Annotated in this window: 106 protein-coding genes and 1 pseudogene (1 of these 107 cut by a window edge); 35 read left to right on the forward strand and 72 right to left on the reverse strand. The window is 46.9% G+C overall.

Annotated features, from left to right (window positions below):
• Both IYN85_RS06110 and IYN85_RS06115 read left to right on the forward strand, forming a co-directional pair.
• On the forward strand, positions 1 to 2,397 hold the 3' portion of the coding sequence (locus IYN85_RS06110; protein WP_196157931.1) for a helicase-related protein. The gene continues 252 nt to the left of window position 1, outside the view; 2,397 of the gene's 2,649 nt are visible here — the last part of the coding sequence; the start codon falls outside the window, past its left edge; its stop codon occupies positions 2,395 to 2,397.
• A 168-nt stretch (positions 2,398 to 2,565) separates the two neighbouring features.
• On the forward strand, positions 2,566 to 3,321 hold the full coding sequence (locus IYN85_RS06115; RefSeq protein ID WP_196157932.1) for an enoyl-CoA hydratase-related protein: 756 nt from the start codon (positions 2,566 to 2,568) through the stop codon (positions 3,319 to 3,321).
• Between the two features lie 27 nt (positions 3,322 to 3,348).
• On the opposite strand, the gene IYN85_RS06120 is transcribed toward IYN85_RS06115, so the two are convergent.
• Entirely contained in the window at positions 3,349 to 3,984 is a 636-nt protein-coding gene (locus IYN85_RS06120) for a TetR/AcrR family transcriptional regulator (RefSeq protein ID WP_196157933.1), read from the reverse strand.
• 283 nt (positions 3,985 to 4,267) lie between these two features.
• On the opposite strand from IYN85_RS06120, the gene IYN85_RS06125 reads away from it, so the two are divergent.
• From IYN85_RS06125 to IYN85_RS06150, 6 genes are all read left to right on the forward strand, one after another.
• On the forward strand, positions 4,268 to 4,933 hold the full coding sequence (locus IYN85_RS06125; RefSeq protein ID WP_196157934.1) for a Bax inhibitor-1/YccA family protein: 666 nt from the start codon (positions 4,268 to 4,270) through the stop codon (positions 4,931 to 4,933).
• A gap of 96 nt (positions 4,934 to 5,029) precedes the next feature.
• The gene (gene tusD / locus IYN85_RS06130) at positions 5,030 to 5,416 is read left to right on the forward strand and encodes a sulfurtransferase complex subunit TusD (RefSeq protein ID WP_196157935.1); all 387 of its coding nucleotides are present in this window, start codon (positions 5,030 to 5,032) and stop codon (positions 5,414 to 5,416) included.
• A 5-nt stretch (positions 5,417 to 5,421) separates the two neighbouring features.
• Positions 5,422 to 5,769, forward strand: a complete 348-nt coding sequence (locus tag IYN85_RS06135) for a DsrE family protein (protein WP_196157936.1) — start codon at positions 5,422 to 5,424, stop codon at positions 5,767 to 5,769.
• Between the two features lie 2 nt (positions 5,770 to 5,771).
• Positions 5,772 to 6,032, forward strand: coding sequence for a hypothetical protein (locus tag IYN85_RS06140; protein ID WP_196157937.1), 261 nt, complete (start codon positions 5,772 to 5,774; stop codon positions 6,030 to 6,032).
• Positions 6,033 to 6,034: 2 nt separating this feature from the next.
• Positions 6,035 to 6,346: a TusE/DsrC/DsvC family sulfur relay protein gene (locus IYN85_RS06145; RefSeq protein WP_196157938.1), complete on the forward strand. Its 312-nt coding sequence runs from the start codon at positions 6,035 to 6,037 to the stop codon at positions 6,344 to 6,346.
• Complete coding sequence (locus IYN85_RS06150; protein ID WP_196157939.1) at positions 6,343 to 7,311, forward strand: glycosyl transferase family protein; 969 nt, start codon at positions 6,343 to 6,345, stop codon at positions 7,309 to 7,311. The genes IYN85_RS06145 and IYN85_RS06150 overlap by 4 nt, the downstream gene beginning before the upstream one ends.
• Here the strand turns inward: IYN85_RS06150 and cysG are convergent.
• The 6 genes from cysG to IYN85_RS06180 are packed head-to-tail and all read right to left on the reverse strand — an operon-like array spanning position 7,301 to position 14,708.
• Positions 7,301 to 8,671, reverse strand: a complete 1,371-nt coding sequence (gene cysG / locus IYN85_RS06155; protein ID WP_196157940.1) for a siroheme synthase CysG — start codon at positions 8,669 to 8,671, stop codon at positions 7,301 to 7,303. The two genes, IYN85_RS06150 and cysG, sit on opposite strands and share 11 nt — an antisense overlap.
• Positions 8,672 to 8,728: 57 nt before the next feature.
• Positions 8,729 to 10,018, reverse strand: coding sequence for a serine--tRNA ligase (gene serS, locus IYN85_RS06160; protein ID WP_196157941.1), 1,290 nt, complete (start codon positions 10,016 to 10,018; stop codon positions 8,729 to 8,731).
• 19 nt (positions 10,019 to 10,037) lie between these two features.
• The gene (crcB, locus tag IYN85_RS06165; RefSeq protein WP_230390493.1) at positions 10,038 to 10,436 is read right to left on the reverse strand and encodes a fluoride efflux transporter CrcB; all 399 of its coding nucleotides are present in this window, start codon (positions 10,434 to 10,436) and stop codon (positions 10,038 to 10,040) included.
• A gap of 3 nt (positions 10,437 to 10,439) precedes the next feature.
• Positions 10,440 to 11,750, reverse strand: a complete 1,311-nt coding sequence (locus tag IYN85_RS06170) for a replication-associated recombination protein A (RefSeq protein ID WP_196157943.1) — start codon at positions 11,748 to 11,750, stop codon at positions 10,440 to 10,442.
• Positions 11,751 to 11,752: 2 nt separating this feature from the next.
• Positions 11,753 to 12,373: an outer membrane lipoprotein chaperone LolA gene (gene lolA, locus IYN85_RS06175; protein WP_196157944.1), complete on the reverse strand. Its 621-nt coding sequence runs from the start codon at positions 12,371 to 12,373 to the stop codon at positions 11,753 to 11,755.
• A 13-nt stretch (positions 12,374 to 12,386) separates the two neighbouring features.
• Positions 12,387 to 14,708, reverse strand: a complete 2,322-nt coding sequence (locus IYN85_RS06180) for a DNA translocase FtsK (RefSeq protein ID WP_196157945.1) — start codon at positions 14,706 to 14,708, stop codon at positions 12,387 to 12,389.
• 219 nt (positions 14,709 to 14,927) lie between these two features.
• Between IYN85_RS06180 and aat the strand changes: the two genes are divergently transcribed.
• From aat to infA, 3 genes are all read left to right on the forward strand, one after another.
• Complete coding sequence (gene aat, locus IYN85_RS06185) at positions 14,928 to 15,641, forward strand: leucyl/phenylalanyl-tRNA--protein transferase (RefSeq protein WP_196157946.1); 714 nt, start codon at positions 14,928 to 14,930, stop codon at positions 15,639 to 15,641.
• Positions 15,642 to 15,659: 18 nt separating this feature from the next.
• A complete protein-coding gene (locus IYN85_RS06190) occupies positions 15,660 to 16,391 on the forward strand; it encodes an arginyltransferase (protein ID WP_196157947.1) in 732 nt (243 codons plus the stop codon).
• A 138-nt stretch (positions 16,392 to 16,529) separates the two neighbouring features.
• Positions 16,530 to 16,748 (forward strand): translation initiation factor IF-1, encoded by a 219-nt coding sequence (infA, locus tag IYN85_RS06195; protein WP_008043370.1) that lies wholly within the window; start codon positions 16,530 to 16,532, stop codon positions 16,746 to 16,748.
• Between the two features lie 90 nt (positions 16,749 to 16,838).
• Here the strand turns inward: infA and clpA are convergent, their stop codons facing one another.
• Both clpA and clpS read right to left on the reverse strand, forming a co-directional pair.
• A complete protein-coding gene (clpA, locus tag IYN85_RS06200; RefSeq protein ID WP_196157948.1) occupies positions 16,839 to 19,109 on the reverse strand; it encodes an ATP-dependent Clp protease ATP-binding subunit ClpA in 2,271 nt (756 codons plus the stop codon).
• Between the two features lie 16 nt (positions 19,110 to 19,125).
• Positions 19,126 to 19,492, reverse strand: a pseudogene (clpS, locus tag IYN85_RS06205) (ATP-dependent Clp protease adapter ClpS).
• A 306-nt stretch (positions 19,493 to 19,798) separates the two neighbouring features.
• On the opposite strand from clpS, the gene IYN85_RS06210 reads away from it, so the two are divergent.
• The gene (locus IYN85_RS06210) at positions 19,799 to 20,062 is read left to right on the forward strand and encodes a cold shock domain-containing protein (RefSeq protein ID WP_196157950.1); all 264 of its coding nucleotides are present in this window, start codon (positions 19,799 to 19,801) and stop codon (positions 20,060 to 20,062) included.
• A 78-nt stretch (positions 20,063 to 20,140) separates the two neighbouring features.
• Here IYN85_RS06210 and IYN85_RS06215 read toward each other — a convergent pair whose 3' ends face one another.
• Positions 20,141 to 22,372, reverse strand: a complete 2,232-nt coding sequence (locus tag IYN85_RS06215) for an NADP-dependent isocitrate dehydrogenase (RefSeq protein ID WP_196157951.1) — start codon at positions 22,370 to 22,372, stop codon at positions 20,141 to 20,143.
• A gap of 162 nt (positions 22,373 to 22,534) precedes the next feature.
• On the opposite strand from IYN85_RS06215, the gene IYN85_RS06220 reads away from it, so the two are divergent.
• Complete coding sequence (locus IYN85_RS06220) at positions 22,535 to 23,212, forward strand: pseudouridine synthase (protein ID WP_196157952.1); 678 nt, start codon at positions 22,535 to 22,537, stop codon at positions 23,210 to 23,212.
• Here IYN85_RS06220 and fabV read toward each other — a convergent pair.
• Complete coding sequence (fabV, locus tag IYN85_RS06225; protein WP_196157953.1) at positions 23,148 to 24,326, reverse strand: enoyl-ACP reductase FabV; 1,179 nt, start codon at positions 24,324 to 24,326, stop codon at positions 23,148 to 23,150. The genes IYN85_RS06220 and fabV overlap by 65 nt on opposite strands.
• Before the next feature lie 185 nt (positions 24,327 to 24,511).
• Between fabV and IYN85_RS06230 the strand changes: the two genes are divergently transcribed.
• From IYN85_RS06230 to IYN85_RS06255, 6 genes are all read left to right on the forward strand, one after another.
• Entirely contained in the window at positions 24,512 to 24,967 is a 456-nt protein-coding gene (locus IYN85_RS06230) for an NUDIX domain-containing protein (RefSeq protein ID WP_196157954.1), read from the forward strand.
• On the forward strand, positions 24,964 to 26,070 hold the full coding sequence (mnmA, locus tag IYN85_RS06235) for a tRNA 2-thiouridine(34) synthase MnmA (protein WP_196157955.1): 1,107 nt from the start codon (positions 24,964 to 24,966) through the stop codon (positions 26,068 to 26,070). The genes IYN85_RS06230 and mnmA overlap by 4 nt, the downstream gene beginning before the upstream one ends.
• A 4-nt stretch (positions 26,071 to 26,074) precedes the next feature.
• On the forward strand, positions 26,075 to 26,698 hold the full coding sequence (gene hflD / locus IYN85_RS06240) for a high frequency lysogenization protein HflD (protein WP_196157956.1): 624 nt from the start codon (positions 26,075 to 26,077) through the stop codon (positions 26,696 to 26,698).
• Positions 26,699 to 26,759: 61 nt separating this feature from the next.
• Positions 26,760 to 28,127, forward strand: a complete 1,368-nt coding sequence (gene purB / locus IYN85_RS06245) for an adenylosuccinate lyase (protein WP_196157957.1) — start codon at positions 26,760 to 26,762, stop codon at positions 28,125 to 28,127.
• A 128-nt stretch (positions 28,128 to 28,255) separates the two neighbouring features.
• Positions 28,256 to 29,389 (forward strand): cupin domain-containing protein, encoded by a 1,134-nt coding sequence (locus IYN85_RS06250; RefSeq protein WP_196157958.1) that lies wholly within the window; start codon positions 28,256 to 28,258, stop codon positions 29,387 to 29,389.
• The gene (locus IYN85_RS06255) at positions 29,379 to 29,972 is read left to right on the forward strand and encodes a lytic transglycosylase domain-containing protein (RefSeq protein WP_230390495.1); all 594 of its coding nucleotides are present in this window, start codon (positions 29,379 to 29,381) and stop codon (positions 29,970 to 29,972) included. The genes IYN85_RS06250 and IYN85_RS06255 overlap by 11 nt, the downstream gene beginning before the upstream one ends.
• Before the next feature lie 40 nt (positions 29,973 to 30,012).
• Here IYN85_RS06255 and IYN85_RS06260 read toward each other — a convergent pair whose 3' ends face one another.
• The 4 genes from IYN85_RS06260 to htpG form a co-directional block, all read right to left on the reverse strand.
• Positions 30,013 to 30,252 (reverse strand): hypothetical protein, encoded by a 240-nt coding sequence (locus tag IYN85_RS06260; protein WP_196157960.1) that lies wholly within the window; start codon positions 30,250 to 30,252, stop codon positions 30,013 to 30,015.
• A 10-nt stretch (positions 30,253 to 30,262) separates the two neighbouring features.
• Positions 30,263 to 30,724, reverse strand: a complete 462-nt coding sequence (locus tag IYN85_RS06265) for a DUF6586 family protein (RefSeq protein ID WP_196157961.1) — start codon at positions 30,722 to 30,724, stop codon at positions 30,263 to 30,265.
• Positions 30,724 to 31,287 (reverse strand): YfaZ family outer membrane protein, encoded by a 564-nt coding sequence (locus IYN85_RS06270; protein WP_196157962.1) that lies wholly within the window; start codon positions 31,285 to 31,287, stop codon positions 30,724 to 30,726. Before IYN85_RS06270 ends, IYN85_RS06265 begins: the two co-directional genes overlap by 1 nt.
• A gap of 119 nt (positions 31,288 to 31,406) precedes the next feature.
• Positions 31,407 to 33,317, reverse strand: a complete 1,911-nt coding sequence (htpG, locus tag IYN85_RS06275; protein WP_196157963.1) for a molecular chaperone HtpG — start codon at positions 33,315 to 33,317, stop codon at positions 31,407 to 31,409.
• A 265-nt stretch (positions 33,318 to 33,582) separates the two neighbouring features.
• On the opposite strand from htpG, the gene IYN85_RS06280 reads away from it, so the two are divergent.
• Both IYN85_RS06280 and IYN85_RS06285 read left to right on the forward strand, forming a co-directional pair.
• The gene (locus IYN85_RS06280) at positions 33,583 to 34,905 is read left to right on the forward strand and encodes an MFS transporter (protein ID WP_196157964.1); all 1,323 of its coding nucleotides are present in this window, start codon (positions 33,583 to 33,585) and stop codon (positions 34,903 to 34,905) included.
• 92 nt (positions 34,906 to 34,997) lie between these two features.
• Positions 34,998 to 35,318 (forward strand): hypothetical protein, encoded by a 321-nt coding sequence (locus tag IYN85_RS06285; RefSeq protein WP_196157965.1) that lies wholly within the window; start codon positions 34,998 to 35,000, stop codon positions 35,316 to 35,318.
• Between the two features lie 51 nt (positions 35,319 to 35,369).
• Here IYN85_RS06285 and sucD read toward each other — a convergent pair whose 3' ends face one another.
• The 9 genes from sucD to sdhC form a co-directional block, all read right to left on the reverse strand.
• The gene (sucD, locus tag IYN85_RS06290; RefSeq protein ID WP_196157966.1) at positions 35,370 to 36,242 is read right to left on the reverse strand and encodes a succinate--CoA ligase subunit alpha; all 873 of its coding nucleotides are present in this window, start codon (positions 36,240 to 36,242) and stop codon (positions 35,370 to 35,372) included.
• Entirely contained in the window at positions 36,239 to 37,408 is a 1,170-nt protein-coding gene (sucC, locus tag IYN85_RS06295; protein WP_196157967.1) for an ADP-forming succinate--CoA ligase subunit beta, read from the reverse strand. The genes sucD and sucC overlap by 4 nt, the downstream gene beginning before the upstream one ends.
• Positions 37,409 to 37,534: 126 nt before the next feature.
• On the reverse strand, positions 37,535 to 38,974 hold the full coding sequence (gene lpdA, locus IYN85_RS06300; protein WP_196157968.1) for a dihydrolipoyl dehydrogenase: 1,440 nt from the start codon (positions 38,972 to 38,974) through the stop codon (positions 37,535 to 37,537).
• Positions 38,975 to 39,052: 78 nt separating this feature from the next.
• Complete coding sequence (gene odhB, locus IYN85_RS06305; protein WP_196157969.1) at positions 39,053 to 40,303, reverse strand: 2-oxoglutarate dehydrogenase complex dihydrolipoyllysine-residue succinyltransferase; 1,251 nt, start codon at positions 40,301 to 40,303, stop codon at positions 39,053 to 39,055.
• A 29-nt stretch (positions 40,304 to 40,332) separates the two neighbouring features.
• Positions 40,333 to 43,176: a 2-oxoglutarate dehydrogenase E1 component gene (locus tag IYN85_RS06310; RefSeq protein ID WP_196157970.1), complete on the reverse strand. Its 2,844-nt coding sequence runs from the start codon at positions 43,174 to 43,176 to the stop codon at positions 40,333 to 40,335.
• Positions 43,177 to 43,273: 97 nt separating this feature from the next.
• Positions 43,274 to 43,981, reverse strand: a complete 708-nt coding sequence (locus IYN85_RS06315; protein WP_196157971.1) for a succinate dehydrogenase iron-sulfur subunit — start codon at positions 43,979 to 43,981, stop codon at positions 43,274 to 43,276.
• 12 nt (positions 43,982 to 43,993) lie between these two features.
• Positions 43,994 to 45,766, reverse strand: coding sequence for a succinate dehydrogenase flavoprotein subunit (gene sdhA, locus IYN85_RS06320; protein ID WP_196157972.1), 1,773 nt, complete (start codon positions 45,764 to 45,766; stop codon positions 43,994 to 43,996).
• Positions 45,767 to 45,769: 3 nt separating this feature from the next.
• Positions 45,770 to 46,117, reverse strand: a complete 348-nt coding sequence (gene sdhD / locus IYN85_RS06325) for a succinate dehydrogenase, hydrophobic membrane anchor protein (protein WP_230390503.1) — start codon at positions 46,115 to 46,117, stop codon at positions 45,770 to 45,772.
• Positions 46,111 to 46,485: a succinate dehydrogenase, cytochrome b556 subunit gene (gene sdhC / locus IYN85_RS06330; protein WP_196157973.1), complete on the reverse strand. Its 375-nt coding sequence runs from the start codon at positions 46,483 to 46,485 to the stop codon at positions 46,111 to 46,113. The genes sdhD and sdhC overlap by 7 nt, the downstream gene beginning before the upstream one ends.
• 391 nt (positions 46,486 to 46,876) lie before the next feature.
• On the opposite strand from sdhC, the gene gltA reads away from it, so the two are divergent.
• The gene (gene gltA / locus IYN85_RS06335; RefSeq protein ID WP_196157974.1) at positions 46,877 to 48,151 is read left to right on the forward strand and encodes a citrate synthase; all 1,275 of its coding nucleotides are present in this window, start codon (positions 46,877 to 46,879) and stop codon (positions 48,149 to 48,151) included.
• 29 nt (positions 48,152 to 48,180) lie between these two features.
• Here gltA and IYN85_RS06340 read toward each other — a convergent pair whose 3' ends face one another.
• Together IYN85_RS06340 and topA are read right to left on the reverse strand one after the other, a co-directional pair.
• Positions 48,181 to 49,209 (reverse strand): threonine/serine dehydratase, encoded by a 1,029-nt coding sequence (locus IYN85_RS06340; protein WP_196157975.1) that lies wholly within the window; start codon positions 49,207 to 49,209, stop codon positions 48,181 to 48,183.
• Positions 49,210 to 49,400: 191 nt separating this feature from the next.
• Positions 49,401 to 52,079 (reverse strand): type I DNA topoisomerase, encoded by a 2,679-nt coding sequence (topA, locus tag IYN85_RS06345; protein ID WP_196157976.1) that lies wholly within the window; start codon positions 52,077 to 52,079, stop codon positions 49,401 to 49,403.
• Between the two features lie 128 nt (positions 52,080 to 52,207).
• Between topA and IYN85_RS06350 the strand changes: the two genes are divergently transcribed.
• Positions 52,208 to 52,909, forward strand: coding sequence for a hypothetical protein (locus tag IYN85_RS06350; protein ID WP_196157977.1), 702 nt, complete (start codon positions 52,208 to 52,210; stop codon positions 52,907 to 52,909).
• A gap of 39 nt (positions 52,910 to 52,948) precedes the next feature.
• Here IYN85_RS06350 and fadA read toward each other — a convergent pair whose 3' ends face one another.
• The 5 genes from fadA to IYN85_RS06375 form a co-directional block, all read right to left on the reverse strand.
• The gene (gene fadA, locus IYN85_RS06355; protein ID WP_196157978.1) at positions 52,949 to 54,124 is read right to left on the reverse strand and encodes an acetyl-CoA C-acyltransferase FadA; all 1,176 of its coding nucleotides are present in this window, start codon (positions 54,122 to 54,124) and stop codon (positions 52,949 to 52,951) included.
• Positions 54,125 to 54,139: 15 nt separating this feature from the next.
• Complete coding sequence (gene fadB / locus IYN85_RS06360) at positions 54,140 to 56,284, reverse strand: fatty acid oxidation complex subunit alpha FadB (protein WP_196157979.1); 2,145 nt, start codon at positions 56,282 to 56,284, stop codon at positions 54,140 to 54,142.
• A 372-nt stretch (positions 56,285 to 56,656) separates the two neighbouring features.
• Positions 56,657 to 57,166 (reverse strand): hypothetical protein, encoded by a 510-nt coding sequence (locus IYN85_RS06365; RefSeq protein ID WP_196157980.1) that lies wholly within the window; start codon positions 57,164 to 57,166, stop codon positions 56,657 to 56,659.
• Between the two features lie 8 nt (positions 57,167 to 57,174).
• Positions 57,175 to 57,888: a hypothetical protein gene (locus tag IYN85_RS06370; RefSeq protein ID WP_196157981.1), complete on the reverse strand. Its 714-nt coding sequence runs from the start codon at positions 57,886 to 57,888 to the stop codon at positions 57,175 to 57,177.
• A gap of 21 nt (positions 57,889 to 57,909) precedes the next feature.
• Complete coding sequence (locus IYN85_RS06375) at positions 57,910 to 59,796, reverse strand: ATP-binding cassette domain-containing protein (protein ID WP_196157982.1); 1,887 nt, start codon at positions 59,794 to 59,796, stop codon at positions 57,910 to 57,912.
• 78 nt (positions 59,797 to 59,874) lie between these two features.
• On the opposite strand from IYN85_RS06375, the gene IYN85_RS06380 reads away from it, so the two are divergent.
• From IYN85_RS06380 to IYN85_RS06395, 4 genes are all read left to right on the forward strand, one after another.
• Complete coding sequence (locus IYN85_RS06380; protein WP_196157983.1) at positions 59,875 to 60,966, forward strand: efflux RND transporter periplasmic adaptor subunit; 1,092 nt, start codon at positions 59,875 to 59,877, stop codon at positions 60,964 to 60,966.
• A gap of 11 nt (positions 60,967 to 60,977) precedes the next feature.
• A complete protein-coding gene (locus IYN85_RS06385; protein ID WP_370592162.1) occupies positions 60,978 to 64,121 on the forward strand; it encodes an efflux RND transporter permease subunit in 3,144 nt (1,047 codons plus the stop codon).
• Between the two features lie 193 nt (positions 64,122 to 64,314).
• On the forward strand, positions 64,315 to 66,213 hold the full coding sequence (locus IYN85_RS06390) for a lytic transglycosylase domain-containing protein (RefSeq protein WP_196157984.1): 1,899 nt from the start codon (positions 64,315 to 64,317) through the stop codon (positions 66,211 to 66,213).
• 58 nt (positions 66,214 to 66,271) lie between these two features.
• On the forward strand, positions 66,272 to 66,784 hold the full coding sequence (locus IYN85_RS06395) for a hypothetical protein (RefSeq protein WP_196157985.1): 513 nt from the start codon (positions 66,272 to 66,274) through the stop codon (positions 66,782 to 66,784).
• A 6-nt stretch (positions 66,785 to 66,790) separates the two neighbouring features.
• Here the strand turns inward: IYN85_RS06395 and IYN85_RS06400 are convergent, their stop codons facing one another.
• The 6 genes from IYN85_RS06400 to IYN85_RS06425 all read right to left on the reverse strand — a co-directional run bounded on the left by IYN85_RS06400 (position 66,791) and on the right by IYN85_RS06425 (position 71,691).
• On the reverse strand, positions 66,791 to 67,588 hold the full coding sequence (locus IYN85_RS06400) for an MOSC domain-containing protein (protein ID WP_196157986.1): 798 nt from the start codon (positions 67,586 to 67,588) through the stop codon (positions 66,791 to 66,793).
• Positions 67,589 to 67,635: 47 nt separating this feature from the next.
• A complete protein-coding gene (locus IYN85_RS06405) occupies positions 67,636 to 68,565 on the reverse strand; it encodes a chemotaxis protein (protein ID WP_196157987.1) in 930 nt (309 codons plus the stop codon).
• A gap of 154 nt (positions 68,566 to 68,719) precedes the next feature.
• A complete protein-coding gene (locus tag IYN85_RS06410; protein WP_196157988.1) occupies positions 68,720 to 69,130 on the reverse strand; it encodes a DUF6436 domain-containing protein in 411 nt (136 codons plus the stop codon).
• Positions 69,131 to 69,261: 131 nt separating this feature from the next.
• Positions 69,262 to 69,957, reverse strand: a complete 696-nt coding sequence (locus tag IYN85_RS06415; RefSeq protein ID WP_196157989.1) for a hypothetical protein — start codon at positions 69,955 to 69,957, stop codon at positions 69,262 to 69,264.
• Between the two features lie 284 nt (positions 69,958 to 70,241).
• Positions 70,242 to 70,532, reverse strand: a complete 291-nt coding sequence (locus IYN85_RS06420; RefSeq protein ID WP_230390505.1) for a glutaredoxin family protein — start codon at positions 70,530 to 70,532, stop codon at positions 70,242 to 70,244.
• Between the two features lie 103 nt (positions 70,533 to 70,635).
• Positions 70,636 to 71,691, reverse strand: coding sequence for a DUF5610 domain-containing protein (locus tag IYN85_RS06425; RefSeq protein ID WP_196157990.1), 1,056 nt, complete (start codon positions 71,689 to 71,691; stop codon positions 70,636 to 70,638).
• 302 nt (positions 71,692 to 71,993) lie between these two features.
• Here IYN85_RS06425 and IYN85_RS06430 point away from each other — a divergent pair, with 302 nt between their 5' ends.
• Positions 71,994 to 72,899, forward strand: a complete 906-nt coding sequence (locus IYN85_RS06430) for a LysR family transcriptional regulator (RefSeq protein WP_196157991.1) — start codon at positions 71,994 to 71,996, stop codon at positions 72,897 to 72,899.
• A 61-nt stretch (positions 72,900 to 72,960) separates the two neighbouring features.
• Here IYN85_RS06430 and IYN85_RS06435 read toward each other — a convergent pair whose 3' ends face one another.
• Together IYN85_RS06435 and yaaA are read right to left on the reverse strand one after the other, a co-directional pair.
• Positions 72,961 to 73,551 (reverse strand): YajG family lipoprotein, encoded by a 591-nt coding sequence (locus tag IYN85_RS06435; RefSeq protein ID WP_196157992.1) that lies wholly within the window; start codon positions 73,549 to 73,551, stop codon positions 72,961 to 72,963.
• An 11-nt stretch (positions 73,552 to 73,562) separates the two neighbouring features.
• Entirely contained in the window at positions 73,563 to 74,345 is a 783-nt protein-coding gene (gene yaaA / locus IYN85_RS06440) for a peroxide stress protein YaaA (RefSeq protein WP_196157993.1), read from the reverse strand.
• A gap of 49 nt (positions 74,346 to 74,394) precedes the next feature.
• Here yaaA and IYN85_RS06445 point away from each other — a divergent pair, with 49 nt between their 5' ends.
• Both IYN85_RS06445 and IYN85_RS06450 read left to right on the forward strand, forming a co-directional pair.
• Positions 74,395 to 75,171 (forward strand): hydroxyacylglutathione hydrolase C-terminal domain-containing protein, encoded by a 777-nt coding sequence (locus IYN85_RS06445; protein ID WP_196157994.1) that lies wholly within the window; start codon positions 74,395 to 74,397, stop codon positions 75,169 to 75,171.
• A gap of 36 nt (positions 75,172 to 75,207) precedes the next feature.
• Positions 75,208 to 75,486, forward strand: a complete 279-nt coding sequence (locus IYN85_RS06450; RefSeq protein WP_196157995.1) for a PilZ domain-containing protein — start codon at positions 75,208 to 75,210, stop codon at positions 75,484 to 75,486.
• Between the two features lie 16 nt (positions 75,487 to 75,502).
• On the opposite strand, the gene IYN85_RS06455 is transcribed toward IYN85_RS06450, so the two are convergent.
• On the reverse strand, positions 75,503 to 76,537 hold the full coding sequence (locus IYN85_RS06455) for an NADP(H)-dependent aldo-keto reductase (RefSeq protein WP_196157996.1): 1,035 nt from the start codon (positions 76,535 to 76,537) through the stop codon (positions 75,503 to 75,505).
• Between the two features lie 70 nt (positions 76,538 to 76,607).
• On the opposite strand from IYN85_RS06455, the gene IYN85_RS06460 reads away from it, so the two are divergent.
• The 4 genes from IYN85_RS06460 to IYN85_RS06475 all read left to right on the forward strand — a co-directional run bounded on the left by IYN85_RS06460 (position 76,608) and on the right by IYN85_RS06475 (position 78,588).
• Complete coding sequence (locus tag IYN85_RS06460; protein ID WP_196157997.1) at positions 76,608 to 76,943, forward strand: hypothetical protein; 336 nt, start codon at positions 76,608 to 76,610, stop codon at positions 76,941 to 76,943.
• Complete coding sequence (locus IYN85_RS06465; RefSeq protein WP_196157998.1) at positions 76,918 to 77,505, forward strand: hypothetical protein; 588 nt, start codon at positions 76,918 to 76,920, stop codon at positions 77,503 to 77,505. Before IYN85_RS06460 ends, IYN85_RS06465 begins: the two co-directional genes overlap by 26 nt.
• A gap of 62 nt (positions 77,506 to 77,567) precedes the next feature.
• Positions 77,568 to 78,278 carry a heparan-alpha-glucosaminide N-acetyltransferase gene (locus IYN85_RS06470; RefSeq protein ID WP_196157999.1) on the forward strand — a complete coding sequence of 237 codons (711 nt, stop codon included), beginning with the start codon at positions 77,568 to 77,570 and terminating at the stop codon, positions 78,276 to 78,278.
• A 10-nt stretch (positions 78,279 to 78,288) separates the two neighbouring features.
• Entirely contained in the window at positions 78,289 to 78,588 is a 300-nt protein-coding gene (locus IYN85_RS06475; protein WP_196158000.1) for a hypothetical protein, read from the forward strand.
• A gap of 4 nt (positions 78,589 to 78,592) precedes the next feature.
• Here the strand turns inward: IYN85_RS06475 and flhB are convergent, their stop codons facing one another.
• From flhB to fliS, 30 genes are all read right to left on the reverse strand, one after another.
• Positions 78,593 to 79,729, reverse strand: coding sequence for a flagellar biosynthesis protein FlhB (gene flhB, locus IYN85_RS06480; protein WP_196158001.1), 1,137 nt, complete (start codon positions 79,727 to 79,729; stop codon positions 78,593 to 78,595).
• A 9-nt stretch (positions 79,730 to 79,738) separates the two neighbouring features.
• Entirely contained in the window at positions 79,739 to 80,515 is a 777-nt protein-coding gene (gene fliR, locus IYN85_RS06485) for a flagellar biosynthetic protein FliR (RefSeq protein WP_196158002.1), read from the reverse strand.
• 2 nt (positions 80,516 to 80,517) lie between these two features.
• Complete coding sequence (locus IYN85_RS06490) at positions 80,518 to 80,787, reverse strand: flagellar biosynthetic protein FliQ (protein ID WP_196158003.1); 270 nt, start codon at positions 80,785 to 80,787, stop codon at positions 80,518 to 80,520.
• A gap of 13 nt (positions 80,788 to 80,800) precedes the next feature.
• Positions 80,801 to 81,535 carry a flagellar type III secretion system pore protein FliP gene (gene fliP, locus IYN85_RS06495; protein WP_196158503.1) on the reverse strand — a complete coding sequence of 245 codons (735 nt, stop codon included), beginning with the start codon at positions 81,533 to 81,535 and terminating at the stop codon, positions 80,801 to 80,803.
• A 25-nt stretch (positions 81,536 to 81,560) separates the two neighbouring features.
• A complete protein-coding gene (gene fliO / locus IYN85_RS06500) occupies positions 81,561 to 82,028 on the reverse strand; it encodes a flagellar biosynthetic protein FliO (RefSeq protein WP_196158004.1) in 468 nt (155 codons plus the stop codon).
• Between the two features lie 13 nt (positions 82,029 to 82,041).
• Positions 82,042 to 82,518 carry a flagellar motor switch protein FliN gene (gene fliN / locus IYN85_RS06505; RefSeq protein ID WP_196158005.1) on the reverse strand — a complete coding sequence of 159 codons (477 nt, stop codon included), beginning with the start codon at positions 82,516 to 82,518 and terminating at the stop codon, positions 82,042 to 82,044.
• Positions 82,511 to 83,593 (reverse strand): flagellar motor switch protein FliM, encoded by a 1,083-nt coding sequence (gene fliM, locus IYN85_RS06510; RefSeq protein WP_196158006.1) that lies wholly within the window; start codon positions 83,591 to 83,593, stop codon positions 82,511 to 82,513. The genes fliN and fliM overlap by 8 nt, the downstream gene beginning before the upstream one ends.
• A gap of 8 nt (positions 83,594 to 83,601) precedes the next feature.
• Positions 83,602 to 84,138, reverse strand: a complete 537-nt coding sequence (locus IYN85_RS06515) for a flagellar basal body-associated FliL family protein (RefSeq protein ID WP_196158007.1) — start codon at positions 84,136 to 84,138, stop codon at positions 83,602 to 83,604.
• Positions 84,139 to 84,333: 195 nt separating this feature from the next.
• On the reverse strand, positions 84,334 to 85,974 hold the full coding sequence (locus IYN85_RS06520) for a flagellar hook-length control protein FliK (RefSeq protein ID WP_196158008.1): 1,641 nt from the start codon (positions 85,972 to 85,974) through the stop codon (positions 84,334 to 84,336).
• Between the two features lie 153 nt (positions 85,975 to 86,127).
• A complete protein-coding gene (locus IYN85_RS06525; RefSeq protein WP_196158009.1) occupies positions 86,128 to 86,469 on the reverse strand; it encodes an Hpt domain-containing protein in 342 nt (113 codons plus the stop codon).
• A 1-nt stretch (position 86,470) separates the two neighbouring features.
• Positions 86,471 to 88,156 (reverse strand): SpoIIE family protein phosphatase, encoded by a 1,686-nt coding sequence (locus IYN85_RS06530; RefSeq protein ID WP_196158010.1) that lies wholly within the window; start codon positions 88,154 to 88,156, stop codon positions 86,471 to 86,473.
• Positions 88,157 to 88,167: 11 nt separating this feature from the next.
• On the reverse strand, positions 88,168 to 88,467 hold the full coding sequence (locus IYN85_RS06535; RefSeq protein ID WP_196158011.1) for an STAS domain-containing protein: 300 nt from the start codon (positions 88,465 to 88,467) through the stop codon (positions 88,168 to 88,170).
• Between the two features lie 136 nt (positions 88,468 to 88,603).
• Positions 88,604 to 89,635 (reverse strand): chemotaxis response regulator protein-glutamate methylesterase, encoded by a 1,032-nt coding sequence (locus IYN85_RS06540; RefSeq protein WP_196158012.1) that lies wholly within the window; start codon positions 89,633 to 89,635, stop codon positions 88,604 to 88,606.
• Positions 89,636 to 89,650: 15 nt separating this feature from the next.
• Entirely contained in the window at positions 89,651 to 90,295 is a 645-nt protein-coding gene (cheD, locus tag IYN85_RS06545; RefSeq protein WP_196158013.1) for a chemoreceptor glutamine deamidase CheD, read from the reverse strand.
• A gap of 11 nt (positions 90,296 to 90,306) precedes the next feature.
• Positions 90,307 to 91,131: a protein-glutamate O-methyltransferase CheR gene (locus tag IYN85_RS06550; RefSeq protein WP_196158014.1), complete on the reverse strand. Its 825-nt coding sequence runs from the start codon at positions 91,129 to 91,131 to the stop codon at positions 90,307 to 90,309.
• A 60-nt stretch (positions 91,132 to 91,191) separates the two neighbouring features.
• Positions 91,192 to 94,338 carry a methyl-accepting chemotaxis protein gene (locus tag IYN85_RS26280; RefSeq protein WP_196158015.1) on the reverse strand — a complete coding sequence of 1,049 codons (3,147 nt, stop codon included), beginning with the start codon at positions 94,336 to 94,338 and terminating at the stop codon, positions 91,192 to 91,194.
• Between the two features lie 76 nt (positions 94,339 to 94,414).
• Positions 94,415 to 94,954 (reverse strand): chemotaxis protein CheW, encoded by a 540-nt coding sequence (locus tag IYN85_RS06560; RefSeq protein WP_370592163.1) that lies wholly within the window; start codon positions 94,952 to 94,954, stop codon positions 94,415 to 94,417.
• Between the two features lie 12 nt (positions 94,955 to 94,966).
• Positions 94,967 to 97,105, reverse strand: a complete 2,139-nt coding sequence (locus IYN85_RS06565) for a chemotaxis protein CheA (RefSeq protein WP_196158016.1) — start codon at positions 97,103 to 97,105, stop codon at positions 94,967 to 94,969.
• A gap of 57 nt (positions 97,106 to 97,162) precedes the next feature.
• On the reverse strand, positions 97,163 to 97,525 hold the full coding sequence (locus IYN85_RS06570) for a response regulator (protein WP_196158017.1): 363 nt from the start codon (positions 97,523 to 97,525) through the stop codon (positions 97,163 to 97,165).
• A gap of 36 nt (positions 97,526 to 97,561) precedes the next feature.
• Positions 97,562 to 97,840, reverse strand: a complete 279-nt coding sequence (locus tag IYN85_RS06575) for a lipid asymmetry maintenance protein MlaB (RefSeq protein WP_196158018.1) — start codon at positions 97,838 to 97,840, stop codon at positions 97,562 to 97,564.
• 73 nt (positions 97,841 to 97,913) lie between these two features.
• The gene (gene fliJ, locus IYN85_RS06580) at positions 97,914 to 98,345 is read right to left on the reverse strand and encodes a flagellar export protein FliJ (RefSeq protein WP_196158019.1); all 432 of its coding nucleotides are present in this window, start codon (positions 98,343 to 98,345) and stop codon (positions 97,914 to 97,916) included.
• Positions 98,342 to 99,754 (reverse strand): flagellar protein export ATPase FliI, encoded by a 1,413-nt coding sequence (gene fliI, locus IYN85_RS06585; protein WP_196158020.1) that lies wholly within the window; start codon positions 99,752 to 99,754, stop codon positions 98,342 to 98,344. The genes fliJ and fliI overlap by 4 nt, the downstream gene beginning before the upstream one ends.
• A complete protein-coding gene (locus IYN85_RS06590) occupies positions 99,732 to 101,210 on the reverse strand; it encodes a flagellar assembly protein FliH (RefSeq protein WP_196158021.1) in 1,479 nt (492 codons plus the stop codon). Before IYN85_RS06590 ends, fliI begins: the two co-directional genes overlap by 23 nt.
• Before the next feature lie 5 nt (positions 101,211 to 101,215).
• The gene (gene fliG / locus IYN85_RS06595; RefSeq protein ID WP_196158022.1) at positions 101,216 to 102,274 is read right to left on the reverse strand and encodes a flagellar motor switch protein FliG; all 1,059 of its coding nucleotides are present in this window, start codon (positions 102,272 to 102,274) and stop codon (positions 101,216 to 101,218) included.
• Positions 102,267 to 104,039 (reverse strand): flagellar basal-body MS-ring/collar protein FliF, encoded by a 1,773-nt coding sequence (gene fliF / locus IYN85_RS06600; RefSeq protein ID WP_230390507.1) that lies wholly within the window; start codon positions 104,037 to 104,039, stop codon positions 102,267 to 102,269. The genes fliG and fliF overlap by 8 nt, the downstream gene beginning before the upstream one ends.
• Before the next feature lie 29 nt (positions 104,040 to 104,068).
• Positions 104,069 to 104,512, reverse strand: a complete 444-nt coding sequence (fliE, locus tag IYN85_RS06605) for a flagellar hook-basal body complex protein FliE (RefSeq protein ID WP_196158023.1) — start codon at positions 104,510 to 104,512, stop codon at positions 104,069 to 104,071.
• A 549-nt stretch (positions 104,513 to 105,061) separates the two neighbouring features.
• Positions 105,062 to 106,480, reverse strand: a complete 1,419-nt coding sequence (locus IYN85_RS06610; protein ID WP_196158506.1) for a sigma-54 dependent transcriptional regulator — start codon at positions 106,478 to 106,480, stop codon at positions 105,062 to 105,064.
• Complete coding sequence (locus tag IYN85_RS06615) at positions 106,480 to 107,706, reverse strand: PAS domain-containing sensor histidine kinase (protein ID WP_196158024.1); 1,227 nt, start codon at positions 107,704 to 107,706, stop codon at positions 106,480 to 106,482. Before IYN85_RS06615 ends, IYN85_RS06610 begins: the two co-directional genes overlap by 1 nt.
• 171 nt (positions 107,707 to 107,877) lie before the next feature.
• The gene (locus IYN85_RS06620) at positions 107,878 to 109,341 is read right to left on the reverse strand and encodes a sigma-54 dependent transcriptional regulator (protein WP_196158025.1); all 1,464 of its coding nucleotides are present in this window, start codon (positions 109,339 to 109,341) and stop codon (positions 107,878 to 107,880) included.
• 283 nt (positions 109,342 to 109,624) lie between these two features.
• Positions 109,625 to 110,035, reverse strand: coding sequence for a flagellar export chaperone FliS (gene fliS / locus IYN85_RS06625; RefSeq protein ID WP_196158026.1), 411 nt, complete (start codon positions 110,033 to 110,035; stop codon positions 109,625 to 109,627).
• A gap of 302 nt (positions 110,036 to 110,337) precedes the next feature.
• On the opposite strand from fliS, the gene IYN85_RS06630 reads away from it, so the two are divergent.
• Positions 110,338 to 112,416: a class I SAM-dependent methyltransferase gene (locus IYN85_RS06630; RefSeq protein ID WP_196158027.1), complete on the forward strand. Its 2,079-nt coding sequence runs from the start codon at positions 110,338 to 110,340 to the stop codon at positions 112,414 to 112,416.
• A 116-nt stretch (positions 112,417 to 112,532) separates the two neighbouring features.
• On the opposite strand, the gene nhaD is transcribed toward IYN85_RS06630, so the two are convergent.
• Together nhaD and IYN85_RS06640 are read right to left on the reverse strand one after the other, a co-directional pair.
• Positions 112,533 to 113,942, reverse strand: coding sequence for a sodium:proton antiporter NhaD (nhaD, locus tag IYN85_RS06635; protein ID WP_196158028.1), 1,410 nt, complete (start codon positions 113,940 to 113,942; stop codon positions 112,533 to 112,535).
• A gap of 320 nt (positions 113,943 to 114,262) precedes the next feature.
• Positions 114,263 to 114,997: a tRNA-uridine aminocarboxypropyltransferase gene (locus tag IYN85_RS06640; RefSeq protein WP_196158029.1), complete on the reverse strand. Its 735-nt coding sequence runs from the start codon at positions 114,995 to 114,997 to the stop codon at positions 114,263 to 114,265.
• Positions 114,998 to 115,343: the final 346 nt, after the last annotated feature.

Here is a 115,343-nt window from a genome sequence, read left to right on the forward strand (position 1 = left end):
GAAATCACCGATGGCCAAATGGTCCCGGAAACGGAACTGGCTGATACCGTCAAGCGAAACAACCCGGTTATGCGTTTGTTAACCGGTCAAACAGATCACCCAAATTGGTTTTCTTTCCGCTCCACTTTGAATCGCGGCATTCAGGCGATTTGGAATAAGCACTTGAATGGACTGCTGGGAACCCGCTCTTCTCTGTTACCTCATCAATTGTATGTGGCTAAAAAAGCAACCGAGCACAGCCATGTCCGTGCATTATTGGCAGACGAAGTGGGATTGGGAAAAACCATTGAAGCCGGGCTAATAATTAACCGGTTGGTGCATCAAGGGCGTGCAAAACGAGTATTGATTGCTGTTCCAGAAGCATTACAGGCACAATGGTTGGTCGAGTTGATCCGCCGTTTCAGCTTATATTGTGAAATGTATCAGACGGATGAGCATGATTTTGGCATTGGACAGGTCCATCTCGTCACGCATCGTCAAATACGTGATTCAGACACAATGATGGCAGTTGCCAGTTACGACTGGGACATGCTGGTTGTTGATGAAGCTCACCATTTACCTACTGAAAACAGCGATGACGATTATCATTGGAGTGTTTTCGCCCAACAGACCGCTCATTTACTCCTGCTTACGGCGACGCCAGAACAACTTGGCCTGGAATCGCATTTTGGCCGGTTGCAATTATTGGACGCCGGTCGTTTTGCCAGTTTTGAACAGTATCAGCAGGATGAAGCATCATTTGCCGAATTAACGGATCTGGCGCGCGCCCTGAATGAAAATGACGTGAGCGACGACCAAATAGCAGAACTGGAAAAACTTGGGATTCGCTGGAACAACGACGCTCAACAGGTATTGTCATCATTACTGGATCGACATGGTACCGGACGGGTTGTGTATCGAAATACCCGGAAAGGCGTAAGCGGTTTTCACGCAAGAACGGCCGATAAAGCGGAATTTGAAAATAACGATGAAAGGGTGCGCGCCTTAGCCGCGTGGCTGAAACAAAACCGATCTGAGAAAGTATTGCTCATAACGCACGCCAAAGAAGACGCCAAAGACATTGCCTATCAGCTGTGGCATCAGCATGGTATCGAGGCAACCTCGTTCCATGAAGACCTGGACTTGATTGAACGTGACCGTGCTGCAGCCCATTTCGCGAATAGCGAAGAAGGCGCGCAAATTCTGGTGTGCTCTGAAATTGGCGGCGAAGGACGGAATTTTCAATTTTGTCATCACCTTATTTTATGGGACATCCCCTCGCACCCGGATATGTTGGAACAGCGAATTGGGCGCTTGGACCGAATCGGGCAAACGCAAACTATCCAGATACACGCCTATTTGCTGAAAGACTCAATCGACCAACTGCGATATCAGTGGTATCAGAATACTCTGCACTGCATTGAAGCGATGCAACCTGCCGCGGGGACCATCCATGAAAAGTATGCTGATCAATGGTTTAACGATCCGACAGACCAGTTGCAAGAGGACATTGCCCAAGAACTGGTGCAAGTGACCGAGCAATTGGAGAAAGGCCGCGATATTTTGTTGGAGCTCAACTCTTGCCGACAACCAGAAGCGGGAATCATCAAAGATCAAATCGAAGAGTTGGAGCAGCACCACCCACTGCAAGTGGTGGAGATGGCCGCCAATCTGCTTAATCTGCATTTTGAAGCCATTTCAGACGGTATTTATGAGCTGATTCCTTCCAGTAACATGCTCATACCGACGCTTCCCGGTATTCCAGAAGGCGGAGCAATTGTTGCCTTCGATCGTGAGACCGCGTCAAGCCGCGAAGACAGCCTGTTTTTGTCTTGGGAACATCCTTTTGTTCAGGGTTTGGCCGACATACTGCATGGCACAGAACTTGGGCAGGCCAGTATCGCGCTGCTGGAAACAGAACAGGTACCCGCTGGTCAGCTGTTATTAGAAGTGCAATGGTCCATGTCTATTCCGGAACGTTTTGGTCACGCTATTAAACCTCACATGAATGAGGCCATATTCAGGACACTGGTGCTGGAAGGTGGTGACAAAGATCTGAACGCAGTGCTCCCAGAGGACGCGCTTCAACTGCAGATCAAATCCCTACCCGTTAAACTGGCCAGGAAGATGATCCGACAGGCGAAAGAACGCATATCGCCTCTCTATGACGTCAGTCAGAAACTTGCCCAGGCTAGATTTACGCAGGCCATGGCGACGACAGTCGAGTCGCTCACAAAAGCCAACGATGCCCGCATTGAGCGACTTACCTATCTGGAAACGGTCAATCCTCTTGTTTCAAAAGACGATGTCGATGCCTTGGTTTTGCAAACCGAGCAGGAAGCTAATGCACTAGAGCAATGTGAATTTGTTACTAGTGGTGTCCGACTGATTCTGTGCGCCCCCCCAGGAACGCTTTAAAGTTTCCGCCAACCGCCAGCATAAATCCGTAATTTGTGCTGGCGCATCACCTTTTACTGAGTTATTTTGATAGTCAAACCTATTTGCTGACGCTATTTAGGTCCCTCTGGGTGCTGTTTTTATGGGGCTCCAGACGTAACCTTCACACACCAAAAAATAAGAAGAAATATGAAGGACACTATCTTAATTGACCGCCCTACCCCCGGGTTGGCCAGGGTAAAGCTTAACCGAATGGAGTCGGGAAATGCCTACGACGACGAGATGGTTTGTACCCTGATTACCGCGTTTGATGACCTTGCTGAAGATGAATCGCTGAAGTTGGTCTGGCTGACAGCTCAAGGAGATAATTTCTGTAAAGGTCCTGATCCTTATTGGCAAAAACAGCGATTGTCTTCTGGACGTGCTGAGCACCAGCAAGATGCGGAACAACTCGCCAGACTCTTTCATACACTCTACCAGTTTCCGATCCCGATATTAGCGACTGTACGTGGTCAAGCGAATGCAGCAGCAGTTGGTGTGCTGTGTTGCTGTGATATCGTGTTGGCTTGCGAACGCAGCAGTTTCACAATCACCGAAACGCAATATGGTCAGGTACCGGCGTTACAGAGCCCCTATTTGGTGAAGACTTTGGGAGAGCGAGCAGCGCGCTACTATGCGCTCAGCTCTGAAACCATGGATGCCTATACCGCGACTCGGCTTGGGTTGGTCAGTAAAATTGTGCCGAAAAATGAGCTAGACGCGATAGCCGACATGCAAATTCAGAAAATCCTGAATCGCAGAGCGCTATCGCTCCGTCAAACCAAAGCGATGATTGGGCTGGCGGCCAACGAAGTATTTGATGAATCGCTGGTGGATACGCTGATTGACTGCTCTACCGACATTCGGGTTTCTCAATCCCATCATCTGAGCAAGCTCAATGTTTGAGCACGCTCAGTAGGGCCGACGTTTTTACTAGGACTCTTGTTCCAGGGCTGCTGCCAGGAAGGGAATCAACTGTTGCATTACTTCTTCAACACTCGATTTTTTGCCAATGTCTGAATACGCCATATTTCGCAGCACTTCGATACTGGACATAGTAAATACTGCAGCACCTATAGCGAAGTGGATACGCCAGAAAATCTCTTCGCTTGATAAACCTGGGTGCGCCTGCTTCAAGTAACCAATAAATCGGCTGTAGGTATGGGCATAGTTTTCATTGAGAAATCGCCGCAGGTGGCCTTGTGCCTGAGTGTAGGCTAAGCCCAATAATCGCATAAAAACAGATAACTTATTGTAGGCATCATTGCTTTCAACACCGGTGAGCATTGTTTTTGCCAGAACACCCAAAACATCCTGAAAGTTCGGATCTGTTTTCTGTGCAATCACTAAATCGAGTTCTTTATCCAATTTCTGTGTGAAGGGTGTTAAAAAGCGTGCAAATATGGCTTGTATCAGATCCTTCTTTGATCCGAAATGGTAATTGACCGCGGCCAAATTAACCTTTGCGCGTGTCGTTATCATCCTCAATGATGTTTCAGCAAACCCCTTCTCCGCAAACAGCTGCTCGGCCGAATCGAGAATACGGGTGACGGTATCGGCTTGACTCATAGACAGACTTCTCATTTCAAACGATCGTTTTAAACGTAGAGAATAGGGTTTTTATCAACAACTTGCAGCATTTTTTTGATTATACGGTTGAATTCAGAACAGACTCGCCACATGCTGATAGCATTTCGACCATTTAGTGAGCTATTCGACTAAGACTCGCGTAAATTGTTACGATTAACGCTTGTTTTCGTGCGCGCATTTCAACAGACTGGTGCCTGCACTCTTGAAAATATGCAAAAATCTCATATTAAAGAGTAACGACAATTAGAATGGAGGTGGCTCAATGGCCCAATTTGATCAAGTAACCGCAACTCGCCAAGAGTCCGCGCTGGCAACTAATAAGGTACTTCGAAATACCTATATGTTGCTATCCATGACGTTGGTATTCAGCGCAATTACAGCCTTGCTGTCTATGGCACTTGGCTTGCCCCAGGGTGCTTCACTTCTCATGACACTGGGCGCAGTCGCTATTGTTTGGTTTGTCTTACCCCGTACTTACAATAAAAGCTCCGGCATTGTTTGGACCTTCGTTTTTGCAGGTTTTATGGGCGCAGGATTAGGACCTATTCTTGCGTACTATGCGGCAATTAATCCATCTATCATTGTTCAGGCCTTTGCTGGCACCGCCATTGTCACTTTTGGTTTGTCTTTTTATGCACTGACAACCCGTAAGGACTTCAGCTTTTTAGGCGGTTTCCTGATGGTCGGTTTGATCGTTATTTTAATGGCTTCGCTGGCGAACATCTTTTTCGCAATTCCGGCACTCAGTATTGCCATTTCAGCGGGTGCCGTATTGGTGTTCTCTTTGCTAATTTTATTTGATACTAGCCGTATCATTAATGGCGGTGAAACCAACTATATCCGCGCTACTGTGAGTCTCTACCTGGACATCTACAACCTGTTTGTTCATTTATTGCATCTGGTTGCTGTTTTGACGGGCGACGACTGATCCGCGCTCAGCCAAAAAGCCGCACAAGCGGCTTTTTTTGTGCCTGCAAAGTAAGAAAGCATTACACTATGCAGCAAATAATGACAGGTTGGTGAAATGAAGTTCCAGATTAATGTCTATGGGACGCCGTGGTCGGGTAATTCAGCATTCGATGCTTGCGACTTTATTACGGAAGCGATTGCGGCCGGACATACGGTTCAGCGGGTATTTTTCTTTTTCGATGGCGTTTACCACGGCTTAACCTCGCAAGCGCCTGCATCAGATGAACCCGATGTGCTGAACGCCTGGAAAACCATTGCGGATAACCACGTTGAATTATTACTGTGCATCGCAGCGTCCGCCAACAGAGGGCTGCTGAATAAAACCGAAGCCGAACGTTATGACAAAGATATCGCAACGGTCGACGATATATTTCAAGTGACGGGCCTCGGTCAATGGGCCAGTGGCTTTCACGATTGTGACCGTATGATCGAGTTTAGATAACGACCATGAGCTTTCATCTGATTATTGTAAAACAGGCACCTTATCAAGGTCGTTCCAGCCATGAAATTGTCGAGGCAATAATGAGTCTCGCCCTTTTTGACGTGGAACATCGAATCGTTTTCTTTGAATCTGGATTAACCTGGTTAATAAAAAACCAGGATCCGGCCGTGCAAAAGTCATTGGAGAAGCAGTTAAACGCCCTGCCCATTTATGGGTGCGATGACATCTATTATTGCGTTGATCATCGAGCACATATAGTAGGCAATGCCGAGTTAAACGACATTGCAGACCCGGTCACGGCTGATCAACTGGGTCAATGGATGCGCGCGGCAAAACAAGTCGAGGTTTTTTAATTATGGTGATAACCCTGACGCAGGCGCTTACCGAATTGGAAAAAACTTTTTTACTCCGCAGCCTCACTAAGGCAGACGCTATTTTAGTGAATGCGTTGACTGCCCCCATGGCACTGACCGCGCCTGTACTTCCGGTTGCGTCTTATGTGCGGCAATCGGATCTCGCGAAACTGGGTGGCCAGTGCCATGATGGTTGGATCTCAATTAACGATGCTGAGTGGGTCGAACTGACGTGTCAGCACGACAAAGTAATTACGTGGTAACCATGACTTTTCAAACCGATAATCTGGGTTTTCTAGCCAACGCTAAAGACTGGACACCTGATTGGGCACAAAGCATTGCAAACACGCACGGTTTGCAATGGGAATCATTGGATGAGCAAATAGTTGAAGCACTGCGGCAGTTCTATTTTGAATACGATTTGTCGCCTGCGATGCGCCCGCTGGTTAAACACATTAAAAATACGTTAGGAGAGCCCTACGGCAGCAGCATTTGGCTGATGCAACGCTATGGTGAGAGCCCAGCACGTATGCTTGCTCTGTTAGCAGGACTCCCAAAACCAAAGAATTGCTTATGAATACAACACTGGAAATGCCCCTTATTATCCGTGCCCTCGGTCGTGGAAAAAAAGGTTCAAGAAGTTTGACCGAAGCAGAAGCTCAATTCGCGATGTCCGCTATTTTAAACCGAACCATTACCGGCCCACAGCTGGGTGCACTTTTAATGCTCATGCGGGTAAAAGAAGAAACAGCGGAAGAAATCTGTGGGATGGTACAAGCCTGCGAACAACAGTCTTTCGATTCAATCAAAGTCCGCTCAGATGTCAATTGGCCTGCGTACGCAGGTAAAAAGAAACAACCTTCCTGGTATGTGTTGGCTGCGAAATTGTTGGCGCAAAATGGCATTCGCGTTTTAATGCATGGTGGTGGTGAACATACGGCGGGAAGGCAATATGCACGTGAAGTCTGTGCTGCGCTGAATTTACCTTTGGCTGAGTCGTTGGCCGAAGCTCTGACCCAATTGGAAATTGCTCATTTCAGTTATATCAGTCTGGACCGTTTTCATCCGGTTTTATCTGAACTGATCGATATGAAAAGCGAGCTGGGATTGCGCTCACCTGTGAACACACTCGTACGGCATTTAAATCCACTGCACGCAAAAGTCACCTTACAGGGAATGTTTCATCCAGCCTATCTATCCTTGCATCATGACTCTGCTTTTCTACTTAAACAGCGCCACAATATTGTATTGAAAGGTGATGGTGGCGAGTTTGAAGTTCGTCCCGACAGTGAATGCAAAATAGCGTTGACTCAACCAACAAAGGGTTTAGACGAGAATTTCCCCGCCGTGCTGAGCACTCGCTCAATCAGACCAGAAGCTGTTTCTTTGGAGCCATTGGTGCAATTGTGGGAAGGACAAAGTGACAATGAATACGGCACAGCCGCGGTTATTCAAACCGCAGCCTTAGTATTAACCCAATGCCAGGATCTGTCACTTTCCGAAGCTCAGGAAACAGTGACGTCCTGGTGGACTAACCGTTAAACCAGTTAAGTTTTTCGTGCAGCGACACTACTTCACCAACAATAGTTAAGGTTGGCGCTTGTGGTTTTTCGCGCAGGACTATGTCAGGCATGGTTTCCAACGTTCCTATAAATACTTTTTGTTCGGGCGTTGTGCCTTTCTGGATTAAGGCAATCGGGGTCTGCGCATCTCGACCATGTGCGACAAGTTGTTCGCAAATCGTACTGATCCCGTTTAAACCCATGTAGAAAACCAATGTTTGAGCGGTAGACACCAAATCTTGCCAGGGTAAGTTTGCCGAACCGTCTTTTAAGTGGCCTGTCACAAACCGAACGGACTGCGCGTAGTCGCGATGTGTCAGCGGTATCCCGGAATAGGAAGCACAGCCGGAAGCTGCTGTAATACCGGGAACCACTTGAAACGGGATGGCATTCTCCGCCAATAAATCTATTTCTTCACCACCGCGACCAAAGATGAAAGGATCGCCACCTTTCAATCTAAGGACACGCTTGCCCTGCTTCGCCAGATCAACTAAAAGTTGATTGATTTGCTCTTGAGGCAAGGCGTGATTTGATCGACGCTTACCAACATAGATGCGGTCTGCATCACGACGCACCAGTTCCATAATCGCATCAGACACTAATGCATCATGCACCACCACATCGGCCTGTTGCATCAATCGTAATGCTTTAAACGTCAATAAGTCTGGATCACCCGGTCCAGCGCCAACCAGGTAAACTTCACCTAAGGTTCGTAAATCCGGATTGTTCAGAGCGGTTAACAATGACGTCTCAGCAGCATCCATTCGGCCGGCGTAGACATGTTCCGCGGTCACTCCGTTAAGTGTTTTCTCCCAAAAACGCAAACGATCATCCGCTTGACTCAACGTCTGTTTGACTTGCTCCCTGAATTTCGACGCCAGTTGTGCCAGGTGTCCGAAACTGGCTGGGATAGTGCTTTCCAGTTTTGCCCTGACTGTTCTTGCCAGAACCGGTGCCCGACCACTTGAGGTGATGGCGATCAGTAACGGATTCCGATCAACTATCGATGGAAATATAACATTGCATAAATCCGGAGAATCGACCACATTGACCAACAAGCGTTGTTTTTTCGCCAGCACGCTAACCTGCTCATTAAATGCCCTGTCGTCCGTTGCAACGACCACTAAAACGACATCGTGAAGATCGCTTTCTGCAAATGCTCTTTGTTCACAGACACAGCTTTGCTTATTCCGTATTTCCGGCAATATAGACTTTGCCACCACCCGGATACTTGCCCCACTCTTTTCCAAAAGGGTTATCTTGCGCAAAGCGATTTTACCACCACCAATAACAAGTACTGGCTGCTGAGCGAGTTGATGAAAAAGCGGGAAATAGTCCACTTTTACTCTCCATTATTTAGATATAAAAAACCCCGCACTTTGCGGGGTAAGCTGATCTTAAACGTAAGGTATAAAGTCGACCCCACCCATGTAGCTTTGCAATACTGTTGGAATTTTTAAGCCGGTTTCGGTTTGATAGTTTTCCAGCACGGCAACCAAAGTCCGACCGACGGCTAACCCGGACCCATTTAACGTGTGCACCAATTCAGGCTTATTGGTCTCCGGATTACGATAACGAGCCTGCATACGACGAGATTGATAATCCGTCATGTTTGAACAGGATGATATTTCCCGATACGTATTTTGCGCCGGCAACCAAACTTCCAGATCATAAGTTTTAGCCGACCCGATACTCATATCGCCACCACATAACACGACCTTGCGATAGGGTAACTCAAGTTTTTGCAGAATCGCTTCGGCGTGTCCAGTCAGTTCTTCCAGTGCCTCAAACGAGCGCTCGGGTTCGACTATCTGAACCAGTTCAACTTTTTCAAACTGATGCTGACGGATCATTCCGCGTACATCGCGTCCGTAAGAACCTGCTTCGGAACGGAAACAAGGTGTGTGAGCCGCCATTTTTACCGGTAATTCACTGGCGTTTAAGATATTGCCACGGACGATATTGGTCAGCGGAACTTCTGCGGTTGGAATCAGATAATACTCTTGATCAAAGTCTAACTTGAACAGGTCTTCGCCAAATTTAGGTAACTGGCCTGTGCCAAACAGAGAATCCTTATTGACCATGAACGGGACGGCCATCTCGAGGTAACCATGCTCGTTGGTTTGTACATCCAACATCCACTGTGTCAGGGCACGGTGCAGCTTCGCCACTTTGCCACGCATGACAGCGAAACGACTGCCGGTTAACTTGGCAGCAGTCTCAAAATCCAGACCATCGAGAGCCGCACCAACATCAACGTGATCTTTAACGGCAAAATCAAACTGGCCAGGTGATCCCCACTTAGTCACTTCTACATTATCATTTTCATCCGCGCCAGCGGGTACTGAAGCATCAGGAAGATTCGGAATTGAATACAGCAAGTCATCCAACTTGGCTTGAATGTCTTTCAGTTCCTCTTCTTTCTGGCCAAGCGTCTGGGCTATTTTTTCCAACGTCTCGGCCACTTTTGCTTTGGCTTCTTCGGCTGACAAACCTTGGCGCACGTAATCGCCAATCGCTTTAGATGCTTTTTTGCGTTCCGCCTGCAGTTCCTCAGTTTCTACCTGCAAGGACTTTCGACTCGACTCCAATGACTGAAAGGACTCAATGTTTAATTTGAACCCCTTAACGGTTAGTTTTTGAGCAATGGAGTCGATATCTTGTCTAAGCTGCTTTATATCCAGCATCTTGATTTAGTCCTTACGATTAAAAAATGAGTTTACCTAACCCGAATCCAACGCTGACGGCGATTAAACACACGAGTACAGAAGCTACCATATATACCAATGCCAGTGTTATGTAGCTATCGTGCAGTAATTGCATGGATTCCAGCGCGAACGTCGAAAAGGTTGTAAAAGCACCCAAAAAACCGACTGTCACGAAACTTCGCCAACTTCCGGGTACTAAAGGGTATTTTATGGTGAAAAGTACAAATGCCAAGCCCATTATGAAGCTGCCGACCACATTCACGGTAAAAGTACCCCAATAAAAGTGGCTACTGTGCCATTTGTTAATCCAAGTCACGGTGGCAAATCGGGCCATGGCCCCTAGCCCACCTCCTAAACCTATAATCAGCCAATGCCAAATGGTTAACGGTGCGCCCATCATCTACTCCTTTTCTCTGGCTTGCTGGTCTAATGCTTTTAAATAGTCGAGCTTTTTCAGAATCTTACTTTCCAAACCGCGGTCAACTGGCTGATAAAATGCTCTTTCACGAAGTTCTTCAGGTAAATAATGTTCACCGGCTGCATAGGCATTGGGCTCATCGTGTGCGTAGCGATAGTCTGCCCCATAATCGAGGTTTTTCATCAATTGCGTTGGGGCGTTTCTCAAATGCAGGGGTACCTCAGCACTGCTGTTGTGCTGTACATAGGCCATCATTTCGTTAAACGCTTTGTAAACTGCATTGGATTTCGGCGCACTTGCCAAGTAAACGGCTGCTTGCGCGAGCGCTAATTCTCCTTCCGGGGAGCCCAGTCTGGTCTGGCTGTCCCAGGCATTCAGAGCTAAGGTCAGTGCGCGGGGGTCAGCATTACCGATGTCCTCAGACGCAATGCGGACGATCCGACGCGCCAGATACAGAGGGTCTATTCCTCCATCCAACATACGACATAGCCAATACAACGCACCATCTGGTGAAGACCCTCGAACGCTTTTGTGGAAGGCTGATATTTGATCGTAGAAGTTCTCGCCGCCTTTATCGAAACGTCTTGGTTGCGCTTGCAGTAATTTGCTGATGGCTTGTTTGGAAACCTGAGTATTCTCGTCAAAATAATCCAACGCGATTTCCAGCATATTCAGAAATCGGCGGGCGTCTCCGTCAGCGTATTGGGAAAGCAATGTCAGGCTTTCATCGTTAAGCTGTAGCTGAGAAAGTCGAGCATCTTTTTCTTTCGCCCGCTGCCAAAGCTCCTTCAAGTCTTCCTCAGAAAACGACTTTAAGACGTAAACCCGCGCACGAGATAACAATGCCGAGTTTAATTCAAAACTGGGATTTTCTGTTGTGGCGCCAATAAAGATGAACGTACCATTTTCGACGTACGGTAAAAACGCATCTTGTTGGGCTTTGTTAAAACGATGAACCTCGTCTACGAAGAGAATGGTCTTTTCGCCATAGGCCTGCGCTTGCTTGGCTTTTTCTGCGGCCAGTTTAATATCTTTCACACCCGCTTGCACTGCGGACAGCTCCTCAAAACGTGCGTCAACTGTGTGCGAAATGATTTTAGCCAGGGTTGTTTTACCAACACCTGGTGGTCCCCAAAATATCATGGAGTGTATGTTTTTTTGCTCCAGAGCCTTACGCAGTGGCTTATCGTTTCCCAGAATATGAGATTGCCCAACGTAACCGCGCAAGTCATCGGGTCTGAGAATTTCTGCGAGGGGCCGGTAGGCGGTGCCCTTTGAAAATAAATCCGTCATGGTCACATTTGTGGAAACAAATCTGTTCCCGGTGGCGGCACAAATTCAAACTGTTCGCTGCTGATGGTTTGTCCAGTTTTAACATTCGCAAATGTAATGATTGTTTCCTGATTCAAACTGTCCAAAATTCTGATTTCGGAAATCAGTCTGTCGGAGAACAACAGCATGAGTTCTTTAAAATTGGTTTCCTCACTGATCGGGTATAGCTTATAGCCGGTGAGGTCATCAGTTTTAACTTCAATAATGTCGTACTGCCCGGTTAAAGCTTCACGTGGCTGAACCAGAATCATAGCCGGAGATTGCTGTACATTTTCAGATAAGGGTTGATAAGTCGCCTGTTCCAAATCTGGGTCAAAAACCCAAAGTGTTTCGCCGTCTGAAATAACCTGCTGTTCATAAGGTTTTTTTACAGTCCAGTTAAAGCGCATTGGCTTGCTTATGCTCATGGTTCCTGACGTTACATCAACGTTTGCGGATGTTTCTTTGTAGGTTTTTTGCACAAAGTCGGCAGTCAGGTTATCGGCGTTATCCAGTAGTTCAATTAATCTCTCTCGTTCTGGTGCATCCGCCAGGGCAAACGAAGTCGCAATACACAACAGAATGCTCAATAAAATTCTATTCACAGTAGGTTCCTTGTTACATCGGTGGAGGTGGCGGAGCTAAGACTTCTCGCGCGCCATTGTGACCAGGTGGACTGACGATGCCAGCTGCCTCCATGGTTTCAACCAACCGTGCAGCGCGGTTATAACCAATACGTAATTTACGCTGCACAGAAGAGATGGATGCTTTACGTGTTTGTGTGACAAACTCAACCGCTTGATCAAATAAAGCATCGGATTCAGGATCATCACCGTCGGAGTCAAAGCCTGCCATGCCTGGGACATCAGCGTCTCCCCCACTGGTGATTTCTTCAAGATAGTCGGGCGCACCACGTTTTTTCCAGTCAGCGACGATAGCGTGAACTTCGTCATCGTCTACAAAGGCTCCGTGAACACGCACCGGTAAACTGGTCCCTGGTGGCATGTACAACATGTCACCATGGCCCAATAACTGTTCTGCTCCGCCCTGATCCAAAATAGTTCTGGAATCAATTTTGGAAGACACCTGAAAGGCTATTCGGGTCGGAATGTTGGCTTTAATCAAGCCGGTAATGACATCGACTGACGGACGTTGTGTAGCCAAAATCAGGTGTATGCCTGCGGCACGAGCTTTTTGTGCAATACGCGCGATCAACTCCTCTACTTTCTTACCGACGATCATCATCATGTCGGCAAACTCATCAATCACAACGACAATGTAAGGTAACGGTTCTAAAGTTGGCGCTGGTGCACCAGGCTCAAGCGACTGAAGCGGGTCATAAAGCGGATCAACAATGGGTTCGCCATTGCGAATGGCGTCAGTGACTTTTTTGTTGAAGCCACCGATATTCCGCACACCCACAGATGCCAGCAATTTATAGCGACGCTCCATTTCAGCCACACACCAACGCAAACCGCCAGCGGCTTCTTTCATGTCGGTTATGACGGGTGTTAACAGATGAGGTATGCCTTCGTAAACCGATAGTTCGAGCATTTTCGGGTCGACGAGGATTAACCGTACCTCCTCGGGTGTCGCCTTAAACAACAGGCTGCACAGCATGGAGTTTACGCCGACGGACTTACCGGATCCGGTCGTTCCCGCAACCAGCAAGTGGGGCATTTTAGCCAGGTCAGCAACGACAGGCGTCCCACCAATGTCATGGCCTAAACCCATAGTTAAAACGCTCTTACTCTTATCGTAGATGCTGGACCCTAAGACATCGCTCAACCTGACCATGGCGCGCTGCTCATTCGGAATTTCAATACCGACCGTGGTTTTACCGGGAATAATCTCTACGACACGAACACTGACGAGCGCCATAGAACGAGCCAGATCTTTGGCCAGATTTGAAATTTTCGAAACTTTAACGCCGGCTGCCGGTTGAATTTCAAAACGTGTAATCACTGGACCCGGGGCGACTTCGGTTACTTCTGCCTGCACACCAAAATCTTTCAGTTTGATCTCTAATAATCGCGACATGGCTTCCAGAGCTTCAGCTGAATAACCTCCTACCGCGTCGTTGGTTGAAGGAGTTAACAGGTCAATAGCCGGCAAAGTGCCAGACACTTCTGCATCGTCAAACAACGATTTCTGTTTTTCCTTAACAACACGTTCACTGACAATGGCTTCTTTTTTAGCCAGCGGTTTAATCTGTAAGGGTTTGCGCTTTGCCTGTTTTTCCAATTGGACTTCAAGGTTTTGTTTGCGTTGTTCAACAACGCGTTTTACTTCGGCGTCCTCGTCCGCTTTTTTGCGATATTGGCGCCATTTCGAAGTCAAATGAGCAAAGATGGAAAACACCGCTTCACCAATACGATCTACAACTACAAGCCAGGAGATGTGGGCAGCTAATGTTAAAGAGAGAAACCAGAGGAAAATGAGAATCAGCGTACTTCCCATGATGCCGAAAATCGGGAAAAACCACTCTGAGACGGATATGCCGAGATAACCGCCTGCAGATCCGGCTTGGTCACTGGCAAGGTGAACGGTGGCCAATGCACAGCCGACTGTCAGGAAAACGACCCAACCAATGGTTCTAATTAGCGTTATCAGTGGATTCCACTGTTCTGCACTTTTCCGGCCCTTAAAGACAACCCATGCCCGGTAAAAAGCAATGATAGGCAGTGAATAGGCAAATATACCAATCAGGGCAAACAGGAACGATGAAACCCAAGCGCCTGCGCTGCCTGCCAAATTGGATATTTGTGCCTGAGAGTCGACATAAGCCCAGCCAGGGTCCTTGGCGTTGTAGGTCAGCAAGGCCAAGGACAGGAATAACCCGATCGCCAGTGAAAAAATCCAGACAGCATCGTGGAAAAAGCGTGTTTTGATCTCCGCTAAACGGTCATCTTGTTGGTACGCTTTAAATCGTTCGGCCAAAAAATCACCTTACATCAGTCGTCATTTTAAAAAAGTGGGCTTAAGATACCATATTTGGGCAGCCAACTTATTGAATTAATAACACTTTTTATGCCATTTACTTGCTGACTGGGGGCTGAATATCATCTCCTTGAATCTATTTGGTTCTCGGAAATGCTGTTTTAGGTCCGATCAATTGCGGGTTACACTAACTCGATCAATAATGACCGCAGAGTATCTATGCATAACCTGGTTTGGTTAAATGCCAATGACAACCCCACATTCCCCAGCACAACAAGGGCCCTAGATGAGCCCAACGGCCTGTTGGCGCTGGGTGGTCAGTTGACCACTGATTGGCTTTTGGAAGCATATCAGCACGGCATTTTCCCGTGGTTTAGCGAACATGAGCCGATCATGTGGTGGTCTCCGGCACCGAGAATGGTTTTAGAGCCCGGTACCGCACACGTTTCCAGAAGTTTGCGTAAAGAATATCGCAGAGTGAACATTGAAATAACCACTAACCGGCATTTTAATGCAGTTATCGATCTGTGCGCGGATCTCCGTGCAGAGGGTACCTGGATTACAGTCGATATGAAAAATGCTTACATTGAACTGCACAAACAAGGCTGGGCACATTCCGTCGAGGTTTGGTGTGAAAAACAATTGATCGGTGGACTTTATGGCCTGGGTATTGGCACTGTTTTCTTCGGTGAAAGTATGTTTTCGTTACGGCCGAATGCATCTAAATACGCCTTCATCAGCTTGAGTGAGTGGGCAAGACAAAATCAACTGACCATGATTGATTGCCAACTGCATAACCACTACCTCGAATCACTAGGCGCTAAACTCATTGGGAGAAACGATTTTGAAAGCCGACTACCAGTATCGAGAAAACAGCTATCCTTAGTGGAACGACCGGTATTAACGGAAATTCTCAATGATGTACTTAGTTAAACGCCTACAGGGAACCGCATGAGTAACTCAGAAGGAATGTCGACCCAGACCATAAAACTGTTCCGTACCAGTGATCATGCCTGTAGCTATCTTGCTGAGCGTCAATCCCGCACACTGTTTTTGGATCCTGATCTGCGATTTGAATTGCCCCTTTATGAAGAATTGACCCAGTCCGGCTTTAGACGCAGTGGAAAGCATCTCTACCGACCGGACTGTCAGCAATGTAATGCCTGTATTCCTGCCAGAATCCCTGTACATGAATTTATTAATAAACGTCGATTCAAACGCATTAGCAAGGCTAATTCCGATATTCGTATGGAAATAATGCCAAGCAAAGTTCGCCTGGAAGATTATCAACTTTTTGAGCGCTACATCGAACAAAGACATGCCGATGGCGATATGTACCCTGCCACCCTGGCTGGTTATGAAGATTTTCTAGCTGTGAATCGAGAGTTTTCATTTCACATACGCTTCTTCGTCCAAGGTCAATTGGTGGCGGTTGCGGTAACCGACCGCCTCATTTCCGGGCTATCGGCCATTTATACTTTTTTTGAGCCTAATTTAGAAACCAGATCTCTAGGTGTGTTCGCTATCTTGTCACAAATTGAGCTGTGCAAAAAATGGTCACTGCCCTTTTTATATCTGGGGTACTGGGTCCCTGGGTGCCAAAAGATGCAGTATAAAATTGATTATCAGCCAACCGAGTTGTTGATTGACGGACAATGGCAGTGCATTCGCAGAGATACCTAAGCGGTGCAAAGCGAAAATCCCCTAATTAATTGATTCCAAACCGACTTTTTTAAAAAAATACCAGTTAGTTTTGCTAATTGTTGTTTTTTCAGGCAGAATGCGCGCCGATTATCAATTCAAAGGTTTGTAAAAGGCTCTATGGCAAAAGAAGATGTGATTGAAATGGAAGGTGAAATCCTTGACACCCTTCCAAACACAATGTTCCGCGTTAAGCTTGAAAACGGCCATGTCATTACGGCTCATATTTCCGGCAAAATGCGTAAAAACTACATTCGTATTTTAACGGGCGATAAAGTAAAAGTTGAGTTGACTCCATACGACTTGACGAAAGGCAGAATCGTTTACCGCGCACGTTAATCACATCGCAGTACACATGCCTTTTTGCAACTCAGCCTGCAAAAATAAAAAAAGCACCATAAGGTGCTTTTTTTAGGCCTGGCTAAAAACTCAGGCTTCTGCCATTTCCCCGGCAACACTAATATCCAGCTCATTATCTTTCAGCGTGATATTGACAGTTCCACCTGTTGCCAATGGGCCAAAGAGAATTAAGTCAGCTAATGGTCGTTTGATCTTTTCCTGGATCAATCGCGCCATTGGCCTAGCCCCCATATTCTTGTCGTAGCCTTCACGCGATAACCATTCGCGAGCAGCAGTGTCAACTTCGAGATGGACACGCTTATCGTCCAGCTGCGCCTGCAACTCAACAAGGAACTTATCGACAACATTCAGGACCACCTCAATCGGCAGTGCGGCAAACTGGACGATGCCATCAAGCCGGTTTCGGAACTCAGGTGTGAACGTTTTCTTGATCATTTCCATGCCGTCCGTACTATTGTCCTGCTCTGTGAAACCTACAGAACGACGGCTCATCTCCTGAGCACCGGCATTGCTGGTGAGTATCAATATGACGTTACGGAAGTCGGTCTTGCGCCCGTTATTATCCGTCAGGGTGCCATGGTCCATTATCTGTAAGAGCAAATTGAAGACATCAGGATGCGCCTTCTCAATTTCGTCCAGCAGCAAGACGCAATGAGGATGACGGTTAACCCCGTCTGTGAGTAAACCACCTTGGTCAAAACCAACATACCCTGGAGGAGCGCCAATCAAACGGGATGCCGTATGTCTCTCCATATATTCGGACATATCAAATCGCAATAATTCAACACCGAGAGACTCAGCTAGCTGTTTTGTGACTTCCGTCTTCCCGACACCAGTCGGACCGGCGAACAAAAATGAACCAATAGGTTTTTCGACAGATTTTAAACCAGCTCGAGCTAACTTGATTGCAGACGCAATGCTCTCGATCGCATCATCCTGACCAAAGACGGTCATTTTCAGGTTGCGTTCTAAATTAGACAATAAGGTTTTGTCGTCCTTATTCACTGTTTTGGCTGGAACTCGCGCAATTGATGCCACCACGCGCTCTACGTCACCCACGCCAATTGATTTTTTTCGGCGGCTTTCAGACTTTAACCTCTCGGCCGCACCGGCTTCATCAATGACATCAATGGCTTTATCCGGCAAATGGCGGTCGGTGATGTAACGGTCGGCTAATTCAGCCGCAGCCCGAAGAGCCTTGTCGGTATACTTCAAATGATGGTGGTCCTCAAATCGTGTTTTGAGGCCTTTTAAAATTCGATAGGTTTCATCGACCGACGGTTCGTTCACGTCTATTTTCTGGAAGCGACGGGTCAGCGCCGAATCTTTTTCAAATATGCCTCGGAATTCTTGGAAAGTGGTCGAGCCTATACAACGCAACTCCCCAGAACTGAGCATTGGCTTCAGTAAGTTGGAAGCATCCATAACGCCTCCAGACGCGGCACCTGCACCAATGATGGTGTGGATTTCATCGATAAAAAGAATGGCTTTATCGCGTTTTTTCAACTCAGCCAACAACCCTTTCAAGCGTTTCTCGAAATCACCTCGATACTTGGTTCCAGCCAACAAGGCGCCCAAATCCAACGAATAGACTTGCGCCCCCAGCATGATTTCCGGCACGTCTCCGTCAACTATGCGTTTCGCCAAACCTTCCGCTATTGCTGTTTTACCAACGCCAGTCTCGCCGACAAGCAATGGGTTGTTTTTACGTCGACGGGATAATATTTGCACAACACGATCCACTTCATAATCACGCCCGACCAGTGGATCGATACGGCCGTTGGCGGCAGCTTCGTTTAAATTGGTTGCAAAACTGTCCAGTGGATTGCCAGATGAGCTTTCCGCGCTGCCATCTTCCTGCATACTTTCCTGATGAAAATCCTGATGTTCAGGATCGTCTGACTGAACCTTGGAAATACCGTGTGCGATGAAATTGACCACATCAATGCGTGAAATACTTTGCTGTTTCAGGAAGTAAACCGCCTGGCTCTCCTGTTCAGAAAAAATGGCAACTAATACGTTGGCGCCAGTGACTTCTTTTTTGCCGGATGATTGCACGTGAAAAACGGCCCGTTGCAAAACCCGCTGAAAGCCAAGCGTTGGTTGCGTTTCCCGGTCTTCATCGTCAATTGGAATGAGTGGCGTAGTGGAATCTATGAATTCAATCAGATCCCGTCGCAACTGCGGTATGTCTGCCGCACAGGCGCTTAAAACATCCGCTGCAGCATGGTTATCTAACAGAGCTAGCAACAGGTGTTCAACGGTCATAAATTCATGCCGTTTTGCACGTGCTTCCTTAAATGCACTGTTAAGGGTCAACTCCAGATCTTTGCTCAGCATAATGACTCACCCTTCCTCACCGACTCTCGTCGTCAATTTCTTCAACTTCGCACAGCAGCGGATGCTGGTTTTCACGCGAATAATCGTTAACTAATGCTGCTTTGGTTTCGGCAATGTCTTTAGTATAGACGCCGCAAACACCTTTGCCTTGTGTATGCACCGCCAACATTACCTGGGTCGCTTTTTCGCGGTTCATGGCGAAAAACTGTTCCAGAATGTGAACCACGAACTCCATAGGAGTATAGTCGTCATTCATTAAAACCACCCGATATAATGAAGGGCGCTTCAGCTGGCTGAACCGCCACCCCGCTTTCATCCTCATGTGACGTTTGACCGTCATCCCCAAGTCTAGTTTCAAGTTTTGGGCCACATTCGTTGTTCATGGCTATTTCTTTTCTATGTGAGCGAAATGACATTATTGATAACTCAATTATCTAATACGAATATAATGGCTTCTAGATCGAATTTTTTAGAAGCGTGTGGCAATTGTAACGTCTACTCGATCATAAGTCGTATAATTGGGGTTGACTTGAAAGTTTCAACGGTATTCCATAGCACCACGTCGCGATTACGGAATTTTGTAATAAAGGCAGATTCTTCTCGATCGCACGCAGTTGTTGGCTTGGCGAATAGAGCTGTACGTTCTAGTCAGCAGTGTTTTTAGCATTAGAGGTCGTAAGGAGTCCGATATGCCAGTAGGGAAAGTAAAGTGGTTCAACAATGCCAAGGGTTTTGGCTTCATCGTTTGTGATGACCACAAAGAAGACTTGTTTGCACATTTTTCCTCTATTCAGATGGAAGGGTATAAAACACTGAAAGCTGGCCAGGATGTCGAGTTCGAGACAGTAAAATCAGAACGAGGCATTCATGCAGTCAACATTCAGGTGGTTGGAGCAACCGAGTTAGCATCAACAGAAACGGCAATACCTGCCGCTGTCAAAGAACCTTCCTGAGGACTTTGCCCCCGTAAAAAAGCCCGGTTTCCGGGCTTTTTGCGTTTTTGGGGTGAGCACCAGCGGTGCTCTCCTCGCTTATTTCAAGCTTGCCAATAAATTGTTCAATGTTGGGCTGGGGCGCATTGCTGCAGTGGCCAATTTGCTTGACGGTCGGTAGTAACCATCAATATCGATTGGCTGCCCCTGAACTTCGTTCAGTTCATTAACAATTGCCGATTCATTAGCGGCCAGTTTTTTCGCCAGCTCTGCAAATTTGGCAGCCAGTTCACTGTCATCCGTTTGCGAAGCTAATGCTTCTGCCCAATACATAGCGAGATAGAAGTGACTACCACGGTTATCGAGCTCTCCCGCACGACGTGACGGGCTCTTATTCTCTTCGAGGAACTTAGCCGTTGCCTGATCCAATGTAACCGCCAATACTTGCGCTTTTGGATTGCTGAACGTCTTTGCCAGATGCTCAAGAGAAACAGCTAAAGCCAGGAATTCACCAAGAGAGTCCCATCGCAGATGATTCTCTTCATTAAATTGCTGCACATGCTTTGGCGCTGAACCACCCGCACCCGTTTCGAACAAGCCCCCGCCTGCCATCAATGGAACGATGGACAACATCTTGGCGGAAGTACCAAGTTCCAGAATCGGGAAAAGATCCGTTAAATAATCGCGCAGAACATTTCCTGTCACAGAAATGGTGTTCTCACCGTTTTTCATGCGGGACAAAGAATACTTGGTGGCTTCCACTGGATTCATGATCAGCAATTCCAGACCTTCAGTATCGTGGTCCTTCAGGCACTGATTTACCTTCTTAATTAACTGACTGTCATGTGCCCGGTTCTCGTCGAGCCAGAAGACCGTTGGCCAGCCGGTATCGCGTGCACGTGATACAGCCAGTTTTACCCAGTCCTGAATCGGCGCATCTTTAACCTGGCACATACGGAAGATGTCCCCTGCTTCGACGGGTTGCTCTAATAAAACGTTACCAGCGTCAGAAATAACTTTAACGGTTCCTGCAGAGGCGACTTCAAATGTTTTGTCGTGCGAACCATATTCTTCAGCTTTTTGCGCCATCAGACCAACATTAGGCACTGTGCCCATGGTGCGCGGATCGAAAGCGCCATTTTCTTTACAGAATTCAATGGTGGCTTGATAAACGCCAGCGTAGCTGCGATCAGGAATGACAGCTTTCGCATCTTTGGGTTGACCATCTGGTCCCCACATCTGGCCAGACGTGCGAATCATGGCTGGCATGGACGCATCAATAATGACATCGCTGGGCACATGGAGGTTGGTAATACCTTTGTCAGAATTGACCATGGCCAACTCCGGTGATTTGGCGTAAATCGCTTCGATATCAGCTTTGATTTCCGCTTGCTTATCGGCGGGCAGCTGCTCAAGCTTGGCATAAAGGTCGCCAATACCATTATTCACATCAACACCGAGAGGTGCCAACGTGTCCGCATGTTTTTCGAACACATCTGCATAGAAAACAGAGACGACATGACCAAAGATAATAGGGTCGCTGACTTTCATCATCGTTGCTTTCATGTGCAAAGAGAACAAAACGCCCTGCTGTTTTGCTTCGGCGATCTGCTCTGCAATAAACGCGCGCAGTGCTTTAACACTGAAAACAGCTGAGTCGATTACTTCGCCGGCAACCAATGGCGCAAACGGCTTCAGTAACTCAATTGCCCCATCTGTTTTGTGCAGCTCAATTTTGAATTGACCATCGGCCTCAACCACCGTAGATGTTTCAGATCCGTAAAAATCGCCTTCAGTCAGGCTGGAAACGTGTGATTTTGAGTCTTTTGACCAGGCACCCATGCTGTGCGGGTTGTTGCGCGCATATTGCTTGACCGCTCCTGGTGCACGGCGATCCGAATTTCCTTCACGTAGAACAGGATTAACGGCGCTGCCTTTGATTTTGTCATAACGTGACTTAACTTCACGCTCTTCATCCGTGGCGGGATCAGGGTTGTAGTCCGGTAATTTATAGCCTTTTGCCTGTAACTCTTTAATTGCGGCGATCAATTGAGGAACCGAAGCACTGATGTTTGGCAGTTTTATGATGTTGGCGTCTGGCTGTTTTGCTAATTCACCTAACTCTGTCAAAGCATCTGAAATGCGCTGTTCTTCGGTCAGATACTCAGGGAAGTTGGCGATGATCCGGCCAGACAACGAAATATCACGAGTCTCGACCGCTACATCAGCTACTTTGGTAAAGGCTTCAACAATCGGTAACAAGGAATAAGTGGCCAGCGCGGGCGCCTCATCGGTTTCCGTGTAGATGATTTTAGCTTTTTTATCAGTCATAGAAATTCCTAGGTTAAAGAGGAAATTGCAGACAACTCTCCCTGCCTGCAAATACGGACGCAAAAATTCGGGGCAGAATAATACCAGTTGTAACGTCGAATGTAATTGAACTTTAGGATAAAAGTTACCACCATAACCGCTCTATTCAGGGGAAATCAGGCCATGTCTCGCTATTTGCTTTTCAACAAGCCTTATCAGGTTTTAACCCAGTTTACCGACCCAGATGGGCGCAAAACTCTGGCGGATTATATTTCTGTGTCGGACGTCTACAGCGCTGGTCGACTGGATTACGACTCCGAGGGCTTGTTGATATTAACCGACGACGGTCAGCTGATTCACAGCCTGATGGACCCCAAATTTAAGATGCCAAAAACCTATTATGCGCAGGTTGAGGGCATCCCTGAAGATCAGTCGCTCGCACAAATGCGTCAAGGCCTCCAACTAAAGGATGGTCCAACACGACCCTGTCAAGTAAGCGTTATTGAGCCACCGGAAGAGCTTTGGGCGCGAACGCCGCCCATACGAGAGCGGAAAGAGATACCGACCACCTGGCTTGCCATAACTATTACCGAAGGCAGAAACCGGCAGGTACGACGGATGACGGCGGCGATTGGCCACCCAACTTTGCGCTTAGTGCGTTGGAATATCGGTGAAATCGCCGTGAATGGCTTGCTGCCGGGAACCTACCAGGAAGTGGATTTGTGCTATTTGCAAGATCGGGGGGTTAAAGTCCGCCCAAAAAAAAGCAGCCCCAAGGCTGCTTCTGTGTCTGCTGTTAAACGACCGGGTCAACGTCCGCTTCGTAGTCGACGTCCTCGAAACCAAAGCCGAAGAGCTTGAAAAACTCGGCCTGATAGCCGGCAAAATCGGTTAACTCGTCAAGATTATCGGTTGTCACCTGAGTCCAGATTTCGGCAACTTTTTCCTGCACATTGGCTGCCAGTTCGTTGTCTTCCATACGAATGCGGCCAACATTGTCTAGATTTAAATCTGAAGCTGAATACAGCTGCTCAGTAAACAAACCAAATATCTGTTCGATACACCCTTCGTGTGTACCCTGCTCTTTCATGACCTTGTACAACGCAGAGATATACAATGGCATAACGGGAATCGCGGAGCTGGATTGCGTCACCAGTGCCTTCAATACCGAAACGAATGAAGCCCCATGGAGTGCGCCAGCCAACTTCTGATTAATCTCTTTCGATGCACGATCCAGGTCTTCTTTGGCTTTACCAATAGTCGCGCCACCGTAGATAGGCCAGGTTAATTCTTTACCAATATAGGTGTAGGCTGTGGTTTTAACGCCTTCTGCCAATACGTCAGCTTGCATCAGTGCGTCTATCCACATTTCCCAGTCTTCCCCACCCATCACCTTAACGGTATTGAAGATTTCCTCTTCAGATGCGGGTTCTAAGGTAATTTCTGATACTTCACGAGTGTCCGTGTTCAGGTTCTTACGGGTAACCGATTGTCCAATAGGCTTTAGTGTTGATGAGTATACCTCACCAGAAACTGGGTCTTTGCGACGAGGGGCACCCAGGGAGTAAACAATCAGATCGACTTTACCCATGTTTTCTTTGATCTTGGCAATAACCTGATCTTTCGCTTCTGCGGAGAACGCATCGGTATTCAGCGATTCGGCATACAGCCCTTCTGCTTTGGCTGCTTTTTCAAGGGCTACGGTGTTATACCAACCGGCTGAGGCAGTGCGACGCTCCGATGGTTCTTTCTCGAACATAACCCCCAGTGTGTTTGCCTTACACCCGAACGCAGCGGTGATGCGTGAAGCCAAACCATAACCATTCGAACAACCAATGACGAGTACGTTTTTGGGGCCTTCCTGAGTCGTTGTTTTCGTTTTTACGTAATCAATCTGCTCCTGAACATGCTTGGCACACCCGGTTGGATGAGCGGTTGTACAGATAAATCCTCGAACTTTAGGTTTAATGACCATGCAGGCTTTCCTTTAATTAAACTGATAATACTGACCCAAAAGGCTCGTAATTACTGGTAGTTTAAAGGAGTTTAGGCTGACAATTTACCCTTACGATGCATAAGACTTGTGAATCCTGTGAAAAATTGGCGTTCAATTGTGCAATCATCTTAGAATTATCCACTTTTAAGACTATGGTGCTTTTAATGTCTTACCCTCACCTCGTTGTCGCCGTTGTTTGTGTTGAGGACGGCAAAATGTTGATGGTTAAAGAAGTCGACAATAATCTTCATTGCTGGAATCAGCCTGCCGGTCATGTTGAGGTCGGTGAATCACTCGAACAGGCTGCCGTTCGTGAAGCCTTGGAGGAAACAGGCTATCGAGTTGAGCTACTCGGGCTGCACGGCATATACCAGGGTGTTCATAAGGAATCTGGTACGCACTACGTTCGTATTTGTTTCCGTGCGAGGGCAGCTGAAAAAACAGACCAGGCACTGGATGCTGACATTCTGGAAGCGCAATGGCTTCAGTTAGATGATTTGCGAGCCAATAAGTACCCTTTGCGCAGTGAATTAGCCCGTCAGACCCTTGAAGATCTTGCAAACGAGCCCATTGTGCCACTGTCTTTAATCAATGAGTTTTTCTCCGGAGTTACGCAATGAATGCCAATGCCCAGACCAAAGTCATCGTCGGAATGTCTGGTGGCGTTGACTCGTCAGTCACCGCGGCACTATTGCTGGAACAGGGATATCAGGTCGAAGGCCTGTTTATGAAAAACTGGGATGAAGACGATGGCACGGAATACTGCACTGCCAAAGAGGATCTTGCCGATGCTCAAGCCGTTGCCGATCGGCTCGGTATTAAACTCCATAAGGCCAATTTTGCCGCAGAATACTGGGATAATGTGTTTGAATATTTTCTCGAGGAATATAAAGCTGGTCGAACGCCTAATCCGGACATTCTATGCAACCGAGAGATCAAATTTAAGGCATTTCTAGAGTATGCATTGATGTTGGGGGCCGATAAGATCGCCACTGGCCATTATGCCCGAACCGAGTTTCAAGGCGACAAAGCTGTGTTATTGCGTGGCTTGGATAGCAATAAAGATCAAACTTACTTCCTGCATGCCGTCAGTCATGTTCAATTTTCTAAGACACTGTTCCCCATTGGAAATTTAGAAAAGCCAGTGGTCAGGGCAATTGCTGAGAAATACGACTTAGCCACCGCGAAAAAGAAAGACAGTACCGGTATTTGCTTTATCGGCGAACGGCGTTTTGCCGACTTTCTGAAGCAATATTTGCCTGCTCAACCCGGTAAAATCCTGACCGAAGCGGGAGAAGTGTTAGGCGATCATCAAGGATTAATGTATTACACCATTGGCCAGCGGCAGGGCTTGGGCATAGGTGGTACCCGCCACGGTGAAGCCCCGTGGTTTGTTGCAAAAAAAGATCTCGAAAATAATCAGTTAATCGTTGTACAAGGCACTGACCATACTTCGCTTTTTACCCAGCATTTGTACTTGGATAACATCTACTGGGTAGACGAAACTGGACCGCAATCCCCGATTCAACTCACTTGTAAACACCGCTACCGGCAGCCGGACCAGGATTGCACCCTGACAAAGCTCGAGTCCGGTGGTTATCGGGTCGATTTCGCTCTCCCTCAGCGCGCCATTACGCCGGGCCAATCTGCTGTATTTTATTCAGGAGACCTTTGCCTTGGTGGAGGCGTGATCGAACGGACTTGGAATGAGGCTGAGAAATAACAACATGACTCCCCTAGAAAAACAAACGCTGGCACTCGCGGGTATATTTCAGTCCGCCATATTGGTCGATGAACTGGCTAAAACCGGGCAGATTGATCGCGAATCCCTGGAAAACGCCATTAGGTCCATCCTGACGCTGAAACCAAAATCCTTTGAAGATGTGTTTAATGGTCGTGAAACCCTTAAAACAGGGTTAAAAACGCTAGAAAGCGCGCTCGCTCAAAACGGACGAGGGGTCAGCCGTGAAGTATTACAGTATTCCATGGCAATCATTGCCGTTCAGCAGAAAATGGAGAAACGACCAGATCTGACGGACGCTCTGTCAAAAGAACTGGATAGAGCCGTCAGCCAGCATGAGTACTTCAGTGACTTTCTACACGAATCGGTCATCGCATCGACCGCGCGCTGTTATCAGAACAGTGTCAGTCAGTTGAATTTTCGAATACGTGTGACCGGCAACCCAACGCATTTGCAGAACCCAAAAGTTGCCGAGAAAGTGCGTGCTGTGTTGTTGTTTGGTGTACGGTGCGCGCTACTTTGGCGCCAGTCCGGCGGACGGCGCTGGCATTTCATGCTGAATCGGAAAAAACTAAAACATTCTGCACACCAGCTCTTGGACGTAGCCTAAATTTTGTAATCCGGTATAATCGCCGCGCTTTAAAGTCGGCTAAAACACAGGCAGATACTCTATGGAACTTTCAGGTCTTACCGCAATCTCCCCTATTGACGGACGTTACGGTAGCAAAACCGCAGATTTGCGTGAATATTTCAGTGAATTCGGATTAATCCGATTTCGAGTTGAAGTTGAGGTCAGGTGGCTTCAGCAGCTCGCAGCGCACGAAGGAATTCCTGAATGTCCTGCTTTGTCTGACTCAGGCGTCGCCTTTCTGGACAAACTCGTAGAAGAATTTTCTGTCGCCGATGCTCAAGCCATCAAAAAAATCGAAGCAACAACAAATCACGATGTCAAAGCGGTCGAATACTTTCTAAAGGACAAACTCAATCAGAATGAAGAGCTCAAAGGTTGTTTGGAGTTTGTTCATTTTGCCTGTACATCAGAAGACATTAATAATCTCTCTCATGCACTGATGCTTAAAAATGGCATGGAAAATGTGATTATTCCTGCACTGAAATCGGTCGCCAGTGCTATTAAAGCCCACGCATTGGAACTTGCCGACATCCCGATGCTCAGCCGTACACACGGCCAGACCGCTTCTCCAACAACGGTCGGTAAAGAGTTTGCGAATGTCGTGTACCGTCTGGAGCGTCAGATTGCACAAATCGAACGTTGCGAATATCTAGGAAAAATAAACGGTGCTGTGGGTAACTATAACGCGCATTTGGCTACCTATCCGGACTTAGACTGGGAACAGAATGCCGAGTCTTTCGTTAATACACTGGGACTCGACTGGAACCCCTATACCACGCAAATTGAACCTCATGACTATATCGCGGAACTGTTTGACGCCATAGCACGCTTTAATACTATTTTGATCGATTTCGATCGCGACGTTTGGGGTTACATTTCTCAGGGATACTTCAAGCAGAAGACCATTGCCGGTGAAGTTGGCAGTTCCACCATGCCACATAAGGTGAACCCTATCGATTTCGAAAACTCCGAAGGTAACCTGGGTATTGCTAATGCAGTTTTGGCGCATCTTGGGACTAAATTACCGATCTCTCGTTGGCAAAGAGACCTGACTGACTCTACGGTATTGCGTTCGATGGGTGTTGGTCTGGCGCATTCCTTAATTGCTTACCAGGCATCTTTGAAGGGTATTGGTAAGTTGGAAGTTAACAAGGCCCGCTTGGCGGAAGACCTCGATAACGCTTGGGAAGTAATGGCCGAAGCGATTCAAACCGTTATGCGCCGTTACGCGATCGAAGAGCCTTATGAGAAGTTAAAAGCATTTACTCGTGGCAAGGCGATTACGCAACCCATGATGGTTGATTTTGTTAAACAACTTGATTTGCCGGAACAAGCAAAACAGGAACTGCTGGAGATGACACCCGCTTCTTATATTGGAAATGCCATTGCACAAGCCAAGCGTATCTAAAGACTCAACTCAAAACTGAGAGTTCTTGATAAAGCCGGATATTATTCCGGCTTTTCTTTGCCAACCACTATTGAGAACGACGAACTCTGCTAAACTAAGCCAACATTAACACTGGTTGAGGTGTCGCAGTGAAAGACGCAACAAATCCGTTTAATTCTGAAGAATTCCTCGCGCAGTATTGGCAGCAAAGTCCCTTATTGATTCGTAATGCCTTACCTATGGCTGACATTATCAGTGCGGACGATTTAGCGAGCCTGGCACTCGAAAATGAAGTTGAGTCGCGCATCATCACCAAACATCCCAGTCTTGACGAATGGCATCTGAAACACGGACCGTTTTCTGAACAGGATTTTGCCGAGCTGCCCGAAGAAAACTGGACTCTATTGGTACAGGCGGTAGACCATTGGATTCCCGAGGTACGATCATTACTAAAGCAGTTTAGTTTTTTGCCGCAGTGGCGAATTGACGACATCATGATTTCGTTTGCAGCACCAGGAGGTGGTGTTGGCCCGCATTTTGACCAATACGATGTCTTTTTGATTCAACTAGAGGGTCAGCGTGAATGGAAGACGGGGCAGCTCTGTAATGAAGATTCCGATCTGGCTGACCAAACTCCGGTTAAAATATTGACTGATTTCGAAGAACAGGAAAGTTGGGTCATGGCACCAGGTGATGTTCTGTATTTACCTCCGGCCTTGGCTCACTGGGGCACATCGATCGATCAATCATTGACCATTTCAGTCGGATTCAGGGCGCCTGCAGATAGCGAATTCATCAGTGATTTTGGTCATTTTTTATCGTCTGCCGTTAGCGATTTCGCGCGATACAGCGATCCCGGCATATCAAACCGAAGCGACAGCCCACATGAGTTTATGGATACCGATATTCAACGGCTGCAATCCATATTGCGAACATATGCCGATAATACCGAATTACTGACAACCTGGTTTGGTCAGTACATGACTGAACCAAAATACGATGATGCTGGTGTAGAAACCGGTAATTGGACGTTCGGTGCATTTAAAAATCATTGGCAAAAGCACGAGTTAATTCGTAACCCATCCAGCCGAATGGCATTTAAAAATACTCAACTGTTTGTGGATGGACAGTGCCTATTAACGTCATTGCCCGCAGCCGTGCTGCATTGGGTTTGTGACACCGAACTGCTGACGCATGATGGTCTACCCTCAAGCCAAGGCAAAGAGGTAGAACAGTTAATGTGGTCACTTTTAAATGCAGGCGCGGTGTTCTTTGAAGATTAAACGCTTTTTAATTTACTGTGGTTTGTTGATGTCACCATTGGCGATATCTAAAAACCTGTTCATTTATACTTCACCGACTGGTGAACGTGTAGTGACTGATCGTCCTATTAATCTTCAAGGGTACGAACTGGAGGACAATAATTTAAATGCGCAGGCCGCGGGCCTTTCACTGCGTTATCAAGACAGCGCTCATAACCGAAGTCTGATTGACAGGCACATTAAGAACGCAGCCTATCTGTATGAAATTGATTCGGCGCTGATCAAAGCCGTTATTCGCCAGGAGAGCGCTTTTAAAATAGACGCGAAATCGCGAAAAGGCGCCATGGGATTGATGCAGTTAATGCCAGACACTGCTAAGCAATATAAAGTCAGCGATATTCTGGATCCAAAACAAAATATCTACGCCGGCACGGCTCATTTGAGGTATTTAATGCGTCGTTATAATGATTTGCCTTTGGCATTGGCCGCATATAACGCCGGTGAAGGTGCGGTACGCAGATACAACGGAATACCGCCCTACCCTGAAACACAAAACTATGTGCGCAGTGTGCTGAATTGGTACAACGAATTTCGTGTGAATTAGCGGGGGTAAGGACAGTCGGGTAAGGTTTTACGGCTGAGTTTCAGTGTACGGTTTCTTCTTGAGGCGCTATAGGGTCTTCAACACTGGCGTCCTCGACAAAACTGGCCGCCTGAACACCGGCACCGATCATCGCTCGGGCGACGTCCACCACCTGACCCTGAAGCAAACTTTCTGCTTCGGGTGAAAACTCTATGCGGACTAACGGAGCTTCATTTTCTTCAGAACTTTGCAGTGCAAAAGATCCGTCACTTAATTGCACAATTTCCCAATACTTTGTCATCACTACCTCATTAATATTGATTATTGAGCTCTCTGGTCCTATCCAGAAATTCTGTAAAGGCGTCCAACCATTGTCGATATTGCGTTATGTGGCTGCTTTCAATAAGTGTTGCATCGATTCGTTGCGTTGTCGGATCCGCTTTTGGTCGGACATTAGCCAGTTCAAACAGGTTTTGTCGGCTAAGCCGCCATTGTTGAAGCCAATGCCCCGGCTGTTGCAAACCTACTTGTATCTCCCGAATGGACCCGTGGGTAATCGCCGCTTCTTGAATCTGTTGGTCAAAACTGAGGCTCAACTCACTAACGGCTGAGCGTTCCGTGACTTCGTCGACAACCGCTAACAGCAGTTTTTCGAAAAGCAACACGTAGGCCGCAATGGCAGTCTCTTGAGCCTCTGGGGTCGATTCTTCGAGCCACTTAAGCTGCTGAGACGCCATAAAGCGAATCTGATTGGTTATGGACACTCGATTCATCAGTAAGTAATTCTGAAACCCAAATGAAAGGTGGAATCGACATCGTCATACGCATCAGCAACATAGGTACCACGTACTATATGATAACCAACGAACGCGCGTGCCTGAGGCAAAACCTTATAACTGATGCGAGCCACACCATCATAAACTTCTGTCAGATCGCCGAAGCTTAAAATGCTCGGTGCAATGTAAGCTTGGCCTTCAACACCCAATCCATTCATAAAATCTGGTTGCCAGCGCAAAAAACCACCCACGCCGAGAGCTACATCGAAATCGGAGACTTCCGTTGATAGCATTTGCCCTTTGAAACCAACGCCGCCGATGAGTTCTTTATTGGCCATGGTGGCATCAACCGCATTGAAACCCACCGACAACGACCAGTTGCCAGTTTCCTCTGAATAAAGAACGCCGGTAGAAAAATGCGCGCCAGTCCCCACCAAGACCGCATCATGTTCCAATCTGACGGACGTGTTTGACAGAGAAAAGTCGACTGCACCGCCAGCAAAACTGCCGCCCGCAACCGAAGCTGCTACAGCAGCAACAATAGCTTTTTTAATGTTCATGGTAACTCTCCAAAGTTTGCGCCATTGTAGCGAAAGCTGACGCTCAGTGCATTGGCCATTGAAGCCGAGGCTGCAACAAAAAAGGCCACCAACGTGGCCTTTGCGAGTGGGAACTGCACTTATGCCATCATTTCCAATAACAATTTGTTAAGGCGAGACACAAAGCCAGCGGCATCCTTCAATTGGCTGCCCTCGGCCAATCGTGCTTGTTCAAGCAGAATATTGGCTAAATCCGCAAAACGGTCTTCGCTCTGTTCTGTTTCAAGACGTTCAACTAACGGGTGCTCTGGGTTTAATTCCAATATTGGCTTTGAATCCGGAACGGCCTGCCCCGCAGCTTCCATAATACGGCGCATTTGGGCGCCCATGTCATTGTCACCGACAACGATACAGGCAGGTGATTCCACCAAACGTGACGTCATGCGCACATCTTCCACTTCATCTGTGAAAAGTGTCTTAATGCGTTCTAATAGTGGTTTGTGTTCTTCATTTGCCGCTTCTGACGCTTTCTTTTCTTCTTCTGTTTCGATATCGCCCAGATCCAAACCACCGCGCGCGACATCAACAAATTGCTTGCCGTCGAAGTCTTGCAAATATCCCATCAGCCATTCATCAATGCGATCTGACAACAACAGCACCTCAATCCCTTTTTTACGGAATACTTCAAGGTGTGGGCTGTTTTTGGCGGTTTGATGGTTATCTGCACAGACATAATAAATCTTTTCCTGACCTTCATTCATGCGGCTCAGGTAGTCCGCCAACGATACGGTTTGAGATGCGTCACCCGTATGGCTGGAAGCGAATCGAAGCAATTTGGCTACTTTTTCTTTATTGGCGAAATCTTCAGCCGGGCCTTCCTTTAACACCTGGCCAAATTCATTCCAGAACCCTTGATACTCTTCTGGCTGCTTTTTCGCCATTTTGTCCAGCATATCTAATACGCGTTTAACCAGCGCTTGCTTAATGCTGTCGATCGTGGAATCACTTTGTAAGATTTCTCGGCTGACATTAAGGGGAAGGTCATTTGAATCCACAATACCCTTTACAAAGCGTAAGTACAGCGGCAAAAACTGTTCAACGTCGTCCATAATAAAGACGCGGTTAACGTATAATTTCAGACCGCGTACGCGCTCGCGATTCCACATATCAAATGGGGCTTTTTTAGGAACATACAGCAACGAGGTATAATCCAGCTTGCCTTCTACCTTGTTGTGGCTCCAGACGGCTGCGTCACCAAAGTCGTGTGAAATGTGGTGATATAGCTCCTGATATTCTTCATCTTTGATTTCGCTTTTTGGGCGGGTCCACAGTGCTTTGGCACTGTTGACGTTTTCCCAGCTTGGTTCAACGTCCGAAGCTTTTTCATCGTCGGTTGAAGCAGGTGTTTCCTCTAGCATCTGTACCGGTACAGAGATGTGGTCTGAATATTTCTTAATCAGATTGCGCAAGCGCCAGCTGTCCGCAAACTCACTTTCTTCTGATTTCAAGTGCAGCACGATTTTGGTGCCGCGTTCGGGTAGTTCAACATCGGTAATACTGAACTCACCCTCGCCTTCACTGTGCCAGTGCACGCCTTCCTGAGCAGATAAACCGGCTTTTCGGGTATAAACATCAACAGCCTTGGCGACAATAAATGAGGAATAGAAACCGACACCGAACTGCCCAATCAACTGGCTGTCTTTGCGTTCATCACCGGTCAGGTTGTTCAAAAACTCAGACGTTCCGGATTTAGCAATGGTACCCAAATGCTGAACCACATCTTCACGGCTCATACCAACACCGTTGTCTTCAATGATGACCGTTTTAGCGTCCTTATCGACACTGATCCGAACTCGCAAATCCGATTTCTCACCTAACAGAGAATCGTCTTTCAGCGCCAGAAAGCGTAACTTATCACAAGCATCTGACGCGTTAGATACCAACTCACGCAGAAAGATTTCTTTATTTGAATATAAAGAATGAATCATTAAGTGAAGCAGTTGTTTTACTTCCGTTTGAAAACTCATTGATTCTTGCTTTGTTTCAGACATGGTGCCTCTCAGATTAGTATTTCCAGTTAACCACGCTCTAAATGGGGATATTGCATTTGTTTTCAAGGGCTTAAATAGAGCTTGGCGTAAACAACAACATCTATCTCGAGCCCATCGCAATAAGATATTAGGGCCTTTAAGGAATGCTCAATTGGCGTATAGAGAGATGTTTTCATCACAGCTTTGACATTTGCAGCTGTGAAACCGTTGCAACATACGGCAAACTACGAGCTACAAAAAAACACAATAAATTCGGGAAGGAACCATGACCGTTGTAAACCCACTCTTACCGGTAAAGAAACGCGAAATCTTTGGTTGGGCCATGTATGACTTTGCCAACAGCAGCTATACCACCGTGGTTGTCACATTTGTCTACTCCGCTTTTTTTGTGTCTTACATCGTTCCGCCCGAGTTGGCGCACTTTAAAAACACGTTTTGGTCTATTGCCGTTGCGTTGTCTACCGCTCTTGCGATTATCCTGGCGCCCTTAGTGGGTGTGTTATGCGACTACAGTGGCAAGAAAAAGAAATACCTGGCTTGGTGTACGATGACCTCAGTTGGTGCGACATTGGGGCTTTTCCTGGTAAATCCCGGTCAGGTATGGATAGGTTTGACGCTTCTCGTGCTTAGCAACACCGCATGGATGCTATCCGAATCCTTTATTGCCAGTTTTTTGACTGATTTATCCGATAAGAGCAACATGGGTAAAATTTCTGGTATTGGCTGGGGAATTGGGTATATCGGTGGGTTGTTAAGCTTAATTCTGATGAAATTTATCATCACTGCAGATGCTGGCGAAAATTCGAGCGACTTCATCGATCAGAACCAACTCTCCATGCTTATTATTGCCCTCTTCTATTTTTTAGGCGCCCTGCCAACCTTCTTGTTGGTAAAAGAACGAGGTGTTGCTAGGGAAGGCTTTGAAAAAGCAAACTTCAAAACACTGCTTAGAGCTGCCTTTACTCGCTTGTCGGCAATGAAGCAGATAATTGGTGAGTATCCTATTCTGTTTAAATTCTTTCTTGCGTTTACAGCCTACAGCGCAGGTGTCGCGGTCGTCGTAAAGTTTTTTGGTATCTATACCCAACAAGAAGTAGGCATAACAGGCGGCGATTACGTTTTAATTGGCATTATATTGCAGGTTAGTGCGGCATTGGGTGCCGTATGTTTTGGTTTCATTGAAGATAAAATTGGCTCAAAGAATACTGTTTTAGTGTCAATTATGTGGTGGATTGTCGGCATACTTGGCATATATTTCATTAAGGTCCTGGTTAGTCTCTCCCATCTTGATATCAAATTGATGTATACCATTGTTTCGTTCATTGCAGGGAGCGCTTTAGGTGCCACGCAATCGGCCAGCAGAGCCATCGTCGGACAACTTGCGAAACCCCAGGACTCCGCTCTATTGTTTGGTCTGTGGGGTACTTTCGGGCGCTTTGCGATCATTATCGGAATGACGTTTGGCCCCATCAGCGACTTACTCAGCCGGCAGACAGCCCTTCTCTTCATCTTGGTGTATTTTATCGTTGGAGCCTTAATGCTCCTGCCAATTCAAATTAATAAAGGCATTCAAGAAAACGTCAACTAAGTGTAGGCATGACTTCTGACCTTCGGCTTTTCCTTGAAAAGTCGTAGGTTTCTGACCATTATCCAATGACATCGATAGAACAATGGCTTGGTATGATCAGAAATATTCAATACTCAATACTACAAAGACCCGCTTGGCAGCGCTATCTCATTGTAGCGGCAACCTTTGTAATCGCGTTGTCCCTTTTCTGGATTGGTCTCATTTTCTTCATTGGATTTGCGGTTTTGGCGTTAGTGGTGGCCTTCATTAACCGGGTAAAATACAAATTGACCGGCCGACCCTTGTTCAAAGGTCCACAGCATTTTCATCGATATCAGTCTCAGTTCAATCAATCTGGCCAAGCCAAACATCAGGGCCAGGTGATTGAAGGAGAAGTGATCAAGTCTGACCAATCAACAAAAAATAGCGAATGATCAAAAAATGGCGACCGATGGTCGCCATTTCTAATTTCACTAATTGGAATGTTACCAGCCAGTCACTTCTTTCAAAGCGTCACCAATCTGAGCCAGTGACCGTACGGTTTTAACGCCAGCATCTTCCAGCGCAGCGAATTTTTCATCCGCTGTGCCCTTACCACCAGAAATGATGGCACCGGCATGACCCATGCGCTTACCAGGAGGCGCTGTAACACCAGCAATGTAAGACACGACAGGCTTGGTTACATTGGCTTTGATGAAAGCAGCTGCTTCTTCTTCAGCGGTACCACCAATTTCACCAATCATGACGATTGCTTCTGTGGCTGGATCTTCTTGGAACATTTTCAGAACGTCAATGAAGTTTGAACCTGGAATAGGATCACCACCGATACCGACACAGGTAGACTGTCCAAAACCATGATCGGTCGTTTGCTTAACCGCTTCATACGTTAAAGTACCAGAGCGAGAAACAATACCGACTTTACCTGGTTTGTGAATATGACCAGGCATAATGCCAATCTTACATTCACCCGGCGTAATAACACCTGGACAGTTTGGTCCTACCATACGTACACCTTTACGATCGACAAACTCTTTTGCTTCGAGCATGTCCAACGTTGGAATACCTTCGGTAATACAAACAATCAGTTCCAAACCGGCATCGGCTGCTTCGCAGATTGCATCCTTACAGAATGGTGCTGGTACATAAATGACGGTCGCCGTCGCGCCCGTTGCTTCGACCGCTTCGCGCACGGTATTGAAAACAGGCAGACCCAGGTGAGTGGTACCGCCTTTACCTGGCGAAACACCACCAACCATTTGCGTTCCGTATTCAATGGCCTGTTCACTGTGGAACGTACCTTGAGAACCGGTAAAACCCTGACAGATAACTTTTGTATTTTTATCGATTAAAACGCTCATGCTGCGCCTCCTGCTGCTGCTACAACTTTCTCAGCACCTTCGGTTAATGAGCTTGCAGCGATAATATTTAGACCACTTTCAGCCAGTTTTTTAGAACCCAGTTCAGCGTTGTTTCCTTCAAGGCGTACAACAACCGGCACTTTTACACCGACTTCTTCAACCGCACCGATAATACCTTCCGCAATCATGTCGCAACGTACAATGCCGCCGAAAATATTAACAAATACAGCTTTGACATTGTCATCAGACAAGATGATTTTGAATGCTTCAGCAACGCGCTCTTTGGTTGCACCACCACCTACATCCAAGAAGTTCGCTGGAGAACCACCGTGCAGGTTGACGATATCCATGGTACCCATGGCCAAACCAGCACCATTAACCATGCAACCGATGTTGCCGTCTAATGCCACATAGTTTAATTCCCACTCAGCGGCTTCTGACTCGCGAGCGTCTTCCTGTGACGGGTCGCGCATGGCCTGCAGATCTTTGTGGCGGTACAACGCGTTGCTGTCGATACCAAGTTTGGCATCCAAGCAATGCAGGTTACCTTCGTCTGTAATAACCAATGGATTGATTTCAATTAACGCCAGATCTTTATCCACAAACAATTGTGCCAGACCCAGGAATATCTTAGTGAACTGCTTAATCTGGTCGCCCTGCAGGCCGAGTTTAAACGCAAGTTCACGCGCCTGGTATGGCTGTGCACCCACCAATGGATCGATCTCTGCTTTCAAGATTTTTTCTGGCGTTTCTTCTGCGACTGTTTCAATCTCAACGCCGCCTTCAGTAGAAGCCATGAACACGATACGTCGAGTGGCGCGGTCTACAACAGCCCCCAGATACAGCTCATTGGCGATATCCGTGCACGATTCAACCAAAATCTTGCTGACCGGTTGACCTTTCTCGTCTGTCTGGAAAGTTACCAGATTTTTTCCAAGCCAGTTGGCGGCAAATTCTTTCGCTTCGTCAACTGATTTTACCAGCTTCACACCGCCAGCTTTACCACGCCCCCCAGCATGCACCTGAGTTTTAACAACCCACATGTCTCCAGGAATTTTACTGATCGCTTCAGCCACTTCTTCTGGAGTGTCACAAGCGTACCCTTCAGATACGGGCAAGCCGTACTGTTTGAAAAGTTGTTTACCTTGATATTCGTGAAGGTTCATTGTCTTTCCGTCTTTATTATGTTGGAGCGTCGGACGAATTTGTTTTTGGTATTAGTTTCTGTCTTGCTGCCACGGGCTAGTTAATAAAAAAGAACGGCAAATGCCGTTCTTTTCACTTGTTATCAATTAACGCTTTTTACGATTCATTTTATGAATTGCCATGTTATCTACGGCTAACGCAGCTTCATGCACGGCTTCAGAAAGCGTTGGGTGCGCAAAACAGGTTAGCTGCAAATCTTCAGCGCTGGATGCGAACTCAAGTGCAATAACGCCTTGAGCGATCATTTCAGAGGCACCCAAGCCAAAAATGTGCATACCCAAAACACGATCAGTTTTAGCATCGGCCAAAATTTTAACCTGACCGGTAGTGTCACCAGCGGCCATTGCACGACCAATTGCAGCAAATGGGAAAGCACCTGCTTTATAATCAACACCGTCCGCTTTCAATTCTTCCTCAGTCTTGCCTACCCAAGCGATTTCTGGGTGGGTGTAAATGACATTTGGAATCGCGTCGTAGTTCATCTGTGCATTGTGACCGGCAATAATCTCAGCCACCATAATGCCTTCTTCAGACCCTTTGTGAGCCAGCATCGGGCCGCGTACCACGTCACCAATCGCGTAAACACCTGGAACGGTGGTGCGACACTGATCGTCAACAAAAATGAAACCACGCTCATCAAGTTTGACACCACTGTCCTCAGACAGACAGCCTTCAGTATAAGGACGACGACCAACCGCAACGACTAATTTGTCAAAGGTTTCTTCTTTCTCGCCTTCCGAATCCTGGAATTTTACCACGACTTGCTTGCCTTTACGTTCTGAACCTACAACACGAGCGCCTAAGCGAATGTCCAGACCTTGGTCTTTGGTAAAAGACTTAAAGGCATCCTTTGAAATAGCTCCATCGGCAGCAGCTAAGAATTTATCCATGGCTTCTAAGACAACGACCTCAGAGCCGAGTCGCTTCCAAACAGAGCCTAATTCCAGACCAATGACACCCGCACCAATGACGCCCAACTTTTTTGGTACTTCACTGAATTCCAATGCACCAGTTGAATCGACGATCACGTCGCCATCGGTAGGTGTTGGCGGGATTTCAACTGGTATTGAACCCATAGCCAGAATGACATTATCGGCCTGAATGGTTTCAACACTGCCATCGTGCTTAGTCACTTCAACCACTTTATTGGCTTTCAGTTGCCCTTTGCCTTCAAAGCTAGTAACGCCGTTACCTTTCAACAGTCCGGCTACACCTGTCGTCAACTGGTTTACGATGCCATCCTTTCGGGCCAGCATCTTTTTCACGTCCATTTTCGGCGATTTGACCTGAATACCGTGATCTTCAAAGCCATGTAACGTCTCGGCGTACATTTCAGAAGACTGCAGCAATGCCTTAGAAGGAATACAACCCACGTTTAAGCAGGTACCACCCCAAGTGGTTTTACCGTCTTCTTTAACCCACTTTTCAATAATCGCGGTCTTTTTTCCAAGTTGTGCAGCTTTAATGGCAGCAACATAGCCCGCAGGACCTGAACCGATTACGACCACTTCAAATTGATGTGTCATGGCAACTAATACCCTATATTTTCTGTTTTCGTGTAAATGGGGTGCGCGCACCCCATATTCAACAAGCCTATGCGTATATTACAGCTCAAGCAAAATTCGAGCTGGGTCTTCGAGCATATCTTTGATGGCGACCAGGAACTGAACGGCTTCTTTACCGTCGATCAGACGATGATCGTATGACATAGCCAGATACATCATTGGCAAAATCTTAACTTCGCCATTAACGGCCATTGGGCGCTCCTGAATCTTATGCATTCCCAAAATAGCCGTTTGTGGCGGGTTCAAAATTGGCGTAGACATGAGTGACCCGAATACACCGCCATTGGAGATAGTAAAGGTGCCACCCTGCATCTCGTCAATGCCAAGTTGCCCCGCCTGAGCACGTTCACCAAAATCACGGATGGTGCTTTCTACGCCTGCCAGGCTCATTTGGTCAGTGTCACGCAGAATTGGAACAACCAACCCACGGTTGCTGGAAACCGCGACACCGATATCATAGTAACCATGGTAAACCACATCGTCACCATCGATAGACGCATTCACCTCAGGATGACGGCGCAATGCTTCAGTTGCTGCCTTCACAAAGAATGACATAAAGCCTAAACGTGTACCATTGTGGGCTTTTTCAAATTGCGCCTTATAGCGATTACGCAGATCCATAATAGGCTGCATATTCACTTCATTGAATGTTGTCAACATAGCAGTGCTGTTTTTGGCATCCAGCAATCGCTCTGCAATACGTTTTCGCAAACGTGTCATTGGAACACGTTTTTCAGAACGAGCGGCTGCGGGCATTGCAATATTGGCATCGTTGCTCATCTGCGGGATCATGCCAGGCATGCTTTGAGCCGCTTCTGGAGTAGAACTGGCCGCAGGAACAGCTGGCGCAGAAGACTTATTCGCCGCAGCTTTAACGACATCTTCTTTCGTGATTCGGCCACCTTTGCCTGTACCAACAATATCACCAGCGGACAGATTCGCTTCATCTGCAATCTTACGCGCTGCAGGGCTCATGGGTGTTTCATCACTCGCTGCAGCTGGCGAGCTCACGGCTTCACCTTCAGAGCTTGAAGGTGCCGCTTGTGCAACCTCACCCTCAACGAACTGTGCAATAAGTTCCTGGCTCAGGACAGTATCCCCTTCACCTTTGAGGATTTCGGCCAGGCTGCCGTCTGCAGGAGCGACGACTTCCAGAACGACTTTATCGGTCTCGATGTCGACTAACAGTTCGTCGCGTGAAACAGGCTCACCTGGCTGCTTGTGCCAGGTTGCAATGGTGCCGTCTGCAACAGATTCGGGGAATTGTGGTGCTTTAATTTCGATTGCCATGAATGAATCCTTTAGTCTCCACCAAGCGATTACTGAATGTTCAGAATCGCGTCATTTAGGAATTTTTCAAGTTGTTCTAAGTGCAAAGACATGTAACCCGCTGCTGGTGAAGCTGACGCTTCCCGTCCAGCGTATCGAAGATACAAGTTTTCACCCACACTATGTAATACACGTCTCATATGGTGCTGACTCGAATACCAAGCGCCTTGGTTCATCGGCTCTTCTTGACACCAAACGACATCCTTCAGATTTTTAAATGGTCGTAAAACCTTGTATAAACGATCTTCAGGGAACGGGTAAAGTTGCTCGATACGCACAATAGCGACGTTATCAGCGCCTTCTTTGTTGCGTTTATCGACTAAATCGTAATAGACCTTGCCAGAACACAGCACGACACGATCAACTTTCAGCGTTTCAATGTTGCTGTCGGTCTCGCCAATCACGGTTTCAAATTGACCGTTCGCCAATTCTTCCAGTGTAGAGACAGCGTCTTTGTGTCTTAGCAGACTCTTAGGCGACATAACCACCAACGGTTTACGTAAATTACGCAAACCCTGTCGGCGAATCATATGAAACACCTGTGCTGGAGTGGTTGGCATACATACCTGAATATTCTGCTCAGCGCACAGCTGCAGGTATCGCTCCAATCGCGCAGATGAATGCTCTGGTCCCTGACCTTCGTAACCGTGCGGTAACAACATGACCAAACCGCATAAACGGCCCCACTTATGCTCACCGGATGTTATGAATTGGTCGATGACAACTTGGGCTCCATTGGCGAAATCACCAAATTGAGCTTCCCATACGACAAGTGCGTTTGGCATTGTCGTTGCGTAACCATATTCAAACGCGAGCACGGCTTCTTCTGACAGGAAAGAATCGTAAATCTGGAACTTAGGCTGGTCTGCCGACAAGTGGGCTAGCGGTACATAGGTGCTGCCATCTTTCTGGTTGTGCCAAACAGCATGGCGGTGAACGAATGTACCACGGCCAACATCTTGACCTGTAATCCGTACTGGATGCCCTTCTTCCAGCAACGTGGCGTATGCTAAGGTCTCGGCAAAACCCCAGTTGATAGGTAAAGCGCCCTTGGCCATTTTTTCCCGATCTTCCAGGATCTTATTCACCTGACGTTGCATCGGGAAGCCTTCTGGCGGCGTGTTGATCTTAATAGCCAACTCTTGCAGCAATTTCATGTCTGCCGACGTATCGAATTCGTCAACCACAGGTTGATTCAGGTAAGGCGCCCAATCAACAAACAATTCACTGTTAGGTTCTTTCACCAGAGCTTTGGCTACATGCTCACCATTGGCAAGGGCATTTCGGTAATCGTCTGCGACCTTCTTAACATCTTCTTCGCTCACGACTCCTTTATCCTGAAGCGCCTTGGCGTAGAGTTCGAAAGTCGTTTTGTGTTTACGAATCACCTGATACATCAACGGCTGTGTCATCGCCGGCTCATCGGCTTCGTTGTGACCTCGACGTCGATAGCAAATCAAGTCAATTACTACGTCGCGTTTGAACTGTTGGCGATAGTCCACGGCCAACTGAGTCACAAAGACTACCGCTTCAGGATCATCGCCATTGACATGGAAAATTGGCGCTTGAACCATTTTCGCAATATCAGTGCAATACTCGGTTGATCGAGCATCTTCCTGTTTTGAGGTAGTGAAACCAACTTGGTTATTGATAATGATGTGAATAGTACCACCCGTTCCATAGGCGCGGGTTTGAGACATCTGGAACGTTTCCATGACAACGCCCTGCCCGGCAAAAGCCGCATCACCATGAATGTTCACTGGAATTACCAGATCCCCATTCACGTCGCGACGCCGATCCTGACGAGCTCGCACAGATCCTTCAACCACTGGAGAGGCAATTTCAAGGTGCGATGGGTTAAACGCCAACGCTAAATGAAGCTCACCACCACTGGTCATCACATTTGAAGAGAAGCCTTGATGATACTTAACGTCTCCAGATCCTTGCGACAGGAACGACTTGCCTTCGAACTCTTCGAACAAATCGGTTGGATTCTTTCCTAAAATGTTGACTAACATGTTCAGGCGACCACGGTGTGCCATACCAATGACAATTTCTTTTGCACCGTATGAACCACTGCGCTGGATTAACTCGTCCATCAATGGAATCAGTGCTTCACCACCTTCCAGACCGAAGCGCTTGGTTCCTGGATATTTTGAACCCAGGTATTTTTCCATGCCTTCAGCAGCGGCCAGACGCTCAAGAATGTGCTTGCGCGCGTCAATAGAATAATCGGGCTTGGACTTCACAGACTCCATACGCTGCTCGATCCAACGTCGTTCAGCGGTATTGACGATATGCGTAAATTCTGCGCCCACAGAAGAACAGTAGGTCTGCTCCATGGCGGTCAAAATTTCTTTTAACTGGGCTTCTTTTTTACCGAAGTAGAGATTACCGCACTGAAATACCGATTCCATATCGGCATCGCTGAGACCATGGTACTTAAGATCCAGGTCAGGAACGGTTTTTCGCTCACTGAGATTCAGCGGGTCTAAGTTTGACTTCTGATGACCTCTGAAACGATATGCCGTCACCAATTGATGAACCCGAACCTGCTTGCGTTCATGCTCGGTAACCAGTGAAGGAGCCAAAGTGTTGGTGGCGATCTTAGGCGACTTGCCCATTAACAGATATTGGTCACGAACCGGCTTGTGCGGAGTATCAGTGGTAACTTCTGCGTTGATATTGGGGAGTTTGTCAAACACTGAGCGCCATTGCTCAGGAATGGAATTGGGGTCAGCCAGATAGGCTTCGTACATCTCGTCGAGATACGTTTGGTTGCCACCTGAAAAATGAGAAGACAACCATTGTTCTTCCATGGAGGCGTTTTGCATTCGTTAATCCTACATTGTAAGCCTGACGATGCCAGCGCAGGCTTCGAATTATAATAAAAGAAGGAACAGTAACCTGTTCCTTCTGATGTATCTGACCTTAGGTCGCACTACTCAATAGCATAGAACGAATATGACCGATTGCTCGTGTTGGGTTAAGACCCTTTGGGCAAACGCTGACACAGTTCATGATACCGCGACAGCGGAATACACTAAACGGATCGTCGAGGTTCGCCAATCGTTCTTCAGTCGCAGTATCGCGACTATCAGCTAAAAAGCGGTAGGCTTGTAACAAGCCCGCTGGACCGATGAATTTATCTGGGTTCCACCAGAACGAAGGACAAGACGTAGAGCAGCAGGCACAAAGGATGCACTCATAAAGCCCATCCAGTTTTTCGCGTTCTTCGGGCGACTGCAGACGCTCGATCGCCGGTGCTGGCGTATTGTTGATCAGGAACGGTTTAACTTTCTCGTATTGCTTGTAGAAAGTGCTCATATCAATGACCAGGTCGCGAATCACTGGCAGACCCGGCAGTGGGCGCAAAACCAATTTAGTATCAACGCCGCCCACATCAGAAAGAGACGTAATACAAGCCAAACCATTGGTACCATTGATGTTCATTCCATCTGACCCGCAGACGCCTTCGCGGCATGAACGACGATAGGAAACCGTAGGGTCCTGCTCCTTAATAAGGTTCAATACGTCCAACACCATCAGGTCTTTACCTGCAGGAATCGTGACATCGTAATCCTGCATATAAGGGCGCTTATCAACCTCTGGATTGAATCGATAAATACTGACTTTCATAACTCAATCTCCTTAATAAGTGCGTTCTTTTGGTTGGAAAGTATCGACAGTCTTGGGCTTAAAGTTAACGTCCCGCTTACCGACTGACTTATCAACTGGGTTAAACAGAGAGTGGCACAACCAATTCTCATCATCACGCTTGTCAAAGTCGTAACGGGCATGGGCTCCACGGCTTTCTGTACGGACATCTGCCGAAATTGCTGTTGCTTCTGCGACTTCCATCAAGTTGGCCAGTTCGAGTGCTTCAATTCGAGCAGTGTTAAAAGTCTGTGACCGGTCAGCCAATACAACATTGTTAACGCGCTCGCGGATTTCCAGCAGCTTCTTGCGACCTTCCGCCATTTTGTCGCCTTCACGGAACACGCCAAAATGCAATTGCATGGTGTTTTGCAGGTCTTTCTTAACATCAGCAACCTTTTCGCCCTCTTTGCGCTCATCAAGAGCATTCAACCGGGACATGGCCATTTCAATGTCAGACTCAGACGCGGGTTTGCTATCGAAGCCCTGACGCAACGACTCTTCAATCTGTATGCCAGCCGCACGGCCGAATACAACCAGATCTAGTAGTGAGTTGCCGCCCAAGCGGTTGGCTCCGTGTACAGATACACATGCCGCTTCACCACAAGCGTACAAACCTTCGATCACCTTATCGTTGCCTGACGCATCTTGCATAATGGCCTGCCCCCCGATATTGGTCGGGATGCCGCCCATCATATAGTGACAGGTTGGTACGACCGGGATCGGTTCCTTCGCAGGATCGACATGCGCAAAGGTTTTCGACAATTCCATGATCCCCGGCAAGCGCGACTGCAGCAGTTCTTCACCGAGGTGATCCAACTTAAGGAACACGTGATCGTTTTCTTCACCGCCCCCGCGACCTTCTAAAATCTCCATCACCATAGAACGTGCAACGACGTCACGACCTGCCAAGTCTTTCGCGTTTGGCGCATAACGCTCCATGAAGCGCTCGCCATCTTTATTAATCAGATAGCCGCCTTCTCCACGGCACCCCTCGGTAACCAATGTACCTGCACCGTAAATGCCGGTTGGGTGGAACTGCCACATTTCCATATCCTGGACCGGGAAGCCAGCGCGTAACGCCATGCCGATTCCGTCCCCGGTATTGATCAGCGCGTTGGTCGTCGACGCATAAATGCGACCCGCACCACCTGTGGCTAAAACGGTGGCCTTGGCACGAATATACACGACATCACCCGTTTCGATTTCAATAGCAATGACACCGACAACAGCACCATCGGCGTTTTTAACCAGATCAACGGCGTACCATTCATTCAGAAAGGAAGTTCCTGCTTTTACGTTACCTTGATATAAGGTATGCAGTAAGGCGTGACCGGTACGGTCCGCTGCAGCGCAAGTACGTGCTGCCTGACCACCTTCACCGAAATTCTTGGATTGGCCGCCGAACGGTCGTTGATAGATTCGACCTTCTTCAGTACGTGAAAAAGGCAACCCCATATGATCCAATTCAAATACTGCTTGCGGACCGACTGAACACATATACTCAATGGCATCTTGGTCGCCAATGTAATCGGACCCCTTCACGGTGTCATACATATGCCAACGCCAATCATCGTTCGGGTCATCACTGGCAATAGCGCAGGTAATACCGCCCTGAGCAGAAACTGTATGCGAACGAGTTGGGAATACCTTGGATACCACAGCTGTATTCAGGCCTGACTCAGCCAACTGCAGTGCAGCGCGCAACCCAGCACCACCGCCACCAACGACGATGGCATCAAATGTCATAGTTTTCATATTCGCCATTCTTTACGCACCCCAAACAGCCGAAAAGCCAATTACAAAATAAGTGAAATTCGTCAATGCTATGATCGTCAGAACGATAAAACGACTCCATGCATTTTTTACGTAGTCAGTTGCGACCGTCCACATTCCAACCCAGATATGTGCAACCAAGGCAATCAGGGATGATAAGGTATAGATTTTGAACCAAAACTGGCCGAACAAACCCTGCCACTGCTGGTAATCCAGATCAGCATTCAGCATCAGATAAGCCAACAAGAAAATTGCATAGGAGCCCAACAGGACTGCTGACACGCGCTGCGCCAACCAATCCATCAAACCGCTTCGTGAAAAACTCGTGATACTTTTTACCATACCCAAACTCCTACCAAGATGATGCCGACAGCGGACAACGCAAAGACAGCTTTAGAGGCCAACGCCCCCCCTTCTTTGGTCTCAAAATAACCGATATCCATAAACAGATGCTTTATACCGGCAACCAGGTGATAGACGACAAATGACGCTATCCCCCAAGCGATAAATTTAGCAAACGGATGTGTTAATACGTTTTTCACTTGCTCAAAACCAGCTTGTGATTCCAAGCTTGCAGTCAATGCCCACATCAGAAACCCGACAGCAACAAACAGCCCAACGCCTGTGATTCGGTGCGTAATGGATGCAATTGCCGACAATGGCATACGGATCGTCGTCAGATCGAGATTAACAGGTCGATTATTTTTCACGGCAGTAGTCTCTTTTCTTATGCTACCCCATCGATGGGGACTATTTAGGTAAGGTGGACTGAACATCCAACCTCAAGAAGCGGACAGGATTATAGGCAGCGTCTTTTATAATTACAATTAATAACAAGCATAACTTTTCAATTAAAAAAAGGCATTCAAATCAATCTTAGCCCCTATCTAACGCTATTTATGTAATATTCCTACTTTAGGCTTACAGACTATTGGCTAATGCTCGCAAATATAACGTCAAATTGACTTTCGCTTCCAAAACTCTATAGTGATGCCCAAAATTCGCTCTTCCCTATAACCTAAAAATAACCCCGAGCGAAAAAGCTTCCCAAAAACTTCGCGTCAATGTCGACGCTAAACCCTGCTACAGAGAGGAGACCTCATGGCTGATAAAATTGCCAAGCTGGTCATTGAAGGACATGACCCGATTGAGTTGCCGATTTATTCCGGCACGTTAGGTCCGGATGTCATTGACGTTAGAACATTAACCAATCATGGCTACTTCACTTATGATCCTGGCTTTATGTCCACGGCTTCATGTGATTCTGAAATTACGTTTATTGATGGCGGCAAAGGTGTTTTATTGCACCGTGGCTATCCTATCGATCAATTAGCGGACAACTGCGATTATTTGGATGTGTGTTACCTGCTGCTTCATGGCGAACTACCTAATGAAGCAGAGAAGAGCCATTTCGATCACATCATCATGCATCACACGATGGTTCATGAGCAGTTACATGATTTCTTCTCAGGCTTCCGACGCGATTCACACCCGATGGCTATCATGGTCGGTGTTGTTGGAGCTCTGTCTGCCTTCTATCACGATTCGTTAGATATTGCGAATGAGAAGCACCGGGAAGTTGCAGCCCACAGACTGATTTCTAAGATGCCAACACTGGCAGCAATGGCCTACAAGTACTCTATCGGACAGCCATTCGTTTACCCTCGCAACGACCTGTCATATGGCGGAAATTTTCTGCACATGATGTTCAGCAACCCATGCGAACAGTACGAAGTTTCTCCCACTCTGGCCCGTGCGATGGATAAGATATTCATTCTGCATGCGGATCACGAGCAAAATGCATCGACCTCAACTGTCCGTTTGGCCGGCTCTTCCGGCGCCAATCCATTCGCGTGTATTGCCTCCGGGATTGCTGCATTATGGGGACCCGCTCATGGCGGTGCCAATGAAGCGGTTTTGAATATGTTGGCTGAAATAGGCGACGAATCTCACATCGATGAGTTCATTGCTAGAGCTAAAGATAAGAACGATCCATTCCGTTTGATGGGCTTCGGTCACCGGGTTTACAAGAACTACGACCCGCGCGCAAAAGTCATGAAAGAAACAGCAGACGAAGTATTGGCGGAACTCGGCATTCATAATGATCCTTTGTTGAAGATTGCAGCGCGGCTTGAACAAATTGCCCTGGAAGACCCGTATTTCGTAGAGAAGAAACTGTACCCGAACGTAGATTTTTATTCGGGCATCATTTTCAAAGCTCTGGGTATTCCAACGGAGATGTTCACCGTGCTTTTTGCCGTTGGTCGTACCCCTGGCTGGATTGCGCACTGGAAGGAAATGATTTCCGGTCCTTATCGAATCGGTCGTCCTCGCCAGCTTTATACCGGGCAAAAAGTCAGAAACCTGGAAAAATAAAATGTCAAAACCGGCCAAGGCCGGTTTTTTTAGGCCCTTAATAAACGCTCATATTCGGAATATCGATATGCATCATTATTCCCGCCAGACACGATACAGCCGATATTCAAATCAACACCCTGATCCATAGTCATAGCTGCAGCAACCGCCAAAGCTCCTGCGGGCTCGACAATCATGGCAAGATCATTGTTCAGTGAAAATAACCATTCACACACCTGCTTTTTGGTCACAACGATAACGCCGTCCAACAACTGCCGACATATATCAAACGGTAATTGCCCAACCTGCTTAACTGCAGTGCCATCGGCAAATAGATCCAAGCTGTTCAACCTGATTCTTCTTTGCTGAGCGAGCGATGTATGCATAGCCTCAGCCCCTTCCACTTCAACACCTAGAACACGCGTTTGCGGTGAAAGACTTTTGTAGACTAAAGAAACCCCACTAACTAAGCCACCACCACCGACGGGCACCAACAGAACGTCTAGAGCTCTCTTTTGATCCGATATCATTTCCAGTGCAATGGTTGCCTGCCCAGCAATAACGTCCGGGTCATCAAAGGGGTGCACAAAAACTTTTCCAGTTTCTTGTGTGTATTCCAGCGCTTTTTGACAAGCGTGATCGAAGTTTGATCCGAAAATGACCACTCTCACGTTGTTTTTTCCGTAGTACTTCACTTGTCGGACTTTTTGCTCTGGTGTGTTTTGGGGTAAAAAAACTACACCTTGGATGCCTAATAAGTGACAAGCAAATGCAAATCCTTGGGCATGATTCCCTGCACTGGCACAAACAACCCCCGTCTGTTTCTGATTTTTAGACAGTGAAAGCATTTTATTTAGCGCGCCTCGAACTTTGAAAGACCGAATTTCCTGCTGATCCTCCCGCTTTAAAAAAATGTTATGTCCACTTCGGTGCGCCAAGCGAGGCGAAAAAATGAACTCCGTCCGTTTAATGTAGGGTTGCAAGCGGATAGAAGCGCACTGAATGTCCTTCAAGGATGGTACTTGAACATGATTGGGAAACGAACTGAGCTGGCACTGACACATTTCTATTGACCTCATTCATGCCACTTTCACGGGTCAACAAATGCAAAAAACCCGCCTTAGTGGCGGGTTTTTTTTTATACAAAACAGCCCACCATTCACGAAGGAATGATGATAATAATCTGCTGTTGAGTATTTTGAGTATGCATTAACTTAATTTCCTGAGACATCCTGCAAACACTAGCGGGATTCACCTTTCATGTAAACTACTATTTTTTCTTAGTGGTGGCTTTGGTTTTCTTTGCTTTGGCTTTTGGCTTAGCTTTTTCCTGAACTGTCCACTTGCCATTATCGAAGTAAGCGGCCCAACCACTGGCTTTGCCATCTTCATTTTCTGACATGACATACTGCTCTTTGGTTTTGCGGCTGAAGCGAATAACCGCGGGCAAACCATCAGGGTCGCTGATGGGTGCATCACAGAGGTAATGGTACTTTTCAGGCAATTCAGCTTTGTGCGGTAATAATTCTGCAACCAAAGGCGGTCGGGTTTCCCGGTTTTTGGGAAACTGACTGGCAGCTAAAAACATCCCCGCAGCGCCATCGCGCAGCACATAGGTATCTTCAACTTTTTGACAAGCCAGCTCCGGCATTGGGATTGGGTCCATTTTTGGTGGAGCGGCTTCGCCATTACGCAACAGTTTACGGGTGTTTTTACAGTCATCGTTGGTACAGCCAAAGTACTTGCCAAACCGACCGCTTTTGAGTTGCATTTCTGCGCCGCATTTATCGCACTCAAGTGTCGGACCTTCATAACCTTTAAGCTTGAACTCGCCCTGCTCGACTTTAAACCCACTGCACTGAGGGTTGTTGCCGCAAACGTGAAGCTTACGGTGCTCATCTATCAGATAACTGTCCATCGCTGTCGAACAGATCGGACAACGATCTTTCTGGCGCAACTCATTGACTTCTGCTTCGTCATCGTCGTCAGCGGAAATGGCTTCATCGCCAGATACCAGATTGAGTGTGCCTTTACAACGCTCTTTCGGAGGCAGGCTATAGCCGGAACACCCCAGAAAAACACCCGTTGTACCGGTGCGAATCATCATCGGGCGTCCGCAGGTCGGACAGGCAATATCGGTTAACGTCGGCTCATTTGGTTTCATGCCGCCTTCGCTGTCAGGCGCTTCTGCACTATCCAATTGGTCTAGGAACTGAGTATAAAACTCATTAAGTACGTCCTTCCAATTCTTCTTGCCGTTAGCGACTTCGTCCAGATACTCTTCGAGTTGTGCCGTGAATTCATAGCGCATCAGGTTGCTGAACGACTGATCAAGGCGTTCCGTAACAATATCGCCCATTTTTTCTGCGTAGAAACGTCTGCTTTCAAGCTTGACGTAACCCCGCTCCTGGATAGTAGAAATGATACTGGCATAGGTCGATGGCCGACCAATACCCAGCTTCTCTAACTCCTTAACCAACGATGCTTCGGTGTAACGGGCTGTTGGCTTGGTAAAATGCTGCTTAGGGTCGAGTTTAAGCAACGTCAGTTGATCACCAACTTTAAGATCCGGCAGTTCAACTACATCGTCTCGATTTCCGGGACGCATAACCCGCGTAAAGCCATCAAAAACCAATACACGGCCTTTTGCACGCAACTCATAGTTGTTGGTATTGATAATGAGATTGGTGCTTTTATATTTAGCTGGCATCATTTGGCAAGCAACGAACCGTTGCCAGATCAACTCATATAAGCGCTGAGCATCACGTTCCATCTCAGTTAATGAGGTGCTCTTGCGAGTGACGTCGGATGGACGTATCGCTTCATGCGCTTCCTGAGCGCCCTCACGGCTGCCGTAACTGACAGGATCACCTGGCAGGTACTTGCCGCCGAACTCATTGGCAATGTAGTCTCTCGCCGCATTGACGGCTTCTGCGCTCAGGTTGGTTGAATCGGTACGCATGTAAGTGATATGACCTGCCTCATAGAGCCGCTGGGCCATCATCATTGTTTTCTTAACACTGAAACCAAGGCGGGTGCTGGCAGCCTGTTGCAATGTCGAGGTGATGAATGGTGCGGATGGCTTGGAACTGGTCGGTCGGTCTTCTCGTGCGCTGATCTCATAGTTGGCAGATTGAAGCCTGGCAACGTGTTGATCTGACTCTTCTCGGTTCGTTGGACGATATTTCTCTCCCGCACAGCGACTGACTTCAAAACGCACATCGCCTTTTGGCGATTGAGTATCAGCGTGTAAGTCCCAAAATTCTTCCGGAACAAAGGCTCGAATTTCACGCTCTCGCTCAACAATCAATTTAACTGCAACGGATTGCACTCGTCCCGCACTTAAACCTCGGGCAACCTTGGCCCACAGTAGAGGTGACACCATAAAACCAACGACACGATCCAAAAATCGTCGTGCCTGTTGAGCGTTCACACGGTCTATGTCCAGCTCACCTGGGTGTTCAAAAGCCTCATTAATGGCCTTTTTGGTAATTTCATTGAATACAACTCGGCGATACTTTTCCGGCATCTGCCCGATGGATTCCTGCAAGTGCCAGGCTATCGCTTCTCCCTCGCGGTCCAAATCGGTTGCGAGATAGATGCAATCGGCATCTTTCGCTAGTCGGCGTAGTTCATCAACAACCTTCTCTTTGCCTGGCAATATTTGATAATTCGCGGCCCAATCGTCGTTTGGGTTGATACCCATCCGATTCACCAATTGCTCCTGAGACTTCTTCTTTTTATAGACGGCTTTTTCTTCTGGTGACATCTTACGCGTTAAGGCAGCCTGCTTAGCGCGAGCTTTTGGGTCGACAGGTTTGCTTTGACCACTGGTTGGCAGATCACGAATATGACCTACCGAAGACTTCACAATAAAATTGGAGCCTAAGTATTTATTGATTGTTTTCGCCTTAGCAGGCGATTCGACAATAACCAGTGATTTACCCATGCGCTATAATTCCGCTTCCAACGTCTTTTTTATATAAGTAACCTACGTTTGCTTTTTCCGCAAGCCGGATGGGTTATATAGAATTAAAAACTTACGTCAAGTAAGAATTGAAAATCAGGATAAAAGATATGTCATTTTGGGCATTTGTAGCCATTTTAGCGATTTTAGGCGTCATGTTTGGTGCTCTGTATATCTCGAAAATTGCGGATACCAGACAAAAAGAAGAGCAACAAAAACGCAAACATATCCGTGATCTGCGCAACGACCTGTTGGATATTGATGAAATTATAAACACACTTTTTATCTATGACCGCAATCCAGAATTGATTTCCACACTGAGTCGAAAGATGATGAGTTTGATTCAGGAGGGCCTAAAATTATTACCTGGGGATGAGCAATTACTCCGCGATCTCTCGGATATTCAACAAATTGAATCGAGAGTTGAAGCGCTTCTGGCGGAGCCACAAGAACCTGAAATTCCAACGAGCGATCGTCAAATCTACATACTCAAAAAACATTTTGTGAAAACAATTCGCTTCATTCGCGAACTTCAATCCGTGGGCGAAATCAATGAACTGGAAGCCAGTCAGCATAAATCTCGTTTAATGAAAAATGCACTTTTGCTTGAAGTGAAAGCCTATCGAAATCACGGAGAGGATGCTCGGCAGCGAGGTGAAATCAGCAGTGCGGCAAATTACCTAAAACACGCGAAAGAGTTACTGATAAATTCTGATTTAACATTTGCGGATAAAACAGACCAGATAAAAGCAGTTTCCCGCGAAATTTCAGGACTGTATGTAACCATGCCTGATCATCCGGAAAAAAAATAAAGCGGCCGGATGGCCGCTTATCGAAAAAAACTCTAGAAACTACACTCGCTCGATGATCGTACTGATGCCCTGGCCAAGGCCAATACACATAGTCGCCAGACCAAATTGTGCATCTTTTTCTTCAAGGACATTCATTACTGCACCGGTAATACGGGCACCGGAACAACCGAATGGATGTCCCAGTGCAATGGCGCCACCGTGTACGTTTACTGTTTCATCCATACGATCCAACAGTTTAAGATCTTTCAGGACAGGTAGTGCCTGCGCTGCAAAGGCTTCGTTAAGTTCAACATAGTCGATGTCGCTGATGTTCATACCAAGCTTCTTCAACGCCTTTTGTGTTGCTGGCACAGGCCCGTAACCCATAATGGATGGATCAACACCTGCAAGGCCCATAGAACGGATGACCGCGCGTGGCTTCAAACCCAGTTCTTTTGCCTTTTTATAAGACATGACCAACATGGCAGATGCGCCATCCGTTATCTGACTGGAAGTACCCGCTGTTACCGTTCCTGCTTTCGGATCAAACACTGGACGCAATGATGCCAAGCCTTCCACGGTTGTTTCAGGGCGTATAGTTTCATCTTCTGACATCAGGTATGGATTACCGTCTGCGTCATGACCCTGCATTGCAATTATTTGATTTTTAAAATTTCCGTTTAGTGTTGCCTGATGCGCACGCTGGTGAGATCGATACCCAAATTCGTCCTGTTGCTGGCGTGAAATGCCGTGCATTTTAGACAACAGTTCGGCCGTCACGCCCATCATGCCAGCAGCTTTTGCTGCTTTTTTAGACAAGGTAGGATTGGGATCAACACCATGCATCATGCTTACGTGACCCATGTGTTCGACACCACCGATCAGAAAAACGTCGCCATCTTCTGCTCGAATATTAGCCGTCGCAATGTGCAAAGCAGACATTGAAGAACCACAAAGGCGAGACACCGTTTGCGCAGTCGTGGTGTGCGGTATATTGGTTAACAATTGCATCATTCGCGCAACGTTCCAGCCCTGTTCCAGGGTTTGATTCACGCAGCCCCAAATAATGTCTTCGATATCTGCCGGGTTCAGCGCGCTGTTGCGTGCCAGCAAACCATTGACTAAATCGGCACTGAGGTTTTCAGCGCGAGTGAAACGGAAGCTACCATCTTTTGACCGGCCCATTGGAGTACGGGCAAAGTCGACAATTACTGCATCATTATCTCGAATACTCATAGTTACCCTCTCCTGTTAACCGTAAAATTTCTGGTTGTTTTTAGCCATTTCGCGAAGTTTGTCAGTCGGCTCATAAAGTTTGCCCAGTGCTGAATACTTTTCGCAAAGTTCGACGAACTGGGCAGTACCGATATCATCGATATATTTCAGTGCACCGCCGCGGAATGGAGGGAACCCAATACCGTAAACCAAGCCCATGTCTGCTTCTGCTGGCGTATCGACAATACCGTCTTCTAAACAGCGAACAGTTTCCAGACACATTGGAATCATCAAACGATCAATAATTTCCTGATCGTCAAACTCAGATGAGCCTTGTGCCACAGAGGCTACCAACGCATGAGCTTTTTCATCCGATACTTTCTTGGATTTGCCCTTTTTATCCAGGACATAAGAGTAAAAGCCAACGTTATTTTTCTGGCCGTAACGTTTTTCCTCAAACATGACATCCATTGCAGATTTGAATTCCTGCTTCATGCGATCAGGGAAACCATCCGCCATCACCGCTTGCGCATGAACGCCTGTGTCGATGCCCACAACGTCCATCAAATAGGCAGGACCCATCGGCCAGCCGAATTTTTCCATGACCTTGTCAACAGTTTCAAAGTTAGCGCCATCACGCAACAACGCAGCGAAGCCACCAAAGTATGGGAACAGAATGCGGTTAACCAAAAATCCTGGGCAATCATTTACGACGATTGGCGTCTTACCCATTTTTTGGGCATAAGAGACAACGGTCGCAATCGTTTCTTCGGAGGTTTTTTCACCACGGATAACTTCGACTAAAGGCATACGATGCACAGGGTTGAAAAAGTGCATACCACAGAAATCTTCGGGTTTTTTCAGTGCAGTCGCGAGTTCAGTGATAGAAATCGTTGAAGTATTTGAAGCCAGAATAGCCCCTTCTTTTAAATGCCCTTCCGCTTCAGCTAAGACCGCCTTTTTAACATTAACATTTTCAACAACTGCTTCAACGCAAACATCGACATTACCGAAGTCTCCGTATGACAGAGTTGGACGGATACGATTGAGTGTATCGGCCATGTTGTTGATGTTCATTTTCTTGCGTTCTACAGCTTTCACCAACAACTTAGACGCTTCGTCCAAACCTAATTGAATTCCAGACTCATTGATGTCTTTCATCAAAATAGGCGTGCCCTTGTAGGCACTTTGGTAAGCGATACCGCCGCCCATAATGCCTGCGCCCAACACAGCCGCCTGGCTAACATCGCGCGAGGATTTGGTGTGTGTCTTAGCAATTTTCTTGATGGTCTGGTCGTTCAGAAAAAGACCAATTAAATTTTGAGCCACGGTTGTTTTCGCCAGTTTCGCAAAACCTTTGGCTTCGATGGCAATCGCTTGATCACGTTCAAAGTTAGCGTGTTTCTGGATGGTTTTAATGGCTTCAACCGGTGCCGGGTAGTTTTTACCCGCTTTGGCAGCAACAAAACCTTTCGCCGTTTCAAACACCATCATGCTCTCAATGGCGTTTAATTGCAGTTTGCCTTTCTTTTCCGCGCGACGGTTTTTGTAGTCAAGTTCACCATTAGCGATACGAGTCAGCAGCTTAAAGGCGTCCTCATTAACCTGATCAGCTTTGGCAACGGCATCGACAGCGCCAACTTTGAAAGCAGCCTCTGCTCTATTTTCCGTGCCGCCCGCAATCCATTCGATTGCGTTGTCTGCACCGATGACACGTGACAAGCGAACAGTTCCACCGAAGCCCGGATACAAACCTAACTTAACTTCCGGCAAGCCGACTTTGGCTTTTTCAGACATAACCCGGTAGTCACACGACAGTGCCATCTCCATACCGCCACCAAGGCAGATACCATTAATTGCAACGACTGTCGGGAAAGGAAGATCTTCGAAAGCACTGAAAATTTCATTTGCCTTCAGAACATCCGCAACAATGTCCTCTTCGGACTGTTCAAACCACTGCAGGAATTCAGTGATATCAGCTCCCACGATAAAGGAATCTTTGCCACTGGTGACTAACAATCCTTTCACGTCAGATTTGGCTAACACTTCCGTTGCTTCAGAAAGCTCCGCGAGTGTTGCCTGATCAAATTTATTGACAGATTCGCCTTCAAGGTTAAATACCAATTCAGCTAAACCACCATCTCGAGCTTTTACGGTTACGCCTTTGCCCTGGTAGATCATGTAATGTCTCCATTATTGTCGTTGTTCGGACACCTGTGTTTGATTGCACTGCGTATTTTAGCGTTGTTGTCATCAATCTGCGGTTTTAACCGTTAATGATCGCCAAAGCAGGCAAAATCAAACACCAGTTTCAAACGATTGTTTGATTTGTGAAATACAATAGCCAGAACTTGACGCATGTCAACAGTTTAAAGTGAGTGACAGACCGTTAACTGAGCCATCAATGCGCCTGCTGAGCGGGATTGCGCGGTTTATTTGCCAAAGGAAGGAATTGTAAAACGAGAGATTGGAGGGCTATGGACACCTCTAACGAACGCGGTCTCTAGTGATTTTGGAGACCGCGCACAGGGTATTTCATTACGAGAACCGTTATCAGGCCGTAATCAACTCTTTTCTGAAGCCAATAGCGATGTCTTTGAGCCAATGTGTCAATTTATCGAAGGTCACCGCGACGTCTTTCTCGTCCCAACATAGCGACACCGCATCTTTCGAAAGAGAGATCACAGAAATGCTATCAGGAAGTTGCGTCACAAATTCCGCTAAGTAGGCATAGTGCTCCGCAGATAGGTGGCGACGTAAATCCCAGGTCCAACCAGAAGGCAGATAAGCCCCCGACTCCCCTGTAGTTCTGAGCAGGATAAATTCAGGAGCCTCGCCATCAACCAATCGCAGCCCTATTTGATAAAGGGTTACGATTTGCTGTTTTTGATTGACGCGACCAAACTCACTGGTATCTGGGACCCTTAAGCTTGTGACGCGAAACCCTCTGGTGAGCGCTTCTGAACGCAGTTTGGCCAGGAATTGGTCCCGTGGTGACGGCTTTAACCATAAGAATGCACCGGCGACGATCAGGATGGGTAGAATGACGAACAGTGCATTCATGGCTTTCTCTACTTATTCGGCAATTCAAATTCTTTTAAAGACGTGGTCTCATTTAAGAATTTACTTTTTATTTTGTTCAGTTGCGTTTCTAAGGAGTAAGAGACGCTGGAGGACAGCGTAAAGAAACTTAATAAGGCCTTCAGGTTTGAGTCGCCCTCACAGGCACTGTGTACTCGTTGCCACACGGCCTGATTAACCAGTTGCAGTTCGCGGTTTAGGGCAACCAGCCCATCCAAATCCCAATCTGCTTCTTTATGGTCTTTCATATTGAAATATTGTCGCAACAAATAGGTCCCGGCCGTCCGCACTATAAATTCATCCTGGCTGGAGAACGGTAAATGTGTAAACGCCATTGGTTTGAGATTGGCAAGAATAGGACAATCGCTGTTGGCCATGACCAAACCCATTAATGAGCGTAAACCTTCTTCCAGACCAGTGACTTTGCGATATTCACGTTCATGCGATTTAACAATGACTTCAACTTTAGTGAAACCGGGCAATTTGCGGAAATCTTCAACGATGGGTTGCATGTCCAACGCAGCCGGGCAATGACTGTGCTCAGAACGTTTCAATGGGCAGTTAGAACATTGGCAGTATTCTAACTTAGTCCATGATGCAGGCGTCTTTGAATGGGGGTTATGCTGTTTATCCGTAGCAGAGGCAGTTTCAAAAGTCAGTTCTGTGCCATCTTCTAGAAATTTAAACAGATACGTTATGCTCATTTATTGCTCCGTAAAATTAAATCAATCTACCTTGCTTTCGAGTTCCGCCCAGCGGTCGTAGGCTAGATTCAATTCAGTTTGTAATGATTGAAGTTGCTCAAGAACATGACCAGTTTGCTCAGCTGGGGCATTGTAAAAGTCCGGTGAAGAGACTTCTGCTTCTAAAGTCTCAATTTTCAATTCTAGCTCTTCAATTCTAGCAGGCATCTGATCGAACTCACGTTGGTCTTTATAACTGAGCTTCTTAGACTTGACCGGTACAGCTTTCGCCTCAGGAATTGCGGCGTCCTCTTCTTTTTTGACCGCTTTAATCCGCTCACCCGGCCAAATGCCGCCCTGTGCTTTCCAATCTTCATAGCCACCGGGATAGACTCGTATTGCCCCGTCGCCTTCAAACGCCCATGACTTAGTAGCCAGTTGATCGATAAAGTAACGATCATGACTAACCAACAATACTGTGCCACTGAAATCAGACAGCCGGTCGATCAACAATTCCAGGGTGTCCATGTCCAAGTCATTAGTCGGTTCGTCCATGATCAAGAGGTTAGCTGACTGACTGAACAGCCGCGCCAGTAACAGTCGATTGGTTTCACCGCCGCTTAGTTGGCGAACTTTCATGTGGCAACGCTCTGGTGCAAAAAGAAAGTCTTCCAGATAACTGATGACGTGACGGCTTTTACCGCCAACGTCGATAAATTCACGCCCTTCTGCGACGGAATCCATCAGTGTCTTTTCTGGGTCCAAAGCCATCCGTGCTTGGTCAAAATAGGCAATATCAAGCTTGGTGCCCTGCTGTACGGTGCCAGTTTGTGGCTCTAACTGACCTAGCATTATTTTTAACAGAGTCGATTTCCCGATGCCGTTAGGCCCGAGTAAGGCGATGCGTTCGCCCCTGACAACCAATTCACTGAAACGATCAACGATAGTCTGCTCTTGGTAGGCAAAGGAAACGTTATCCAGTTCCACGACCTTTTTGCCACTCAACTGTTGGCTGCTGATGTCAAATTTAGCGGTGCCCTGCTGGTTACGACGGCCAGCCAGTTCAGTCCTCATCGCTTTTAAGGCACGAACCCGACCTTCATTTCGCGTTCGTCTCGCCTTAATACCCTGTCGGATCCAGGCTTCTTCCTGTGCCAGCACCTTATTCTGTTGTGCACGCTGGCTTGCTTCAACTTCAAGCGCTTGCTCTTTGGCAATAAGATAAGCTTCATACGGCGCCGGATAGGAGCTGACGGCCCCACGATCCAGATCAATGATACGTGTTGCCAGGCGATCAATAAACGAGCGGTCATGCGAAACAAATATCAGGGTGCCACTGTAGCCAAGTAACAATTCTTCGAGCCACTCCACCATTTTGATGTCCAGATGGTTGGTTGGTTCATCCAGTACCAGAATATCAGGCTCTCCGACTAAAGCTCTGGCCAGCAACACGCGACGACGCCAGCCGCCGGATAAACTGCCAAATTGAGCATTCTCATCCAGGGATAAACGAGTGGTTATTGAAAGCGCCTTAGTTTGAAAATGCCAACCATCGCCTTCCTCGATCAGATGACTTAATCGGGTCATTTCATCCAGATCCGGGGCTTGCTGAAGAGCAAGTTGCTGATATTTAATCAACGCTTCACCGACAACTCCAACGCCACTGAGAACTACATCCATCACCGAGCGCTCATCACCTTCGGGCAATTCTTGCTGTAAGTGGCCTATTTTGAGGCCCTGTGCGTATTTAATGACCCCCGAGTCAGGATGATATTCTTCTAGAATGAGCTTTAATAAGGTAGATTTGCCAGCGCCATTTCGCCCAACCAGGGCTAAGCGTTCTCCTTTTTCAATAATGAATGAACAATGATCCAATAATGGGGCTGCCCCAAGGGCGAAATGTACTTGATCGAAGATTATTTGACTCATAAGGACTGACTTTTGGCACTCGCTGCCAAAGTGGTTACCAATTAGTGTGTCGCGCGATTTTAAACTGAGGTGAGATTTGTGTCTAAAAATAGATTTGCCGGACCGGCAATTGCGATCATTATCGTTGTTCTTTTCGTCGTTTGGATGGCTTCAGGTTCCGACGACAATCAAGCACAGCTTAACTCAAATCCACAACCGGCCAAGTCTCTAATAGCCACGGTTCAGGTCGTCCCCAGTGAATCCCGTTGGGTCAACCAGTCTTTGAAAATCAACGGCATCACTGAAGCCAAGCGCTCAGTGACTGTTCGATCTGAAGCAAATGGTAAAGTTGTCCGTTTATTAAAAGAACAGGGGCAGATCATCAAAAAAGGCGATGTAATTGCCGAACTCGATCAACAAGACATACCTGCTCGCCTGAAACAAGCGAAAGCTTTTGTCGATCAAACCCGACTAGAATATGAAGGTGCACAAAAACTGAAGGGACAGGGACTGCAGAATGAAGTGCAACTGGCCGGTGCGCTGACCAACTATGAACAGGCCAAAGCCCAATTGGCGGGCTTGGAACTGCAGCAGGCTAATACCGCCATTCGGGCACCTTTCAATGGCCAGATTGAAAATATGAATCTCGAGTTGGGCAGCTTTATACGCCAAGGCGACGCCATCGCTGAAATATATGATTACAGTGAACTTAAGTTCGTAGGTGCTGTTTCGGAGAAAGACATCAGCTCGCTGAAATTGGGACAAACCGCCACCGTTGAACTGATCAACGGTGAACTCGCTCCAGCAAAAATCAGTTATATTGGCTCAGTGACGAATGCCGCCACGCGCACATTTTCAGTCGAATTACGGTTGAACCCAGTAAATAGAAATGTATCGGGAGTGACATCGGTAGCTACTATTGATCTTGAACGCGACCAGGGGCACTTTATCAGCCCTGCTTTGCTGTATATAAACGAAGCTGGAGTCATGGGCCTGAAAACGTTAGACCAATCTAACCAAGTTATATTCAACGAAGTTCACATCATGCATTCAGAAACCGAAGGCGTCTGGGTTGGAGGCTTGCCTGAAAAAGCGAATATAATTGTTGTTGGTCAGGGATTCGTGAACATTGGCGATGAAACCAATCCGACGTTTAACGAATTTGACAGCACCATCGCTGTCGGCCTGTAAGGAGCCTTAACGTGGTATCTGTGATAAACGCATCACTTGATCGGACCCGAACGGTTCTTCTGTTGTTTTTGCTGGTCTTCATCTCGGGCATTGTATCGCTCATCGGCATCCCAAAAGAAGCCCAGCCTGATATCTCCATTCCCTATGTGTATGTTGGTACGGGTCTAGAGGGCATCTCTCCGGAAGACGCTGATCGTTTACTGGTCAGACCACTGGAACAAGAACTGAACTCTCTGGAAGGACTGAAAGAAGTCACCAGTACAGCCAGCGAAGGTCGAGCTTCAATTACTCTTGAGTTTGAATTAGACGTCAATATCGACGACGCCCTGTCAGATGTGCGTGAAGCGGTCGATGCGGCGAAGCCAAATCTGCCCGCGGAGGCCGATGACCCTAGTGTGCAGGAAGTAAACCTTGCTTTATTCCCGGTGATTAATATCTCGTTAGCGGGCGACGTCGACGAACGCGTGTTGTTCAGAGTGGCGGAAGACCTGCAGGACCGGCTGGAAGCGTTGCCTGGAGTGCTAGAAGCGACGCTGAATGGCAAACGTGACGAAGTGGCGGAAATTATTATCGACCCGGCGTTGATGGCCAGTTATAACATTTCCCACAGTGAGTTGTTTAATCTTGTGTCGCGTAATAATCAGTTAGTGACCGCCGGAAACCTGGACACCGGGGCAGGACGTTTTTCTTTTAAAGTGCCCGGCCTCATTGAAACTGAAGAAGATATCCTGAACCTGCCGGTCAAGGTCGATGGAGACACGGTTGTTCACTTTAAAGACATTGCGGTCGGCCAACGCACCTACAAAGATCCGGTCAGCATCTCCCGAGTGAATGGGCAACCGTCAGTGACGCTCGAAGTTAAAAAACGTGTTGGCGAAAACGTGATTGAAACCATCGAGCAAGCCAAAGAAGTGGTCGAGTCTGTGAAACCTTACTGGCCTGAAGGGTTAACTGTAACTTTCACGCAAGATAATTCCATCATGATTAAGCAGCAGTTAAGTGACCTGTTCAATTCAGTACTGACCGCCACGCTTCTGGTATTTGTCGTGATTGTCTGGGCGTTGGGTGTTCGCAGCGCGGCACTGGTGGGTTTGGCCATTCCCTCTTCTTTCTTGGCGGCGATCTTAACGTTGTCGTTGATGGGAATTACCCTCAACATCGTCGTGTTGTTTGCCCTGATACTGAGCGTCGGGATGTTGGTTGACGGCGCGATCGTGGTCACTGAATATGCGGATCGCCGAATGTCAGAAGGGGCTGATCGTAGGTCAGCCTACCGTGAGGCTGCAACCCGGATGGCATGGCCTATTATCGCTTCAACAGCAACCACCTTAGCGGTATTTATGCCATTGCTTTTCTGGCCAGGATTGCCAGGTGAGTTCATGGGCTTCTTGCCCAAGACAGTTCTGATCACCTTAACAGCGTCACTGATCATGGCATTGATAGCCGTGCCCGCTTTTGGCTTTATGTTTGGTAAACCCCTACCGGTAACCAATAATCAACGAATCACGATGGATGCGATCGATCACGGTGAATTCCACAAGATCCCCGGCATGTTGGGTGTTTATGTGCGCTTTGTTGGTCGGATACTGCCTCGCGCCGGTACCGTTACACTGGTGTTTATCCTCGCGATGGTCGGCATTATTGTCGCTATGGGCAAAAATCCACCCGATACTCAATTTTTCCCGGAAGTGGATGCGGACTTTGGTTCCATAGAAGTTCGCGCACGCGGCAACCTTTCCTTGAGCGAGCGGGATAATCTGGTTAAGCAAGTCGAAGAAATCATCTTGGCTATTGACAACATTAAGACCGTCACCACCAAAGTCAACACCACCCCGGCGAACGGAGGGCGCGAAGACACCATCGGAACTTTGATGCTGGAATTCGTCGATTGGACTCCAGAGCGCCCCTCTACAGCGATCATTCTTGACGATGCTGTAGACGCCGCGAGCGTTATCCCCGGTATCGTCGTAGAAACACAACAGGCGCAAATGGGACCAACCACCGGTATCGATATTCAATTGCAGTTCTTTTCAGACGATATCGATGATTTGCGCGACGCAGTGGATCTCGTTGTGAAACGGATACAACAAGACGCCAGAATCAAAGAAGTGTCGGACAACCGTCCATTAGATGGTTTGGAATGGCGTATTGACGTTGATCGAGAAGCGGCAACGCGCTTTGGCACTGACATTGCCACGGTGGGCTCTTCAATTCGAATGATCACTAATGGCCTTAAAATCGGCTCTTACCGCCCGGACGATGCAGATGATGAAGTGGAAATTCGCGCACGCTATCCGTTCAATGGGCGAGATCTCGACCAGATTGATGATTTGACGATAACGGTTCGTGGTCAGCAAGTCCCTATCAGTAACTTTATTGAGCGCCGCGCGCAAAACAAACAGGGCGACTTGTTTAGAACCGATGGAAAATTAACCTTTGATATCGAAGCTAATGTTGCTGCGGGTGAAACCGTATCCGAAGTTATTCATGATTTAGGAATAGAGCTGAAATCCATGTATGAACAGGATCTGATTCCCGCTAACGTTGCGTTCCGTTTTACCGGCGACCAGCAAGAGCAGGCTGAAACCATGGCTTTCCTTGGAAAAGCCTTTGGTGTGGCTATGTTTGTCATGGTGATTATTCTGGTCACGCAGTTTAACAGTATCATGCAGACGCTGTTGATCCTGTCGGCTATTGTCACATCAACCTTTGCAGTGTTTGGCTTTATACTGGTTTCAGGATCCACTTTCGGTGTAGTCATGAGTGGTGTCGGCATTATTGCTCTCGCCGGCATTGTGGTGAATAACAATATTGTATTGATTGATACCTACAATGTTATTCGCGCTCAAGGTGTCGAGCCAATTGAAGCGGCGATGGTCACTTGTGCACAACGTTTACGCCCCATCATGTTAACCACCATAACCACGATCTTGGGTCTGATCCCCATGGTTATGCAGTTAACAATTGATATGGTAAACCGGGATTTTTCCATTGGCGCCCCCTCCTCACAATGGTGGACTGAATTGTCAACGGCCATTGCCGGGGGACTAACATTCGCTACCATTTTGACGTTGGTACTGACCCCTTGTCTGCTGATGCTTATTGAACGGTTTCGCACTTTTACGGGACGCCGGAAAGTCAAAGCCCACAATTAACCCTCCAAACAGGTGACTGCTGAACATAATAAAAGAGATCTTATGGTCTCTTTTTTTATGCTTTAAGCGCTAGGCTGGCCGCAAATGAAATATTACAGAGGTCTTATATATCAGAAACTTAAACAGCGTTTTACTTGTAATTCCTTAAAAACCATTTAGCCTTAGAATGACTCCCTGAATTGATGCGTTGGTTATGCGTATTGTTATATTTCTAATTGCCATTGCCCTTCCTTTAACGTCAACAGCGATCACCATGTACCAATCTAAAGTTAGGTTGATCGAACAATCTTTGGTGTCTCCGGCTGAATTAGAACAATGGCGTTCGGATATTTTGTACCCCCACCTTTACGAGCACTGGTTAAGCCAAAACATCACCACTCTTTCGCAAACAGACGTTGATATTTTTCTGAAGAATCCAGAAAACAAAGCTGCGGCCTGGTTTTTTACCCCAAAATGGCGGGATGAATTGATTCGCCGAGAAGACTGGCAGACCATTAATCAGGCTTTCGCGGCCGAATCCGACCCGGACCTTATTTGTTATTTTTTACAGTCGCAGCAAGAATTGAATCAATCAATTGACGAATTGAAAGTCGCGTCACTTTGGGACAGTGGACTTTCGCGTCCGGACCATTGCGATCCATTTTTGATTGATTGGATCTCCAAGCAGTCGAACGCAGAGACGCTAGTCTGGAATCGGCAATTACGGGCATTCTATTCACGCAATGGAAAGCTGTTGCGCTACCTTAATCGCTTTTATGAAACGGCAGAAGCAAAATCACATGGACAATTTTTGGCTGAAGTCTACAGTAATCCCAGACATATCGTCAGCCAACATTACAACCCGGACTCAAGCAAAATGCACGAGCTCGCGTTAGCCGCCGTGAATCGAATGGCGTATCAGGACCCTCGTTCTGCGTCTAATTTATGGCTACAGATCGTAAAGGCCACGCCAGCTATTACTCAACAGCAGATCAGAGAAGCGTCGCGCTACTTGGGTATTGCCATGGCGAAACAAGCGTTGCCAGAGGCTTCGTATTGGTTGTCTATTGCTGACCCAAAAGGAGAAGATGAAGACGTACAGCATTGGCGTTTACAGATTGCACTAACAAAAAAAGACTACAACACCATAATTTCTTACTACCAGCAGCTCAGTGATGCCTTGAAGCGGAAAGACCAATGGCGATATTGGTACGGCTACGCCCGGTTAAAAACCGAGGGTTCATCAAGTGAGGACAATCCGTTAAAGGCGTTAAGTAAACAAAGACTCTATTACGGTTATCTGGCAGCAGGAACCTTGGGGCTGCCGCCTAGCTTGAATGCAGAACCGGATTACCCTCCCGTGACGATGCAACAACTGGCAAACCGTAATGAGATAAAACGAGCCCAGAAACTGTTTGAATCAGGCGATATTATCCGCGCTCAAGTTGAATGGAATTTACTGGTCAGAAATCTCGATAACGAACAGCAACACACGGCAGCTGAACTGGCTCTCACCTGGGGTTGGTATGCAAAGGCATCTCAGTCCGCAGGTTGGAGTGGACGATATGATCTCATTCATTTGCGTTACCCAAATGCCTTTGATCACATCGTAAACAGCCAGGCTGAAAAGTTGGATTTGCCCAGCTACTGGATCTACGGCGTCATGCGACAAGAAAGCCGTTATGAAAACACTGCGGTCAGTCCGGCTGGGGCCTATGGGCTTATGCAGATTCTCCCCAGTACCGCAAAACAAACGGCCAAGCGGTTTGGTATTCCGTTTTCAGGAACAAACGCTCTGTTTGATCCGCAAACCAATATCCAAATTGGCAGTCAATATTTGCACGAATTACTCGGTCGTTTCGATCATCCGGTATTCGCAACAGCGGCTTACAATGCGGGACCCAGCCGAGTTAATGCATGGCGAGAACTGTTTCCGAATGACATAAAAATTTGGATCGAGAGCATTCCCTTTGACGAAACCCGCAACTACGTTAAATCGGTACTGGTCTACAGCCAAATTTATGCGCTGACGAACGAATCAGATTGGCACCTCGCGAGTTGGACTCATCCTAACGACGCGCTCGCAGCGTTGAAAATTGACTCTTCAAATTAATTTGAACTGTGATGAGATGAGGCTATGCTCAAATCATAGCATTATAAAGATTTAAGCCATGTCTGATAATCATGATACAGAAGAATCCAGTTGGCATTTTACTCAAGAAACATTGTTGATGTTGGGTGTGTCCGTTGCTCAACTGCAATCTATCCTGAACGATGGTGGCGAAAGCGTTTCAGAACTGGTTGAGTCTTTCGTTAATCTAGCCGACACCTTCAATAATCTGATTACCCACAAAACGGACATAGACCACACCGATCTGACAGACGTAAAACATCGCATTGAGCAAGGCATTGTTGCCTTCCAATTTTATGATCGCATGTCACAACGGTTGGATCATGTTTCCAATTCTTTACAAACGATGAGTCACATAATCGGAGATGAAGAAAGGCGCAATAGTCCAGATCAGTGGCGGCATTTCCAACACTCTATTCAACAGAAATTGACCATGGAATCTGAACGGAAAATTTTTCAGCAGATACTGTCTGGTGTGCCTGTAGAAGAAGCGCTTGCCAATCTGCAGGTTGAAAAAAATAAGCAATCTGACGACGATATTGAACTGTTCTAACCAGACCTACCTGACTACGGTCAGCTGATCCCCAATCTCTAATTTGGCACAGTTAGTTGTGATCGCATTCATACCAAAAATAACACGCTCGTTTCTGCGTAGGATTTCTTTCATGCGAAGATGCAATTCACGTTGATAAACACTTGTCATAGGATCTATGGCAGGAACGTTACAACGAACACATGGCTCTGCGAACACGATAGAACCTCCCTTCTCCAACCGCAGTTTCTTGGTCTCATATTCTTGGAACTCATCCAACCTAACGACAATATTTGGACGGAAACGGCTCATGTCTAAACGCTGGCCCAATGCAGCGTTCAATGCCTCCAGGCTGGATTGATTACATACCAACAAAGGATACCCGTCAGCAAACGCAAACGGCGCTTGGTGGCCCTGAGCCGTGCGGAACCGGCTTTCCAGATCATCAAACTCAACCAAATACACCAGTTCATCGAGTTGTTCTGAGAACCAGCGTGAAACCGTTTTAGATTTTTCACGCGTTTTAAGGGAAGTTTTCCAAACCGAGGTTTCTATAACCGATTCCGTTGTGCTTTCGGCGTATATATCGACCTGTGCGCCGTGAGGGCCCAGCACCTGCCATATACCCGGTTCGATAGCGTGGGGTTTAAACTGAGCAAGTATTGGATGAGTGCGCTGGGTGATGAAACGGTGCTTTTGATCGACCAGCATGTATTGGCGATCATCCCGAACCCCAAAACTTCCAAAGGATAGTGAATGCACGTGCACACCAGCCATGGACTTTATAGGATATACAAATAGATCGGATATAGTTGTCGTGTTCATTGAAAAACCCGAATGGTAGACACATCTGATCATACCAAACTTCGTGACTAACTTAACTCCTCTATTCGGTTGCGCACCAACTCTGCTAATTCCTGAGGCTTGAATTTTGACAAAAAACGATTGCAACCGACCTTCTCAACCATTGCCTCATTAAATGCGCCACTTAGAGACGTATGCAATACCACAAAGAGATCTTTCAGTTTTGGGTTGTTGCGTATTTCGGTCGTCAGGCGATAACCATCCATCCTTGGCATTTCCGCGTCGGTGACAACCAGCAATAACCGATCGGTAATGGGACCGTCGGTTTCCTCGGCCATTTTAATGAGAAACTCTAAACCTTCCAGGCCATCCATCGCCTGATGCACTTTCAGGCCAAGTTTGGTAAAAATTGCGTGAGCCTGTGTGTGCGCAGTTTGTGAATCGTCGACCATTAATATTTCTTTGCCTGCTGCTCTGGCGATCATTTCATCTTGCAATATGTGATCAGGCAACTCGGTGCTCAATGGAGCAATCTCTGAGAGAACCTTTTCTACGTCAACAATTTCAATGATCTGCTCTTCCAACTGCGTAATGGCCGTTAAATAATGATGACGCCCCGCGCCTGTTGGTGGCGGTTTAATCTGTTCCCAATTCAAATTTACAATGCGGTCAACTGAGCCGACCAGAAAGGCCTGGACTGTCGAATTGTATTCAGTCACGATGATAGTGGATTCATCATTATAAACAATGGGTCGCATACCAATGGCTTGGCTCAGGTCTATAACCGGCAATGCCCTGCCTCGCAGATAAACAACACCAATGACCGATGGGCTACGATGAGGCATTAAGGTCAGTGCAGGAAGCGTCAATACTTCTTGGACTTTAAATACATTGATCGCAAACATTTGGCGGCCGACCAGCTTGAACATCAGCAACTCAAGTCGATTTTGACCAACCAGATTGGTCCGACTATCAACATTTTTTAACATCTCTGACATTGCGTATCCCACTTCATTACATAGCCGTTTAGCGAGTTATCGGCTTCTATCGGGATAAGTGTAGTCAAAAATAAAGAAACCGTGTTAAGCCGCCGCTGGATTGTCCGCAAATGAAAAGCATGTTTTAGCAATAACGGTGTTCAATGTGGAGTTGCTATTCAGCACAACGGCAGGTCTTTACATCCAGGCCAACAACAGGAATTGCAGGCAAATCTTCTGGAGAGGCTATAAAGCGACTCACTAAGCTGGTCCCTGTATTACACCGTATACCATCACTGTAAGCTCCCACGTAAGCGATACGCCCCTGGGCATTAGTAATGATGATGACCGGCGCAATCTGCCTTACAATCGAGTCCAGTATGTCTACCGATTTTCCCAACTCTGGATGATTGCTCAAGATTTGGAAGGTATAAAAACCACTCTGTCCGGCTTGTGCTGATATTTGCCCTGCGTGTTTAGCCGTTAGCGCGCGACACAAGCAATCATCTGGCAGATTATGGATGACGGCGGGATGTTGTAACGTATCGTTTGAGGTTATCGCATTCTGCCATGATGCAAAAAACACGTTTGAGTCCGCTACATTCTCCAACATCAATCCTACATACCGATGTTGAAACCACTGACTGGCTGTAAGTCCCGCAACGAGCATTAAAGCAAGTAGAACCAGCCAGAAAATAGTTCGAAAAGGCTTCAGCATCAGCGTTTAACGTCGCAACGGCCCCATTCACATTTCACTAAGAGATAATCTTGTGGCGTGCAAACGGCGTCATAAACCTCCAGTGGCCACGAATTCCTCAGCAGCGCGACATTTGGTTTGGAGCAGCCCGCATCTCGCAATACCTTTTCAACGACAAATAATGATCGGCCATATTTACGATACCGTGTATTTATAGAGCGAGCTGATTCCGCGTCGTTCGACACACTCTGGCGGCGCTGGGCAATGGCTGTCAACTCTTCGGCCAATTTCTTATCACGAGCTAAATCGAGACGCCCCTTCGCAACATTGCCGAATACTTTACGGCAGTCGTCCGTTTCATCGTAATCACCGAACCAGCGTTCTACCTGGTCATTGGCATCCAACTGAATTTGCTCTAACGTCTGTATCGCCAACACCGCACGTTGAGATTCGGCTTCATCGGGAACTTGTTCCCAGTTCAATTCGAGCACGCCATAATCAGCTGCCAGTACCAAGGTGTTGTTGCGTAACCACCAATTTTGTTGTTCCCGCATAGCCAGTCGGCTTTCCTCAATTCCCAAGTCGACACAATGTTCGACCGCTTGGCGAATAGCCGAATCGGTTACCAGTGCCTGGTGAATAGCGGTTGTTTTTAAGGGAGCAGTAGAACAACCCAGTAATAAAAATAGTGAGATCAGGCTGACAATGAACCGCATTTAGACTCCAGATCAGGAAAATTCGGCTTCTATGTTACCAAAAACGAAACCTAAACGTAGCCTTTGGGTGTGGCATTAAAATGGTATTGTTCAAAAATAAAACCGACAGCATCTCAAAGCTTGATGATTGGACCGGCTAAAAAAGCTCGATTCTTCGGCAATCGATAAATTCGTGTATTAGATTTGCTGAAAAAGGGCTGAACAATCAAAGGCACTAAACGACATGGGTGTCCTGCTGAAGACTGAACGACGGATCAGCGCCAAGAATCCACCATCAGCTAGCGTTAGTAACCTCCGTGAACAAATGACTGCAGTGACACCGTATTGAACGGCCAATCAAGACAACGTTGATCGTTTATACGATACAGAACCGGAATGCGGATGCCAAACCGCTGCACTAAATCATCATCTGAAGCAATATCAGTTTTGACGTATACCACTCGATCGTCGGCTGTCCTGTTAAAATCGGATATCACCTCTTCCGCCAATTCGCAGAGATGGCAACCTAAGGTGTGGTACAGGATATAATCCAAAACAGACTCACTCTGATGGCCAAATGGGTGAGCTATTATCAATGAAGCCACCATGAACACAAGAGCAATGGTAACGGTCAACTTAAGTTAGAGAAACGTTGCAAGCACAGGCCGACCTGAAAAACACTAGCCGGCCTATATTGAATTACCACATGAGCGAATGAGCTGCTCGCGACAGAGCACCATTGTTTCGCGGATGATTATCGAGTGACGTAAGGAAGTCTTTTGCGGAATTGAACTGGGCTTGCCATTTTTCCTGAGCATCCATTAGTTTTTGCGCATATTGCTTCAGAGGTTCCAAACCTTTCGGCAGAGCCGATGGTTGGCCAGCCATTTCGGCATAAACGCTGGCACCTTTATGCTGCGTTTCTTGCATAGACAAATCCATCGATTTCAATGTTGTACCATCAATGCTCAACGCTTGAGCTTTTTCCAGAGCCGTTTCATAGTCGCCATTGTAAAACTCTTCCGCCAGTTCATTCACATTGGCAAGCAAGGCATCAAGGTCAGCAGCTTCCTGCTCGTTCAGGTCGCCCTTGATAACCAGACTGAACCCACTGGTTTCACTGTGACTCCATTGAGTTGAAGACAATCGTCCGAAGCGCAAGTCATCTGCCGTAGAAGATTCTTCTGCAACCGAACGGATCTGAATCTTGTCTCCTTGCGCGGTGGTTAGATCCAAAGCAAATGTCTGACGTTCATATTGATACAGGCTGATCGCACGTTCAGGCGAAGTACGTTTGGCAGAGGGCTCGGGCACCGATGTTTGTATGTTGTCCATTGGTTCCAACGAGCGCTCATCCAGTTTGTCCATAATTTGGCCAAACGCGGAGTTAATTTTCATTTCCAGTGGATCATCTAATTCGCCCAAACCCTCCAGAACGTCCTTGGCTTCGCTAAAGCCCTGAGCGACCCCCTGTTTGGCAGCCTTCCACATGCTGTCCAATTCAGCTTCAGACGCGCCATCAGCTTCTGCTTTAGCAATACGGGCACTCGCGAAACTCCAAATTTGCTCAACTAAGGCATCAACATTGAAATTATCAGCTTTGGACGTTGCATCGCGCGCACTTTCTGTTTTTTCAGCTTGTTGTGTAGAAATGGGCTGTTGGTCCAACTTCTGGTAAGACTGACTCTCAAACCGGGATTGATAACTGCTATAGCTGACCGACGACGAGTGGTTATTTAATAAATTCGGAAGCATGAACCTTCCCTCCATTTTCCGTGTCGGATACCGCGCACAACAAGGTGTGCATCCAAAAGTGAATAAAACCTAGCATCTTGGTTAGCGGCTAAAAACCTGATTTCTTCACCTTTCTTTCGTTGCATTTTGTAACGCACGGAACGCTGAAAATCTGGAAAACCTATAAACATGCCTATTATCATAAATATTTATTATAACTGCGCTGAATAATTGTGGAATATATCTCATCAATAACACTAGATTAATGAACTGTTAATCTCTATGATTTTCCCATCGCAAGTTTTGTATCAGGACATGGATAAATGGCACGTTTGGACTCACTAATAATTTTCACAACCGTCGTCAAAGCGAATAACTTCACCAATGCTGCACACCAACTCGGACTTACGCCTTCAGCAGTCAGTAAGCAGATCAGTCTTTTGGAAGACAGACTGGGGGTACGCTTGTTGAATCGCACCACGCGCTCTGTAAGCCCAACGGAAGCAGGCCAACTGTTTTTCAACCGCTGTAGCCGGCTCCTGGAGGATCTCGAAGAAGCCGAGCACATGGTAAAAGACTTAGAGACCAGTCCTCGAGGGACGTTGAAGATATCTGCAACGCCGACGTTTGGGCGCTCCATGCTCATGAAAATTTTTGCCCAGTTTCTGGAGCAAAACCCAAATGTGAATTTTGACCTGACGTTGGCCGACAAAGGACTTGACTTAGTTCGAGAAGGAATTGATCTGGCCATTCACCTCGGCTCCCTGCAAGACAGCCGTTTGGTGGCCAGACCCGTGGCTCGTCAAAAAGTGATTCTGGTTGCATCCAAAGAATATCTGGAAAAACATGATAAACCTAAAGCGCTCAATGAGTTGGTGAATCATTTTATCTTAATGGTGTCCGGCATAGACTTCGCCGAACCTCGGTGGATCAAGCGGTTTATTAAGGAAGCTGGATTGTCCAATAAAGAGAGACGTTTTACGGTAAATGACCTCGACACCCTGTGTGAGGCTGCTTTAAACGGTATGGGTTTGGCGGCACTGCCCATCTATATGATTAGGGAACATCTGGACTCTGGCAAGCTTGTCCATATTCTGCCGGAAATTAATTTCCCGGTACGAACCATTCATGTTGTGTATCCAGAGAACCGCTATCTGTCGGCCAAAAGTCGAGCATTTGTCGATTTTATGGCCAACTATTTCACCGAACACAATTTGGACGATCTTTAGTCCGAATAGCATTAAAAAGGGGGCGAAAAGAGCCCCCTATTTCGTTTGACATTAGGTTCGGTTAATTACTGACAAATGCGCCGAGTTTCGTGTCGCTGAACATTCTTTCCAGAACCGAATCAAACACAGAGTTTAGTAATACTTCGTTCTTTTCCTCACTTGGATACCCGACCGTATCTATATACTGACTGGTTGTATAGCCATTGCTAAACGTTGTATTGCCTTTCATAACTTCGATACTGACTGCGGCCATGGCAGTCGTCCGTTTGATACTCGCCTTTTGGTCTTCAGTGATGTAACTGAGCTTGTCCAAAGAGATTGCAATGTTCATGTCAGGAAATGCAGTGGACAGTTCTATGCCTGTTTTTTCCAGTACTTGTAATGCCAGTGATTCAATAACTTTATCGAGTGGTCGCTTGGCTACAATTGTGGAAGTTTCTTCATACACGCCGCCACGATACCCAATAATGGGGTCAGCGCGTTTATCTGCTACCGTCAGATTGGCAGTACCGCTCCCAGTAATGATCCCTTGAGTCGGAATGCTGGGTTGAAAGTCAACCTGTTGCGGTGAGAGTTGAGCGCAACCGACAAATGCGACGGCCGCGGCACCCGACAGAAACGACTTAATGTACCGACTAAAAACCTGTGTCATAGTAATCCCTCTCATTGTTGTTTTCGTTTGAATACCCAGTTCCACTGATCGGAATCAGCAGCACTAAAACTGTAACCTGCGTAGTCAAAGGCTTTCAATGCCTTAAGTGACGTCGGCTGATTATCCAGAATGTACCTTATCATTAATCCCCGCGCTTTCTTGGCAAAGAACGAAATGATCTTGTAGTTGCCATTTTTTTCGTCCAAGAAAACCGGCGTAATTACAGGAACCGCCAACTGCTTGGTATCAACCGCCCTGAAATACTCTTGCGAAGCAAGGTTAATCAGATAATCTGCGTCGGACTCCGCGACGTCCTGGTTCAACAGATCGGTAATCCGATTGCCCCAAAATTCGTAGAGATTTTGACCGCGGGAATTCGATAGTTTCGTCCCCATTTCCAATCGGTAAGGTTGTATGGTATCTAATGGGCGTAACAAGCCATACAGACCCGACAGAATGCGAACTTTCCTTTGAGCCTGGATAATTTGCGGTTTGGTTAGGGTGTAGGCGCTAAGACCCGTGTAGACGTCACCTTTAAAGGCAAATAACGCCTGTTTACTGTTAGCGGCCGTCATTACAGGTCGCCACTGCTGATACCGTTCTACGTTCAGCGCTGCCAGCTTTTCCGATAACGACATAAGTTGCGCAATGTCAGCGCAGGATTTCGCTTTTAATTCATCAATAAGACTTTGAGCCTCATCTGCGAATCGATAATCGGAAACGTCATCTACCGGTGAGTCAGTCTCAAAATCTAAAGTTTTGGCCGGTGAAATAACCGCTAAAACCTTCACCATACTCTCGTTAACCCCTACACTGATGTAAATTTAATTTCACTGTTAATTTATGACCATTATTCGAACACACGTACCCGATTCTCAAAATAACTATAACCATCTCGTGTACTGTCCACTGATGCGGAAAGCCGCCGCTGTCGACCCTTATAATGCCGACCACTTGTTGGCGGTTGCCAAAAAACACGATTTGACCATCGCTCAAATATGGATCACCCATGAACATGGGGATCATATTCGAGATATGAAGAAACTGAAAGCGCAAACCGGCAGTGATATCTACGCACCCTCTTCCTGTCAGGATTTCTTTCAGGCAGATCATTGGCTGCAGGATAAACAAGGGGTAACAATCGGTACGACAACTCTGAAGCACAAATTGACGCCAGGACATACACCTGGCCATGGAGTCTACATACATGCAGACCAAGACCAGGAAGAGAACAATTATATTATTTGCGCGGATACCCTTTTCAATGCCGGCGTTGGGAACGTCATTTCAGGGGATGTCATCCAATTATTTCGAACTACTGAGATGCTATCGGCTTTGCTGCCGGATGCCTGCAGGCTTTACCCGGGGCACGATTATATTGTGAACAATTTGGAGTTTGTCCTGCACCATTTTCCCTGGTGTCACGCCGCTCAAAAGGTTTTGACAGAGGTATCCACTCAGCAGCCAGATACGCGACAGATGCAAAACATCGGCCAGGAGAAAACCTACAATCCTTTTCTGAGTCTGACATCCAGCTGGGTTACTGCGCACCCCGCATTGCATGAATTAAACGCACAGCAGCGGTTTGTAACATTACGGGATTGGCGTAACCAATGGTAATCTTCCTGCAAACCAGAATTTATTATTAAGTCGCATATGAAATCGGAACAACGCAAGTACCCACGCACGCCCATTAAATTAACCGTGAATTTAACGTTATCGGATGGTCGCAACGTTGAAGTTGAAACCTGGGATATATCCGACGGTGGTATTGGGATTCAGTTCCCGGCGGACAAAACCGTTGTCTGGACCATTAATCAACCGGTTATTGCCAAGGTCAAAGGATTGCCGGTTCAGGGACCTGAAATCCCGATGAAAGTCGTCAGGATCGCAGACAATGGTATCGGTCTGGCGATGGTGACGTTAGGCCAATAACACTGTCCGAACCTGATCATGGGCATGGGTTGGGTTGGCGCATGTGAATGGATTCAATCTCTTTGATCAGATCTTCGCTCAACCTCAAATCCGCACTGGCAATGTTTTCGGCAAGCTGTTCCAACGTGGTGGCACCAATGATATTGCTGGTAACAAAGGGACGATCATTAACATACGCCAGTGCCATCTGAGCAGGACTCAACTGATGTTTCTCGGCAAGTGCTAAATATTTTTCGGCCGTAGTGTGGGCCAGTTCACTGGTGTAACGTTGAAAGCGAGTAAATAGGGTCAGCCTGGCACCCTCTGGCTTAGCGCCATGACGATACTTCCCGGTTAAAACGCCCATGGCCAGCGGCGAATACGCCAAAAGCCCGACCGATTCACGGTGCGAAAACTCAGCTAAACCAATCTCAAAGGTCCGATTCAGAAAATTATAGGGATTCTGGATCGAGTCTATCCGCGGTAAACCCATTTCCCTGGCATACCTCAGATACTCTGAAACTCCCCAGGGCGTTTCATTTGACACACCAATATGGCGGACTTTGCCCTGTTTTACCAACTCAGCACAGGCCGTTAATGTCTCTTCTATCGCAACATCAGAGCTCGATTCAACAGGAACCTTATACCCCAATTGCCCAAAAAAGTTGGTGCGACGACTGGGCCAGTGCAGTTGGTATAGGTCGATATAGTCCGTTTGTAATCGTTTAAGGCTTTTCTCTACCGCATCAATAATCTGTTCGGCTTTTAAATTTGAGTCTGGACGGATATGGGCCATCCCTGTTGAAGCAACCTTCGTTGCCAACACGATTTTGTCGCGTTGACCTGTTTTCGCCAACCAACTCCCAATATAACTTTCAGTCAGGCCCTGGGTTTCTGGTTTGGGAGGCACGGGGTACATTTCAGCAGCATCGAAGAAATTAATGCCCCGCTCAACAGCCAAGTCCATTTGTGAGTGGGCTTCGATTTCCGAATTTTGCTCTCCCCACGTCATAGTTCCGAGACAGATTTTTGACACTTTTAGCGAAGTCCGCCCTAATTGACGATATTCCATACAAATCCCATCTTTTTAATTCGATATTGGCTATAATAAGACCATTCAACATAACGGTTAAAGGCATACTATGTCACGCAGGAAAAAATCCAGAACGATGAAAGGCAAGTTAGACATCAAAACTGGATCTAAGAAAAACTTCATCAAACAGGGCGAAATGGGCAAAATCCCAAGTCATAACCGCCTCGAAAAGCACAAAAAAACCAAACAGAAATCCGCCTACCAACGATTTTTGGAAGAGCATAATAAAAAAGACACCAGTTCTGGACAGAACACAGTCAGACAACGGTTAAATAAAGTTGAAGAAGAACGAAAAGTCGCCGATACCAGGAAAGTGAAGGAAGAACGACCTAAAAAAGACTTCAATCAGTTGACCGGCGATGAACTACTGGACATGTTTAATTAATCCAAAAACGATGAGGCTGACGTTACTGTTCAGCCTTATTTTTCCTATTTGCGCACTTGCCGCAGACTTTGGCGTCGCTAACTGGGGCATGACCAGTGCTGAGGTTAAACAGCTTGAAAACAGAGTAAATCTGACCCCTTTCGGTGCCGACAGCTATCTCATCTTCAGCGTTAATCTGCCCAATATAGATATTGCCCGAATTGTCTATCAGTTCGATCAAGATCGACTTACCGAAGGTCGATTTATTTTCCGCACTGAAAATCCATTTGATGTGAGTCGAGCGGTCGCCCAATATCAACAAATCAAATCGATGATTACTAACCAATATGGGCCTCCAAATGCTGACCAAATTCTGACACCTGCCAGTCAGGATAAATCTTTGGGTAACCGTGATATCGCAAATGATTTAGCGTCCGACAGGGCTATTTTAAAATCCAACTGGCGGTCTCCAAACGCCATTATCAACCATCAGCTTGCATGGAATGAAAATCAACCACATCACCAACTACATTACATTCCGTTGGAGACTATGCCTTCTGCACCCGATGCAAGCGCCTTTTAAGCGTTGACCGCAAAGGGTGAACGCACTACCTTGTGCAACATTCCCTCAACAACAAGGTAGTTATGAACAAAGCAAACACGACGAGAATTTATCTTATCGATGAACTGAGGGGTTTAGCCACGTTACTCATGGCTGTTTTTCATTTTTGTTATGACCTTAGTGTGTTTGGTTTTTTAACATTTGAAATGAACGGCGGATTTTTTACCTGGTTCCGTTTTCTCATCGTCACGTTATTTTTTACGTCCGTCGGCGCGAGCTTGTATCTTGCGCATAACGCCAAAATACAGTGGTCTAAATTCATTACACGGGAAATCAAAATCGGATTGGGTGCGCTATTCATCACTGTCTCGACCTTTATTCTCTATCCTCGAAGTTGGGTTTGGTTTGGCGTTCTCCATTTCATTGTCATCGCTTCTTTAATGGCGTTGCCGTTCATTCGATTTCCAAAATCCGCGGCGGTCATTGGTGTGCTCATCTTCATTCTTTACAACGTGACATCTTGGTTTAATCTCCACTTCTTGTGGGTCACGCTCAACGAACCGCTACACCTACCCAAGGGAACGCAGGACTTAACCCGCCTCATTCCCTGGCTTGGTATGGTGTTAATCGGCATATATCTCGGCTATAAAAAATTCTGGAATGTGACAACACTGTCACCTACTAAAGCAATATTACCTCTGCGATGGTTAGGCAAGCACAGCTTGATTTTCTATCTTCTGCATCAGCCACCGTTGTTTGGCCTAGCTTGGCTACTGAACTTTCTACTACATTAAGGCGTTGAGTATGTTAAAAATCATACTTCCGATTGCGTTTGTTCTGGCTGTATTTAGTCTGTCACTTGCAACGCTTTTAATTGCTTATACTTCACAACAAACGATGGTCGTAATAGATCATTCATTGACGCGACATGTTGATCAATATCTATTAGAGCGCGCGGTAAAGTCCATTGTGACCCGCGAACTTGAAGTTCAGAATTTATGGCTAAAGATATCAGGTTTTGGGTTGCTAACGCTCAGCTGTATCATGTTAATAATCATCGTAAAGTTGCGTAGTGTATTCTCAGGTTCAGAAAAGACCAAATAACGACTTATTCATCAGCGCGTAAGTCCGGCGGGATCGGCGTTTCGGGCTTGGCCGGTTTCTCTGGACTGCGCCCTTTCTTCCACATATCAACCTGATAGACATACGCCAATACCTGAGCAACTGCTATATAGAGGCCTTCCGGTATTTCACCACCAATATCGGTGTTGTGATAAATGGAACGGGCTAGTGACGGAATTTCCAAAATCGGAACGTCGTATTCCTGTCCGATTTCTCTGATTTTTAATGCCACTTCATCAACACCTTTCGCGACCAGTAATGGCGCTGGCATAGCGTTAGGTTCATATTTCAATGCAACCGCGTAATGAGTCGGGTTGGTAATTATGACATCGGCTTCCGGGACATCGGCCATCATTCTTCGATTGGCCATTTCACGTTGTAACTGGCGTATTTTAGCTTTAACTTCTGGCTTACCTTCTGTGTTTTTAAATTCCTCCTTTATTTCCTGCATCGTCATACGCAATTTCTTGGTGTGACTGTATATCTGAAAAGGAATATCCACGAGTGCGATTAAAATTGTACTCGCGGCTATAAATAAAAAAGACCAGGCCAATACCGTTAAGGCATGGACAATCGCGTTCTCAGTTGGTTGAAAAACCATGCTCATAAAGTCGTCTTTCAACCCCATCAACACAATTATCGACGCCGTTGCGACAACAATAACCTTGCCCCATCCTTTGGCAAGTTCAACCAATGAGTTCATCGAGAACATTCGTTTAATACCACTTAGCGGGTTAAGGCGAGAGCCCTTGGGCATTAGTGCTTTGGTGGCAAAGTTCCAACCACCTAAACTGGTGGGCGCTACAATGGCCGCCAGCAGTAAAAACCCGAAAGTGGGGATTAATGCTAGAAATGCATCAAATAAAACGGCTTCAAAATAGGCACCGGCGATATTAATGTCCCACGCGGCTCTCGCGTCAAATCGAAAGCAAAAAATCATGATGGTTTGCATCGTTTTCGCGATCCCAGGACCGAATACCAGAAAACAAATGGCCGACACCAGCAGTATAGCGCTGGTATTTAACTCTTTCGATCGTGCAATATTGCCCTCTTCTTTGGATTTCTCAATTTTCCGGGGCGTGGGTTCTTCGGTTTTCTCCTGGGAGGTATCTTCTTCAGCCATGACCTCTCCTCATAACCCAATTAATGCATGCATCAAATCAACATGCACGTTTAAAAATTGCTCGACCAAGGGCGCTGCCGCCGCATAACTGACCCAAACGATGACTAAGCCACCGAGCATAGTGATTGGAAAACCCAGCGCGAAAACGTTGAGCTGTGGTGCAGCACGAGTCATCACCCCAAAAGTTAGGTTCACCAGTAACAAGGCGGTAACGGCCGGTAATGCTAACATCAGACTCGCGCGAAACACCCAGGCACCAAATTCACTTAATGCCATCCAAGAATCGATGGTGAATAGACCCTGACCGACGGGTAACGAATAAAAAGATTGTATGACCACTTCAAGTGTAATCAGATGACCGTTAATCGCCAGGTAAACCAGTGTCACCAGTACTTGGTACCACTGACTGAGCACGGCAACATTGACACCGTTAACTGGATCGACCATGGAAGCAAAGCCCAAACCCATTTGCATAGATATGGTTTGGCCGGCAAGAATAAAAATTTGCAAAATGACGAACACCAAAAAGCCCAGCGTCGTGCCGATCAGTACCTGTTCAAGAATAATAACGAATGCCTGCACATTAACGACTTCAATTAGCGGCATATCAGGCAGTAACGGATAGATGGTATAGGTGATGACCAAAGCAAGTCCTAAACGCACCCGAGTGGGAACCAGGCGTGCGCCCAAAATGGGCACGATGACAAAGAAAGCACTTAGTCGGAAGAATGGCCACATGAAATGACTGACCCAACTGCTGATAATCTGGTCCGTTATTTCAAACATGCTCAACCAATCAAGATAGGAATGTTCATAAAAATGTTTTGTGCGTAATCGACAACCTTAGCGATTAAAAAAGGTCCTGTGACAATCATCATTAACAAGGTGACAAGCAGTCTTGGTAAAAAACTAAGGGTTTGCTCGTTTATTTGAGTAGCCGCTTGAAATGTCGATACGATCAAACCCACGATCAAACTTGGGACAATAATCACGCTGACAATCGTAACCACTATAAAAAGAGCTTCTGAAAAAATATCGCCGATGTTCATTGCGTCCATAAGAATACGGTCCTCACATGTTAAAGCTGGAAGCCACAGAGCCCATGACCATTGCCCAGCCATCGACCAATACAAACAACATAATTTTAAATGGCAACGAAATGATGATTGGTGAAAGCATCATCATACCCATGGCCATAAGAATGGAAGCCACCACCAAATCGATAATTAAAAACGGTATGAACAATAAAAAACCGATTTGAAAGGCTGTTTTCAACTCGCTGGTGACAAACGCAGGCATTAAAACATTCAGGGGCACATCATCTGGTTCGGCAAAATCGCCTTCGGCATCAGCCAAGCGGATAAATAAAGCCAGATCAGCTTCCCTTGTTTGCGCCATCATAAATTTTTTCATCGGTTCAATAGCCCGATCTACGGCTTCTAACGGTAAAATTTCCTCATTGATATAAGGTTGTAATGCATTGGCATTCACCTCGTTCAATACCGGGGACATAATAAAGAAGGTTAGAAACAAGGCTAAACCAATCAGCATTTGATTTGACGGAGTTTGTTGCAAACCAATGGCTTGCCGAAGAATAGCGAAGACAACCACTATCCGCGTAAAGCTGGTCATCATCATCAAGATCGCTGGAATAAACGTCAGCGCTGTCATGATCGCCAGGATTTGAATAGTTACTGAATACTGAGTTCCACCGGACTCATTTGTGGTGATTTCAAGTGCCGGGATTCCGGCGGCCTGCGCCTGCGACACAATGGCTGTTAACGTAATGACAAATGCGGAAAGTATTAACGATCGAACGGCAGCGGACTGGCTATAAGTCTTTATCCATTCTCTGCGATGATTGCTTGTGCTTGGCCATTGGATCACTGTCTAAACCCTTTAACAAACCTTTGAGTCGATCGGCAAACGGGCTGGCATGGTTTGGGTCAGTCAGATCGATAGGTTCGTCAAAGCGATGCAGTGTTTGTATTCCATTTGGCGTCACACCGATGAGTAGATACTCGGACGCGGCTCGGATAATCATCAATTTTTCACGTGTACCTAAAGGCATAACCGACACAACCTGGATGTGTTTTGGATTCATTCCAACACCGCCAGACATCCGTCGTATTAACCATGCACACGCAAAGATAAGGCCAACTATGAATATTAACGTTACGATGACTTTGAAATAGTCTTGCTCAGGCAATACTGTCGACACCGAAGGTCGCGCAAACACCAGACTTGGCGCGATGAAGACCAACCCCAGCTTCCAACCAACATTGCCCATTTTTTTCATTGAAATACCCACGTCAACTTAACCGTTGCACACGTTCTTGCTGGCTGACGACATCGGTTAAACGAATACCAAACTTTTCGTTAACCATGACAACCTCGCCATGCGCAATTAGCCGACCATTGACCAAAACATCGAGTGGCTCACCGGCCAGTCGGTCGAGCTCGATCACCGACCCTTGATTCAATTGCAGAAGGTTTCGGATGGGTATCTGTGTAGCACCGACTTCCATTGAAATGGTTACCGGAATATCCAAAATAACATCCAAGTTTGGATTATCTTCATTGAAAGCACCACCTTGGGTGCTTTCGAACTGTTCTAAAGGTGCGACCTGTGCTGGATCTTCTTCCGGAACGTCACCAGATTCCTCCATAGCAGCTGCCCATTCGTCGGCTAACGCTTGATCATCGGACCCCGCGCCCACTTCATCAACGAGGGCATCGATATCAATATCGCTATTGTCTTCGCCTGTCGGTAAATCTTCATCACTCATTTTTTGTCTCCTGAACTTCTTTCATCGCTTCAGACATCGCTTCGAGGGCTTTTTCCTCACGATGACGGGTTCGCATACCCAGTAACCTTGACTTCATGTCACCAATATCTCGATTTGGTCGACGCACGGGGCGCTCTACACGTAATGCAAGATTTTCACCACACTGACCGAGTGTGGTTTCAAATAGCGGAATAGAATTCGCCGTGAATTTTATGGTCTCTGGCAAATCAATCGGAATGATATCTCCAGCTTGCAAGTTCACCAGTTCTTTCAGTTTTATTTCACGCTCTGCCACCACGGCATTGGTGGGCACCTTAGCGCCCAATATATCGTGTCGTAAGGATTCCACCCAACGTTCATCAATTTCATCAACATCGGACTGCACACCAGCGTCAAGCACGTCGCGTACCGGTTCGATCATGGAATACGGTAACGTCATATGCAAATCGCCGCCACCGCCGTCTAATTCAATGTGAAAGGTACTGACCACCACCACTTCGCTTGGCGAAACAATGTTAGCCATCGCGGGATTCACTTCACTGGAGACGTATTCAAAGTCAATATCCAACACCGCACCCCAGGCTTCTTTCATGTCTTGAAAAACCTGAGAAAGAACCATCTGCACCACACGAATTTCGGTTGGCGTAAATTCGCGTCCTTCAATCTTTGCGTGCCTTCCGTCTCCGCCAAAGAAATTGTCCACCAGTTTAAAAACTAACTTGGCATCCAGAATAAACAGAGCGGTACCACGCAATGGCCTTACTTTGACTAGATTTAAACTGGTCGGTACATACAACGTATGCACGTACTCGCCAAACTTTAAAATCTGTATACCACCGGTGGCAACATCCGCAGAACGACGTAAAAAGTTGAACATGCTGATCCGGGTGTAGCGGGCAAATCGTTCATTGATCATTTCCAGCGTGGGCATTCGACCGCGGACGATACGGTCTTGTGAGGTTAAATCATACGATTTAACGCCATCCGCATCGGCACCATCATCTTCCTCAACGGCACCGTCATCTATGCCATGCAGTAACGCATCAATTTCGTCTTGCGAGAGAAGATCTTGCACTTCATCACCTATTGCATAATAAAACTGCGGAATAACACGGATTCAATACCGGGTCGGCCCATTTCAATAATTAGAACATCCTGAATCGCTTTCGTCAGTTCATCGGCTAATTTCTGTTTACCGTCCGCTGTACTTAATGTCATTACATCTTGAGCACTGAAAACATCCAAAAGATTATTTCGAATCAACGGATTATGAAGAATGAGCACCTCAATTGCGGCCGGGTCCCGGGTCAATACTGACAGTTCAACTTGCAGAAACCTCGAACGACCACCCGAGGTGTAGTTCACAATAAACGCCGGCTGCATGGCATGATATATAGCAGCCCCCTGGGACGGCGTCATTGTTGGTTCGTCCATCGGCAATTCGCTCATATCAGGCATGCCCGGTTCTGAAATTTTGTCTTTTAACATAAACCAGGTTCCGAAAATCGACAGTGATGAAATCAAGACGATCCCCCCGACTATCATCAAAATCATTTTCAGTTTGCCTCCGGATTTGCCACCTTTTTCATCAGTAGTGTCCAGAGTATCGTCATCGGCCATGCGTTGCCCTCAATTCCTGTTTTTGCTCCAGCAATGAATATGCCAGTAGCCGTTAAATATGTGTTAAGTCTAGTCAAACCACTGCAACCTAGCGAATTGTCCGAGCTCCCTTTTCTTCAAGCTGACCAAATCCTAGTATTATCTGGTCGTTTTCCTCATTGGGATTTGAAAGTAGTCAAAAAAATGTCACACCGGTCAAACATATTGGTCAATCATTCCTGAACTTGTTTGAACAGTGACACTGGTTTCCGTCGCGGCCAGCTCATCCATTTCAGCATCTCCGCCAGCATTAGCATAACCTTGTTCTTGTGACTGTTGTTGTGGCCGCTGATCGGACACATCCAGATTGGACAAATTCATACCTTGTTCGGCCATCGCTTCCCGTAGACGAGCCGACTGACTCTCAAGAGCCTCACGAACCAACGCAGACTGAGTAACAATATGTACCTGAGTTTGATCATTGTGTACCTGAACTCGAATCTCCAAGGCACCCAGTTCAGGTGGATCCAGTCGGATGAAGGCGTGACGAATTTCTTTCGACACCATGGTGTGAATTTTGTCTGCAAGCGCTGTTGAAGCCATCGCCAGTTTCGCAGGCTGACCAGTTACCTCCGCCTGCGTTTTCATAACGCTTTCGATAGGAGTCCGATGCGCATGCGACAGAGGTTGGTTGTGAATACCAGTTTCCTGCCGTTCTAACGTAAACTCACTCGAGCCTGTATCGGGTGCCAACGCTTCTTTATTTAACATCAACTTAGGGTTAAGTGGCGCATTGCCTTCTGCTGCTAGCACTTTAGTACCCAATGGCCCATCGTTTTGAACGTTTTCGCTGCCCGGTGCAGTTTTGATCTGCATTAAAACTGGCTTGTCCAACGCTGACTTAGGATCACCGGTGCCCGTGCTGTTCAATTTATCAGGCTCAACTAAGTTATCCGCTCCAACTCCATTCGAATTCAGATTCGTCGTGGTCTCTTGCTTACTACCTTTTAGAGCTGATGCCAAAGCGGAGGCCACAGCGATTTCATCGTTAGAACCCTCAACCGAGGAACCTAGGTCATTTACGTTCTTAGACTGTAACGCCCCAACTACCGGAGACGGGCCCTGCTTGAACAGAGACTCATCAACATCAAGACCTATCGTAACTTCAGGTTCGCCTAACAGAACAGAGAGCTCATTATTGTCAGCTTCTACGAACGCCAAGGAATTATCTTGGTTGTCTTGCGCTAGACTAGCTTCCTCAGATGTCACTTTCAGTGTCGTATTTTCTACCACTAAAGCGTCGGACTGCTCCACAGCGACCACCGTGCTTATGGTCTCAGCGGTTTTTTGCAGCTCAGAAATACCAGCATCCGCCCCATCAAACTTTGTTCGTTCTAACAGCGCGCCAGTATTGAGGAAATCCGGCAATGAAAGACTTCTTGCCTCATCGTCAAAATTGCTTAGTGGTGTCTCTGTGGTTTGTTTAGTTAATTCGGTTTCTTCATCCGGCGTTAACGCAAACGAAATATCTTTGCCCCCCGCATTAGCCATCAGATAAGCCAGCAATGCGTCGCCAGATAATTGCTCTGGATTGGTAATTTGGGCACTCACTGGCGTAAATTCTGTTAAAAGCGGTAAAGTCTCGCCGTTTTGCGTATTCAACGGGGTAATTAAAGCGGAAAGACTTTGCTGACTGCCATCGGTTTCGCCTGGCAAACTCAGCTTTCGCCATAAATTCACAAACTGACTGATTTCTGGGGCACTGTCTTCACCTAAGGGCGATATAGCCAGCGTTTCTGGACCCTCAGTGGAAACAGTATTGGGCATCTGCAAGGATAATACGGAGGTAGGAAGCATGAATTGATAAACCTTTAACAGTGTCAGCTAAAGGTTTATTGCAATGAAGAGGCCAATGTTAGCAGACTCGATTACGATTCCGCATCTAACGAGAAGTACCACTTTATTGTAAGGGTAATGCTGTTCGGTGATTGCGCCCTTGAATGGTTAACGTCAAACCAACAAAGCGTCCAGTTCGGCGAATACCATAGGCTTTTCTTCCTGGATTTTGGCCAGATGATTAGCGTATTGACTACGAATTGCAACTTTGGCGTCTTCTTCTAAACGATGACATAACTCACCAAAGTGGATGACCCCAAGGTTCAAGCTGGCGCCTTTCATACTGTGAGACAATTTACGGATGGTATCATCGTCTGTCGCATCAATGGCCACACCCAAAGCAGCTATTTTATTATCAATATCCTTTTTATAAGTGTTGACCAGCTCGACAAATTCGTCCTCAAGCATTTCCTGAATTTCCAGGATAGCTGCACGATCAATTCTTATTGCACTCATTTCAATTCAACTTATTTGTTGGCCAGCGTAACCTGGCATGAACGACATTGCCTTTGTCATTGTAATGAAAATCTTCGCAGATCCCCCGGATTAACGGCAATCCACGACCGCTATATCCTTCACCCGGCACCGCTTTTTGCAGAAACTTCTGGTGGTCAAATCCGTCTCCGCTATCTTCAATATAAAGCTCAAGCACGCCTCCTACACCATCGGGTACGTGCTTGGCTTGAATAATGACATAGCCTTCTTCCAACGCTGCAAGACGCTTTTCTCGCTCCACATAATAGGCGGCAAAGCCATCGGTGGACGTCTTAAAGTCTGAAGACAACTTTAACACACCATGCTCCAGACCATTGGAATAAAGTTCAGCCAGCATCGTATACAACTGCCCGCTCATACTGCGCAAGCCTTCAACTTCAGTCAATATGTTGAGCACAAGAGGAAGCGGATTAAAATCTCTCAGCGAGCTACCGTAGAGTTTGTAGGAAAAGTCCCAGTGTTGCGGACCACCGAGCGACCCTCGCTTATTTTCAAAATCGGGTAGACCGATCTCATCAATACCCACCATTCTAACCATGAGTAGTGTCAAGTCATCATCTGCACCAGTCTCACCAACGAATTCATCTACCGCATCAAGAATACTGTCAAACATGGATTGTTTTCTCGGTACACTGAAAATATTTAACAACCGCTCTTCGCCGAACAGTTCTTCGTTTGCATTGCGTGCCTCAATAATGCCGTCTGACCAGATGAATAATTCGTCGCCGTCCGCCATAAAGCTTTCCTGAATCGCGGGCTGGAATTGATGGGCTTCAAGAACCCCTAAGGGCAAATTATTTGACGATATCGTTTCGATTGACCCTGTAGATGACCGGTACAGTACAATGTCCGGAATGCCGCCCATCCATATCTGGGCTTTTTTTTCATAAAAATCCAGCTCTAAAAAACAACCGCAGCAGAACACCCCCACAGGGAGAATGCCGCGCAATTTGCTATTAATTTCCCTGAGTACTTCTTCCATGGAAAACCCTTTAGCGGTCATCCCGTAAAAAATTTCCGCTAACGGCATAGCGCCAATCGCTGCCGGTAAACCGTGGCCTGTAAAATCACCTAGGAAAAGGTGCATACCACCATCGGGCTTGCGTTCTGCCAAAACAGTATCACCATTAAATACAGACAAAGGTGACAGACTGTAGGATATGTTGTGCATATCCAAACAACCCGAGTGGGCAACATTGTCGAAAATTGTTTTGGCAACCTGCTGCTCAATCACTAGCTGGCGGTTATGCTCCTGCAGTTTTTCATGCATGTTACGCATTCGCCCGAAAGCTTTGATTTTGGCTTTGAGAATGACCCGATTATAGGGTTTCGAAAGAAAGTCATCACCACCAGACTCTAAACATTCAGCGAGCGATTCGGCGTCCTGCAGTGATGTCAGGAAAATGATGGGAACATAGTCATCGACCAGAGACTTGCGGATTTCTTTTGCGACAGTTAGGCCGTCCATGACTGGCATGAGTACATCCAGCAATATCAGATCTGGACGACCTTCATAAAAAACTCGCAATGCCTCCTCGCCATTGGCCGCTAACATGACTTCGTGACCTTCTTTGCGAACAATAGTTCGCAGAATCATACGGTCCGTTTCATTGTCATCGGCAATGAGAATACGAAGAGACTGCTGCATAAAACGATCGTTTAACTAATCGTGAACAGTTGGCCGAAGTTTGAAATAGTTAAAATTTTCTTCACGTCTTCGTTGCAGTTTACGATTTCGATCTGAGCATTGTCGCCACCCGCGTGATCGCGCATCAACAACAGCATACCGAGTGCGGAGCTATCGAGGTAAGTTGCCTCTGCCATGTCTACAGTGTAATGAGTGACATCGGCGGGAACACTTTCGTATATCTGTCGAAACTCTTGGTGAGAGCTGAAGTCAAACCGACCAGATACTTTAATTGTGATCGAATTTCCATTTGTTGTCGCGGTGACGGCCATACGTTTTCCTCATAATTGTGTCACTTTCTTTAATTGTAGATGCTTAATGGATTCCTGCCAGAATGGCAAGCATACTTATGGACACAGTCTACTGACTGCCATATTAGCGGCATTTGTCGTAGTTTCAAACACCTGTTTAGGGTTTCTTTTTCAGTGCTGCTAAAATCGCGTCGGGTATTTTCAGCAACGGAGTCGTTTCAGTGACAACGCCAAGTTCGTAAGCCGCACCGGGCATGCCCCAGACAACACTGCTGTTTTCGTCTTGCACAATACAGGTATGACCAGCGTCTTTTAGCCTCTTCATCGCAACCGCCCCATCCGCCCCCATTCCAGTGAGGATAATGGAGATGATTTTTCCGTTGTGGGTTTCCCGCAACGAATCGAACATGCATTCAACCGAGGGTTTATGGCGGTTTACCAAAGGTCCATCGCCTAACCGGCAAACCAGCCCTTTTGGTCCTTGTTGAAACAATAAGTGGCGGTCTCCGGGTGCCAGGTACGCATATCCTGGGGTAATTTTCATACCATCGGTTGCTTGAACAACGTTCATCTGACATTCCCTATCCAATCGTTGAGCATAAGACGCACTGAATGCACCTGGAATATGCTGCGTAATGACTATGGGAGACATCTGACCAGGCAACCGTAATAACACATCTTTAATAGCTTCCGTGCCACCCGTCGAAGCGCCAATGGCAATTATCTTATCGGACAGTTTAACGTCTTTATCAATCGCCCGAATCTTGGATTTTTGAGTAAACCGGTCTGGGTCAAAGGCGTTAACTTTGACGGTCGCCGCGGTTTTAATCTTCGCACAAATATCGCTGGCGACATTGCTGCCTTCCAGTTCATGCTTGGAAATGTAATCCACCGCACCAATTTCAAGGGCATCCAACGTGACCAAGGCTCCAGCCTGCGTCAACGTAGATACCATAACGACCGGCATGGGTCGCAATCTCATCAAGTTCTTAAGAAAGGTAATGCCATCCATTTTGGGCATTTCGATATCAAGCGTAATGACATCTGGATTAAGCAGTTTGATTTTTTCACGGGCAATAAACGGGTCGGCGGCAGTTCCGACGACCTGAATCTCAGGGTCAGAGGATAAAATTTCTGACAATAACTGTCTGATTAACACTGAGTCATCGACGACCAGAACTTTTACCATGGCTGCTCTACCTGGTTAAAACAATTCAATATCCGACTTAACAATTTTCTCTTTATCCAGTTCTCGCATGTAAGCGCGATCTCTTTCAACAATAGTATTGTTATGCTGAGATTTCAGCTTTTTCATCAAAACTTTACCCGTTTCAGGGTAGTAAATAACCTTTCTTGGGAAAGCATCGCCGACATCACTGGCGACAGTAGACAGCCCTTCTCGTTGCAGATAGTTAAAGGTAAAAAGGATATTGCGTTGCCCAACATCACTCATATTTGCAATTACCTGCCCACCACCAAAAACTTTGACCTCAAAACGGCTCTTTTGCGCACCTATTTTAATCAATTCATTGACCAGGAATTCGATGGCCCAGTTGCCGTATCGTGCCATTCGACTGTTCGGGTCAGAGCCCCAATTCACCGAACTGAAATCGCCCTCTTCCGGGAGCATGAAATGATTCATACCGCCCACTCCAAGGGCTTTATCTCGAATACAAACCGAGACACAAGAACCCAATACAGTGCTGATTAACTCACCACCACGAGACACATAGAATTCCCCGGGTAAAATTTTGGCCGCCCAACAATTGTGCGTTCTGTCCCAATACCGTCGAATACGCTCAAAACCAGGTACTAACGGTGGTTGAGGAGGATGCAAACTATGACTCACATGATTCCTCCTTAGGTCCGGCGCCGGTAAATAGTCTGACCAACAAATTCAAGGTCCGTATTCAGGCGGGTAATATTCTCAGAGTGGCCAATTATCAGATAACCCCGGGAGCTTAATTGATCTACGTAACGGGCCACCAAACGGGTTTGCGTTTCCTTATCAAAATAGATCAAGACATTGCGACAAAAAATCACATCAAACTTTTTTTTCATTGGCCAATTGCCTAACAGATTCAACCGGTTAAACACAATTTTTTCACGCAAGTGCGATTTCACTAGTACGGTGTTTGATTGCTTGTCTCGTTGAAAATGCTGACTGAGAAGACTTTTCTCAAGCCCTTCTATTCTGCTGTACTCATAAATACCATTTCGCGCATGGCGTAATACATTAGCATCTAAATCTGTGGCCAGGATTTTCACTGCTTTGGGCTTCGGGAAATGATCGGTCACGGTGATGGCAATGCTGTATGGTTCCTCGCCAGTGGAACAACCCGCAGACCATATGAGAAAATTTGGCCTTCCCGATTGAACCCAATCCGAAAATATCGTCGTTTTTAAAAAATCAAAGTGGTGGTTCTCACGGAAGAAAGACGTCAAATTGGTCGTCACCGTATTAACGAACTCATCAAATTCTTCTGGGTTTCCCGACTCCAACAGAGCAACGTACTCTGCAAAATTCTTTAAGGACAGTCGTCTTAATCGACGTGAAAGACGACCATAAACCAAGTTTTTCTTATGTTCTCCAAGCACAATACCGGTGTGTTGATATGCAATGCGGGAGAGCGACCAGAAGTCCTCATCCCGCATTGGAAATTCACGTTGCTCAAATGTTTCCATGGGGCGATTCCATAATTAGTCCGATTGATGAAAAGTAATATTCGTCAACCAGTCTATTGCCTAGAATTCTTCCCAATCGTCGTCTTCGTCGCTGACATCAGCACCGCCTTGATGCTTTTTCTGGCTCACTGGCGTAGCCACTTCGGTCGCCTTCGGTACCGGATGGCTCGGTGGTGCATAAGACATAGAGTTACCACCAGAAACTTTGTCATGGCTGAGAGTGAAGAAAGCCATCTGCTGCATCAACTTGCGCGCCTGCTCAGCCATAGCTTCACCTGCAGCGGTGGCTTCTTCTACCAATGCCGCATTTTGTTGCGTCATTTCATCCATCTGTGACACGGCTTTATTAACCTGTTCAATACCACTGCTTTGCTCTTTCGCAGAATTACTGATGTCTTCAACCATGGTAGAGACTTTCTGCACAGACTCGACAATCTCTTTCAAGGTCTCACCTGACCGATTAACCAACTCAGAACCCGTGGTAACTTTGTCTACGCTATCGCGAATAAGGTCTTTAATCTCCTTAGCAGCGCCGGCAGATCGCTGAGCCAGGTTTCGAACTTCAGAGGCAACCACTGCAAACCCTCGCCCCTGTTCACCGGCTCGGGCTGCTTCTACCGCGGCATTCAGTGCCAGCAAGTTGGTTTGGAAAGCGATTTCATCGATGACACCGATAATGTCAGCTATATGCTTACTGGACTCGTTGATTTCGGCCATAGCCTTAACGGCATTTTCAACCACAGCACCGCCAGAACTGGCCAAACGCTGTGTCTGGCTGGCAATTTCGTTTGCCTGCACGGCGTTGTCGGCACTGCTCTTAACTGCGCTGGTCATTTCTTCCATACTGGAGGCGGTTTCTTCCAAGCTACTTGCCTGTTCTTCTGTGCGCTGGCTTAGGTCCGCATTCCCTTGTGCAATTTCATCGGCCCCTGTACTAACGGTACTGGCGGCTTCCCGGATCTGGGTTATAATTTCGGTTAATTTATTAACGGTGGCGTTGGCGTCATTTTTCAATTCTCCAAAGGCACCATCGTATTGCTTATGAATCTCTTCAGTCAGGTCGCCATGAGACAGTGCACTGAAAACACGAGCAGTATCCGCCACAACTCCTTCAGATATTTCAACCAGTTGGTTCAAACCTTCACTCAATGACGCAAAGAAGCCTTCTTTTCCTTCGACACTAATACGACGGCTTAGATCACCGTGAGAGGCCGCATTGATTAATGCATCCACTTCCATTTGAATGTTGACTTGGTTTGTTCTGTCTTCCCATTCAACGACAGTACCTAATCGTTCACCATTCTCATCGTAAACGGGGTTTGCGGTTAACCCGAAATGCAGATCCGCCACCTGAATCTGGGCTCGATGTGTCTGATTGAGGCCCTCCAATAGTCCCCTTTGGTGTGCTGGATTTTTATGGAACACATCCATCGACTCACCGATCAGGTGATCCGCTCTGAAGTTTGGCAACACCTCTTGAATCGCACGCTCGCGGCTTTTCAACATGGTGTGTACAGATTTGTTTATATACACGATAGTTCGATCTGAATCCGCGATCATCGTATTCGTAGATACATTATCCAGGGCTTGCTTGATGCGTTGATTTTCTTGTGCAACAACGGCCAGTTTATTCTCTGCCGCCCGAGCGTCGGTTAGATCCTTCCATTCTATGACGGTCCCGTTCCGCTTGCCTTCGGCATCGAGCAATGGTGTGGCCGTTAAGCTAAAAGTTAAACCTGCTACTTTGATTTCCGATTGATAGGATGTCGTTAAATCGGCTAGAAGGTTACGTTGATGGGCTGGGTTTTTATGGAACTGGTCGACATTGGTGCCTAACAGATTTCGATAATCAAGGCTCGGCAAAGCCGTCTTCAACGTTTCACCTCGTTTGTCCATCATTTTTTTGGCAGACTGATTCAAATAAATGATATTCATATCGTTGTCGGCCATCATCACAGGCGTATCAGCAACATCCAATGCGTTTTTAATGGTTTGTGTTTCCGCAGCCTGCTTGCGTTCCTGTTCAATTTTCGTTTGCAATATGTTCTGAGTTTCATTCAGCGAAGTTGCCAGCTCTTGAAATTCATCGTTACCGTCCACAACCAATGTTTTACTGAAATCATTCTCGGAAATGGCGCTGAGTACATCTTGAGTTCTGCGTAGGCTGACCACGATAGATACGATAGTGGTAATGAAAATATAGGCACTGGCCAGCACGACAAGAATCACAATCGTCAATTCCAAATTACGACGTGAAGTACTCTCAGCGATCCGCTCTTCTAATAGCGTTTGCAGCTGATCGTTCACGATACCGACACCCCGGTATAGCACTGAAATAGCGTCGGTACCCATAGCGAAGAAATCACCACTGCCAACGGAGGCATAACCGTTTTCTACAATGGTTAATACCTGTTCACCGAACTTGTCTTGTGCAAAACGGATATCCGAAATAAGGCCATTGAGTGAAGCGCCAATGGCTGAATTTTCCGCCACTGCGCTTTCTAACGACGTAACTGTTGCATCGGCATTTGCGGAACCGAGAAAACGGGCAAGCGGCACTAATGTAGCCGTACTGTAATTGTTTGACTGGATAATACCAGCTCCGCGACCGCGCATAATGCCAAACGATTCAGCCGTTGCATGGGCCTTAAATATCAGATAGTCCATCAAGTAGAACGTATCGAGTTCTGGGTCCAGTGTCAGTTTACTGGCATTGCCAACAGCAACTATCAACCCACGGAGATCATCAACAAGCGAAGTGTATTGAGAAAAGACAGCTGCCGCGTTTCCGTTAAAGGCAGAGCTATTCAAAGACTCGAACTGTCGACGTAAAGAGGCGCCAGCCGCTTGCAGGTTGGCAATATCACCATAGGTTTGAACCAGTCTATCCAGGTCGGCGTACCCTTCGAGGGCAGCGTTCCTGTTGACGGTAATCTGATCATCCAGTCCGACACTTCCATTCAGTTTACTGTTGGTCAGACCCCGAACGACCTGGGTATGGCTGACAATTTTATACAGAGTTGGGATAAACTGAGTGCCATGAAGCTCTGCTGAACGAAAATGAATAGATTCCGACTGACTAGACACGACTTGACTGATTAAAAAAGCAACCAACAGTAATGAAAGTGCTGCACTGAGGCCCAATTTTATGGGCACATTCACGGACTTAACTGGATTGAATTTAAGAAGAATATTACCCAAGGACATTGTTTTTTACCCCTTCCGCGAAGCGAAACTTTTTAAACTATTTAGGATATCGGCCAAAATGAACAGGACTTAAAGGCTAATTTTCGTCGATATTTCTGATAATTTCGTCGTCATCCAACAGTTTTGACAACTCTAAAATAATCACCATTTTCTCATTGACAGTCGCCAAGCCACGAATGAATTGACTGTTCTTTTTATTCGACACATCCGGTGATGATTTCAATTCATCTTCACCAATGCTGTACACATCGGATACCGCATCGACAACAATTCCGACGGTTCTTTCCCCTGCTTCGAAATTCAGTTTTAAGACGATAACGACCGTTACCGGCGTGTAATCGACCTTAGGCAGATTGAATTTAATTCTTAAGTCGACAATTGGAACAATGGTGCCGCGAAGGTTAATAACACCTTTCAAATAGCCAGGCGAATTCGGGATTTTCGTGGCTCTTTCCCATCCGCGAATTTCCTGAACACTTAAAATATCCACACCGTATTCTTCATCATCCATCACAAACGTCAGATATTGATCTTCACCATGAGACTCAACCAAAGCTTGAGCTTCTTCGTTGGTCATGTCTGTGGCTTGTGCTTTTTTAGGGTTCTGAGTAGTCACATTTTGCTCCCGTTAACTGGCCGTTTTCATAGCAACAGAAGTCTGATCGATTTTATCGCCAACAATATTCAACAAGCCGGCTATATCGACAATCAGTGCGACCGTACCATCACCTAAAATCGTCGCGCCAGACAAACCTTCTATGCGTTTGTAGTTAGTATCCAAACTTTTAATCACAACCTGTTGTTGAGCTAACAGGTCGTCTACATGCAGCCCAATTTTCTGATTGGCACTTTCCACCACCACCACAATGCCATCAAAAAGACTCTTATTAACCGGTTCGATATTGAACACTTCATACAGCCGGACCACTGGTACATATTCATCCCGTAACACAATTACATCTGTTTCACCAGCAACGGTACTCACCTGTTCGCGACGAACTTCAATCGACTCAATAATGCTGGTTAACGGCAGAACAAAGGTTTCATCGCCCAGGCGCAAGAGTTGTCCGTCCAGAATCGACAGGGTTAAAGGCAATTTAATTCTGAACAACGAACCTTCTCCGACCTTTGAAACAAGTTCGACGGTTCCCTTCAATTCTTGTATGTTCCGTTTCACGACATCCATCCCGACACCGCGACCGGAAAGATCACTGACCGCTTCTGCCGTTGAAAGACCCGGGTGAAATATCAGTTCCTGTAACTGTTGATCACTCAACTGCTCATCTTCCGCAATCAAGCCATTCTGAATCGCCTTTTTACGGATCACTTGAGGGTCGATACCTTTGCCATCGTCACTGATCTCAATCACGATATAGCCACCTTGATGATAGGCATTCAAGGTTAGCTGGCCTTCCGCCGGCTTGCCATGAGCGAGCCGTTGCTCAGGGCTTTCGATTCCATGGTCCATTGAATTGCGAACCATATGAACCAGTGGATCGCCAATTTTTTCCATGACCGTTTTGTCCAGTTCCGTATTTTCCCCGAGCAATTGCAAGTTTATTTTTTTACCGAGTTTTTTAGCGATATCACGAACCAATCGGGGAAACCGACTGAAGGTAAAGCTGATGGGCACCATGCGGATACGCATGACACTTTCCTGCATTTCCCGAGTATTTTGTTCGAGCTGCATGAGCCCTTCTTGTAACCGCTGGAGCTTGTCAACGGAGAAATCATGCCCTATCTGCCCAAGCATCGATTGGGTGATGACCAATTCACCCACCATGTTTATGAGTGAATCGATTTTATCAATACTGACGCGGATTGATTGCGTTTCTACCGCAGCGGCCCGTACGGGTTTTGAATCCATACTCTTTTGCGATTCGCCCGGCTGATTCTCAGTAGTTTCGTCTGGTACTGTATCAATACCGATAGCCTCGGTAGCCGGCATTACACTTTCTTGGGTAGATTCTGTTTGTTGGTTGTCGACGACCGTCACAAGCTCTTGATCGGTTACCCATTCAATGTCGACTTTTGAGTCGTCAATTACCCATTCAAACACTTCCAAGACCACTTCTTTGGTACAGGAAGCATAGAGTTGGATATGCCAATACAAAAAGATCTGCTCAGGATCCAGAGTCGTGAATTCGGGTAGTCGGTCGGTTTGAACCTGAACAGATACCGTACCCAATTCCGACAATTCACGAATTATCCGAAACGGTTCGTTCCCGGTTTGCACAATATCAGCAGATGGCTTGAAAACGATGGCCCAGTGCCCCGAGTCGCTACCAGCTGAATCTGGATTCGATTCCAGTTGCGTTGGTGTTACGCGTTGCGACGAGGATTGTTCTTCACTGTAGGAAGAGGGTTCGGGCTCGGTCTCAGCGGACAGGAATATTTCAAATTGTTTTTTTAGCGCATCAGACGCGCTGGTGTCTGGGCTGCTACCCGCTTGAAGATCCTGTAACAGAGCACGCAGTACATCTACGGACTCAAGGATAAGATCGACTCCTGATTGAGTGACCGGTCTTGAGCCCGCGCGATATTGATCCAGCAGAGTTTCAACCACATGCGTAAAGTCGGACACTAGCTGAAAGCCAAAGGTGCCCGCTCCACCTTTAATTGAGTGAGCAGCACGGAAGATGGTATTTATGTCATCCGAGTTTACGGCATCCGGGGAAAGCTCGAGTAACCCGCTCTCCATAATGTCGAGCCCTTCGAAACTCTCTTCAAAAAACACCTGATGAAATTGGCTTAGATCAATGCTCATGTCAGCTCATTCACATCCCATTTAATTTGCGTCGTTTTAAGAACGGTCGCGTACGCTTTAATCGAGTACTCTTTTAATAGTGCTGAGCAATTGCTCAGGGTTAAAAGGCTTTACGATCCATCCCGTTGCACCGGCTTCTTTACCAGCCATCTTTCGGTCTGTTCCAGACTCTGTCGTTAACATCAAGATCGGGGTGAACTTGTAATTGGGTAGTGCACGTAAGTTCTTCACTAACTCAATGCCGTCCATATTGGGCATGTTTACATCTGAAAGAACCAAATCAAAAGCCCCACTCTTAGCTTTACTCAGTGCATCAACCCCATCCACCGCTTCTGTTACATCGAATCCGGCTCCTTTCAACGTAAAGGTCACCATCTGACGCATTGAGGCTGAATCGTCAGCCGCCAGAATTTTACTCATTGAGTTTCTCCAATCTTTACCGACTAAGTAATCTATTTAAAACAAGTGCTTCATGCCCAGCGTTTCCAGGGCAATGTCGAACGCTTCTGACTTGCCCTTTACTTCAACTGAACCTCCTTGTTGAACGAGAGCCTTCCGAAACGCAATCATCAACTGCAAACCGGTGGAGTCCACCTTTTCAACTAACCCCACATTTAATTTGCACGCCCCTCCCTTATCGAGCGCGGCTTGCAGGGTTTCCTTAAAGCCGTCGACCATGGTGATATTGAGATGTTGGGGGCAATGAATCGTTATTGAGGCCACAGTTTCATCCAAGGACAGACGTTAAAAATTAGATTAGCCGCTATTTTCAGCCTTGCCAGTCTGACAAGTATGGTTGTGCTTTAAATTAACTGAAACGTTGGTTAATCAGCTCATCAATTTGCTTCTGTTCTTGTTTATCGGCCGCTATTGCTTCTTCCATAGATATTTTATCGATATATTGCGCAATATTTTTTCGACGCTGATAGAGTTCACGCCATTTATCGAGAACCTGCTGCTCTCTTTGACGCCAAGACATGATGGTTTGCTGTTGACGGCTAGAAAGATCTTCGAGCTGATCAATGAAGCCCTGAGTTCTGCGCCATTGCTGCATGCTGATACCTTCAGCACCCTGTTGATTCAAATAACCCCGGTATTCCTGCTGGTATTGCTGGAGTTCCTCCAGTCGTTTTTCTTCCAATTCAATCTGGTTTCTGACCTGCGCCAAGGCTTGGCTAGCCTGATCTTCGCGTTGTTTGGCCAGCCGAATGACGATTTCCAATCGCCCTGCACGACTCATGAATCAGAAACCGTTCTCTTACCACGAATCGGGCGACCGCCGGCCATGGCTTGGCGATTACCCGTTGCAGTGGCGGGAGCACTGGCCCCTAAAACACCTTTAAGTAACTGCACGGAAGGCTCAAAAGGCACTTGCTCCTTCAAGCCCTGTCGGAGGAAATCCCGGAGGGTTGGGTACAGCGCAATCGCCCGATCAATTTCATGATTGCTGCCTTTGTTGTACGCGCCAATAGAGATCAGATCCCGATTCTGAGAATACAAAGACCACAACTGCTTAGCCTGTTGCGCCAACTTCAGGTGCTCTTCGCTGATAACCTGCGGCATTACTCGTGAAATGCTTTGTTCAATATCAATAGCCGGATAGTGCCCCTCCTCTGCCAGTTTTCGATTTAACACGAAGTGGCCATCCAAAATGGCTCGTGACGAGTCAGCAATGGGGTCCTGCTGGTCATCGCCTTCCGTTAGCACGGTATAGAACGCAGTAATGGAACCGCCGCCTTGTTGTGCATTACCGGCACGTTCGACTAACTGCGGGATACGGGCGAAAACTGAAGGCGGATACCCTTTCGTTGCCGGCGGTTCGCCAATCGCCAAGGCGATTTCCCGTTGTGCTTGAGCATACCGAGTCAGAGAATCCATCAACAACAGAACAGATTTACCCTGTGCCCGAAAATATTCTGCAATTGCGGTAGTGTACTGTGCTGCCCGTAATCTCAGCAGCGGCGCATCATCTGCCGGAGAAGCCACGACAACGCTGCGGGCCAAGCCTTCGTCGCCGAGTATTTCTTCGATAAACTCTTTTACTTCACGTCCTCGTTCGCCAATCAACCCCACAATCGTGATGTCTGCGTTAGTAAACCGGGTCATCATACCGAGCAAAACGGATTTACCGACGCCGGAACCAGCGAACAAGCCTAAACGCTGGCCTCGCCCTACGGTTAACAGGGAATTAATGGAGCGAATGCCGACATCAAGAGGCTCCCGAATAGGTGCGCGGTGCAAAGGATTGATGTACTCGCCATTCAAACTTTGTTGCGCTCGGCAGTGCAATGGCCCCTTGCCATCAATAGGTTCACCAAAGCCATTGACTACCCGCCCCAGTAATTCATCACCAATAACCAGTTCATTAGCCGACTCTAACGGAACAACACGTGCACCCGCGCGCAGGGTATGCACGGCTTCAACCGGCATGAGAAAGGTTTGGTTGTCATGAAACCCCACGACTTCGGCTTCAATGCTCTGCCGACTGTCTACCACCAAACAGCGCTGCCCGATGGAGGCATTTAAGCCAACCGCTTCTAAAGTTAGCCCCACCATACGGGTCAAGCGACCCTGACAAACCGGTTCGTCTTTACCGGGTACCCAAGCTTCACAGCCGGCAATGAAATCAGTCAGTGGTGTTTGGCTCATGACCGTCCTTATCGCCAGGTTCGGTGGCTTCGGTTGTTATTCCAGATTCGCTGTCGTCTCCCGTCACCTCAGGGGCATTTGCGGCTTCTTCAAAGGCCTTCTTGTTCGGTGTTTGAATAGTCGACTCAAATGCATTGCTGACATCATCACCAGACTCTTCAGGCATACTAGATGTTTGTGAGACGTTTTCGACGGTGTCCGACTCGAAGATTTTATCAACAGGTTCAACAGGTGCAGATGCCTGATCAGTTTGGTGTAGAGATTGATCATCGAGCAGCGCTTCACGTTCTGGTTTATCCGCAGATACTTGTGTCGTAGAGCTATCTGGCGAAATTGACGTAGATTCGCCTGCCACTGAAGAATCTTCCGGCTCAACAGCCAAGTTTGTATCGTGATCTTTAAATACCACCTGTTGGTCACTTGACGAAACGGTTTCGGCTTTAGGTTCTGGTTCAGATTCGGGTTCAACATATGAGGATGATTCGTCTGTCGTTTTCAGAACGGTATCGTCGTTATTTTCGATGACGTCGGCAGGATCGGCCATCTCGTCGGTTGCCGTTTCAGCCGGTTGAGGATCATCGCCCGCATCGATATTTTCATCAAGCGTGACGGTAGATTCATCTGAGTGCCCTGTGCGCATCAAATAATCGGATGATATCGGAGACTTAACTTTCTGTTCGTCAACATGCTCAAGGTGCGATATAAGGTGGTTAACCGCATTATCGAACCGGTGCTCCAGACTGTAATCCACATAGCTGAAACCACTCTTTACTTTACACCCACCGGTGGTGATGCTGTCATCGGCTACCAGCGTCCAATGCGAATCGGCAAAGGTTTTAACAAAATCCACTTCATCCGGATTCAACAGCACCGTTAATTTCTCATCTGGGTTTGGCAGGCTTTGTACGGCAGCGTGCACAATTACGCTGATATGGTTGGGTTTTAACCGCAATTCATCTTGAATGACCTGACGGGCAATGCGCACAGACAAGGACAGCAATGCCTGCTCCAGTTCATGCTGCTCTGTCGCAATTTGATTTTTTAACTCGGCGGACACGCTTTCTAAGACCGTTAGTTTATCGTCCGTTTTTACGCGTTCTTCGGCTAAAGCTTGTTCGCGACCGGCCGTGGTACCGGCCGTCAGCCCTTCTTGGTATCCGGCATCATAGCCTTCTTTCTTTCCGGCCGTGAGCCCATCTCGTTGTCCTTGGGTCATTCCTGTTTCGTAGCCTTGCTCGAAACCCTCGTTATAAGCATCCTCGCGAATGGCTTCGACTTCTTTCAATGTTGGGAGACTAACTTTTGTTTCAACAACATCTTCTACTTTGGTCGGTAACGGTTGTGGTTTCTTTTTTTTCGTTATGAGATTTCCGTGCCGATCCCAACTGGGCAGTTCAAGATTCTCAACGTTAGGTACCTTATTGTGTCGCAATATGGATTTGTTGGAAGACGACATAAGCGTTACAACATTTCTTCACCGCCGGCGCCACCCAGGACAATTTCACCTGAGTCTGACATCCGACGCGCAATACCCAATATTTCTTTCTGAGCCAGTTCAACCTCTGACACTTTAACCGGCCCCATGGCTTCCATATCGTCTTTTAGGATTTCGGCAGCACGTTTGGACATATTTCCGAGTATCTTGTCAGCGAGGTCACTGTCTGCGCCACGTAAGGCAATTTTGAGTGAATCGGTTGATACTTCACGAAGCAGACTTTGAATGCCACGGTCATCGACATCAATCAGATTATCAAAGACAAACATCAAGTCTGAAATCTCGTTGGCCAGATCTTCATCCACCTCTTTAATACCGTCCATAATCTCTGCTTCAATGCTCGATTCGAGGAAGTTCATAATTTCGGCCGCGGTTTTTACGCCACCCAACGTTTGCGATTGAGTACCAGCGCTGGCCGAGAATTGCTTTTCAAGAATAGAGTTGAGTTCCTGTAATGCGGCCGGCTGAACACTTTCCAATGCGGCGACACGCATAACAATATCTAGGCGTACTTTTTCCGGAAATTGTGCGAGGACTTCACCGGCTTGGTCCGGTTCGAGGTACGCCAGTACAATGGTTTGAATCTGCGGATGCTCGTTGCGAATAATGTCAGCAACAGCTCGTGGCTCCATCCACTTTAATGTGTCAAGACCAGTGGTATTACCACCCAACAGGATACGGTCGATCAAACCAGCCGCTTTGTCTTCCCCCAAGGCTTTGGTCAGCATATTACGGATGTATTCGTCCGCGCCGATACCCAGCCCGGTTTGGCCACCGACTTCTTCTAGGAATAATCGTACAACACCTTCAATTTGTTCCTGCTTGACTTCCGGTATGGATGACATGGAAGTACCCACCCTTTGAACCTCTTTTGGCCCCAGGTGTTTTAATACTTCGGCTGCGTCGGCTTCGCCAATACTCATCAATAACATTGCTGCCCGCGTTTGCAGAGGAACACCATCCAGCACTTTTTCATAGCTGGAAACATCGGACTGTACTGGTAAATTTCGATTATTCTCAGTCATTACTCATTATCCAACGCTTCAGGACTAACGCGACTCTACCCGGATCTTCAGCGATTAATCCGCGTAATGCGTCTAATTGACGCTCAAAGCTTTCAGACGGGCCCGGCAACGAATATTCGTCAACGGTATTCAGAGTTACCCGATCGTCCGCAATCATATCTTCATCAACATCAAGCTGGGCCAAGGCGGCATCCTCTAAGCTTTCCTGTTGTTCATCTTCGCCTTTGGCCAGAAGATTACGCACGGCCGGGCGCAGAATCCCGAATATTAAGATTAGTACAAAAAGTCCCGCCAGGAGCTGTTTTGCGATTTCCCAGAACCAGGGTTCTGCGTAAAACGGTGGTTGTTCAATGGACTCATCTCCGGCCAAAAACGCCGAATTGATGACGTTAATACTGTCGCCACGGCTGGCATCGTAGCCTACTGCGTCCTGAACCAGTGTTCTTAGTCGGGCAATCGAGGCTTCATCCCACGCTTGACTGACTGTATCACCCGTATTTGGGTCGGTCGTTTGAATGTCATCCACGACCACTGCTACCGTTAACCGACGTACACGGCCCTGTTGGAACTGGGTAAAGCTCAGTGTTCTATCGACTTCGTAATTGATCGTAGCTTCATCTCGACTGGATTTAGGCGGTTCTGAGGCATTGCCGGCATTTGCTGCATCTTCTGGTGCTTCTGCATCTGTGGGAGGCTGGTTTGTCAACGCTCCGGGGATGCCGCCGTTATTCTCACCAATACGTTCTTCCTTAATGGTCTGTTCGCTGCGTTTGGCGATCAAATCGGGATTGTAGAGCTCTTCTGCCTGCTCCACTTTGGTAAAGTCGATATCGGCTGACACTTCTGCTTGAAATTTATCGCTACCAATTATGGGCGACAAAATGGAATTAACTCGTGCCAACAGATTCTCTTCAACCTTGCGTTGATATTCAAACTGGCGGTTGGTCATCTCTTCTTCGATATTCTGATCATCGTCACTCAACAACCGGCCGCGTTGGTCGACGATGGATACATTTTCATCTTTCAATTCTGGAATGGATGTAGAGACCAGGTTGCGAATCGCTTTAACCGAATCTTTGTCCAGTTCTGCTCCGGCATAAAGCTCAGTAAACACCGATGCAGTCGGCTCGCGCTGATCACGGACAAACACAGATCGCTTGGGAATTGCCAAATGTACTCGAGCCGTCTTAACCTGATTGATGGATGAAATTGTGCGCGCCAGTTCGCCTTCTAGGCTGCGCAGGTAACGCGCGTTTTCCATGAACTGCGACTGCCCCAAAGGTTGAGACTGATCAAGTAATTCATAACCAACGGTTTGATCATCTGATAGGCCAGCACCAGCAACCGCCAACCTTGCCTGGTGAAGATCAGCCTGCTTTACCAACAAAATACCGCTAGCAGGTTCAATGTCGAAATCTATTTTATTTGCCTGCAATACTTCAATGAGTTCGCGGGCGTCATAACTGTTTGTGCTGTTCATCAGCGGACGATAAGAGTCTTTCTGAGACCAGAGAACCACGCCTAATCCCAACGCAATACTCGCGGCCAACCCAATAAGCAAACCAAACTGACGCATCATCGTCAGTTTGTTAAAACCGACAACTAATGGATGCAAACGGGAAACGCCCGAATCATCTTTTTCCATCAGATCTGACCGCTCAGTTGCCATCGCGGTACTGCTGTTTGCAGGCGCTGAAACTGATTGGTTACCGCTAGATGCAGTGGACATTTCGGTGCCTGTAGCGGCGGGTACGTTTTCAGTCATGTTGATTCAGCCTATCTTGGCAGGCCACATTAGAGTGGCATATTGATTATTTCTTTGTACGCTTCAATCATCTTATTGCGTACCTGAGTCATGGCTTGAAAAGACACGCTGGATTTCTGTAACGCAATCATAACTTCTGGAAGATCTACTTTCGGGTCACCCATTTCATAACGAGTCGACAACTCTTTTGCGGCTCGTTGATTGTCGTTTACTGTGTCCACAGCAGACTTGAACATGTCACCGAAAGACGGCACATCACCGGTAGGTGTTACCGCATGTTGGGTATCTGTCTGCACCCCACTACTGCCGGAGACGCCCGAGACTTCATTTGCGTTGTTTATCTGTTTGCGCATTTGTTCAATGGTATTTGCAAACTGGCTTTCACCCGTAGTTTGCTGAGTAGGCGGCGTAACCTGGCTGCGCAACGATCGCATTTGTTCCAGAACGCCCTGTATGTCAACTCGATCTACCATACCCACCTCGACCTGCGTCAATTTTCAGTCTATTTATCCGAAGGTTTGTTTAAATTCTTGCTGACTTTGACAAGATTCAGTCGCTATTTAAAAAAACTTCCGCTCTCAGGAAGGAATTTGCAAAGGACAGGCCAACTTTTTCCGCTATTTCGACAATTTCCGTTTTCTCGTTGTTTTGCCCACATCAAGAAGCCATGATTGTGACGAGCGAAGAGTGACAAATTAAGGGTATCTCTAAGAAGTCCGTCGATCTCTGCGCGAGTAAGAGCAGCGTGTAAAACAAGGCAAACACTGAAGGGAATGACGGGTTCTTTTCAAAGTGTTTAACGAAGTTTTGTGCATCGCTAGCCTGCGCCCTTTGGGGACTTAGGAGCGACCTTATGCCTTTGTTGAAAATTCTTAACTTAGCCTGCCAGGGTTTAAAACTTTCGCCTTGCTCTTAGCTCGTTCTTTAATCCAGAGTTAGATTAACGTTCTAGAGTTGCCTTTAAGGTTTAAAAAAAACCGGCAAGCAGCCGGTCAATGAAATTACAGAGATGTGAAAAGGTGCTAGCGGATTTCCGCGATGGCCGAATCAACATCCATACCGAGGTCGCGCATCCTGGCCAGTTTATAACGTAATGTCCTGGATGAAATACCTAAGTAGTCTGCCGCTTTGTTTTTGCGCCCATTATGAATACGTAATGCATCGAGAATAAGCTCAAACTCCTTGTGCTTTAAACCTACATGTATATTGTCCTGACGACTCGTGCTTGGATCGTCACACTGCTCTGTTGATTCGTAGTGGTCTACATTCTCCTGTCCCAAGGTCAATTGGTCGCGACGAGGTTCAAAGTCGATCAGATGCTCTCCGCTGATTCCAAGATCATTCGAAGTTACAAAAGTGCCGCTTTGCAAAATGAGGGCTCGCTGAATTGCGTTGTCCAGTTCACGTACGTTGCCAGGCCAATGATGTGCCAACAACGCCGATCTTGCGCTTTCATCTAAAGCCAAACCAACTTTCTGCATTTTTTTGGCGTGCTTTTTCAACAACTTTTCTGCCAGAGGAATGATATCGGCTTTTCGTTGACGCAGCGGTTGCCAAGACAACGGAAACACACTCAAGCGATAGTAAAGGTCTTCACGGAATCGGCCAGCTTTAACTTCTTCAACCAAAGAACGGTTCGTTGTGGCCAACACCCGAACATCCAAGCTGATTATTTTTCGACCACCAATTCGCTCAACTTCTTTTTCTTGCAGAACACGCAGCAATTTAGCTTGGAGGCTTAAATCCATTTCCGATATTTCATCTAACAGCAATGTCCCCCCATTGGCCTGTTCAAACTTCCCGGGCTGACTGTTCACCGCTCCAGTAAAGGCTCCTTTTTCATGACCAAACAAGGTGGCTTCCAACATGTTTTCCGGGATGGCAGCACAGTTAATAGCCACAAAAGGACCGTCTAATCGATCTGAGTGCGTATGTATATATCGGGCCAGGACTTCCTTACCAGTGCCGGATTCACCGCTGATTAAAATGGTACTGTCACTGTTCGCTACTTTTCTCGCCAGAGCCAAAACATGTTGACTAGAGGCGTCAAAAGCAACGGGCTCATCCGCCTGTTTCCTGCTCACTGGACCATGTTGTTCGATCAACTCGATCAGTTGTTCTGGTGCAAATGGCTTTACCAGGTAATCCACTGCCCCATTTTGCATGGCATCGACCGCTCGATCCACTGCCGCATAGGCCGTGACCAACAGCATCGGGATTTGCGGATAATTCTGCCTTACATGGGCAAGCAGTTCATGACCACTGATTCCCGGCATACTGACATCTGAAACGATAAAATCGAACGAATGATCCTTCAGTTTCTGGATCGCTGCTTCACCGCAGTCCGCAGCAATTGTCTTGTAACCATGTAGCGCTAGAGTGTCAGTCACTGCTTCACGTAAATTGGCATCATCTTCCACGATTAATAACTTCACTGCGATTACCTCTCAAGAAAAACAGGCAAATACGCCCGAAATTCGGTTCCGGTTCCAGGCTCACTGAAAATCTTCAACTTGCCGTTATGGGCCTTAATGGTAGCGATCAGCACAGGAATACCTAGCCCGGTGCCATAGCTTTTAGTGGTAAAAAAAGGTTCTTGAATTTTTTCGATTTGCTGTGGCGTTAATCCTGGACCTTCATCTTTAAAAACAAATTCAATGTGCTCGCCATTGGGTAAAGCGCTAACTTTAATCAAGCTGTCCGAACCCGATGTTGCTTCAAGAGCGTTATTAATGATATTCATAAAAGCGCTGATTAAAGTATCCGCCTGACACTGTATGTGAGCGTCTGGAGCCGCGACTGACCAACGAATACGTGAGAACTGTGAATTCGGCAACCCAGCAGCAGACTCCTGCAACAAAGCAACGATGCTGGCGACAGATAGCCTGTTTATGAGCTGAGCTTCTCCTTTTACAAAAAGCAGCATGTCTTGAACCTGTTTTTCAAGATGATTCAATCGACCCACCAATTTATCAGCAAACTGAATTTGCATCTCGCGATCCAATGCTGGATTTTTCATATTCGATGCATAAAGCATGGCGGCTGATAATGGGGTTCGGATCTGATGGGCCAAGGACGCTACCATTTGGCCCATTGCGGTCAGTCGTTCCTGACGCGCAACCTGCGCCTGCAGCGCACGCGTCTCGGTTTGGTCTGTCATCATGATTAACTGACCGGAATTGTCGAGCGCGCTGGTTGCTAAGTTCACCAAACGACCATCTTTTAAACTGACTTCGTGATAATCAGTTTGCTTAGGAGCAAATACAGCCCGTACAATTCGCGCCCAAGGCTGACCTAGCAGATTGACAGCTTCGGAGGCGCCCAGAGCAGATTGAATCCATTGCTCGGCTGTCGGGTTCACTTGTCGAATCAACCCCTTATTATCCAAGACAATCACTGCAGCCGGCATTAAGCGCAGTAAACTTTCCAGTTGCTCTGCAATACGTTCTTTTTCGTTTAATTCTTTTAGCCTTTGTTCTGAGAGCGTTGCCAGTTCACCACTGAGTTCAACGACACGTTTTTCTAAAACGAAGTAGCTGTCGGACAGCTGCTCACTCATTGAGGTGAAGGCGGTAAATGCTTTCTGCAAATCTTCGATCGACTGTTTATTCAACGTCGGAGACTCAGATAAAGGCATTGAATTTTTAATTGCTGGTACCGCTTGCATAGGCATACATTCAAAACTTTGACAGTTAAATGACTTATTGCAAAGCTAATGCCAGCTTTGTTTTAAAACTAAGTACCGAGGAAACTGACGATAAAACAGGTTGTTAAGGCATAAAAAAGCCCTGTTAAAACAGGGCTTTTTGGGGGGTTATTTCGATTGGAACAATCGGATTCAGTTCATCATTTCGCGGCGGTTGATATCGTACTTACGCATTTTTTCAACCAGTGTCGTCCTGCGGATATGCAGTTTTTCAGCGGCGCGAGCCACAACACCCTGCGCATCATCGAGCGCTTGCTGAATCAAATTGCGTTCCAGATCGGTTAGATATTCTTTAAGATCCAGACCATTCACCGGCAACAAAGCTGCTGATTGTTCTGTCATTGGCATCGCCATCGGCCGCGATTCTTCGTAACCGTCTATGACGGATTTCGGTAGAATGTCTTCATCCATTTCATCGACATGGCGATACTTCATTGGTAACTCTTGAACACCAATAACGCCGTAAGGATGCATAATAACCAACCGTTCAACCAAGTTAGCCATTTCACGAACATTGCCCGGCCAATCGTGCTGAACCAGCGACATAATGGCTGCAGAATTAAAACGGATAGATCCGCGCTTCTCATTTTCCAAGCGCGAGACCAGTTCGTTTAACAACAAGGGGATATCTTCATGTCGCTCCCTTAGAGCTGGCATTTCAATTGGGAACACATTGAGGCGGTAGTAAAGGTCTTCACGAAAATCGCCTTTCTCAATCATCTCTTCCAAATTTCTATGAGTAGCGGCGATCACACGTACATCAGCGGTAAAGGTTTTTGACCCACCAACGCGCTCAAAAGTACGTTCTTGCAACACACGCAACAACTTTACCTGCATGTTCAACGGCAAATCACCAATTTCATCGAGGAACAGTGTCCCTCCTTCGGCCATTTCGAAGCGGCCCGCCCGTGAAGTAATTGCCCCTGTAAAAGCACCCTTTTCATGACCAAATAATTCACTCTCAATCAGTTCTGCCGGAATGGCGCCACAGTTAACCGGGACAAAGGGCTTATGACGACGATGCGAATTGTAGTGCAGATTACGGGCAACTACTTCTTTACCAGTACCACTTTCACCAGTAATTAGCACCGTGACTTCTTTATCAGCCACTTGAGCCATCATCTCGCGGACGGTTTGCACATTACGACTGCTGCCGACCAAACTACGGAACAGGTTTATTTCGCGGCGCTGATCACGTCCACGCGTCAAATCATATTGTTCACGGTACATCTGGGCTCGATGCAAGGTATCCAGCAGTTTGTTGTACGTTGGAGGAAAATTGATTTTGGCAATAATTCGGGAGCGTAAATCATCGTCCAATAACTCACTTTCCGGATGATCACCGAGTAGGATAATAGGAAGCCCAGGATCCCATTCCCGGATCGATTCGACCGCGCGATTAAGAGCCTGCCCGACATCACCCATTAAAATTCCTACGATTTCACTGGTTTTTTCTACCTCTTGTTTGGCAGTTTCCAACCATTGCGCCCCATCCACTACTACATTTTCTTCACCTAAAAAGTCGAGAATCACTTTCAAATCATGTCGACGCTGATCGTTATTATCGACCAGCAACAGTTTGATTTCTCTCCACATGTAAAATGCTCCCTACTCTCAAATACTTGGACAAGACTATTAATATATTTTCGAACGCCGTCAATATTTTGGCTTCGAGTGTTAGGGGCAAGTTAAGACTCAAATTTACATTTAGTCAAATAACTGACTGAGTTTTTTTGTCACTACGCCAGAAAAAGTATTGGTTAGAAATGAGGGTTAAGAAGTGTCTAATAATTGAACGATGCTCAGAAATTAAACAAGATTAGATAGCCGACGGTTGCGGCAAAATGTCAGAACCGTCGGGTGAAGTTATCGGTCGAAACTATTTTGGCTGATTGCCACCTAATGTTTCCAATGCCTGGTCACGAATTTCATCCCAGGCGGATTTAATCTGCAATAGTAGTCCGTTTACTTCATCGAGCATTTCGATACTGTTGCGAACATTAGCTTCGAACAGTCGTCGAATCATATAGTCGTATAGTTTTTCGAGGTTATAAGCCAGCTCTCCCGCATCAAAGTTCAGACTTTCCTGCAGTCCACCAATGATATTGATGGCCGAATTAATCTGACTGCTTTTTTTGTCGTATTGCTTCCGCTCGATATGACCTTTTGCTGAGGATATCCGTGCAGTGGCACCTTCAAATAATAATTGAACCAGGCGATGGGGATCAGCATCCACAATAGACGTTTGAGTGCCGACAGACTGATACTCTTTTATACCCTGTGCATACATGGTGTTACCTCTTGAAATGTCTTTTCAGAACCAGTGGATGGCGAGCCCAACGGAACGATGCATTCCTGAGCGGAAGTACGTTGCACGCATGAGCTTAGACGAGTTATCGGCAGGTCCGGCAAAAATTTTAGTAATTTTTCGTCAACATTCCAGTAAGAAAATTGATGTGGCTGGCAGCGGAAGCAGGGGTGGCACAGGCATTGCTGTATGGAAAATAGCCAACGTATCGCGGATAAATGAGGTGAATAATTTCCGTTTTCCGCAAAAAACGGCAAAAAACAGCAAAAAGACAGGGCCCTCTTATGGCACAAGCATTACGAACACACTCAGAAACGGATGATTCGCTGCTAGACTTAAAAGCAGGTCAAACGCTTGATCCAAAAACGCTGAAGAACCTACAGCGCAGAGCGCTTTATCACTATGAGAAGAGCCTGAATTCAAAAACTCGCAGCGAGCAAACGGTTCTTCACCGTGGGCATGCAAAAGACATTGCCAATCAGTTACGCGCTTTCGATTCATCCCGAACGGTCGCTCTGAACCTATTAGGTCGTATTGCACTCGATGAAGGTTTTTATCAGCTGGCGGAACATCACTTATCTGAGGCGCTGCAGAATAGCGCCAAAGATGCAGGATGCTGGTATTCACTGGGCCACGTAAAACTCGCTCAAAAAAGACATGATGAAGCGCTTTCCTGTTTCGCAAAAGCGCTGGATATTGCCCCAAGGGGGACACGTGCAGCTACCTCAATTGCCTACACCCTGGCGCAAAAAGGGCGTGTAGTCGATGCTTTTCAGGCTTACCGAAATCTATTCCAGGTTCATCCAGATGACCAACACATTCAAGCGAAACTGTTTGAAATTCTGCCACTGATACAGGCCGACTATTATCAGCCGGAACTGGAGAAGGATGTAATTCGTTGGTTGAGCATGACACAAGTTAATCACCAGGCGCTAGCCCCATTGGTGATGTCATTGCTGAAGCATAAGTATCGGTTATACGACCAAAACGCGGTCATTGACATTCAGGACTTGGCGAAAGACAAGATGCTGTCCCTATCGCTGGGGAAAATATATTTTACCGATAATGCTCTGGAAAAGTTCATTGCTCTGATTCGCAAACAAGTCCTGCTCAATTGTATCGCCAGTGAATACAGTGACCGCGCCCTGCTTCGCCTGTCGTCCCATTTGGCCTTACACGCTGAACATAATGAACATGTTTATGCCTATGACGAAAGCGAGAAGGACATCATCCTTGCGTTGCGAAACCTGATTGAAGATGTAGGTGAACAGCGCCCAGAATATATAGCTGAAATAGCACATCTAATCGTTCTGTATGCTATGTATGAACCTTTGTCGCGAATGCAAAGCGTGAACGCGATTCAAAGCACACGTGTTGAAAGTTGGCCAGACTACCTACAGCAATATGTGTCACATGCCGTATTCAGTGTGCTGAAAGAAATTGAATTAGCGAAACGTATTCCGCAATTAAGTCACATTTCGGATCCGGTTTCTTTAAACGTGAAAAATCAATATGAAGAAAACCCATACCCTCGTTGGCTGCACTTGGGCTACAACACGCCAACAAACTATGGTCGTGCGTTAGAACGAGAACTGGTTGGATTCAGAGCGCCAGAATTTTTTAACATGGGTACCATCAACGTGCTCATCGCCGGATGTGGGACCGGCAAACATGCTTTGAAAGTGGCGCAGTATTTCCGCAACGTCGATGTTTTAGCCGTGGATCTAAGCAGACGATCGCTGGCTTATGCGAAACGCAAGGCGACTGAACTGGGCATAAAAAACATCCGCTTTTTATGTGCTGACATCCTTGAACTCGATCAACTGGAAGAGTCGTTTCATGTAATTGAGTGTTCGGGTGTTCTGCACCACATGAAAAACCCGGAAGCGGGTTTAGCGGTACTTAATCGGAAACTTCACAAACGCGGCTTACTAAAACTGGGGTTGTATAGCTACCGTGCACGCAAGATTGTTCGACAGATGCGCCAGGTGATTCAGGACTATGACTTACCCGCGTCTGCGCGTGGTATCCGGACCTTAAGACAAGCCATATTGGAAGGAAGAATGCCTTATGATTTTCAAGGCATTTTATCCAGCCAGGATTTTTACTCGTTAAGCGGTTGTCGGGACCTGCTGTTCCACGTTCAGGAAACCCAATATGAACCGAACGAGTTGAAAACCTTCATACAACGGGAAAATCTGTCGTTCCTGGGATTTGTTTTACCTGAAACGACGCGGAACGAATATCGAAACACATTCCCTAATGACTCCTCCTTAACGGAATTGCAAAATTGGCAACGTTTTGAAGAACAGCACCCCACAATCTTTGCCGGAATGTTTCAATTCTATGTGCAGAAGAAATAAGTAAGCCATGAAGAACTACCGCGTAAGCACCCAACTAAGGTGAGATTAAATTCCCTACTCTAAAAACAACAACTCCCGCTGAAGCGGGAGTTGTTGTTTTATATCATAAGAATAAATTAGCCGTTGATCAGGAAGTGGGCCCAGATAGAGGCAAAATATCCCAACATAATGACTGGTGACCATTTCAGATGGCTGAAAAAGGTGTACTTGCCACGCGCTTGCCCCATCAGAGCGACACCGGCTGCAGAACCAATTGACAACATTGAGCCACCAACACCTGCCGTTAACGTCACCAACAACCATTGAGTTAAGTCCATTTCAGGTTGCATGGTTAACACAGCAAACATCACTGGAATGTTATCCACTATCGAAGAAGCAAAGCCTACTAATATATTTGCCGTAGTTGGTCCCAATCCGACATATACGGCTTCAGAAGCCATAGCCAGATAACCGATGAAACCCAAACCACCCACGCTTAAAATAACTCCGTAGAAGAAGAACAGAGTGTCCCATTCAGACTGGGCAATTTTAGCAAACACGTCAAATTCGTATGGATCTGCTGAGCCGACCGGCGGATTTTCAGCATTTCGCTTCCAACTCATTGAGCGACGGCTCAGGTAGTAGCCAAACAATTTTAAATAGCCCAGACCGAACATCATGCCGTAAACCGGTGGGATGTGGAAAAAGTTATGGAAACTTACCGCGGTGACAATAGTCAAGACGAACAAAAAGATGATGCTCAAACCGCCATGCTTCATGATACGCCCAGAGGCGTACTTTAATGTAGCTGCTTTCTCAGGAGTTCCATGCGGAATGGCAAAATGCATAATAGCCGCTGGTACCACAAAGTTAACCACCGATGGTATAAACAATACGAAGAATTCTTCGAAATGAACAACGCCTTTTTGCCATACCATCAGTGTGGTGATATCACCAAATGGGCTGAATGCACCGCCAGCATTAGCGCCGACCACTATGTTAATACAAGCAATAGCAACAAACTTCGGCTCATTTTTACCGACAGTTAACACGACTGCACACATAATCAGTGCAGTCGTCAGATTGTCAGCCACCGGAGAAATAAAGAAGGCTAATATGCCGGTCAGCCAAAACAGCTGGCGGTAGCTGAACCCACGTTCAACCAGCCAATTACGCAGTGCTTCAAACACGCCGCGTTCCATCATAGCGTTAATATAGGTCATCGCCACCAACAGGAAGAAGAACAATTCAGCGTATTCCAAGAAATTGTGCTGAATACCTTCTTTCACCGCGTGTGTTAAGCCATTGGAGGAATAGGCAATCGCGATTAGAATCCAAATGATCCCAGCGGAAATCATGACTGGTTTAGATTTAGGGAGGTGTAACTGCTCTTCAAAAATAACAAATGCGTAGGCAATGACAAATACAGCGATAGCTGCATATCCAACCCAGTGATGAGTGAGTTCGAGCATTTCGGTGGCTTCCGTCGAGGCCATGGCAACTGTCGGCAACGCAAGCATCGCCAGTAAGGAAATGAGTACTCTCATTCGTTGACTCCATTTTTATCGATATTGAGTGAGAGCACTGAGTCAATGATCTCACTCAATATTTGGATGTTTGAATGGACGCGCATTATGAGACTATACATAAATTTTGCAATGCTTCAGGCAAGGCATTAGGCGCACTTTGAGTGAGAATCGTTAAAATATATAAAAAACTTATCTCTATTGCGGAAGTGAGCGAAATTTCGCTACTATCAGATGCCTCAAGCAGGCCATTTTGAATACAATTAAGATCACTTTACGAAGGTAGCAAACGCAGTGAAATTGCCTTGGTGACCAAAAATCCTATATGAATGAACCTGTTGCTAAACCCGCTCTTTTAATGTCAGCTTTGACAAGCGATCTTCCGAAGTCGGGTCGCCTACATTTTCACGCTTTACGCCCTGTTGATAACGGTAGCTGAATAAATCAAACCAAGTACTCAGCAACGTGCCATTGTGAGATTCCTGCATGGCACTCAGCACCATTGAGGCGACTTCCGCCGTAGCCAACTGATGCTCTTGAGTGGCTTTACGAACCAGATATTGAGAAACGCGTTCTGGCGTCATGGATAAGACAGGAAACCGATCCAAATACGGACTCTTGCGGAACATCTTTTTTGCTTCTCGCCAAGAACCATCCAACAGAATAAACAGTGGTCGTCTGTCACTCGGCCAAACCGGTCGATCAATGAAGGTAGGACGATTCGGTTCGACATACGCCTGCGGGAACACCACAATTGGGTACCAGCTATCGTCAACCAAAACGTCCAATAACGCTTGTTCTACTTCGGTACGTTGCCAGATGAATGCGAAAGTATCGACAAATATGTCTGCAATTAGCTTACCGGTATTCGAAGGCTTTAGTACTTCGTCATCATAATAAAGCAATACGAACCCCGCCTGACTGTCAGCCTGCGGCCTCAACCCACAGATACAGAACTGCTGATCGATACGACATTGAGGGCAGCGAATAACACTACCACCCCGGGCCTTAAATGCTTTGGTACTGCGACTGATTCGTTGTTCAAACAATCGATGGACAGCGTGCTTTGGTGGCATGGAAATAACAGAAACGGCGACGACCCGGCATTATAGCGTTAACGGATTGAAATAGAATGCTTTGGTTTCCTGCGGGCTGAGCGCTGACGTTCGCACCGTCATAAATGCCCTGTATGGCCGCGCCAAATAATCTCTCATCTATTGTCTGAGACACATAACAAGAACTGGATAAAAAAGAGAATTGACGAAATTCAAAATGGCGCGTCGGACCGCCGCACCGCCGGAGAGATGCGCTTCGCGGCCCTTCGGGTCGAACTCTAACGTTCGTACGGGCATAAATGCCCTATTTGGCTGCGCCAAATAATCTCTCTTCTATAGCCTGAAACACATGGCAAGAACGGGATGA

It is taken from the genome of Reinekea sp. G2M2-21, assembly GCF_015687175.1.
Classification (GTDB): domain Bacteria; phylum Pseudomonadota; class Gammaproteobacteria; order Pseudomonadales; family Natronospirillaceae; genus Reinekea.

Coding starts and splice junctions, on each gene's coding strand:
- IYN85_RS06115 (WP_196157932.1), top strand. CDS start 2,566: ATGAAGGACACTATCTTAATTGACCGCCCTACCCCCGGGTTGGCCAGG.
- IYN85_RS06120 (WP_196157933.1), bottom strand. CDS start 3,984: ATGAGTCAAGCCGATACCGTCACCCGTATTCTCGATTCGGCCGAGCAG.
- IYN85_RS06125 (WP_196157934.1), top strand. CDS start 4,268: ATGGCCCAATTTGATCAAGTAACCGCAACTCGCCAAGAGTCCGCGCTG.
- tusD (WP_196157935.1), top strand. CDS start 5,030: ATGAAGTTCCAGATTAATGTCTATGGGACGCCGTGGTCGGGTAATTCA.
- IYN85_RS06135 (WP_196157936.1), top strand. CDS start 5,422: ATGAGCTTTCATCTGATTATTGTAAAACAGGCACCTTATCAAGGTCGT.
- IYN85_RS06140 (WP_196157937.1), top strand. CDS start 5,772: ATGGTGATAACCCTGACGCAGGCGCTTACCGAATTGGAAAAAACTTTT.
- IYN85_RS06145 (WP_196157938.1), top strand. CDS start 6,035: ATGACTTTTCAAACCGATAATCTGGGTTTTCTAGCCAACGCTAAAGAC.
- IYN85_RS06150 (WP_196157939.1), top strand. CDS start 6,343: ATGAATACAACACTGGAAATGCCCCTTATTATCCGTGCCCTCGGTCGT.
- serS (WP_196157941.1), bottom strand. CDS start 10,018: ATGCTGGATATAAAGCAGCTTAGACAAGATATCGACTCCATTGCTCAA.
- crcB (WP_230390493.1), bottom strand. CDS start 10,436: ATGGGCGCACCGTTAACCATTTGGCATTGGCTGATTATAGGTTTAGGA.
- IYN85_RS06170 (WP_196157943.1), bottom strand. CDS start 11,750: ATGACGGATTTATTTTCAAAGGGCACCGCCTACCGGCCCCTCGCAGAA.
- aat (WP_196157946.1), top strand. CDS start 14,928: ATGCATAACCTGGTTTGGTTAAATGCCAATGACAACCCCACATTCCCC.
- IYN85_RS06190 (WP_196157947.1), top strand. CDS start 15,660: ATGAGTAACTCAGAAGGAATGTCGACCCAGACCATAAAACTGTTCCGT.
- infA (WP_008043370.1), top strand. CDS start 16,530: ATGGCAAAAGAAGATGTGATTGAAATGGAAGGTGAAATCCTTGACACC.
- clpA (WP_196157948.1), bottom strand. CDS start 19,109: ATGCTGAGCAAAGATCTGGAGTTGACCCTTAACAGTGCATTTAAGGAA.
- IYN85_RS06210 (WP_196157950.1), top strand. CDS start 19,799: ATGCCAGTAGGGAAAGTAAAGTGGTTCAACAATGCCAAGGGTTTTGGC.
- IYN85_RS06215 (WP_196157951.1), bottom strand. CDS start 22,372: ATGACTGATAAAAAAGCTAAAATCATCTACACGGAAACCGATGAGGCG.
- IYN85_RS06220 (WP_196157952.1), top strand. CDS start 22,535: ATGTCTCGCTATTTGCTTTTCAACAAGCCTTATCAGGTTTTAACCCAG.
- fabV (WP_196157953.1), bottom strand. CDS start 24,326: ATGGTCATTAAACCTAAAGTTCGAGGATTTATCTGTACAACCGCTCAT.
- IYN85_RS06230 (WP_196157954.1), top strand. CDS start 24,512: ATGTCTTACCCTCACCTCGTTGTCGCCGTTGTTTGTGTTGAGGACGGC.
- mnmA (WP_196157955.1), top strand. CDS start 24,964: ATGAATGCCAATGCCCAGACCAAAGTCATCGTCGGAATGTCTGGTGGC.
- hflD (WP_196157956.1), top strand. CDS start 26,075: ATGACTCCCCTAGAAAAACAAACGCTGGCACTCGCGGGTATATTTCAG.
- purB (WP_196157957.1), top strand. CDS start 26,760: ATGGAACTTTCAGGTCTTACCGCAATCTCCCCTATTGACGGACGTTAC.
- IYN85_RS06260 (WP_196157960.1), bottom strand. CDS start 30,252: ATGACAAAGTATTGGGAAATTGTGCAATTAAGTGACGGATCTTTTGCA.
- IYN85_RS06265 (WP_196157961.1), bottom strand. CDS start 30,724: ATGAATCGAGTGTCCATAACCAATCAGATTCGCTTTATGGCGTCTCAG.
- IYN85_RS06270 (WP_196157962.1), bottom strand. CDS start 31,287: ATGAACATTAAAAAAGCTATTGTTGCTGCTGTAGCAGCTTCGGTTGCG.
- htpG (WP_196157963.1), bottom strand. CDS start 33,317: ATGTCTGAAACAAAGCAAGAATCAATGAGTTTTCAAACGGAAGTAAAA.
- IYN85_RS06280 (WP_196157964.1), top strand. CDS start 33,583: ATGACCGTTGTAAACCCACTCTTACCGGTAAAGAAACGCGAAATCTTT.
- IYN85_RS06285 (WP_196157965.1), top strand. CDS start 34,998: ATGATCAGAAATATTCAATACTCAATACTACAAAGACCCGCTTGGCAG.
- sucD (WP_196157966.1), bottom strand. CDS start 36,242: ATGAGCGTTTTAATCGATAAAAATACAAAAGTTATCTGTCAGGGTTTT.
- sucC (WP_196157967.1), bottom strand. CDS start 37,408: ATGAACCTTCACGAATATCAAGGTAAACAACTTTTCAAACAGTACGGC.
- lpdA (WP_196157968.1), bottom strand. CDS start 38,974: ATGACACATCAATTTGAAGTGGTCGTAATCGGTTCAGGTCCTGCGGGC.
- odhB (WP_196157969.1), bottom strand. CDS start 40,303: ATGGCAATCGAAATTAAAGCACCACAATTCCCCGAATCTGTTGCAGAC.
- IYN85_RS06310 (WP_196157970.1), bottom strand. CDS start 43,176: ATGCAAAACGCCTCCATGGAAGAACAATGGTTGTCTTCTCATTTTTCA.
- IYN85_RS06315 (WP_196157971.1), bottom strand. CDS start 43,981: ATGAAAGTCAGTATTTATCGATTCAATCCAGAGGTTGATAAGCGCCCT.
- sdhA (WP_196157972.1), bottom strand. CDS start 45,766: ATGGCGAATATGAAAACTATGACATTTGATGCCATCGTCGTTGGTGGC.
- sdhD (WP_230390503.1), bottom strand. CDS start 46,117: ATGGTAAAAAGTATCACGAGTTTTTCACGAAGCGGTTTGATGGATTGG.
- gltA (WP_196157974.1), top strand. CDS start 46,877: ATGGCTGATAAAATTGCCAAGCTGGTCATTGAAGGACATGACCCGATT.
- IYN85_RS06340 (WP_196157975.1), bottom strand. CDS start 49,209: ATGAGGTCAATAGAAATGTGTCAGTGCCAGCTCAGTTCGTTTCCCAAT.
- topA (WP_196157976.1), bottom strand. CDS start 52,079: ATGGGTAAATCACTGGTTATTGTCGAATCGCCTGCTAAGGCGAAAACA.
- IYN85_RS06350 (WP_196157977.1), top strand. CDS start 52,208: ATGTCATTTTGGGCATTTGTAGCCATTTTAGCGATTTTAGGCGTCATG.
- fadA (WP_196157978.1), bottom strand. CDS start 54,124: ATGAGTATTCGAGATAATGATGCAGTAATTGTCGACTTTGCCCGTACT.
- fadB (WP_196157979.1), bottom strand. CDS start 56,284: ATGATCTACCAGGGCAAAGGCGTAACCGTAAAAGCTCGAGATGGTGGT.
- IYN85_RS06365 (WP_196157980.1), bottom strand. CDS start 57,166: ATGAATGCACTGTTCGTCATTCTACCCATCCTGATCGTCGCCGGTGCA.
- IYN85_RS06370 (WP_196157981.1), bottom strand. CDS start 57,888: ATGAGCATAACGTATCTGTTTAAATTTCTAGAAGATGGCACAGAACTG.
- IYN85_RS06375 (WP_196157982.1), bottom strand. CDS start 59,796: ATGAGTCAAATAATCTTCGATCAAGTACATTTCGCCCTTGGGGCAGCC.
- IYN85_RS06390 (WP_196157984.1), top strand. CDS start 64,315: ATGCGTATTGTTATATTTCTAATTGCCATTGCCCTTCCTTTAACGTCA.
- IYN85_RS06395 (WP_196157985.1), top strand. CDS start 66,272: ATGTCTGATAATCATGATACAGAAGAATCCAGTTGGCATTTTACTCAA.
- IYN85_RS06400 (WP_196157986.1), bottom strand. CDS start 67,588: ATGAACACGACAACTATATCCGATCTATTTGTATATCCTATAAAGTCC.
- IYN85_RS06405 (WP_196157987.1), bottom strand. CDS start 68,565: ATGTCAGAGATGTTAAAAAATGTTGATAGTCGGACCAATCTGGTTGGT.
- IYN85_RS06415 (WP_196157989.1), bottom strand. CDS start 69,957: ATGCGGTTCATTGTCAGCCTGATCTCACTATTTTTATTACTGGGTTGT.
- IYN85_RS06425 (WP_196157990.1), bottom strand. CDS start 71,691: ATGCTTCCGAATTTATTAAATAACCACTCGTCGTCGGTCAGCTATAGC.
- IYN85_RS06430 (WP_196157991.1), top strand. CDS start 71,994: ATGGCACGTTTGGACTCACTAATAATTTTCACAACCGTCGTCAAAGCG.
- IYN85_RS06435 (WP_196157992.1), bottom strand. CDS start 73,551: ATGACACAGGTTTTTAGTCGGTACATTAAGTCGTTTCTGTCGGGTGCC.
- yaaA (WP_196157993.1), bottom strand. CDS start 74,345: ATGGTGAAGGTTTTAGCGGTTATTTCACCGGCCAAAACTTTAGATTTT.
- IYN85_RS06445 (WP_196157994.1), top strand. CDS start 74,395: ATGACCATTATTCGAACACACGTACCCGATTCTCAAAATAACTATAAC.
- IYN85_RS06450 (WP_196157995.1), top strand. CDS start 75,208: ATGAAATCGGAACAACGCAAGTACCCACGCACGCCCATTAAATTAACC.
- IYN85_RS06455 (WP_196157996.1), bottom strand. CDS start 76,537: ATGGAATATCGTCAATTAGGGCGGACTTCGCTAAAAGTGTCAAAAATC.
- IYN85_RS06460 (WP_196157997.1), top strand. CDS start 76,608: ATGTCACGCAGGAAAAAATCCAGAACGATGAAAGGCAAGTTAGACATC.
- IYN85_RS06465 (WP_196157998.1), top strand. CDS start 76,918: ATGAACTACTGGACATGTTTAATTAATCCAAAAACGATGAGGCTGACG.
- IYN85_RS06470 (WP_196157999.1), top strand. CDS start 77,568: ATGAACAAAGCAAACACGACGAGAATTTATCTTATCGATGAACTGAGG.
- IYN85_RS06475 (WP_196158000.1), top strand. CDS start 78,289: ATGTTAAAAATCATACTTCCGATTGCGTTTGTTCTGGCTGTATTTAGT.
- flhB (WP_196158001.1), bottom strand. CDS start 79,729: ATGGCTGAAGAAGATACCTCCCAGGAGAAAACCGAAGAACCCACGCCC.
- fliR (WP_196158002.1), bottom strand. CDS start 80,515: ATGTTTGAAATAACGGACCAGATTATCAGCAGTTGGGTCAGTCATTTC.
- IYN85_RS06490 (WP_196158003.1), bottom strand. CDS start 80,787: ATGGACGCAATGAACATCGGCGATATTTTTTCAGAAGCTCTTTTTATA.
- fliO (WP_196158004.1), bottom strand. CDS start 82,028: ATGAAAAAAATGGGCAATGTTGGTTGGAAGCTGGGGTTGGTCTTCATC.
- fliN (WP_196158005.1), bottom strand. CDS start 82,518: ATGAGTGATGAAGATTTACCGACAGGCGAAGACAATAGCGATATTGAT.
- IYN85_RS06515 (WP_196158007.1), bottom strand. CDS start 84,138: ATGGCCGATGACGATACTCTGGACACTACTGATGAAAAAGGTGGCAAA.
- IYN85_RS06520 (WP_196158008.1), bottom strand. CDS start 85,974: ATGCTTCCTACCTCCGTATTATCCTTGCAGATGCCCAATACTGTTTCC.
- IYN85_RS06525 (WP_196158009.1), bottom strand. CDS start 86,469: ATGAGTGCAATAAGAATTGATCGTGCAGCTATCCTGGAAATTCAGGAA.
- IYN85_RS06530 (WP_196158010.1), bottom strand. CDS start 88,156: ATGCAGCAGTCTCTTCGTATTCTCATTGCCGATGACAATGAAACGGAC.
- IYN85_RS06535 (WP_196158011.1), bottom strand. CDS start 88,467: ATGGCCGTCACCGCGACAACAAATGGAAATTCGATCACAATTAAAGTA.
- IYN85_RS06540 (WP_196158012.1), bottom strand. CDS start 89,635: ATGGTAAAAGTTCTGGTCGTCGATGACTCAGTGTTAATCAGACAGTTA.
- IYN85_RS06550 (WP_196158014.1), bottom strand. CDS start 91,131: ATGGAAACATTTGAGCAACGTGAATTTCCAATGCGGGATGAGGACTTC.
- IYN85_RS26280 (WP_196158015.1), bottom strand. CDS start 94,338: ATGTCCTTGGGTAATATTCTTCTTAAATTCAATCCAGTTAAGTCCGTG.
- IYN85_RS06565 (WP_196158016.1), bottom strand. CDS start 97,105: ATGAGCATTGATCTAAGCCAATTTCATCAGGTGTTTTTTGAAGAGAGT.
- IYN85_RS06570 (WP_196158017.1), bottom strand. CDS start 97,525: ATGAGTAAAATTCTGGCGGCTGACGATTCAGCCTCAATGCGTCAGATG.
- fliJ (WP_196158019.1), bottom strand. CDS start 98,345: ATGAGTCGTGCAGGGCGATTGGAAATCGTCATTCGGCTGGCCAAACAA.
- fliI (WP_196158020.1), bottom strand. CDS start 99,754: ATGAGCCAAACACCACTGACTGATTTCATTGCCGGCTGTGAAGCTTGG.
- IYN85_RS06590 (WP_196158021.1), bottom strand. CDS start 101,210: ATGTCGTCTTCCAACAAATCCATATTGCGACACAATAAGGTACCTAAC.
- fliG (WP_196158022.1), bottom strand. CDS start 102,274: ATGACTGAGAATAATCGAAATTTACCAGTACAGTCCGATGTTTCCAGC.
- fliF (WP_230390507.1), bottom strand. CDS start 104,039: ATGACTGAAAACGTACCCGCCGCTACAGGCACCGAAATGTCCACTGCA.
- fliE (WP_196158023.1), bottom strand. CDS start 104,512: ATGGTAGATCGAGTTGACATACAGGGCGTTCTGGAACAAATGCGATCG.
- IYN85_RS06615 (WP_196158024.1), bottom strand. CDS start 107,706: ATGCAAGCGGTACCAGCAATTAAAAATTCAATGCCTTTATCTGAGTCT.
- IYN85_RS06620 (WP_196158025.1), bottom strand. CDS start 109,341: ATGTGGAGAGAAATCAAACTGTTGCTGGTCGATAATAACGATCAGCGT.
- fliS (WP_196158026.1), bottom strand. CDS start 110,035: ATGTATGCACAGGGTATAAAAGAGTATCAGTCTGTCGGCACTCAAACG.
- IYN85_RS06630 (WP_196158027.1), top strand. CDS start 110,338: ATGGCACAAGCATTACGAACACACTCAGAAACGGATGATTCGCTGCTA.
- nhaD (WP_196158028.1), bottom strand. CDS start 113,942: ATGAGAGTACTCATTTCCTTACTGGCGATGCTTGCGTTGCCGACAGTT.
- IYN85_RS06640 (WP_196158029.1), bottom strand. CDS start 114,997: ATGCCACCAAAGCACGCTGTCCATCGATTGTTTGAACAACGAATCAGT.